105 protein-coding genes, 2 tRNA genes and 1 other RNA gene (1 of these 108 running past the window's edge) are annotated in these 111,884 nt (G+C 73.6%); 70 read left to right on the plus strand and 38 right to left on the minus strand.

All coding sequences use genetic code 11. From position 1 onward, the window contains the following. Nucleotides 1–38 precede the first annotated feature (38 nt). From ABD671_RS13470 to ABD671_RS13480, 3 genes are all read left to right on the plus strand, one after another. A complete protein-coding gene (locus ABD671_RS13470) occupies nt 39–722 on the plus strand; it encodes an HNH endonuclease (protein ID WP_344733919.1) in 684 nt (227 codons plus the stop codon). A 254-nt stretch (nt 723–976) separates the two neighbouring features. After that, entirely contained in the window at nt 977–1,753 is a 777-nt protein-coding gene (locus tag ABD671_RS13475) for a thioesterase family protein (protein ID WP_344733920.1), read from the plus strand. Between the two features lie 39 nt (nt 1,754–1,792). Beyond that, nucleotides 1,793–2,287, plus strand: a complete 495-nt coding sequence (locus ABD671_RS13480; RefSeq protein ID WP_344733921.1) for a nitroreductase family deazaflavin-dependent oxidoreductase — start codon at nt 1,793–1,795, stop codon at nt 2,285–2,287. 28 nt (nt 2,288–2,315) lie between these two features. Here the strand turns inward: ABD671_RS13480 and ABD671_RS13485 are convergent, their stop codons facing one another. Then, entirely contained in the window at nt 2,316–3,146 is an 831-nt protein-coding gene (locus tag ABD671_RS13485; RefSeq protein ID WP_344733922.1) for an SDR family oxidoreductase, read from the minus strand. 198 nt (nt 3,147–3,344) lie between these two features. On the opposite strand from ABD671_RS13485, the gene ABD671_RS13490 reads away from it, so the two are divergent. Next, complete coding sequence (locus ABD671_RS13490) at nt 3,345–4,073, plus strand: ANTAR domain-containing protein (RefSeq protein WP_344733923.1); 729 nt, start codon at nt 3,345–3,347, stop codon at nt 4,071–4,073. Nucleotide 4,074: 1 nt separating this feature from the next. Next, the gene (locus tag ABD671_RS13495; protein WP_344733924.1) at nt 4,075–4,854 is read left to right on the plus strand and encodes a PAS domain-containing protein; all 780 of its coding nucleotides are present in this window, start codon (nt 4,075–4,077) and stop codon (nt 4,852–4,854) included. A 46-nt stretch (nt 4,855–4,900) separates the two neighbouring features. On the opposite strand, the gene ABD671_RS13500 is transcribed toward ABD671_RS13495, so the two are convergent. Then, nucleotides 4,901–5,047: a GPGG-motif small membrane protein gene (locus tag ABD671_RS13500; RefSeq protein ID WP_344733925.1), complete on the minus strand. Its 147-nt coding sequence runs from the start codon at nt 5,045–5,047 to the stop codon at nt 4,901–4,903. Nucleotides 5,048–5,381: 334 nt separating this feature from the next. Between ABD671_RS13500 and ABD671_RS13505 the strand changes: the two genes are divergently transcribed. The 18 genes from ABD671_RS13505 (at nt 5,382) to ABD671_RS13590 (ending at nt 29,263) form a co-directional block, all read left to right on the plus strand. Further along, a complete protein-coding gene (locus tag ABD671_RS13505; protein WP_344733926.1) occupies nt 5,382–6,839 on the plus strand; it encodes an MFS transporter in 1,458 nt (485 codons plus the stop codon). Nucleotides 6,840–6,849: 10 nt separating this feature from the next. After that, on the plus strand, nt 6,850–8,892 hold the full coding sequence (locus ABD671_RS13510; protein ID WP_344733927.1) for a molybdopterin oxidoreductase family protein: 2,043 nt from the start codon (nt 6,850–6,852) through the stop codon (nt 8,890–8,892). Beyond that, nucleotides 8,889–10,301 (plus strand): FAD-dependent oxidoreductase, encoded by a 1,413-nt coding sequence (locus ABD671_RS13515; RefSeq protein WP_344733928.1) that lies wholly within the window; start codon nt 8,889–8,891, stop codon nt 10,299–10,301. Before ABD671_RS13510 ends, ABD671_RS13515 begins: the two co-directional genes overlap by 4 nt. After that, nucleotides 10,298–12,865 carry a nitrite reductase large subunit NirB gene (gene nirB, locus ABD671_RS13520; protein ID WP_344733929.1) on the plus strand — a complete coding sequence of 856 codons (2,568 nt, stop codon included), beginning with the start codon at nt 10,298–10,300 and terminating at the stop codon, nt 12,863–12,865. The genes ABD671_RS13515 and nirB overlap by 4 nt, the downstream gene beginning before the upstream one ends. After that, complete coding sequence (nirD, locus tag ABD671_RS13525; RefSeq protein ID WP_344733930.1) at nt 12,862–13,218, plus strand: nitrite reductase small subunit NirD; 357 nt, start codon at nt 12,862–12,864, stop codon at nt 13,216–13,218. Before nirB ends, nirD begins: the two co-directional genes overlap by 4 nt. Continuing rightward, nucleotides 13,211–14,323 (plus strand): uroporphyrinogen-III synthase, encoded by a 1,113-nt coding sequence (locus ABD671_RS13530; RefSeq protein ID WP_344733931.1) that lies wholly within the window; start codon nt 13,211–13,213, stop codon nt 14,321–14,323. The genes nirD and ABD671_RS13530 overlap by 8 nt, the downstream gene beginning before the upstream one ends. Next, nucleotides 14,320–15,036, plus strand: a complete 717-nt coding sequence (locus tag ABD671_RS13535; protein WP_344733933.1) for a sirohydrochlorin chelatase — start codon at nt 14,320–14,322, stop codon at nt 15,034–15,036. Before ABD671_RS13530 ends, ABD671_RS13535 begins: the two co-directional genes overlap by 4 nt. Before the next feature lie 66 nt (nt 15,037–15,102). Further along, nucleotides 15,103–15,555, plus strand: a complete 453-nt coding sequence (locus ABD671_RS13540; RefSeq protein ID WP_344733935.1) for a fibronectin type III domain-containing protein — start codon at nt 15,103–15,105, stop codon at nt 15,553–15,555. 209 nt (nt 15,556–15,764) lie between these two features. After that, nucleotides 15,765–16,739: a glycosyltransferase family 2 protein gene (locus ABD671_RS13545; protein ID WP_344733936.1), complete on the plus strand. Its 975-nt coding sequence runs from the start codon at nt 15,765–15,767 to the stop codon at nt 16,737–16,739. Then, a complete protein-coding gene (locus ABD671_RS13550) occupies nt 16,736–17,827 on the plus strand; it encodes a glycosyltransferase family 4 protein (protein WP_344733937.1) in 1,092 nt (363 codons plus the stop codon). The genes ABD671_RS13545 and ABD671_RS13550 overlap by 4 nt, the downstream gene beginning before the upstream one ends. A gap of 132 nt (nt 17,828–17,959) precedes the next feature. After that, nucleotides 17,960–20,365 carry a hypothetical protein gene (locus tag ABD671_RS13555; protein ID WP_344733938.1) on the plus strand — a complete coding sequence of 802 codons (2,406 nt, stop codon included), beginning with the start codon at nt 17,960–17,962 and terminating at the stop codon, nt 20,363–20,365. Beyond that, nucleotides 20,362–22,917 (plus strand): hypothetical protein, encoded by a 2,556-nt coding sequence (locus tag ABD671_RS13560; protein WP_344733939.1) that lies wholly within the window; start codon nt 20,362–20,364, stop codon nt 22,915–22,917. Before ABD671_RS13555 ends, ABD671_RS13560 begins: the two co-directional genes overlap by 4 nt. A gap of 214 nt (nt 22,918–23,131) precedes the next feature. After that, the gene (locus ABD671_RS13565) at nt 23,132–24,118 is read left to right on the plus strand and encodes a glycosyltransferase family 2 protein (protein WP_344733940.1); all 987 of its coding nucleotides are present in this window, start codon (nt 23,132–23,134) and stop codon (nt 24,116–24,118) included. Beyond that, nucleotides 24,115–24,897 carry a polysaccharide deacetylase family protein gene (locus tag ABD671_RS13570; protein ID WP_344733941.1) on the plus strand — a complete coding sequence of 261 codons (783 nt, stop codon included), beginning with the start codon at nt 24,115–24,117 and terminating at the stop codon, nt 24,895–24,897. Before ABD671_RS13565 ends, ABD671_RS13570 begins: the two co-directional genes overlap by 4 nt. Further along, nucleotides 24,894–25,919: a glycosyltransferase family 2 protein gene (locus ABD671_RS13575; protein WP_344733942.1), complete on the plus strand. Its 1,026-nt coding sequence runs from the start codon at nt 24,894–24,896 to the stop codon at nt 25,917–25,919. The genes ABD671_RS13570 and ABD671_RS13575 overlap by 4 nt, the downstream gene beginning before the upstream one ends. Next, nucleotides 25,916–27,130, plus strand: a complete 1,215-nt coding sequence (locus tag ABD671_RS13580; protein ID WP_344733943.1) for a glycosyltransferase family 4 protein — start codon at nt 25,916–25,918, stop codon at nt 27,128–27,130. The genes ABD671_RS13575 and ABD671_RS13580 overlap by 4 nt, the downstream gene beginning before the upstream one ends. Before the next feature lie 177 nt (nt 27,131–27,307). Beyond that, complete coding sequence (locus ABD671_RS13585; protein ID WP_344733944.1) at nt 27,308–28,372, plus strand: right-handed parallel beta-helix repeat-containing protein; 1,065 nt, start codon at nt 27,308–27,310, stop codon at nt 28,370–28,372. A gap of 24 nt (nt 28,373–28,396) precedes the next feature. Then, nucleotides 28,397–29,263, plus strand: a complete 867-nt coding sequence (locus tag ABD671_RS13590; protein WP_344733945.1) for an SDR family NAD(P)-dependent oxidoreductase — start codon at nt 28,397–28,399, stop codon at nt 29,261–29,263. A gap of 57 nt (nt 29,264–29,320) precedes the next feature. On the opposite strand, the gene ABD671_RS13595 is transcribed toward ABD671_RS13590, so the two are convergent. The 5 genes from ABD671_RS13595 to ABD671_RS13615 form a co-directional block, all read right to left on the minus strand. After that, nucleotides 29,321–29,479, minus strand: a complete 159-nt coding sequence (locus ABD671_RS13595; RefSeq protein ID WP_344733947.1) for a hypothetical protein — start codon at nt 29,477–29,479, stop codon at nt 29,321–29,323. Between the two features lie 194 nt (nt 29,480–29,673). Continuing rightward, entirely contained in the window at nt 29,674–30,867 is a 1,194-nt protein-coding gene (locus ABD671_RS13600) for an acyl-CoA dehydrogenase family protein (RefSeq protein ID WP_344733948.1), read from the minus strand. A gap of 126 nt (nt 30,868–30,993) precedes the next feature. Then, complete coding sequence (locus ABD671_RS13605; protein ID WP_344733950.1) at nt 30,994–32,385, minus strand: TolB family protein; 1,392 nt, start codon at nt 32,383–32,385, stop codon at nt 30,994–30,996. A 59-nt stretch (nt 32,386–32,444) separates the two neighbouring features. Next, nucleotides 32,445–32,831, minus strand: coding sequence for a DUF3054 domain-containing protein (locus tag ABD671_RS13610; protein WP_344733951.1), 387 nt, complete (start codon nt 32,829–32,831; stop codon nt 32,445–32,447). A 30-nt stretch (nt 32,832–32,861) separates the two neighbouring features. Continuing rightward, on the minus strand, nt 32,862–35,633 hold the full coding sequence (locus ABD671_RS13615; protein WP_344733952.1) for a UPF0182 family protein: 2,772 nt from the start codon (nt 35,631–35,633) through the stop codon (nt 32,862–32,864). 136 nt (nt 35,634–35,769) lie between these two features. On the opposite strand from ABD671_RS13615, the gene ABD671_RS13620 reads away from it, so the two are divergent. Next, on the plus strand, nt 35,770–37,161 hold the full coding sequence (locus ABD671_RS13620; RefSeq protein ID WP_344733953.1) for an NAD(P)/FAD-dependent oxidoreductase: 1,392 nt from the start codon (nt 35,770–35,772) through the stop codon (nt 37,159–37,161). A gap of 16 nt (nt 37,162–37,177) precedes the next feature. Here ABD671_RS13620 and ABD671_RS13625 read toward each other — a convergent pair whose 3' ends face one another. Next, complete coding sequence (locus ABD671_RS13625) at nt 37,178–37,849, minus strand: response regulator (RefSeq protein ID WP_344733954.1); 672 nt, start codon at nt 37,847–37,849, stop codon at nt 37,178–37,180. Nucleotides 37,850–38,065: 216 nt separating this feature from the next. Here ABD671_RS13625 and ABD671_RS13630 point away from each other — a divergent pair, with 216 nt between their 5' ends. The 4 genes from ABD671_RS13630 to ABD671_RS13645 all read left to right on the plus strand — a co-directional run bounded on the left by ABD671_RS13630 (nt 38,066) and on the right by ABD671_RS13645 (nt 42,051). Further along, entirely contained in the window at nt 38,066–40,180 is a 2,115-nt protein-coding gene (locus ABD671_RS13630) for an ATP-binding protein (RefSeq protein ID WP_344733955.1), read from the plus strand. A 113-nt stretch (nt 40,181–40,293) separates the two neighbouring features. Then, nucleotides 40,294–40,971: a helix-turn-helix transcriptional regulator gene (locus ABD671_RS13635; RefSeq protein ID WP_344733956.1), complete on the plus strand. Its 678-nt coding sequence runs from the start codon at nt 40,294–40,296 to the stop codon at nt 40,969–40,971. 28 nt (nt 40,972–40,999) lie between these two features. Next, the gene (locus ABD671_RS13640; RefSeq protein WP_344733958.1) at nt 41,000–41,455 is read left to right on the plus strand and encodes an ATP-binding protein; all 456 of its coding nucleotides are present in this window, start codon (nt 41,000–41,002) and stop codon (nt 41,453–41,455) included. 53 nt (nt 41,456–41,508) lie between these two features. Further along, on the plus strand, nt 41,509–42,051 hold the full coding sequence (locus tag ABD671_RS13645) for a GNAT family N-acetyltransferase (protein ID WP_344733959.1): 543 nt from the start codon (nt 41,509–41,511) through the stop codon (nt 42,049–42,051). A 21-nt stretch (nt 42,052–42,072) separates the two neighbouring features. Here ABD671_RS13645 and ABD671_RS13650 read toward each other — a convergent pair whose 3' ends face one another. The 5 genes from ABD671_RS13650 to ABD671_RS13670 all read right to left on the minus strand — a co-directional run bounded on the left by ABD671_RS13650 (nt 42,073) and on the right by ABD671_RS13670 (nt 46,308). Continuing rightward, nucleotides 42,073–43,215 carry an SPFH domain-containing protein gene (locus ABD671_RS13650; protein WP_344733961.1) on the minus strand — a complete coding sequence of 381 codons (1,143 nt, stop codon included), beginning with the start codon at nt 43,213–43,215 and terminating at the stop codon, nt 42,073–42,075. Nucleotides 43,216–43,311: 96 nt separating this feature from the next. Next, complete coding sequence (locus tag ABD671_RS13655) at nt 43,312–44,202, minus strand: alpha/beta hydrolase (RefSeq protein ID WP_344733963.1); 891 nt, start codon at nt 44,200–44,202, stop codon at nt 43,312–43,314. Between the two features lie 15 nt (nt 44,203–44,217). Next, the gene (locus ABD671_RS13660) at nt 44,218–44,943 is read right to left on the minus strand and encodes a TIGR03943 family putative permease subunit (protein WP_344733965.1); all 726 of its coding nucleotides are present in this window, start codon (nt 44,941–44,943) and stop codon (nt 44,218–44,220) included. Continuing rightward, entirely contained in the window at nt 44,940–45,944 is a 1,005-nt protein-coding gene (locus tag ABD671_RS13665) for a permease (RefSeq protein WP_344733966.1), read from the minus strand. Before ABD671_RS13665 ends, ABD671_RS13660 begins: the two co-directional genes overlap by 4 nt. Nucleotides 45,945–46,032: 88 nt before the next feature. After that, nucleotides 46,033–46,308: an HU family DNA-binding protein gene (locus ABD671_RS13670; RefSeq protein WP_344733967.1), complete on the minus strand. Its 276-nt coding sequence runs from the start codon at nt 46,306–46,308 to the stop codon at nt 46,033–46,035. Nucleotides 46,309–46,383: 75 nt separating this feature from the next. On the opposite strand from ABD671_RS13670, the gene rpsR reads away from it, so the two are divergent. Next, nucleotides 46,384–46,647 carry a 30S ribosomal protein S18 gene (gene rpsR, locus ABD671_RS13675; protein WP_344733968.1) on the plus strand — a complete coding sequence of 88 codons (264 nt, stop codon included), beginning with the start codon at nt 46,384–46,386 and terminating at the stop codon, nt 46,645–46,647. An 88-nt stretch (nt 46,648–46,735) separates the two neighbouring features. Here rpsR and ABD671_RS13680 read toward each other — a convergent pair whose 3' ends face one another. Further along, nucleotides 46,736–47,941: an NAD(P)/FAD-dependent oxidoreductase gene (locus tag ABD671_RS13680; protein WP_344733969.1), complete on the minus strand. Its 1,206-nt coding sequence runs from the start codon at nt 47,939–47,941 to the stop codon at nt 46,736–46,738. 178 nt (nt 47,942–48,119) lie between these two features. On the opposite strand from ABD671_RS13680, the gene ABD671_RS13685 reads away from it, so the two are divergent. From ABD671_RS13685 to ABD671_RS13735, 11 genes are all read left to right on the plus strand, one after another. Next, complete coding sequence (locus tag ABD671_RS13685; protein ID WP_344733971.1) at nt 48,120–48,878, plus strand: GntR family transcriptional regulator; 759 nt, start codon at nt 48,120–48,122, stop codon at nt 48,876–48,878. A gap of 38 nt (nt 48,879–48,916) precedes the next feature. After that, nucleotides 48,917–49,243, plus strand: coding sequence for a rhodanese-like domain-containing protein (locus ABD671_RS13690; protein WP_344733973.1), 327 nt, complete (start codon nt 48,917–48,919; stop codon nt 49,241–49,243). A 5-nt stretch (nt 49,244–49,248) separates the two neighbouring features. Continuing rightward, the gene (locus ABD671_RS13695; RefSeq protein ID WP_344733975.1) at nt 49,249–50,133 is read left to right on the plus strand and encodes a sulfite exporter TauE/SafE family protein; all 885 of its coding nucleotides are present in this window, start codon (nt 49,249–49,251) and stop codon (nt 50,131–50,133) included. 37 nt (nt 50,134–50,170) lie between these two features. Beyond that, a complete protein-coding gene (locus tag ABD671_RS13700; RefSeq protein WP_344733977.1) occupies nt 50,171–51,598 on the plus strand; it encodes an MBL fold metallo-hydrolase in 1,428 nt (475 codons plus the stop codon). Between the two features lie 34 nt (nt 51,599–51,632). Beyond that, nucleotides 51,633–53,309: an aa3-type cytochrome oxidase subunit I gene (gene ctaD, locus ABD671_RS13705; protein ID WP_344733979.1), complete on the plus strand. Its 1,677-nt coding sequence runs from the start codon at nt 51,633–51,635 to the stop codon at nt 53,307–53,309. A gap of 337 nt (nt 53,310–53,646) precedes the next feature. Then, nucleotides 53,647–53,808 carry a hypothetical protein gene (locus ABD671_RS13710; RefSeq protein WP_344733981.1) on the plus strand — a complete coding sequence of 54 codons (162 nt, stop codon included), beginning with the start codon at nt 53,647–53,649 and terminating at the stop codon, nt 53,806–53,808. A gap of 64 nt (nt 53,809–53,872) precedes the next feature. Beyond that, entirely contained in the window at nt 53,873–55,537 is a 1,665-nt protein-coding gene (gene kdpA, locus ABD671_RS13715; protein WP_344733982.1) for a potassium-transporting ATPase subunit KdpA, read from the plus strand. Continuing rightward, nucleotides 55,534–57,618 carry a potassium-transporting ATPase subunit KdpB gene (gene kdpB, locus ABD671_RS13720; RefSeq protein ID WP_344733983.1) on the plus strand — a complete coding sequence of 695 codons (2,085 nt, stop codon included), beginning with the start codon at nt 55,534–55,536 and terminating at the stop codon, nt 57,616–57,618. The genes kdpA and kdpB overlap by 4 nt, the downstream gene beginning before the upstream one ends. A 56-nt stretch (nt 57,619–57,674) precedes the next feature. Next, nucleotides 57,675–58,253 (plus strand): potassium-transporting ATPase subunit KdpC, encoded by a 579-nt coding sequence (gene kdpC, locus ABD671_RS13725; protein ID WP_344734104.1) that lies wholly within the window; start codon nt 57,675–57,677, stop codon nt 58,251–58,253. Nucleotides 58,254–58,321: 68 nt separating this feature from the next. Continuing rightward, a complete protein-coding gene (locus tag ABD671_RS13730) occupies nt 58,322–60,829 on the plus strand; it encodes an ATP-binding protein (RefSeq protein WP_344733984.1) in 2,508 nt (835 codons plus the stop codon). Beyond that, nucleotides 60,826–61,557 (plus strand): response regulator transcription factor, encoded by a 732-nt coding sequence (locus ABD671_RS13735; RefSeq protein ID WP_344733985.1) that lies wholly within the window; start codon nt 60,826–60,828, stop codon nt 61,555–61,557. Before ABD671_RS13730 ends, ABD671_RS13735 begins: the two co-directional genes overlap by 4 nt. Here ABD671_RS13735 and ABD671_RS13740 read toward each other — a convergent pair. Further along, on the minus strand, nt 61,466–61,882 hold the full coding sequence (locus ABD671_RS13740; protein ID WP_344733986.1) for a hypothetical protein: 417 nt from the start codon (nt 61,880–61,882) through the stop codon (nt 61,466–61,468). The two genes, ABD671_RS13735 and ABD671_RS13740, sit on opposite strands and share 92 nt — an antisense overlap. 159 nt (nt 61,883–62,041) lie before the next feature. Here ABD671_RS13740 and ABD671_RS13745 point away from each other — a divergent pair, with 159 nt between their 5' ends. From ABD671_RS13745 to ABD671_RS13755, 3 genes are read left to right on the plus strand one after another with little or no spacing between them, the layout of a single operon-like run. Continuing rightward, complete coding sequence (locus tag ABD671_RS13745) at nt 62,042–64,027, plus strand: APC family permease (RefSeq protein WP_425574920.1); 1,986 nt, start codon at nt 62,042–62,044, stop codon at nt 64,025–64,027. Between the two features lie 46 nt (nt 64,028–64,073). Next, a complete protein-coding gene (locus ABD671_RS13750; protein ID WP_344733987.1) occupies nt 64,074–64,601 on the plus strand; it encodes a gamma carbonic anhydrase family protein in 528 nt (175 codons plus the stop codon). Nucleotides 64,602–64,606: 5 nt separating this feature from the next. Then, a complete protein-coding gene (locus ABD671_RS13755) occupies nt 64,607–65,380 on the plus strand; it encodes a crotonase/enoyl-CoA hydratase family protein (protein ID WP_344733988.1) in 774 nt (257 codons plus the stop codon). Nucleotides 65,381–65,393: 13 nt separating this feature from the next. Here the strand turns inward: ABD671_RS13755 and ABD671_RS13760 are convergent, their stop codons facing one another. Continuing rightward, nucleotides 65,394–65,765, minus strand: coding sequence for a hypothetical protein (locus ABD671_RS13760; RefSeq protein WP_344733989.1), 372 nt, complete (start codon nt 65,763–65,765; stop codon nt 65,394–65,396). A gap of 128 nt (nt 65,766–65,893) precedes the next feature. Between ABD671_RS13760 and ABD671_RS13765 the strand changes: the two genes are divergently transcribed. Both ABD671_RS13765 and ABD671_RS13770 read left to right on the plus strand, forming a co-directional pair. Next, complete coding sequence (locus tag ABD671_RS13765) at nt 65,894–66,766, plus strand: AAA family ATPase (RefSeq protein WP_344733990.1); 873 nt, start codon at nt 65,894–65,896, stop codon at nt 66,764–66,766. Between the two features lie 2 nt (nt 66,767–66,768). Next, nucleotides 66,769–68,244, plus strand: a complete 1,476-nt coding sequence (locus ABD671_RS13770) for a vWA domain-containing protein (RefSeq protein WP_344733991.1) — start codon at nt 66,769–66,771, stop codon at nt 68,242–68,244. A gap of 27 nt (nt 68,245–68,271) precedes the next feature. On the opposite strand, the gene ABD671_RS13775 is transcribed toward ABD671_RS13770, so the two are convergent. The 5 genes from ABD671_RS13775 to ABD671_RS13795 form a co-directional block, all read right to left on the minus strand. Beyond that, nucleotides 68,272–69,603, minus strand: a complete 1,332-nt coding sequence (locus ABD671_RS13775; protein WP_344733992.1) for an alpha/beta fold hydrolase — start codon at nt 69,601–69,603, stop codon at nt 68,272–68,274. Continuing rightward, nucleotides 69,600–69,926, minus strand: coding sequence for a putative T7SS-secreted protein (locus ABD671_RS13780; protein ID WP_344733993.1), 327 nt, complete (start codon nt 69,924–69,926; stop codon nt 69,600–69,602). Before ABD671_RS13780 ends, ABD671_RS13775 begins: the two co-directional genes overlap by 4 nt. Before the next feature lie 133 nt (nt 69,927–70,059). Then, nucleotides 70,060–71,415 (minus strand): hypothetical protein, encoded by a 1,356-nt coding sequence (locus tag ABD671_RS13785; protein ID WP_344733994.1) that lies wholly within the window; start codon nt 71,413–71,415, stop codon nt 70,060–70,062. Nucleotides 71,416–71,520: 105 nt separating this feature from the next. Next, nucleotides 71,521–72,729 (minus strand): aminotransferase class I/II-fold pyridoxal phosphate-dependent enzyme, encoded by a 1,209-nt coding sequence (locus tag ABD671_RS13790; protein WP_344733995.1) that lies wholly within the window; start codon nt 72,727–72,729, stop codon nt 71,521–71,523. Nucleotides 72,730–72,751: 22 nt separating this feature from the next. Continuing rightward, nucleotides 72,752–74,230 carry an FAD-binding protein gene (locus ABD671_RS13795; RefSeq protein WP_344733996.1) on the minus strand — a complete coding sequence of 493 codons (1,479 nt, stop codon included), beginning with the start codon at nt 74,228–74,230 and terminating at the stop codon, nt 72,752–72,754. 121 nt (nt 74,231–74,351) lie between these two features. Between ABD671_RS13795 and ABD671_RS13800 the strand changes: the two genes are divergently transcribed. After that, entirely contained in the window at nt 74,352–75,887 is a 1,536-nt protein-coding gene (locus tag ABD671_RS13800; protein WP_344733997.1) for a potassium/proton antiporter, read from the plus strand. Nucleotides 75,888–75,911: 24 nt separating this feature from the next. Here ABD671_RS13800 and ABD671_RS13805 read toward each other — a convergent pair whose 3' ends face one another. From ABD671_RS13805 to ABD671_RS13815, 3 genes are all read right to left on the minus strand, one after another. Further along, on the minus strand, nt 75,912–76,487 hold the full coding sequence (locus ABD671_RS13805) for a LytR C-terminal domain-containing protein (protein WP_344733998.1): 576 nt from the start codon (nt 76,485–76,487) through the stop codon (nt 75,912–75,914). Further along, nucleotides 76,484–76,801, minus strand: coding sequence for a type II toxin-antitoxin system VapB family antitoxin (locus tag ABD671_RS13810; protein WP_344733999.1), 318 nt, complete (start codon nt 76,799–76,801; stop codon nt 76,484–76,486). Before ABD671_RS13810 ends, ABD671_RS13805 begins: the two co-directional genes overlap by 4 nt. A gap of 151 nt (nt 76,802–76,952) precedes the next feature. Next, a complete protein-coding gene (locus ABD671_RS13815; RefSeq protein WP_344734000.1) occupies nt 76,953–77,126 on the minus strand; it encodes a hypothetical protein in 174 nt (57 codons plus the stop codon). 148 nt (nt 77,127–77,274) lie between these two features. On the opposite strand from ABD671_RS13815, the gene ABD671_RS13820 reads away from it, so the two are divergent. Further along, the gene (locus ABD671_RS13820; protein WP_344734001.1) at nt 77,275–77,748 is read left to right on the plus strand and encodes a nuclear transport factor 2 family protein; all 474 of its coding nucleotides are present in this window, start codon (nt 77,275–77,277) and stop codon (nt 77,746–77,748) included. A 15-nt stretch (nt 77,749–77,763) separates the two neighbouring features. Here ABD671_RS13820 and eccCb read toward each other — a convergent pair whose 3' ends face one another. Beyond that, complete coding sequence (eccCb, locus tag ABD671_RS13825) at nt 77,764–81,282, minus strand: type VII secretion protein EccCb (RefSeq protein WP_344734002.1); 3,519 nt, start codon at nt 81,280–81,282, stop codon at nt 77,764–77,766. A 155-nt stretch (nt 81,283–81,437) separates the two neighbouring features. Between eccCb and ABD671_RS13830 the strand changes: the two genes are divergently transcribed. The 4 genes from ABD671_RS13830 to ABD671_RS13845 are packed head-to-tail and all read left to right on the plus strand — an operon-like array spanning nt 81,438 to nt 83,269. Next, nucleotides 81,438–81,779 carry a WXG100 family type VII secretion target gene (locus tag ABD671_RS13830; protein ID WP_344734003.1) on the plus strand — a complete coding sequence of 114 codons (342 nt, stop codon included), beginning with the start codon at nt 81,438–81,440 and terminating at the stop codon, nt 81,777–81,779. Between the two features lie 36 nt (nt 81,780–81,815). Then, nucleotides 81,816–82,109: a WXG100 family type VII secretion target gene (locus tag ABD671_RS13835; RefSeq protein WP_344734004.1), complete on the plus strand. Its 294-nt coding sequence runs from the start codon at nt 81,816–81,818 to the stop codon at nt 82,107–82,109. A 12-nt stretch (nt 82,110–82,121) separates the two neighbouring features. Then, complete coding sequence (locus ABD671_RS13840) at nt 82,122–83,060, plus strand: EsaB/YukD family protein (RefSeq protein ID WP_344734005.1); 939 nt, start codon at nt 82,122–82,124, stop codon at nt 83,058–83,060. Beyond that, nucleotides 83,057–83,269: a hypothetical protein gene (locus ABD671_RS13845; RefSeq protein WP_344734006.1), complete on the plus strand. Its 213-nt coding sequence runs from the start codon at nt 83,057–83,059 to the stop codon at nt 83,267–83,269. The genes ABD671_RS13840 and ABD671_RS13845 overlap by 4 nt, the downstream gene beginning before the upstream one ends. Before the next feature lie 18 nt (nt 83,270–83,287). Here the strand turns inward: ABD671_RS13845 and ABD671_RS13850 are convergent, their stop codons facing one another. Next, the gene (locus ABD671_RS13850) at nt 83,288–84,475 is read right to left on the minus strand and encodes an ROK family protein (protein WP_344734007.1); all 1,188 of its coding nucleotides are present in this window, start codon (nt 84,473–84,475) and stop codon (nt 83,288–83,290) included. A gap of 83 nt (nt 84,476–84,558) precedes the next feature. Between ABD671_RS13850 and zwf the strand changes: the two genes are divergently transcribed. Genes zwf through eda form a run of 3 tightly spaced genes read left to right on the plus strand, consistent with a single transcriptional unit; the run spans nt 84,559 to nt 88,608 of the window. Continuing rightward, the gene (gene zwf / locus ABD671_RS13855; protein ID WP_344734008.1) at nt 84,559–86,079 is read left to right on the plus strand and encodes a glucose-6-phosphate dehydrogenase; all 1,521 of its coding nucleotides are present in this window, start codon (nt 84,559–84,561) and stop codon (nt 86,077–86,079) included. Continuing rightward, complete coding sequence (gene edd, locus ABD671_RS13860; protein ID WP_344734009.1) at nt 86,076–87,977, plus strand: phosphogluconate dehydratase; 1,902 nt, start codon at nt 86,076–86,078, stop codon at nt 87,975–87,977. The genes zwf and edd overlap by 4 nt, the downstream gene beginning before the upstream one ends. Further along, entirely contained in the window at nt 87,961–88,608 is a 648-nt protein-coding gene (eda, locus tag ABD671_RS13865) for a bifunctional 4-hydroxy-2-oxoglutarate aldolase/2-dehydro-3-deoxy-phosphogluconate aldolase (protein WP_344734010.1), read from the plus strand. The genes edd and eda overlap by 17 nt, the downstream gene beginning before the upstream one ends. 51 nt (nt 88,609–88,659) lie before the next feature. Here the strand turns inward: eda and ABD671_RS13870 are convergent, their stop codons facing one another. After that, on the minus strand, nt 88,660–89,178 hold the full coding sequence (locus tag ABD671_RS13870; protein WP_344734011.1) for a hypothetical protein: 519 nt from the start codon (nt 89,176–89,178) through the stop codon (nt 88,660–88,662). A gap of 293 nt (nt 89,179–89,471) precedes the next feature. Further along, nucleotides 89,472–89,560: transfer RNA gene (locus tag ABD671_RS13875), tRNA-Ser, on the minus strand. A 171-nt stretch (nt 89,561–89,731) separates the two neighbouring features. On the opposite strand from ABD671_RS13875, the gene ffs reads away from it, so the two are divergent. The 7 genes from ffs (at nt 89,732) to ABD671_RS13910 (ending at nt 96,229) form a co-directional block, all read left to right on the plus strand. Further along, an RNA gene (ffs, locus tag ABD671_RS13880) (signal recognition particle sRNA small type) lies at nt 89,732–89,822 on the plus strand. A gap of 86 nt (nt 89,823–89,908) precedes the next feature. Beyond that, nucleotides 89,909–92,194 carry a DNA polymerase III subunit gamma and tau gene (locus ABD671_RS13885; protein ID WP_344734012.1) on the plus strand — a complete coding sequence of 762 codons (2,286 nt, stop codon included), beginning with the start codon at nt 89,909–89,911 and terminating at the stop codon, nt 92,192–92,194. Nucleotides 92,195–92,228: 34 nt separating this feature from the next. Next, on the plus strand, nt 92,229–92,603 hold the full coding sequence (locus tag ABD671_RS13890) for a YbaB/EbfC family nucleoid-associated protein (protein WP_344734013.1): 375 nt from the start codon (nt 92,229–92,231) through the stop codon (nt 92,601–92,603). A 10-nt stretch (nt 92,604–92,613) separates the two neighbouring features. Then, nucleotides 92,614–93,210, plus strand: a complete 597-nt coding sequence (gene recR, locus ABD671_RS13895) for a recombination mediator RecR (RefSeq protein WP_344734014.1) — start codon at nt 92,614–92,616, stop codon at nt 93,208–93,210. A 5-nt stretch (nt 93,211–93,215) separates the two neighbouring features. Then, nucleotides 93,216–93,800: a DUF5063 domain-containing protein gene (locus tag ABD671_RS13900; protein WP_344734015.1), complete on the plus strand. Its 585-nt coding sequence runs from the start codon at nt 93,216–93,218 to the stop codon at nt 93,798–93,800. A gap of 97 nt (nt 93,801–93,897) precedes the next feature. After that, nucleotides 93,898–95,172 carry an aspartate kinase gene (locus tag ABD671_RS13905; protein WP_344734016.1) on the plus strand — a complete coding sequence of 425 codons (1,275 nt, stop codon included), beginning with the start codon at nt 93,898–93,900 and terminating at the stop codon, nt 95,170–95,172. A 1-nt stretch (nt 95,173) separates the two neighbouring features. Beyond that, a complete protein-coding gene (locus ABD671_RS13910; protein ID WP_344734017.1) occupies nt 95,174–96,229 on the plus strand; it encodes an aspartate-semialdehyde dehydrogenase in 1,056 nt (351 codons plus the stop codon). An 18-nt stretch (nt 96,230–96,247) separates the two neighbouring features. Here ABD671_RS13910 and ABD671_RS13915 read toward each other — a convergent pair whose 3' ends face one another. Beyond that, nucleotides 96,248–97,027 (minus strand): hypothetical protein, encoded by a 780-nt coding sequence (locus ABD671_RS13915; protein ID WP_344734018.1) that lies wholly within the window; start codon nt 97,025–97,027, stop codon nt 96,248–96,250. 183 nt (nt 97,028–97,210) lie between these two features. On the opposite strand from ABD671_RS13915, the gene ABD671_RS13920 reads away from it, so the two are divergent. Next, entirely contained in the window at nt 97,211–97,462 is a 252-nt protein-coding gene (locus ABD671_RS13920; RefSeq protein ID WP_344734019.1) for a hypothetical protein, read from the plus strand. Nucleotides 97,463–97,678: 216 nt separating this feature from the next. Then, nucleotides 97,679–99,241, plus strand: a complete 1,563-nt coding sequence (locus tag ABD671_RS13925) for a DUF4012 domain-containing protein (RefSeq protein WP_344734020.1) — start codon at nt 97,679–97,681, stop codon at nt 99,239–99,241. Nucleotides 99,242–99,292: 51 nt separating this feature from the next. Here ABD671_RS13925 and ABD671_RS13930 read toward each other — a convergent pair whose 3' ends face one another. Then, nucleotides 99,293–99,739 carry an Hsp20/alpha crystallin family protein gene (locus ABD671_RS13930; RefSeq protein ID WP_344734021.1) on the minus strand — a complete coding sequence of 149 codons (447 nt, stop codon included), beginning with the start codon at nt 99,737–99,739 and terminating at the stop codon, nt 99,293–99,295. Between the two features lie 101 nt (nt 99,740–99,840). Between ABD671_RS13930 and ABD671_RS13935 the strand changes: the two genes are divergently transcribed. Continuing rightward, nucleotides 99,841–100,125 (plus strand): MerR family transcriptional regulator, encoded by a 285-nt coding sequence (locus ABD671_RS13935; protein WP_344734022.1) that lies wholly within the window; start codon nt 99,841–99,843, stop codon nt 100,123–100,125. 61 nt (nt 100,126–100,186) lie between these two features. Here ABD671_RS13935 and ABD671_RS13940 read toward each other — a convergent pair. Beyond that, a tRNA-Pro gene (locus ABD671_RS13940) sits at nt 100,187–100,260 on the minus strand. Between the two features lie 87 nt (nt 100,261–100,347). Further along, entirely contained in the window at nt 100,348–101,283 is a 936-nt protein-coding gene (locus ABD671_RS13945; RefSeq protein ID WP_344734023.1) for a metallophosphoesterase, read from the minus strand. A 26-nt stretch (nt 101,284–101,309) separates the two neighbouring features. Between ABD671_RS13945 and ABD671_RS13950 the strand changes: the two genes are divergently transcribed. Further along, a complete protein-coding gene (locus tag ABD671_RS13950) occupies nt 101,310–101,768 on the plus strand; it encodes a GatB/YqeY domain-containing protein (RefSeq protein ID WP_344734024.1) in 459 nt (152 codons plus the stop codon). Between the two features lie 9 nt (nt 101,769–101,777). On the opposite strand, the gene ABD671_RS13955 is transcribed toward ABD671_RS13950, so the two are convergent. Further along, on the minus strand, nt 101,778–104,162 hold the full coding sequence (locus ABD671_RS13955; RefSeq protein WP_344734025.1) for a penicillin-binding protein: 2,385 nt from the start codon (nt 104,160–104,162) through the stop codon (nt 101,778–101,780). A gap of 243 nt (nt 104,163–104,405) precedes the next feature. Between ABD671_RS13955 and ABD671_RS13960 the strand changes: the two genes are divergently transcribed. Further along, complete coding sequence (locus ABD671_RS13960; RefSeq protein WP_344734026.1) at nt 104,406–104,699, plus strand: WhiB family transcriptional regulator; 294 nt, start codon at nt 104,406–104,408, stop codon at nt 104,697–104,699. An 88-nt stretch (nt 104,700–104,787) separates the two neighbouring features. Here the strand turns inward: ABD671_RS13960 and bagB are convergent, their stop codons facing one another. Together bagB and bagA are read right to left on the minus strand one after the other, a co-directional pair. Then, entirely contained in the window at nt 104,788–105,966 is a 1,179-nt protein-coding gene (gene bagB, locus ABD671_RS13965) for an ArsA family ATPase (protein WP_344734027.1), read from the minus strand. Further along, nucleotides 105,963–106,988 carry an ATPase BagA gene (bagA, locus tag ABD671_RS13970; protein WP_344734028.1) on the minus strand — a complete coding sequence of 342 codons (1,026 nt, stop codon included), beginning with the start codon at nt 106,986–106,988 and terminating at the stop codon, nt 105,963–105,965. The genes bagB and bagA overlap by 4 nt, the downstream gene beginning before the upstream one ends. A 94-nt stretch (nt 106,989–107,082) precedes the next feature. Here bagA and sp36 point away from each other — a divergent pair, with 94 nt between their 5' ends. The 4 genes from sp36 to ABD671_RS13990 are packed head-to-tail and all read left to right on the plus strand — an operon-like array spanning nt 107,083 to nt 109,404. Further along, the gene (gene sp36, locus ABD671_RS13975) at nt 107,083–107,247 is read left to right on the plus strand and encodes a Sp36 family protein (protein WP_344734029.1); all 165 of its coding nucleotides are present in this window, start codon (nt 107,083–107,085) and stop codon (nt 107,245–107,247) included. Between the two features lie 3 nt (nt 107,248–107,250). Beyond that, nucleotides 107,251–107,712 (plus strand): RidA family protein, encoded by a 462-nt coding sequence (locus ABD671_RS13980; protein ID WP_344734030.1) that lies wholly within the window; start codon nt 107,251–107,253, stop codon nt 107,710–107,712. 2 nt (nt 107,713–107,714) lie between these two features. Further along, complete coding sequence (locus ABD671_RS13985) at nt 107,715–108,581, plus strand: NUDIX hydrolase (protein ID WP_344734031.1); 867 nt, start codon at nt 107,715–107,717, stop codon at nt 108,579–108,581. A 7-nt stretch (nt 108,582–108,588) separates the two neighbouring features. Further along, nucleotides 108,589–109,404, plus strand: a complete 816-nt coding sequence (locus ABD671_RS13990) for an MBL fold metallo-hydrolase (RefSeq protein WP_344734032.1) — start codon at nt 108,589–108,591, stop codon at nt 109,402–109,404. A gap of 44 nt (nt 109,405–109,448) precedes the next feature. Here ABD671_RS13990 and ABD671_RS13995 read toward each other — a convergent pair whose 3' ends face one another. From ABD671_RS13995 to ABD671_RS14005, 3 genes are all read right to left on the minus strand, one after another. Then, nucleotides 109,449–110,801, minus strand: a complete 1,353-nt coding sequence (locus ABD671_RS13995) for a hypothetical protein (protein ID WP_344734033.1) — start codon at nt 110,799–110,801, stop codon at nt 109,449–109,451. Continuing rightward, entirely contained in the window at nt 110,798–111,331 is a 534-nt protein-coding gene (locus tag ABD671_RS14000) for a SigE family RNA polymerase sigma factor (RefSeq protein ID WP_344734034.1), read from the minus strand. The genes ABD671_RS13995 and ABD671_RS14000 overlap by 4 nt, the downstream gene beginning before the upstream one ends. Before the next feature lie 67 nt (nt 111,332–111,398). Continuing rightward, nucleotides 111,399–111,884: the 3' end of a TolB-like translocation protein gene (locus ABD671_RS14005; protein ID WP_344734035.1), read on the minus strand. It continues 867 nt past the right edge of the window; only the last 486 of its 1,353 coding nucleotides appear in the window; its start codon lies off the right edge, out of view; its stop codon occupies nt 111,399–111,401.

Raw genomic sequence — 111,884 nt, forward strand, 5'->3', positions numbered from 1 at the left:
TGCGGCCGGGGCATGACCACATGACCCACCTCCATGCAGTGCTCCCGATCCGCGAGGGCGTGGCCTGTCTGGCGGCGTTGAAGGCTGCTGCGACCCACGCGGTCGGCACCGGTGAGGCCACCAGTCATTCCCAGGCGATGGCCGACGCGCTGGTCGGCAGACTCACCGGTCGCCAGCCCCTGACCGAACCCGCACCCGTCAGCCTGCGGCTGGTGATGACCGCCGAGTCCCTGCTGGGTCAGTCTGACGAGCCGGCCACCCTGACCGATGGGGTCGACCATGCGACGTGGATCGACGCGATCCCTGCACCCCTGGCCCGCAAATGGGTGACCGACGCGATCAGCACCGCCGCGGCCGCGGGGCAGCAAGTGCCGGTGAAGCGGTTGTTCACCGCTCCCGGCACGCGTGATCTGGTCGCGATCGAGTCCACGGCGCGGTGCTTCCCGGCCGGGCTCGCGGAGTTGATCGCGATGCGGGATGGCTGGTGTCGTACCCCGTACTGCAACGCCCCGATCCGCCACCTCGACCACATCACCCCGTATGCCCGCGGCGGGCCCACGTCACTGACGAACGGTCAGGGCCTGTGCGTGCAGTGCAACCACGCCAAGGAAGCCCCCGGCTGGCACCACCACCCACCACCACCCGACCACCCCGGCGCACCGATCCGGATCACCACCCCCACCGGCCACGAACATTCGGCACGCGATCCTGCGACCTACTAGTGGGCCGTCCCGGCGAGCCGCAGACTTCAGCCGAACAGCTCACGATTCCCCCTCTCGTGTCTGGCCCGAGCCAAGGTGACAGCATCAGACATCGCGCGATAGGCGTCCATCAAGGACCGGTCGATGTAGGGCGGATCGGTGACCTCGTGCGGGCAGCAGGTCTGTTCGCACGGGGGCCCCTGGATCGAGGGCGCGGCTCCCTCCTGACACGATGACCGCCGTCCGCTGACGTCGATCCGGGAGAACCAGCGACCGTGCCCTACTTCGAGCGCCTCGATGCCGCGACCTTCCGTGCCACCCCCCTCACGGGCGGCGCGTGGAAGGTCGACGAGCAGCACATCGCCCCCGCGCTCGGGTTGCTCACCCACGTGATCGAGACCGACCGCGACACCCGGCGCGACGACGGGCTCCAGATCACCCGCGTCACCTTCGACATCTGGGGCACGGTCCCGATCGCCGAGGTCGCCACCGAGGTGCGGGTCGTGCGGCCGGGGCGCACCATCGAGCTCGTCGAGGCGAGCCTGAGCCACGCGGGTCGCGTCGTGGTCTCCGCCCGCGCCTGGCTGATGAGCACGAGCGACACCACCGCGCTCGCGGGGTCCGCCCTCGACCCGCTGCCGGCACCCGACGACCTCGAGCCGTGGGATCCGACCCAGGTGTGGCCCGGGGGGTTCATCGGCACCGTCGAGCTGCGCCGCGACCAGGTCGAGCCCGGGCGCGGCCGGTTCTGGGCCCGTACCGAGGAGCCGCTGCTGGCCGAGCCGATCTCCCCCGTCGCGCGGGTGCTCGGCCTGGTCGACATCGCCAACGGCATGACGGTGCGCGCCGATCCGCGCGCGGTGGCCTTCCCGAACCTCGACCTCACCGCCCACCTGCTGCGCGCCCCCGTCACCGGTCCGGGCGGATGGGTCGGCTTCGACACCACCGTCTCCTTCGGCCCGACCGGCCACGGCCTCACGAGCACGGTGCTCCACGACGCGGCCGGACCGCTGGGCACGGTGGCGCAGACCCTGACGGTGCGGCCCACCTGAACTGGAACAGGTTCTAGCAAAGCTGGCTAGGGTGGCCCCATGGGCCGCTTCTCCCTCCCCGACGACCGTCCGCAGGGCCTGGACTCCCCGGCCACCGCGCGCATCATCAAGTACGGCGCCAAGGCGCAGGTGTGGGTGTTCCGCCGCACCAACGGCCGCATCGGCAACACCTGGCGCATCGGCGCCGGCTTCCGCAAGCCCGTGCCGACCCTCCTGCTCGACCACGTCGGCCGGAAGTCCGGCACCCGGTTCACCACCCCGCTGCTCTACCTCGATGACGGCGACCGCTGGATCGTCGTCGCCTCGCAGGGCGGGCTGCCGAAGAACCCGCAGTGGTTCCACAACGTCGTGGCGAACCCTGACACCACGATCCATCTGAAGGGACGCCGCGGCGTCCCGGTGCGCGCCCGGGTCGCCGAGGGTGAGGAGCGCGCGGCCCTGTGGCCGCGCCTGGTCGATCTCTACGCCGACTTCGCGAAGTACGCGCGCTGGACCGACCGGGAGATCCCGGTCGTCGTCCTCGAACCCCGCTGATGCCTCTCCGGCGCGCGGGGCGGCGGGATCAGGAGCGCTTGATGCGGTCCTGGTACTCCGCCCGCGCGGAGGTGTCGAAGCGCAGGAAGGTGTCGTAGACGCCCAGGCGCCGGTTGAGCGCGTCGCGCACACGGCGACCCAGGAGCGGCTGGCTCTTGAGGATGGGCCCGGCGATCTTCGGCACGAAGACGTCCTTGCGGCCGGTGCGGACGGCGTCGACGATGCCGTCGGCCACCTCGCTCGGCTCCACGTTGGGGAAGAGCTTCAGACCCGAGGTGCCCGCGATCAGCTCGGTGTTGGTGAAGGCCGGCATCACGTTGGTGAACCGGATGCGGTCGGTGCCGAACTCGATGCGCGCGGCCTCGGTGGCGTGCTTCACCGCGGCCTTCTCGGCGCAGTAGGCGATGCCGCCGGGGACCGCCGCGACGCCGGCCGTCGAGCCGACGTTGACGACGTGCCCGTGCCCCTGGGCGGTGAAGCGGCGCAGCGCGAGGCGCATGCCGGTGAGCACACCGGTGACGTTGATCTGCACCGAGCGGGCCTCCAGCGCCTCGTCGACCTCGAGGAACGGGCCGATCGGCATGACGCCGGCGTTGTTGACGAACACGTCGATGCCGCCCAGCGCCTCCTCGGCGGAGGCGACGAAGGCGGTGAAGGAGTCGAGGTCGGTGACGTCGAGGGCGAAGGCGACCGTGTCGTGGCCGAGCTCGGTGGCCGCCACCTCGGCGGCGACGCCGTCGATGTCGCCGATGGCGACCCGGGCGCCGGCGGCGATGAAGGCCCGGGCGGTGGCGAAGCCGATGCCGCGCGCGGCCCCGGTGATGACGACGCGGCGGCCGCGCAACGAGGTCTCGGACATGGCTCCTCCTGGGGGGATCACGGAACGGGTGCCTGTGAGCATAAGTGATGTTATGTGACCGCGGACACCCCTGGTCCGGACCGCGGTGACGGTCCGGACCGGTGGGAGCCCTGCTGCCGAGCCCGAGCGCGGACGCCGCGATCGTCGTAGGGTGCCCCCAGATCCGCCCGAGGGGGGCGCGAGGGCGCAGGGGGTGCCGTGGGGATCGCAGCGGGTGCACCGCGCCGGCCGAGGAGGCGGGCCGCGGTCAGCGACGTCCTGGTCGCCGCCCTGACGCCGGCGGTCGCCGACGAGACCCTCGACATCGTGCTGCGCCACCTCGTCGAGGGGGTGCCGACGATCATCGAGGGCGCTGCCGGTGCCGGCGTCGTCGCCGCGCTCGACGACCACGAGATGTGCCGCGCCTCGACCGACGGCGCCGTCCGCCGGCTGCTCGAGGCCGAACTGGAGGCGGGCGAGGGACCCTCGCTCCGGGCGATGGCCGAGCGACGCATCGTGGAGGCCGATCTCGCCGAGCTGTGCCGCCGCTGGCCCCTGCTCGCGGCGGAGGCCGAGGCAGCCGGGGCCGGCGGGGTGCTGGCCATCCCGCTCGGCACCGCGAACGTGACCCTCGGGGCCTTCACCGTCCTGCACGGCGCCGCGGCGCTCGACTCCCACGCCCGCGGCCTCGCCGAGACCCTGGCACGGGCCGCGCTGCTCGCCGTCGAGCGCAACCACCACGAGCAGCACACCCGTCGGGCACTGGAGTCGCGCTCGCTCATCGGCAGCGCCATCGGCATCCTCATGGAGCGCTACGACCTCAGCGCGTCGGCCGCCTGGGAGCATCTGCGGCGCCGTGCCAGCGACGAGGAGCGCAAGCTGCGCGACGTCGCCCACGACATCGTCACCGACCGCGGCTCGCGATCGGACCCGCAGGGCCGGGCCTGAGGTGAGCGAGCAGGCCGGCGCCCCCGGACCCGAGGGGCTCTCCGACGCCGTCCTGGCGACCACGTCGGACGCCGTCGTCGCCATCGACGCCGAGGGCATCGTCACCGACTGGAACCACGCGAGCGAACGGCTCTTCGGCTACTCCGCCGAGGAGGTCATCGGCACCCGGATGGTCGACCGGATCATTCCCGAGGAGTTCCGGGCCGCCCACGTCGCTGGGCTCGCACGGGTGCTGGCCACCGGCGAGTCGCGGGTGACCGGTCGCCCGCTCTCCCTCCTGGCCCGGCACCGCGACGGACGCCGACTGCCGGTGGAGATCACGATCTGGCGCACCGAGGGGCGCATCGGTCCGCACTTCCACGCCTTCGTGCGCGACGTCGGCGCGACCCGACAGAACGAACTGCTGCTGCAACGGGCCCTGACCCGACTGCGACGTTTCGCCGACCTGCTGCCCGGCGCCGCCGTCGTCCTGGTGCGCCGTCCGCAGGCGCCCAGCGGCTACGCGTGCAGTTACGTGAGCGCCGGTTGGCCCGACGCCTGGGGTCGCAGCCCCGACGCGGCGGACGCCGGCCTGCTCGTCGCCGCGCTCGGCACCTGCGCCGGGCGGACCCTGGCCGAGCACCTCCAGGAGGCCGAGCGCGACATGCGCACCCTCGACCTCGTCTTCACCGCCGAGCACCGCGACGGCGCCCGCACACGGGTGCGAGCCGCCCCGATGCTCGAATCGGGACGGCTCGCCTGGGAGATCCTCGCCATCGACCTCCCCTCCTCGGGCGTCTGAGTCCAGCCCCCGAGGCCGGACCTGAGGTCGGGCCTGAGGTGTCGGCTCAGGTGAAGATCGACACGCCGCCGGGGCCGACGAGCAGGCCGACGACGATCAGCGCGATGCCCAGGGCGAGCTCGCCCTGGACGATCCGCACGATGCCGAAGACGACGAGCACCACGGCGATGAGCCACAGCAGGGTGTGCAGCATGGGTTGTTCCTCCGATCGATGAGGTGACCACCTCGCGGCCCCTCGGGGGTCGAACGGGCCTGCGCGCCGATACCCGCCGGGGGTGACCCGTCACGCCTGGCCCACCCGGTCGAACGATCCCCGTCGGGGTGGGGAGCCCTGCGGGAAGGCGGGGGAGGGCGGTGCCCGGTCGTGAGGTCGTGAGGCCCGTGAGGTCGTGAGCGGAAGTTGACGGTTCGGCCATCGCGCACGGCGTCGTCCTGAAATCCCGGACGCCGAGGCTTGTCGTCATCGCCGGTGCTCCGGCCACCCAGCACCCCGCCGTCCCGACACCGCCCACGCCTGGAGAACCGTCATGACCCTCACCACCGAACCGGCCGCCGCCGCGGCCCACCGCTCCGCGCCGCGCCGGCGCACCGGCCGCTGGATCGACGACTGGCAGCCCGAGGACGCCGCGTTCTGGGAGTCCACCGGCCGCCCGATCGCCCGCCGCAACCTCGTCTGGTCGATCTTCGCCGAGCACCTCGGCTTCTCGGTCTGGCTGATCTGGTCGGTCAGCTCGGCGTTCCTGCTGGCGCAGGGCTTCACCTTCACGCCCCAGCAGCTGTTCCTGCTCGTGGCGATCCCGAACCTCGTCGGCTCGCTGCTGCGGGTGCCCTACACCTTCGCCGTGCCGGCCTTCGGCGGCCGCAACTGGACGATGGTGAGCGCCGCGCTGCTGCTGATCCCGACCCTCCTGTTCGCCTGGGCGGTGCAGAACCCCGACACCCCGTACTGGGCCTTCTGCCTGATCGCGGCGACTGCTGGCTTCGGCGGCGGCAACTTCGCCTCCTCGATGGCCAACATCAACTTCTTCTACCCCGCCGCCAAGAAGGGCGCGGCCCTCGGCCTCAACGCCGCCGGCGGCAACCTCGGCGTCTCCCTCATCCAGCTGCTGCTGCCGGTGATCGTCGGGGGCGCCGGCATCTTCGGTCTGGTGAAGGCCAGCTCGGGCGGCATCCACCTCGAGCGCGCGGCCTACGTGTACGCCGCGCTGGCGATCGTCGCGACGGCGGCGGCCTACTTCTTCATGGACAACCTCGGCACCGCGAAGTCGACCCCGCGCGAGCAGCTGCGCATCGTGCGCGAGCCGCACACCTGGATCATGGCGGTGCTCTACATCGGCACCTTCGGCTCCTTCATCGGCTACTCCGCCGCGATGCCGCTGCTCATCAAGCTCAACTTCTGGGTGCCCGAGCCGGCACCGCTCGGCACCGGCGTCTTCTTCGCCTACTACGCCTTCCTCGGTGCGGGCGTCGGCTCGATCACCCGCCCGTTCGGCGGCTGGCTGGCCGACCGCTTCGGCGGCGCGAAGGTCACCCTGGCCGCGTTCGCCGGCATGGTCGTCTTCACCCTCGCCGTGCTGTGGACCCTCACCCAGCTCCAGTCGAACCCGACCGCCGACCCGGCCATCGCCCTGGACAACAAGTCCTGGTTCCCGGTCTTCCTCGGCTTCTTCCTGTGCATCTTCGCCTGCACCGGCATCGGCAACGGCTCGACCTACAAGATGATCCCCACGATCTTCCGGCACCGTGCCGAGGAGACCGGCCTGCCGGCGTCCGAGGGCACCAAGCGCGCCTCGGCGGCGATCGGCGTCATCGGTGCGGTCGGCGCCATCGGCGGCTTCCTCATCCCGATCGCGTTCTCCTCGCCGTGGGTCGACAACCCGCTCTCGGCCACCAAGGGCGCCTTCACCGTCTTCACCGCCTACTACGTGGTCTGCGCCGCGGTCACCTACGGCGTCTACCTGCGCCGTACGGCGCGCGCGGTCTGAGGACGACGCCATGACGCGCACCCACTGTCCCTACTGCTCCCTGCAGTGCGGCATGGCCCTCGAGCGGGTCGGTCGCACGCTGGAGGTGCAGGCGTGGCCGGAGTTCCCGGTCAACGAGGGTGCGCTGTGCCGCAAGGGCTGGACCGCCACCGGCCTGCGCGGCCACCGCGAACGCCTCACGACGCCGCTGCTGCGTGGCGCCGACGGGGAGTTCCGGCCCGCCGACTGGGAGGAGGCGCTGGACCACGTCGCCTCCCGCCTCCGCTCGCTGAGGACCGCGCACGGCAACGACGCCGTCGCGGTCTTCGGCGGCGGAGGGCTCACCAACGAGAAGGCCTACCAGCTCGGGAAGTTCGCCCGCGTCGCGCTCGGCACCTCCCAGATCGACTACAACGGCCGCTGGTGCATGAGCTCGGCGGCCTCGGCCGGCAACCGGGTCTTCGGCGTCGACCGCGGCCTGCCGTTCCCGCTCGCCGACCTCGAGCGCGCCGACGTCGTCGTGCTCGTCGGCTCCAACCTCGCCGAGACCATGCCGCCGGCCGCCCGCCACCTCGACCGGTTGCGTGAGCGCGGCGGCCGGGTCGTCGTCCTCGACCCGCGGCGGACGCCGACGGCCGAGCGCGCCGACCTGTTCCTCCAGCCCGTGCCCGGCACCGACCTCGCCGTCGCCCTCGGCGTCCTGCACCTGCTGGACGCCGCCGACGCCCTCGACGACGCCTACCTCGCCGAGCGGGTCGAGGGTTTCGACGCGGTGCTGCGCTCGGTCGCCTCGTGGTGGCCCGAGCGGGTCGAGCGGGTCAGCGGCGTGCCGGTCGCCGAGCTGCGGGCGCTGGCCGACCTGCTCGCCTCCTCGCCGCGCGTCATGGTGCTCACCGCCCGTGGCGCCGAACAGCACGCCCAGGGCACCGACACCGTGCTCGCCTGGATCAACATCGCCCTCGGTCTCGGGATGGTCGGCCGCGACGCCGCCGGCTACGGCTGCCTCACCGGGCAGGGCAACGGCCAGGGTGGGCGCGAGCACGGCCAGAAGGCCGACCAGCTGCCCGGTTACCGGATGATCGACGACCCCGCGGCTCGCGCCCACGTCGCCGGCGTGTGGGGCGTCGAGCCCGACACCCTGCCCGGCAAGGGCCGCTCGGCCTACGAGCTCCTCGACGCGCTCGGCACCTCCGAGGGCCCGAAGGCGATGCTCGTGTTCGGCTCCAACATCGTGGTCTCGGCGCCGAACGCCACCCGCATCGGGGAGCGCCTCGACGCCCTCGACCTGCTGGTGGTCTGCGACCTGGTGCTCTCGGAGACCGCGGCCCGTGCCGACGTCGTCCTGCCGGTCACGCAGTGGGCCGAGGAGACCGGCACCATGACCAACCTCGAGGGCCGCGTGCTGCTGCGCCGCCAGGCGGTCGCCCCGCCCGACGGCGTCCGCTCCGACCTCGAGGTGCTCGCTGGCCTCGCCGAGCGGCTCGACGCGCCGGTGCCGTTCTCGGTCGACCCCGCGGAGATCTTCGCCGAGCTGGGCCGCGCCTCGGCGGGCGGCGTCGCCGACTACGCGGGCATCACCTACGAGCGCATCGAGGCCGAGCACGGCGTCTTCTGGCCCTGCCCCGCGCCCGCGCACCCCGGCACCCCGCGCCTGTTCGCCGACGGCTTCCCCACGCCGTCCGGCCGGGCCCGCGCGCAGGTGGTCGCGCACCGTGGGCCCGCCGAGCCGGTCGACGACGACTTCCCGGTGCACCTGACCACCGGCCGGGTGCTCGCCCAGTACCAGTCGGGCGCGCAGACCCGCCGCATCCGGGCCCTGCCCGACGACGGGGTGTTCGTCGAGATGCACCCCATGCTGGCCGCCCGCATCGGTGCCGTCGACGGCGCCCCGGTCGTCGTCCGCACCCGACGCGGGGAGCTGAAGGCGCCCGCGCGGGTGGTGGCGACCGTGCGGCCCGACACCGTCTTCGTGCCGTTCCACTGGGTCGGCGCCAACCGGCTCACCCACGACGCGCTCGACCCGTCGAGCCGGATGCCGGAGTTCAAGGTCTGCGCCGCGGCGGTGAGCGCATGAGCACCGGCGAGCGGCTCGTGATCGTCGGCGGCGGCATGGCCGCCGCGCGGCTGGTCGAGCTGCTCCTGGCCCGCGACCACACCGGCACGATCACGGTGCTCTCCGACGAGCAGTACCCGCCGTACAACCGGATCCTGCTCTCCGCGGTCCTCGACGGCACCCATCGCATCGAGTCGCTGCCGCTGCACGGCGCCGCCTGGTACGCCGACCGCGGCGTCGACCTGCGCCTCGGCGTCCGGGTCGTCGGCCTCGACCGCGAGCGCCGCGAGGTGCAGGTGGCCGACGGCGACCCGGTGCCCTACGACCGCCTCGTGCTCGCCACCGGGCTCGTGCCCACCCTGCCTCCGATGCGCGGTCTGCTGGACGCCGAGGGGCGCCTCGACGACCGGGTGCACGCCTTCCGCGACCTCGACGACTGCCGGCGCCTGCTGGACGCCGTCCCGCACGCGCGTCGCGCGGCCGTTGTCGGCGGCGGCCTGCTCGGCCTCCAGGTGGCCCGCGGACTGGCGGCCCGCGGGGTGGAGGTCGAGATCGTCGAGGGCGCCGACCACCTGATGCGCCACCAGCTCGACGCCGCTGCCGGCCGGATCCTCGTGCGCGACCTACGCCGGCTCGGCACCGAGGTCTACTGCAACGCCCGCGCCGTGCGGCTGACCGACGAGGGCGTCGTCCTCGACAACGGCTACCTGCTCGAGGTCGACCTCGTCGTCATCACCGCCGGCGGCCGGCCCAGCGTCGCCCTCGCCCGGGCCGCGGGGCTCGCGGTGGGTCGCGGCGTCGTCGTCGACGACCGGCTCACCACCGACGACCCCCGCATCCACGCGCTCGGCGACTGCGCCGAGCACGACGGCCGCACGCCGGGCTTCGTCTCGCCCGCGTGGGAGCAGGCCGAGGTGCTCGCCGACGTGCTGTGCGGCGTCGCCGCCGCCCGCTACGAGGGCTCACGGATCGTCGCGCGGCTGCGGGCCCGCGACCTCGAGGTGGCGGTGCTCGGCGACCCCGAGCACACCGAGGGCGAGCGGGTCGAGGTCTCCAACCCGCTCACCCGCTCGCACCGCACGCTGGTGATGCGCGAGGGCCGCATCGTCGCCGCCGCGCTGGTGGGCGACCTCTCCCGCGTCGGCCTCATCACCCAGCACTTCGACCGCGGCACCCGGCTGGCCCCGCAGGAGGCCGGCCTGCTGCTGCTCGGCGACCCCGCACCGGCAGCCGACCTCGCCGCCGCCCTCGGCGACAGCGCCGAGGTCTGCGCCTGCGCCGGGGTGAGCGCGGGCGAGATCCGCGCCTGCGCCTCGCTCGACGACGTCGTCCGCTGCACACGCGCCACCACCGGCTGCGGTGGCTGCGCCCCCACCGTCCGCCAACTCCTGGCCGGGCGAGCTCTGGAAGGAAAGGGAGTCACCCGATGAGTCCTCTGCTGCGCCGCACGCTGGTCGTGGTCGGCCACGGCATGGTCGGCCACCGGTTCGTCACCGCCGCGATCGAGCGCGGCCTCACCGAGACCCACGACATCGTGGTGATCGGCGAGGAGCCGCGCCCGGCCTACGACCGGGTCGCCCTGACCTCCTGGTTCGATGTCGGCAGCGAGGCCCTCTCCCTGCTCCCCGAGGGCGCGTACGACGACCCGCGCGTGCGGCTCGTGCTCGGCACCGCCGTCACCGGCCTGGACGCCGCGGCACGCGAGATCACGCTCGCCGACGACACCGTGCTCGGCTACGACGAGCTGGTGCTCGCCACGGGCGCGGCACCGTTCGTGCCGCCCGTGCCCGGCCATGACCTGCCCGGCTGCTTCGTCTACCGCACCATCGAGGACCTCGAGGCCATCCGGGACGCCGCGGCCACCGCCGGCGCCGCGGCCGTCGTCGGCGGCGGCCTGCTCGGACTCGAGGCCGCCAACGCCCTGCACGGCCTGGGCGTGCCCACTCACGTCGTCGAGATGGCGCCGCGCCTCATGGCCGTCCAGGTCGACGACGCCGGCGGTGCCGTGCTGCGCCGCCACATCGAGGCCCTCGGTCTGCACGTGCACACCGACGTGGCGACCACCGCGGTGCTGGGCGACGCCGACGGCGTCACCGGTCTCGCGCTGCGCGACCGCGACCCGCTCGAGGTCGGCCTCGTGGTCTTCGCCGCCGGCATCCGGCCCCGTGACGCCCTCGCCCGGGCCGCCGGCATCGAGGTCGCCGAGCGCGGCGGCGTCCTGGTCGATGAGCAGGGCCGGGCCAGCGCGCCGCACGTGTGGGCGATCGGCGAGTGCGCCGCCCCCGGCGGGCGCATGTACGGCCTGGTCGCGCCGGGGTACGCGATGGCCGAGGTCGTCGTCGACGCGCTGCTCGGCGGCGCCGGCGCCTTCACCGGCGCCGACCTCTCGACCAAGCTCAAGCTGATGGGCGTCGACGTCGCCTCCTTCGGCGACGCCTTCGCCACCACGTCCGGCGCCCTCGAACTCGTCTACGCGGACGCCGTCGCGGGCATCTACAAGAAGCTCGTCGTCTCCGAGGACGGCAAGCGCCTGCTCGGCGGCGTGCTCGTCGGCGACGCGTCGTCCTACGGGCTGCTGCGGCCGATGGTGGCCTCGGAGACCAGCGAGGGCATGGAGCTGCCCGACAACCCCGAGCAGCTGATCCTGCCCGCCGCCACCGGATCGGCCGGACTCGGCCCCGCGGGCCTCCCGGACGCCGCCCAGATCTGCTCGTGCAACGACGTCACCAAGGGCGACATCCTCGCCGCCGTCGCCGAGGGCGGCACCTGCGACAGCCCCTCGTGCGTCACCGCCTGCACGCGCGCCGGCGCCACCTGCGGGTCGTGCAAGAGCAGCGTGAAGGCGATCGTCGAGGACCACTTCGCGCGGCAGGGCCGGGTGATCGACCGGTCGCTGTGCGAGCACTTCGCGCTGAGTCGCCAGGAGCTCTTCGACCTCATCCGGCTGCGCGGGCACCGCACCTTCGCCGACGTCGTGGCCGCGCACGGCACCGGCCGCGGCTGCGACATCTGCAAGCCGGCCGTCGCCTCCATCCAGGCCAGCCTGTTCAACGAGCACGTGCTCGGCCCGCGCCGCCACACCAGCCAGGACACCAACGACGCCTACCTGGCCAACATCCAGCGCAACGGCACCTACTCGGTAGTGCCGCGTATCCCGGGCGGGGAGATCACCCCCGAGAAGCTCATCGTCATCGGCGAGGTGGCCCGCGACTTCGGGCTCTACACCAAGATCACCGGCGGTCAGCGCATCGACCTCTTCGGTGCCCGGCTCGAACAGCTGCCGGCGATCTGGACCCGGCTGGTCGACGCCGGCTTCGAGTCCGGCCACGCCTACGGCAAGGCGCTGCGCACGGTGAAGTCGTGCGTGGGCTCGACCTGGTGCCGCTACGGCGTCCAGGACTCCGTGCAGCTGGCCATCGACCTCGAGCTGCGCTACCGGGGCCTGCGGGCGCCGCACAAGCTCAAGGGCGGCGTCTCCGGGTGCGCCCGCGAGTGCGCCGAGGCGCGCGGCAAGGACTTCGGGGTCATCGCCACCGAGAAGGGCTGGAACCTCTACGTCGGCGGCAACGGCGGCGCCACGCCGGCCCACGCCCAGCTGCTCGCCGGCGACCTCGACACCGAGACCCTCGTGCGCTACCTCGACCGCTTCCTCATGTACTACATCCGCACCGCCGACCGGCTCCAACGCACCGCGCCCTGGGTCGCCGCCCTGGACGGCGGCTTGGAGCGGGTGCGCGAGGTGGTGGTGGACGACGCCCTGGGCCTCGGCAGCGAGCTGGAGGCCGAGATGGCCCGCCACGTCTCGACCTACGAGGACGAGTGGCGCGCCACCCTCGAGGACCCCGAGAAGCTGGCCCGCTTCGTCTCCTTCGTCAACGCCCCCGAGACGCCCGACCCGCACATCTCCTTCGGGGTCACCCGCGGGCAGATCGTGCCGGAGGAGACCGGCCCGGTCTCCCTCGGCACCACGATCCCGGTGGGAGGCCCGCGATGAGCGAGCACGACCTGGTGCACGGCACGGTCGTCTGCGACCTCGAGCGGCTGGCGCCCGAATCCGGTGTCGCGGCCCTCGTCGACGGCGAGGCGGTGGCCGTCTTCCGCCTCGAAGGCGACGTGGTGTTCGCCCTCGCCAACTACGATCCCTTCAGCGGGGCCAGCGTGCTGTCTCGCGGCATCGTCGGGTCCCGGGGGGAGGTCCCCACTGTGGCCTCGCCGATGCACAAGCAGGTCTTCGACCTGCGCACCGGGCAGTGCCTCGACGACGCGGCGGTCCGGGTGGCGACCTACGACGTCGCCGTGTCGGAAGGTCGCATCGTGGTCGGACGAAGACGGGAGCTCGATGGCTGAGGCACCGCTCGCGGGGTTCCGCATCGGCGTCACGGCCGCCCGCAAGGCCGACGAGCAGATCAGCCTGCTCGAGCGCCGCGGCGCTGCCGTGCAGTGGGCGCCGGCGCTCTCCCTCGACCCCAACCACGTCGACGACGAGGCTCTGCGCGCCTCCACCGAGGAGGTGCTGAGCGGGCCGGTCGACCTCTTCCTGGCCACCACGGGTGTCGGCATGAAGGCCTGGTTCGAGTCCGCCGAGCGCTGGGGAATGGCCGACCGGCTGCGCTCGACGCTGGGCTCGGCCGAGATCCTCGCCCGCGGCCCGAAGAGCGTCGGCGTCCTGCGCAAGAACGGGCTGCGCGAGCTGTGGGCGCCGGAGTCGGAGTGCTTCGAGGACGTGCTGGCCCACCTGCGCAGCCGCGACCTCACCGGCCTGCGCATCGTGGTGCAGGAGCACGGCCAGTCGCTCTCGATGGTCGCCCACGCCCTGCGCCGTCAGGGTGCCGAGGTCACCTCGGTGAGCGTCTACCGGGTCGCCACCGCGCCCGACCCCGAGCCCATGTTCGCCCTCATCGAGGCAGCCGCCCGCCGCGAGCTGGACGCCGTCACCTTCACCTCCGCGCCCGCCGTCGCGGCCTTCATGGAGGCCGCTGCCGTCACCGGAGCCCGCGAGGAGCTCATCTCGGCCTTCCAGGCCGACGTCGTCGCCTCGTGCGTCGGTCCGGTCACCTCCGCCGCCTTCGAGATGTGGGGCGTGCCCTCGGTCTTCCCCGACCGCTCGCGGCTCGCCGCCATGGTGCGCCAGCTCGAGCTGGAGCTGCCGTCGCGTGCGCAGGGCCTGACCCTCGAGCTCGTTACCGGCTCCCAGCTGCTGCTGCACGGCGAGGACGTGCTGCTCGACGGCGTCGAGGTGCGGCTCTCGCCCGCCCCGACGGCGGTGCTCCAGGCGCTCGTGGTCAACCCCGGCAACGTCGTCTCGCGGCGCGCGCTGCTCGAGGCGCTGCCGAGCGGCACGGCCGGCTCCGAGCACGCGGTCGAGATGGCGGTCGCCCGCCTGCGGGCCGGCATCGGCACCAAGGCCGTGCAGACCGTCGTCAAGCGCGGCTACCGGCTGGCGGTCTCATGAGCGCACCCGCGATCGTCACGGTCGCGCACGGCAGCCGGTTCGCCGACGGCAACGCCGTGGCCGTGGCCATCACCGACGCCGTCCGCGCCCTGTGGTCCGGCCCGGTGCACGGCACCTACGTCGAGCTCGCCGACCCGGTCTTCGACGCCGACGCCGCCGCCGGCCAGCCTGCGGTGGTCGTGCCCCTGCTGCTCTCGGCCGGCTTCCACATCTGCTCCGACATCCCCGGCCGGGCCGGGCCGCACATGCGGTTCGCGCCGTCGCTGGGGCCCGATCCGGCCATCACCGCCGTCCAGGTCGAACGGCTGCGTGAGGCCGGCGCCACCCCCGGCGCGCCCGTCACGATGGTCGCCACCGGCTCGAACCACGCCGGTGCCCAGGAGGATCTCGAGGTCGCCCGCACCCTGCTCGAGGAGGCCTGGGGGGCGCCGGTCCGACTGGCCTCGATGACCGGTGCCGGACGCCGTCCGGCCGAGGTCGTCGAGCCCGGCGACGCGGTCTCGCCCTACCTGCTCGCGCCCGGGCACTTCTCCCGCCAGCTGCGCACTCAGAGCCTGGAGGCCGGCGCCGCCGTCGTCGCCGAGGTGATGGGGGCCCACCCGGCGTTCGCGCAGCTGGTGGTCGAGCGGGCGGGCGGCCCGTTCGGACGCCGTCCCTGCGACCTCATCGGCCGGTGCGCGAGCCCGATCGGCTGCCTGGCTCCGAACGGCTGAGGGCGGCCCCGGGTCGATCACGCTCATCCGGCTCATCCCGGCGCCCTCGCTGCCGATGGGGGAGGGGTGAGGTCCCCCCGGTTGACGGCGCTGCTCGCCGGCGCGGTGCTCAGTGCCGCGCCGGTGCTGCCGGCCGTGCCGGCGACAGCCGCGGGCGGTGGCTCCGGGGCGAGCTCGGCGGTCCCGTGCCCGCTCGGCCTCGGGCCCGCCATGACGCTGCCGGTGACCGTCACGCCCGGCAAGGGCCGGCTCCGGGTCAGCTGGCAGCAGCCCTCGGACTGGAGCGGCATCTCCGGATGGCAGGTGGCGACCGTGGCCCGGCCGATGGCGACCGCCCCGGTGACCTGGCGGGCGGTGAAGTCCGCCGCCGCGTGCACCACGGTGAGCGTGACCCTCAAGGGGCTGGTTTCCGGCACGCCCTACGAGGTGTGGCTCGAGGCCGACAGCCCCGATCCGGTGATCGCCGGTGCGGTCGTCACCGTGCAGGTCGCCCGGATCGCCGCCGTCACGGTGCGCTGAGGGCGCCGGACGGCGCCGCGGAGGTGACACGCCGTTACTCGACGGCGACGGTCGCGTAAACCCTGGGGAACGAGCGGGCGCGACGCGCCGGAGCGCCTGCGCGCGTGATCTTCGGTACACCCCGCCGGTCGCTTCTACAGGTGTTCTCCGAGTGAGCCTGGGTAGAGACACCCGCGGCGCGACCGCGCCATTGCACGAGGGGATGATCGATGCCCGGCGAGATCCGCCAGACCCGCACGATCGGCGACGCGACCGCATCGCCGACGACCGGCTCCGAGCCGGTCCGCACCACCCGGCACGACCCGCACCCGACCTCCGGCGCCTCCCGGCGTCCGAGCCCGGCCGAGGGTCACCGCGCCTCCCGCCCCGCCTCCGCCACCGGGTCGCCGCGACCCCAGCGGCCGCGGGTCAGTGTCGTCGTCCCGGCCCTCAACGAGGCCGACAACCTCCGGGTCGTCCTGCCCGAACTGCGCCGTGAGTACCCGCAGATCCACGAGGTCATCGTGGTCGACGGCGGTTCGGTCGACGACACCGTCGCCGCCGCTCGCGAGGCCCTGCCCGGCGTCCGGGTGCTCTCCCAGACCCGCCGCGGCAAGGGCAACGCCCTCGCGGTCGGCTTCGCCGCCGTCACCGGCGACGTGGTCGTCATGTTCGACGCCGACGGCAGCGCCGACCCGGCCGAGATCGATCGCTTCGTCGCGGCGCTCGTGGGGGGCGCCGACGTCGCCAAGGGCAGTCGCTTCCGCGCCGGCGGCGGCAGCGACGACATCACGCCGCTGCGGCGGGCGGGCAACGCCTTCCTCAACGGCACGATGAACCGCGGCTTCGGGACCGACCACACCGACCTCTGCTACGGCTACAACGCCTTCTGGGCCGACCTGCTGCCCCTGCTGGACCTGCCCCGCCCCGAGCTGCCGCCGCGACCCGACGGCGCCATGCACTGGGGCGACGGCTTCGAGATCGAGACCGTGCTCGCCTGCCGCTTCGCCGCCGCGGGCCTCGACATCCGCGAGGTCCCCAGCGTGGAGCGTCCGCGGATCCACGGGGAGACCAACCTGCGCACGTTCGCCGACGGCTTCCGCGTGCTGCGCACCTTGGCCGCCGAGCGGCGCCGCGCCCGCGGTTCCGTCGCCCTGCGTCCACGGATCCGGCCCACGAGGTCGCGTTCCGCCGCCGCGTCGTGACCCGGCGACCCGTCGCGGTCGTCACCACCCGCTGCCATCCCGATCTCGGCGGCATCGAGTCCCACGTCGGCGAGGTCACCCGCCGGCTCGTGGCGCTCGGGCACGAGGTCGAGGTGCTGACGACCGACCGCACCGGCCTGCTCGCACGCGTCGAGGAGGTCGACGGCTACCGCATCCGGCGGTTCCGGGCGCTGCCGCGCGAGCGCGACTGGTACGCCAGCCCCGGGCTCGCGTGGTGGCTGCTGCGGCACCGCTACGCCGCGGTGCACGTGCAGGGCATCCACACCCTGGTGCCGCCGCTGGCGATGCTGCTGGCCTGGCTGACCCGCACGCCCTACCTGGTCACCTTCCACACCGGCGGCGCCACCTCCGCCCTGCGGCAGCGGCTGCGCGGCCCGCAGTTCGCCGTCCTCGCCCCGCTCATCCGCCGCGCCCGCGTGCGGATCGGGGTCTCGGAGTTCGAGCGCCGGCGGTTCGAGGAGCTGGCCGGGGTGCCGGTGCGGGTCATCCGCAACGGCGGTGCACTCCCCGATCCCGGTGCTGACGCCCCCGCGCCCGACCACGACCTCGTCGTCTCGGTCGGCCGGCTGGAGATGTACAAGGGCCACCACCGGGCGATCGCCGCGCTCGCCCGGCTGCGACGACGCCGTCCCGGTGCCCGGCTGCGCATCCTGGGGGCCGGTCCGGCCGAGCCCGCGCTGCGCGCGCTCGCCGACGAGCTCGGCGTCGCCGACGCCGTCACCATCACCGAGGTGCCCCCGCTCGACCGCCGCGCCATGGCCCGCGAGCTCGCGGGCGCCGGTGCGGTCACCTTGCTGAGCGAGTACGAGGCCCACCCGGTGGCGGTCATGGAGGCCCTCGCGCTGGGGCGCCCCGTCGTCGTCGCCCGCACCTCGGGCCTCGCCGAACTGGAGTCGCTCGGCTGGGCCCGCGCGGTCGACCTCGACGCCGACCCCGACGAGGTGGCCGAGGCACTGGCCCGGCAACTCGACGCCCCCGTCGTCCCCGACGTGGCGAGCCTCCCGACCTGGGAGGGCTGCGCCGCGGCGCTGGGCGCTGTCTACGACGAGGTGCTGCTCGAGCGATGAGCAAGCGCAGCGAGCGAACCCTCGAGTGCCTCGTCGCGACCGGAGCGCCAGCGGAGGTGACGCGATGAGTGAGCGCAGCGAGCGAATCATCGGGTGCCTCGTCGCGACCGGAGCGCCAGCGGAGGTGACGCGATGAGCATCACCGATCTGCGACGTCCGTCGGTGGCGATCGGGGCGGCGCCCGCCGAGCCGCGGGCGCCGCGCGTCGTCGCCCGCGCGCTCCTCGCCGCCGTGGCCGCCGTGGCCGTGCAGGTGCTCGGCTACCTCGCCGGCTGGTCGGGTCACGGCAGCACCGCGATCACGCTGTACTACGCCGGCCTGGTCGCGCTGATCGTGCCGTTCGTCGTGGTGCTGCTGCGCCACGACCTGACGGCCCGCACCCGTCGGCTCGTCGTCGTCGCCTACGGCGTCCTGATGTACGTGTCGTGGTGGGCCACCAGCCCCGCGTTCGCCGGCCGGTTCGACGAGACCCTGCACGTGGCGACCCTCGCGGGCATCGCGGGCGGCGAGGGCTGGTTCCACCCCAACCCGATGCTGCCGGTCAGTCCGCACTACCCGGGCCTCGAGTTGGCCACCTACGCCCTGTGGTGGCTCACCGGGCTGCCGCCGGTGGCCTGCCAGGCCCTCATCGCCGTGCTGTGCCGCATCGTGGTCGTCGTCGCGCTGTTCGCCCTCGCCGAGCGCGTCTCCCGGTCGGCGCGCACCGCCGGCCTCGTCGTGCTGCTCTACTCCGCCAGCCCGCAGTTCGTGTTCTTCAACGCCCAGTACGCCTACCAGACGCTCGCGCTCGCCCTGCTCCTCGGCGCGCTCGCCCTGCTCGTGGCCGCCGACGACGTCCCCGATCGGCCCGGCGTCGCCGGCTCCTCGGTGGCGACCCTGCGCCGCCGCCGGATCCTCGCCGCGCTGAGCTGCCTGCTCGCCCTGGCGATCACCCACCACCTCACCAGCTGGGTCGGGGCGGTGGCGCTGACGGCGTGGGCGGCACTCAGCGCGCTGGGCCGCGGACGCCGTACGCGCACCCTCGCCACCGGCGCGCTCGCCGCCCTCCTGACCGTGGCGGCCTGGACCGCCGTGGTCGGACCCCTGCTCGCCGACTACCTCGGCCCGGTCTTCGAGGCGGCCGGCGACCAGGCCGCCCGCCTGCTCGCCCTGGACGGCGCCCAGCGCACCGTCGGCGCCGACGCGGGCGGCACCCCGACCCCGCTGTGGGAACTGGCCGTCATGGCGGCCTCGGTGCTCGCCTGGCTGATCCTGCTGGCCGCCGCCGGTTGGCCGGTGCTGCGCGGTCGCGCCCTCCTGGCTCGGCGACCCGAGCGCTGGCTCGTGCTCGGCGTCGCCGCGATCTACCCCGCGCTGCTGGCCGCCCGCTTCGCGCCGACGGCGTCCGAGGTCGCCGACCGCAGCTCCACCTTCGTCTTCCTCGCCCTCGCCCTGCTCGTCGGCTGCTGGCTCGCGCCGCGGCTGACCCAGGTCGGACGCCGCCGGCTCGTCGGCGCCCCGCTGCTGACCGTGCTGATCCTCGGCGGGATCATCCTCGGCGGCGGTCCCGACTGGCAGCGCGTGCCGGGCCCCTACCTGCCGGGCGCCGAGCAGCGCTCGATCGACGCCACCACGATCGCCGCCGCCCGGTGGGCCGGCGTCCACCTGCCGGCCGGCAGCCGCATCGTCGGCGACCTCACCCTCGACCGCACGATGGCCGACTTCGCCCCGGTCGTGCCGGTCACGGAGTCGGCGGGCGATGAGAACCCCACGCGGCTGTTCGTCTCCCCGACGCTGACCACCGACGACCTCGCCCTGCTCGAGCGCGACCGCGTCGACTTCGTCGTCGTCGACCTGCGCATGGCCGGTCGCGAGGCCCTCTCGGGCAACCTCTTCGACGCCGGCGACGCGTTCGGGCCCTCGATGGTGCGCCCGAGCCTCGCCCAGCTGGAGAAGTTCGGGCAGGTGCCGGGGGCCCGGGTCGTGCTCGACGGCCCGATCCGCGTCTACGACGTGCGCGCGCTGCGCGGTGAGCCGCAGACCTTCGCCGACGCCGCCGACCCCGTGCTGCCGGGGGCCTGGCGCCCGGTCTCCCTCGCGCTGGTCGGCGGTCTGCTGCTCGCCGGCGCCGCCGTCGGGGCCGCGCGGCTGCGGGCCGGACGGCGCGGCGTCACCGGTGAGTCCGGAGTCCGCCCGTCGTGGCTCGACGGCGGCGCACCGACGCTGCTCGTCGTCGTCCTGCCGGTGCTGGTCGCACTCGGGGCCCTCGCCGTGCCCCTGGCCGCCTACGCATGGACAGGTGCGGCGGCGACCGCCGTCGTCGTGCTGGGCACGATCGTCGCCCTGCGCCCGCTGCCCGCCGCGGGCGACGGCGATGGCGCACCCGCGCGTCGCCTCGATCCCGAGGTCGTCGTGCCGCTGGTCGCGAGCGCGGTGCTGCTCGTCGTCCTGGTCGTCGTGGCGAGCATCGCCTCCTGGCGGGGCCTGTTCACCGCCCCGCTGCCCCCGGCGCCCCCGGCTGTCGCGACGAGCGGAACCAGCGCGGAGGCCGGCCGATGAGCAGCCTGACGGATCCTCGGGCCTGGCGCCGGCACCCCATCCTCGGCTCCTTCGGCGCGCTGCTGCTGGCGCAGGCCGCGGGCACCGCGCTCGGCTTCGGCTTCTGGGTGCTGGTCGCCCGTCTCGTCGACCGTGAGCAGGTCGGCATCGCGGCCGGTGCGATCTCCGCGCAGACCCTCGTCGGCTTCCTGGCCGCCCTCGGCATCGGCACCCACCTCGTCGTGGTGCTCCCCGGCGAGGAGCCGGCCGCGCGCCGTGCGCTGGTGACCCGCGGTCTGGTGATCGCGGCGGCGGCCGGTGCGCTGCTCGGCCTCCTCGTGCTGGTGCCCGCCGGTCTGGGGCTGCTCGGCGAGACGCTCGAGCAGGCCCTCCGCGGGGGCGGCGCGGTCGCGTTCGTGGTCGGCGTCGCCGCGGCGGCGGCCGCCGTGGTGCTCGACGAGGCCGTGCTGGGGCTCGGCCGCCCGCGCGTGCAGGTGTGGCGCAACCTCGTCGCCGCCGGCGTGCGGTTCCCGGTGGCCGCGCTCGCCGTCGGCGTGGGCCTCACCGAGGCCGAGGTCCTGCAGTGGTGCTGGGTGCTGCCGCTGGCCGGCTCCGTCGGCGTCGGCCTCGTGGCCTCCGGCGTGCTGCGCGTGCCGGCCGGCGCGGCCGCCGCGGTCGAGCGGATCCGCCTGCGCGGGCACGCCCTGCCGGCGCTGCGCCATCACGTGCTCACCGTCGCGGTCGCCGCCTCCACCCAGATCGTCCCGGTCGTCGCCGCGGTCACCCTGGCGCCGTCCGACAACGCCCGGTTCGCGCTGGCCTGGCTGGCCGCGACGCTCGTGTTCCTGCCGCCCTACCTGCTCACCGTCGCGCTGTTCGCCGGCGCCGCGGCCGACGGCCGCACCCGCAGCGAGCGGGTCGCCCGGGTGCGCGAGACCGTGCGCTGGACCCTCCCGGGTGCGCTGGGGCTCAGCCTCCTGCTCGTCGTCGGGGCCGGCGTGCTCGGCGGCCCGGTGATGGAGGTCTTCGGCCGGACCTACGCCGAGGACGCCGCCCACCTGCTCGCCCTGCTCGCCCCGGCCGGTCTGTGGATGGTCGTCAAGGACCACCTCGTCGCCCTGTGGCGCGCCGAGGATCGGCAGGGTCACGCCACCCGGCTGTGCGCGGTCGGCGTGCTCCTCGAGACGGCCGGTGCCGCGGCCGGTGCCGCCGTCGACGGCGCGGAGGGGCTCGCCCTCGGCTGGCTCGCCGCCATCCTGGTCGAGGCCGTCGTCTTCGCGCCCGCCCTGCGCCGGGCCTTCCTCGACGACCCGGACGCCGTCGCGGCGCCCGTCACGCGCTCCCGCGTCCGCCGCCTGTGGCCCGCGGCCGTCCTGATCGCCGGCGTCCTCGCCGCCGCGCTCGTCGTGGCGGGCATCCGTCAACCGACCCCGCCGCCGGCCACCTGGCGCGCGCCCGGCGCCGCCGCCGCCTCGGCACTCGCCGGCGCCTCCCTCGAACGCGCCGAGGCGACCTGCCGTCCGACGCCGGCCCGCCCCGGTCCCCGCCTCGACCTGGGGGTGCAGCCGGCCGTCACCCCTACCCGCGACCTCCCGACCTCGACCGTGCAGCGGCTGGTCGAGCGCGCCCGGGCCGCGGGTGCCTCGGTCATCTCGACCGGCGTCTCCTGGGCGGCCGCCCAACCCCGAGCGTCCGACGCCCTCGACCTCGATCCCGCCGTCCGGGTCGTCCGGGCCGCGCGGGCCGCCGGCCTCCAGGTGCGCGTGCAGCTGACCGGCGCCCCCGGCTGGGCCGTCGCAGAGGGCCGCGGTCGCTGGCGGCCCCCGCTCGCCCCGCGTGAGCGGGCCGCCTGGTCGGGCTTCGTCGCCGCCACGCTGCGGCAGCTGCCGCCCGTCGACTACCTCGAGGTCTGGACCGAGCCCGACAACCCGCAGTACTGGCCCGAGCCGGACGCCGCCGCGTACGGCCGCCTGCTGCGCGACACCCGCACGGTGGTGCGGCGGGTCGAGCCGGGTGCCCGGCTGATCACCGGCGGCCTCGACGGCAACGACACCGCCTACCTCGGCGACCTCCTCGACTGGTCGCGGCGCTCGGCGCCCGGCGGGCGGCTGCCCGCCGCCTACGTCGGGCTGCACCCCTTCGCCGGCGAACGGTCCCCCGACCGGCGCGGCCCCGATCCCGCAACCGACTTCCTCGGCTACCGGGCGGTGCTCGAGCAGCTGCGCGCCTCCGGGCCCGTCGGCGGCGAGGCCCGCGTCTACATCGGGGAGTTCGGCTACCCGGTCGGCCGGGACGACCAGGCCGGTCGGGCCGGTCAGGCCGGTCGGGCCGGCGGGAGCGACCGGGGCGGCCTGACCGACGCCGTCCGGGCCCGGTACGCCCGCACCGCCCTGGGCCTGCTCACCTGCACGCCCGAGGTCGACGTCGTGTCCTGGTACTACCTGCACCCCACCGCCTACGACCCCCCGCGCTGGACCCTGCTCGACCGTCGGCTGCGCCCCGACGCCACCTACCGCACCCTCGCCCGCTGGTACGCCGACACGGCGACGGCAGGCCGGAAGGAGACCCCGTGACGACGCTGATACGGTCCCGAGCATGCACACACGGGATCGCCCGGCCCGATGACCTCGGCGCACCCACGCTGCCGCTGCGGACACGAGCACGCCGCCCACGAGCACTACCGGCGCGGCACCGACTGCGCGCTGTGCGACTGTCGCCGCTACCGGCGTCCGCTCCGGTCGCTGCTGTCCCGGCTGCCTTCGCTCGCGCGGGCCGATCGGACGCCCGATGAGCGCCCCGACGTGGAGCAGTCGACCGACTGACGTCGACGTCGCGATCTGCGCCTACACCGAGGACCGCTGGGACGACCTCGAGCGCGGGTTGGGGGCGCTGACCCGCCAGACCCTGCCGCCGCGACGGATCATCCTGGTCATCGACCACAACCCCGCCCTCCAGGTCCGGGTCGCCGACGCCTTCCCGCAGGCCGAGGTGGTGGCCAACCCCCGGTCGGCCGGCGCCTCGGGGGCGCGCAACGCCGCCGTCGAGCTGGCGAGCGCGGAGATCGTGGCCTTCCTCGACGACGACGCCGAGCCCGCCGAGACCTGGCTCGAACAGCTCCTCGGCGCCTACGACTCCGACGTCGTCGCCGTCGGGGGTGCGGCCGTGCCGCGGTGGCCCGACCGGCGTCCGCGCCACCTCGCGCCGGAGCTCGACTGGATCGTCGGCTGCTCCTACCGCGGCCAGCCGGCCGAGCGCACCGACGTCCGCAACCTGTGGGGCTGCAACATGTCGGTACGCCGGACGGCGTTCCTCGCCGTCGGCGGGTTCGACGAGACCGCCGGCCGGGTCGGCACCGTGCCGATGGGCGCGGAGGAGACCGAGCTGTGCGTCCGGCTCACCCGGCACGCCACCGGCAGTCGGATCGTCTACGAGCCCTCCGCGGTCGTCCGGCACCGCGTCACCGAGGCCCGCACCACCTGGCGCTACCTGCGCAGCCGCAGCCTCGCCGAAGGACTCTCCAAGGCCGCGATGGCCCGTCGCACCGGGGCCGCCGAGGCCACCTCCGTCGAGCGCGACTACGTGCGCCGCATCCTCACCGGTGCGCTGCGCCGCGACCTCCTGCGGGGCCTGCGCGGCGACGTCGCCGGCTGGTCCTCGGCCCTCGGCGTCGTGACCTCGCTGGGCCTGGCGGTGTGGGGCTACGTGCGGGGCCGGCTCCGGCTGGGCACGGGCGGCGTCGGCCGCGAGGCCGAGCGCCTGCGGGGAGCCGCATGAGGCCGCTGCCTGTGCTGATGTACCACTCGATCGGCGGGCCGATGCCCGACCGGTTGAGCGAGCTGTCGGTTCCCGCCCCTCGGCTGCGCGAGCACCTCGACGCGCTGCGGTCGGCCGGCTACCGCCTGCTCGGTCTGGACGCCGCGTTGGCCGCGCGCGCGGCCGGCGAGCGGGTCGTCGCGCTCACCTTCGACGACGGCTACCCCGACTTCCTGCACGCCGCGCTCCCGATCCTCGAGGAGCACGATGCCGGCGCCACCCTGTACGTGCCCACCCGGCATCTGGGCGGGCGCACCACGTGGCTCCCCGACGCCGACCTGCCGCTGCTCGACGCCGAGGAGGTCGCGGCGATCGCCCGCCGTCCCGGTATCGAGGTCGGCTCGCACGCCGCCCGCCACGTGCCGCTCGACGTGCTGCCCGCCGGCGACCTGATGACCGAGGTCGCGGAGTCGGCGGCCGTGCTCGGCGAGCTGGTCGACGGTCCGGTGGCCGGGTTCTGCTACCCCCACGGCTACCACGCGCCGGCGGTGCGCAGCGCCGTCCGGGCGGCCGGCTTCACCCACGCCTGCGCCATCGGCCACCGGGTCAGCCCGCCGGGGGAGGACCCGTGGGCGCTGTCGCGGCTGCTCGCCGGACCGCAGCACGACGCCGCCGCACTGCTCGATCTCGTCGAGCAGCGGGTGGTGCCGGGCGGCGCGGCGTTCCGGGCCGTCGCGGGCCCGCCGTGGCGGTGGACCCGACGCGTCGTCCACCGCACCACGGGGCGGTGGTGGACGTGACCTCCAGCCCGTCGTCGCCGCCCACCACCCGCGCCACCTCGACCGCGTCGGTGGGGGTGGTCGTGTGCACCCATCGGGCCGAACGGCTGCCCGAGCTGCTCGAGGCCGTCGCCTCGCTGCGTCGCCAGCAGCTCCCCCCGACGTCCGTGCTCGTGGTCGTCGACGAGGGCCCCGACCTCGAGCGACAGGTGCGTTCGGCGCTGGCCGACCTCGCGACCGACGCCGACCCCGCCGCCGACGACGCCGACGCCGCCACCGACGCCGCGGGTCCGCCCGTGCGGGTGCTGGGCCTGGGCCGCAACCGCGGCGTCTCGATCGCCCGCACCGAGGGGGCCCGGGCGCTCGACACCGACCTGGTGGCCTTCCTCGACGACGACGCCGTCGCTCATCCCGACTGGCTGGCCGTGCTGGCCGACGTGCTCGTCGACAGCGCCGTCCTGGGCGCCGGCGGCCGGTCGGACGCCGTGTTCCTGGCGCCGCGGCCCCGCTGGCTGCCCGAGGAGTTCCTCTGGACGGTCGGCTGCAGCTACCGCGGCCAGCCGCGCACCCGCGCGCGGGTGCGCAACGTCTACGGCGGCTGTGCGCTGCTGCGCCGCGAGGTGTTCGTCGATCTGGGCGGCTTCCATCCCGAGATCGGCCACCGCGACGGCTTCAGCGGCGGCGGCGAGGAGGCGGAGTTCTGCCTGCGGGCCTCGGCCGCGACCGGGGGCGTCTTCGCCTACGAGCCCGCCACCGGCATCGACCACCGGGTGCCCGGCTGGCGGCTGACCTGGCGCTACTACCTCGGACGCTGTGTGGCCGAGGGGCGCATGAAGGCCCGCCTCGCCCGCCTGGGCCCGGGGTCGACCCTCGGTCCCGAGCGCTCCTTCGCGGTGCGCCTGCCGGTGGCGATCGTCCGCTACCTGCTCGCGCCGCCCGCCGGCGTCGGCCGATCGGCCGCGTTCGGGGTGGTGGCCGGCGGTCTGGCCGTCACGGTCGGCATGATGCTCGACGCTGTCGCGGTCCGAGGAGGACGTCGATGAGGATCCTGCTGCTGGCCCAGTTCTTCCCGCCGATCATCGGCGGCGAGGAGCGCCATGTCGCCAACCTGGCCCGCGAACTGGCCGCACGCGGGCACGAGGTCCATGTCGGCACCCTCGACATCGGGGCCGAGCCCGAGGCGCCCGACGGCGTCGTCGTCCACCGGCTCGCACACGTCGGCTCCCGCCTGCCCGGGCTCTACCCGACCGCCGACCGGCCGCTCGCCCTGCCGGTGCCCGATCCGCTGACGACCCGGGGGCTCACCGCGCTGCTGCGGGAGGTGCGGCCCGACGTCGTCCACGCCCACAACTGGATCGTGAACTCCTGGTTCGCCGTCCCCGGCTCCGGGCGGCTGCCGCTCGTGCTCTCGTTGCACGACTACGGCCACGTCTGCCCCACCAAGCGCCTCGTGCGCGACGGCGCGCTGTGCCCCGGCCCGGCGCCCCGCGCCTGCCTCTCCTGCGCCGGCGACCACTACGGCACCCCGCTGCGGGGCGCGGTGATGCAGGCGGCGGTGCGCGGTGGCCGCCCGCTGCGCGAGCGCCGCGTCGATCTGTTCGCGCCGGTCAGCCGCTTCGTGGCGCGCGCCAACGGCTTCGCCGAAGGCGACGTCCGCAGCGAGGTGGTGCCCAACTTCGTGCCCGACGCCCTGCTCGACCGCGCCCTCACCACGCCCCGCGACCCCGCCCTGCCGGCCGGCCCGTACCTCTTCTTCGCCGGCGACCTCAGCCACCAGAAGGGCGTCGACGTGCTGCTCGCCGCCTGGCGGCTGCTGCCGGCGGAGGGTCGCCCCGACCTCGTGCTCGTCGGGCGTCCCGAGGCCGACCTCGGCGAGGTGCCCCCCGGCGTCCACGTGCACCACCGCTGGCCCCACGACCGGGTCGTGAGCGGCTTCGTGCACGCCGAGGCGGCCGTGCTCCCCAGCACCTGGCCCGATCCCTGCCCGACCACCGTGCTCGAGGCGCTCGCCCTCGGGGCGCCCGTGGTGACCACCGATCGCGGGGGCATCGCCGACATGGTCGCCGACGGGCACAGCGGACTCGTCACGGCCGCCGGCGATCCGGCCTCCCTCGCCGACGCCCTCACCCGGGTGCTGACCGAGCCCGGGCTCGGCCAGCGGCTCGCGGCCGGCGGCCGGGACGCCGTCCGGCCCTACCTGGCCTCGTCGGTGGCCGCGCAGCTCGAGGGGATCTACACCCGGCTCGCGCGGTGACCTCGGTCCGCTGGAGGCTGTGACGTTGGTCCCGACCTCGCTCCATCGGTATCCCCAGAGCAGGTTGCGGGCCTAACCTCGAGGAGTCCCTCAGGTCGGTGAGACAGACGCCGATCGGGTGAAGGCCCGTCCCCCACGGGTCGCCCCCCGCGTCACTCCACCCCTCGGGAGTACCCCTTGTCGCGCCCCCCGCGGCCCTTCACGGCTGCCCGCACCCCTCGCACCCCCCGTGTCCCCGGGACCCTCGGCACGCTGCTCGCGACCGCCGCCCTGCTCGCGACCGGTCTCCTCGCCGCCCCGGCCCAGGCGGTCCCGGCGCCCACGCCCGACAGCGTCCGGTTCGCCGCCCGTGGCACCACTTACTACGTCGACCCGGCCGGCTCGGACGCCGCCTCCGGCACCTCGACGCGCACCGCGTGGGCGAGCCTGGCCCGGGTCTCGGCCGCCCGCCTGCGTCCCGGCGACCGGGTGCTGCTGCGCCGCGGCGCGGCCTGGACCGGCGCCCTGCGCATCGCCGTCTCCGGCACGGCGCTCACCCCGATCCGGATCGGTGCCTACGGCGTGGGTGCTGCGCCGCGTCTGAGCGGCGCCTGCGTGGAGATCGCCGGCGACCAGGTCGTGGTCGAGGACCTCGCCGTGATCTCCTGCGACTGGTGGGGCGTGCACGTGCTCGGCGACCACGTCACCGTGCGCGGCGTCCTCGCCTCCGGCAACGTCGCCGGCATCTCCGTCGATCGCGGCGCCGACGACGCGCGGGTGCTCAGCAACCGGCTGATCGACAACAACCGGCTGGCGCCCGGTACCGACGGCCCCGACGACGACTACGGCGCCAACGGCATCGAGGTGCTCGGCAGCCGCGCCGAGATCGCCGGCAACACCATCAGCGGATCGTGGGCGCCCTCGCCCGACTACGGTCGCGACGGCTCGGCCGTCGAGATCTACGAGGCCGTCGGCACCCGGGTGCACGACAACGTCGCCACCGACAACCTCACCTTCACCGAGCTGGGCTCCGCGCTGACCGCCGGCACCCGCTACGAGCGCAACGTGGTGCGCTCGAGCATCCCGGGGTCCTCCTTCCTCATCACCCGTGGTCCCGGCGACGCCTGGGGCCCGGTGTTCGGCACGGTGGCGGTGGGCAACGACGTCCTGCTCACCGGAGCGGGCTCGTTCCTGACCTGGTGCGGCGGCGAGTGCGGTGCCGACGTCCTGTCCATGGCGGACAATCGGCTCTCCCTCGGCTGATCGTCTCCTGCCAGGATGGGCCGCATGGTCTCCCCCCGTCACCCCGTCCAGGGCAAGGTCGTCGCGGTCACCGGAGCAGGTTCCGGCATCGGTCGGGCGTTGGCGATCGAGCTCGCGCGTCGTGGTGCGCAGGTCTCGGGGTGCGACGTCGACGCCGCGGGCCTGGCCGCGACCGCGGCGGAGGTGCCCGGCATGCACACGGCGCGGGTGGACATGTCCGACCGCGTCGCCGTCGAGGCCTACGCCCAGGAGGTCGTCGCCCACTTCGGTGTCGCCCACCAGATCTACAACAACGCCGGCATCGCGTTCACCGCCACGGTCGCCGAGAGCACGTGGGAGGACTACCGCCGCGTGCTGGCGGTCAACCTGGAGGGCGTCATCCACGGCACCCAGGCGTTCCTGCCGCACCTGCTCGACTCCGGCGACGGGCACGTCGTCAACATCTCCAGCCTCAACGGCTACTTCGCCCAGCCCGGCATGTCGCACTACGTCACCGCGAAGTTCGGGGTGCGCGGCTTCACCGAGACCCTGCACGCCGAGATGCTGCTCTCCGGCAGCCCGGTGCGCGTCAGCGTCGTGCACCCCGGCGGGGTCGCGACCTCGATCTCCGACAACGCCCTCGAGCTCGCGCGCGCCGCGGGCAAGGAGATCACCGAGGCGGCCCTCGCCCGCACCCGCACCTACCGCGAGAAGCTGCTCTCGATGGACCCCGCCCAGGCGGCGCGGATCATCGTCGGCGGCGTCGAGCGCGGCCGTCCGCGCATCAGGGTCGGCCGCGACGCCGTCGCCATCGACCTGCTGTGCCGCACGGCGCCGACGCTGGCGACGCGCGCGGCGGTCGCCTTCGAGCGGCAGCTCCTCGCGGGCGAGAAGCGCGCCGCACGACGCTGAGTCCTGTGGGCTCCTGCGCGGGCCCTCGCCGGTCCGTGCCGAGCCCGAGCCCGAGGCTCAGAACACGTGGTGGGAGAGCACCCACCCGACGCCCGCCCAGGCGCCGAGGCAGAAGGCCGTGGTGGAGCCGACGGCGAGGCCGGCGATGACGGTGGCGCGGGCGATGGGGTGTCGAGTGCGCCACCGACCTGAGCTGAGCGCGGGGGTGTGCGCCATCAGGAGGGACGGGGTGGGAGCCATATCAGGACAAACGGCCGCCCCGCGCCAAGGTGACGTGCTGTCAGTCGACTCGCTCGCGTGCGCTAGACCGGATCCGGAACATCCGATGAACGGTGCGGGGAGCCCGGGGAACGACACGGACGCCGCCCCATGAACGGGACGGCGTCCGGAGGGTCGCGCGGGGTTCCGGCTCAGATCATCGGGCGCATGTAGCCCGGCGCCTCGACGTCGATCATGGAGAGCGACGAGGCGTGGTAGACCAGCCCCGGCACGTGGATCGCGTGGGTCAGGCCCATGTGGACGTCGCGCCAGAACCGCTGCAGCGGGTGGTCCATGCGCATGCCGTTGCCGCCCGAGCGCGCCACGATCTCGTCGACCGCCCGCACCGCGCGCCACGCCGCGGCCACCTGGTTGCGCCGCGAGAGCGAGCGCTCGCCGAACTCGTACTCCTTGCCCGCGGCTACGGCGTCGTACATCTGGCTGACGCCGTCGAGCAGGGTCACCCGGGAGGCGTGGATCTCGGCGGCGGCGTCGGCGACGGCGTACATGACGTACGGGTCGTCCTTCACCTTGCGACCGGTGATCTGCACGCGGCCCTTCTGGTAGGCGAGGTGGTGGGCCAGGGCGCCCTCGGCCATGCCGATCACGGCCGAGGTGATGCCGAGCGGGAAGATCGCCGAGAACGGCATCTGGTAGGTCGGGTTCGTCAGGCCGCGGTCGCGCCACGCCGAGCCGTCGACCAGGCTGGTGTAGGTGATCGTGCGGTAGTCGGGGATGAACGCCTTCTCGACGATGATGTCCTTGCTGCCGGTGCCCTTGAGGCCCACGACGTCCCAGGAGTCCTCGACGATCGTGTAGTCGCTGCGCGGCAGCAGCACGTGGATCAGCTGCGGCGGGTCGAGCAGCGGGACGCCGTCCTTGTCGCCCATGAGGGCGCCGAGGAAGAGCCAGTCGCAGTGGTCGGTGCCCGAGGAGAACTGCCAGCGCCCGGAGAACTCGTAGCCGCCGTCGACCGGCTTGAGCACGCCCATCGGCGCGTACGGCGACCCGACCCAGACCTCGTGGTCCTCGCCCCAGATCTCCTCCTGCACGCGCGGGTCGGCGAAGGCCATCTCCCACGGGTGCACGCCGACGATGCCGCAGATCCAGCCCGTCGCGCCGTCCTGCGCGGCCACCGCCATGGTGGCCTCGGCCCACTCGCGCGGGTGCGACTCGTAGCCGCCGTAGGCCGCCGGCTGGAGCATCTTGATGACGCCGACGTCGCGCAGGATCTTGGCCGCCTGGTCGTCGAGGCGGCCGAGGGCCTCGTTGACCGGGCCGAGCGCGGCGATCTCCTCGGCGCGTTCGGCGATCTTGGCGAAGACGTCGCTGGCGTGAGGACTCACGGCGGTCCCCTCTCTCATCCGGATCGAAAACTAGAACTTGTTCTCATTGTGCCCGGTGAGGTCAAGTCTTGGCGAGACCCGGTCCAGTGCCGGTCCAGTGCCGGTCCAGTGCCGGTCCCGTGCGGGTCAGCTCGGGCGGACCCCGGTGCAGCGGAACAGGTCGTCCGAGCCGTTGGTGTCGCCCGGGTCGCCGCCGGCGATCAGGGTGGTGGCGCGCGAGGTGATGACGACCGTGCGCCCGTCGCTCGACACGCCGCCGACGTCGCCGGTGGCGACGGCCGGGCGACCGCGCGGCGTGCGGCTGAGCGGCACGAACGCGGTCGGGTAGGCGCCCCGGCCGAGGGTCGCCCGCCAGGGCACCGGCGTGCCGTCGGTGGCGCCGCGGGCCAGGGTCGTCGAGCCGCTCGTGACCAGCACGAAGCGCCCGTCGGGTGAGAGCTGCACGCCGTCGGCGGCCGCGTCGGCCGCACGGGACGCCGTCCTGCTCGCCCGGATGAGCCGCCCGGAGCGGGCGTCCCACACCACCGCCTGCTGGAGCCCGTCGTTCGCGCCGGTCTCGGCCCGGGCGTTCGTCAGGTAGGCAACCCGCCTCCCGTCCGCGCTGATGCTCGGGAAGCCCCGCTCGATGAGCCGCTTCTGGGTGCCGGTCGAGGACACCCGGGTGATCGCCCCGGTCCGCGCCGTCCACACCGCGATCGAGCGCCCGCCGGGGCGGGGCAGCAGGCCGGCGCCCGGGCTGCTCTCGCTGAGGAACGCGATCCGCCCGCCGTCGCGGCTGATGCTGGGGTGCCGGGACGGGCGGTCGTTCTGGGTGCCGTCGCGGAGCTTGGAGACGATCACCGTCGTCCCGGTCGCGAGATCGCGCCGGAACACGTCCGTCGTCCCGTTGGTGTCGCTGGTGCGGGAGACGACCGTGCTCGCGAGGGAGGCGTACGCCAGGAACCGGCCATCGCCGGAGAGCTCGGCGCTCTCGACGGCGCCGTCGGTGGGCCCGCCGGCCGCGTCGAACGTCTCCTGGGTCACGCTCATCGAGGCCCGGCGCCACACGAAGGCATCGGTGTACCCGTTGGTGTCGCCGGCGGCCAGATTGCTCGCGGCGGAGACGAACGCGACCCGGGAGCCGTCGTCGGAGACCGAGGGCGAGAAGCTGTCCCCGTTGGTGTCGCCGTAGACCCCGGCCGTCGAGATCATCGTCGTGCTGCCGTCGGCGGCGTCGTACAGGAAGACGTCGCGGTAGCCGTTGGTGTCACCCGGCACGAGGCCGTTCGCGTAGGAGCTGAACACGACGAAGCGGCCGTTCGGACTCACGTCGATGCTCGCGGGCCCCGCGTCGACGCCCTCCGCGGGCGCCGTGCCGTCGGGGAGACGGGAGATGCGGGTGCAGGTCTGCACCGGAGCGGCGGCAGCGGCGACGAGGGTGGGCGCGGGGGCGGACGACGCCGCGCCGACCGTTCCCAGCGCGGGCAGCGTGGCGAGGACGAGCGGGACGACGGCGAACGCGGCGCGAGGGAGGGTCACCCGCTCAGTCTCGGAGCGGATCCCCCGCGCGCAGGGGCGGTCGGGGTCTCAGGCCGGTCTCAACCGCGTGCCGCGGCCCGCCGCGCCAGCAGGCCCGCGGCGAACCGGGAGCCCAGCAGGAACACGCCGAGCACGATCGAGGCGACCACGATGAAGGAGAACGCGGTGCCTTCGCCGACCAGCTGTCGCACCACCATGCCGCCGGCCACCGTGGCCACCCACACGACCGGTCCGCCGGTGCGCCCGAGCGGATCGAGGGACGCCGCGCGGGCGATCGTCCACCCCAGCGCCAGTCCGATGAGGAACGGCCCGGCGGTCTCGGCGACGCCGAGCACCGTGAGGCCCTCCTCGTGGCTCGAGCGGCCGATCGCCGCGAACACGATCACGAGGACGGCGTCGAGGGCCAGCGCCGTGGTCAGGGAGCGGTGCGGAGCGGTCGTGCTCATGCCGTCATCCTCCCCGACGCACCGAAGCGGTCAGGACGCCGCCCGCTCGCCGGAGGCGATCGCCTGGCGCACGGCGGAGTCCAGCCCGGTGGTGAAGGCCGGATCGCCGTCCCCGTAGACGGCCACCACGTGCCGCAGGATCGGGAAGGAGTTCGAGCCCTGCGCCTGGGTGTAGATCGGTTCGACGTAGAGCATCTGGCCCTGCAGCGGCACCGCGACGAGCTGGCCGAGCACGACCTTGGAGTTGCCGCCGCGTTGCAGGGTCAGCGCCTCGGAGATCCGCGTGGTCGACTCGATGTCGTTCTGCACCTGGGCCGGCGAGCCGACGCCGGCGCCGGAGGGGAAGCGCAGCAGCGTGAGGTGCCCGTAGTCGGCACCGGGCGTGGAGTCGACGCTGAGGAACCCGGCGAGGTCGTGGTGGTTGAGCGTCACCAGCGGTGTGCTCAGCGAGAACCTCGCCTTCGAGGTGCCGTCGGCCGAGAGCGTCTGGTAGACCGACGGGTCGCTCGGCGTCCGGGCGGGCGGGGTGTAGGTGGTCGAGGAGTTGAGCTGCTGGGTGGCGGCGACCGTCGGGTCGGTCGGCACCGACCAGAAGTCGTTGCCGCTGTAGAAGTCGGCCGCGTCGGTGACGTGGTACTTCGTCAGCAGCTGCCGCTGGACGTCGAAGAGGTCCTGCGGGTAGCGCAGGTGCGGCAGGAGCGCGGCCGGGATGGCGCTCTCGGGCTCGATGAGCCCGGGGTCGATCGACGTCCAGGCGGTCAAGAGCGGGTCGGGGTGCGCTGCCTGGTCCCACGCGTAGAGGTGCACCTCGCCGGTGTAGGCGTCGACCGTGGCCTTCACCGAGTCGCGCATGTAGTTGACCGCGCCGTGCGGCTGCGCCACCGAGGCGCCCTGGGCGGTCAGCGTGCTGGTGGTGGCCTGGTGCAGGTCGACCTGCTGGGCGTCGGGGTAGGTGCTGGCGGTCGTGTAGCCGTCGACGACCCACTCGATGTCGCCGTCGACGACCACCGGGTACACGTCGCCGTCGAGGGTCAGCCACGGCGCGAGCGCCGCCACGCGGGCCCGCGGGTCGCGCACCGTCAGGATGCGCGAGTCGGTGTTGATGCCCGAGGAGAGCAGGATCTGCGGGCTGCGCAACGTGGTGGCGTAGAGCAGCCGGTGCCACCACGAGCCGACCGGGACGCCGCCGCCGCCGGTGTAGGTCGTGTGCGTCGCGGCGGCATCCGTCCCGGCGCCCGCGGGGTGGTCGAACTCGACCGGTGCGGCACCCTGCGGCTGACCCACGATCGAGTAGGACGGCGAGTTCTGGCCGAAGTAGACCCGCGGCTGGGTCACCGGGATCTGCTGCTCGGGCGGGAGGCCGCCGTCGAGGAAGGTCGGGACGCCGGTGGTGGGGTCGATGCTGTCGGTGGGAGCGGCCACCACGCCGTAACCGTGGGTGTAGACGAGGTGCTGGGTCGCCCAGGTGCTGCGCGAGACGTTGCCGGCGTGCAGTTCGCGGACGCCGATCGCGACATCGCGCGTGCGTCCGCCGAGCGGGTAGCGGTCGACGTCGAGGGTGTTCTTGAAGCCGTAGTAGGCCTGGAGCTGCTGCTTGACGTCGAAGGTCGGCGTCAGCCGGTTGGGGTCGAGGGCGCGCAGCTGGGTGTCGTCGAGCGCCTGGCGGGTGAGCGCGGCCAGGGAGGGCCGGGCCGCGGCGTCCGTCGCACCGGCCTCCTGCACCGTGACGTCGCCGATGCCGAACGCGGCGGCCGTGGCCTGCTGGTTGCGGCGGATCTGCGGCAGGTCGAGGGTGGCGGCGCTCGGCTGCTCCTTCAGGTGCTGGACGAGCGCGGGCCAGGCGGTGGCGAACAGCAGGGAGGCCACCACCGTCAGCGCGACCGCGCCGGCGAGCAGCCGGCCGCGGCGCAGCACGACGTTCGCCGCGAGCGCGAGCGCCACGAGCACGACGACGACGATGAGGCCGATCCGACCGGGCCCGACGGCGTGGGTGTCGGTGTAGCCCGCACCCGTGACCGGGCCGCGGTTGGAGGTGGTCAGGGCCATCCGGTCGAGCCAGTACGACCCCGCGTGCACGAGCAGCCACGCCGCGAGCAGCGCGGAGGTCTGCGCGATGAGGGGGCGGGTCACGCGTCGTCCGGGCCCGCGCAGCCGCAGGCTGCCGTGCACCAGCGCGGCCACGATCGTCGCCACGATCGCCCAGGTGAGCATCGAGGAGAGCAGGCCCACGACGGTGCGGTGCCAGGGGTAGATCTCCACGTAGTAGGAGAGGTCGCGGTGGTAGGTCGGGTCCGTCGTCCCCCACGGCACGGCGTGGCGCCACAGCAGGTACTGCTGCCACGAGCCGGACGCCGCGGTGCCCAGGCGATAGGCCGGCACGAGCGTGAAGACCGCGAGCACGAGGCGGCGGGCGGCCACCGGGTGCGCCTCGACCCAGGCCCGCCACCCGCGCGCCTGCTCGTCCTCCTCGCGGGGCCACGGCGCCGGCGCCGTGCGGTTGACCAGGACGACGGCGAGCGCGCCCAGGCCGCCCGCGAGGAGGGCGGTCACGATGCCCAGCAGCAGCTCGGCACGCAGTCGCGTCGCGTAGACGGCGCCGTCGCCGAGGGAGTCGAACCACAGGCGGTTCGTCTCGACCCGCGCCAGCGCCGAGACCGCGACCGCCACCAGCCCGATCGCGACGACGCTCAGCAGCGCCCGGCGTCCCCATCGCCGCAGGCGGCGCAGTCCGGAGGTGAAGGGATCGAGCGGGTCGCTCGCAGCGACGGTGTCGGCCGGAGCGACCGGAGCCTGGGATGCCACGACCGGCCAGGCTAGGGGCGCCGACTGAGCGTTCTCTGGTCGCGACCTGAAGGGCGGCTGAGCCCCTGGTGGGCCCCGGTTGGGCCCCCGACGGAGCCCGGTGTGTCAGGCTGGCGGCCGGTGAGAGGGGTGGTCGATGGCCCGCAGGACGCACGAGTGGCCCGACGAGCTGCGCGGCTCGGTGCTGCGCCCGCTGTGGCTCGACACCCCCGACCGGCCCGACCCGCGACCGACGCTCACCGACGCCGGTCGCGAGGAGGTCGACCTGGTCGTGGTCGGTGGCGGGTTCACCGGGCTGTGGACGGCGTTGCGGGCGGTCGAACGGCGTCCCGGCACCCGCGTCGTCCTGCTCGAGCGCGACCGCATCGCCGAGCACGCCACCGGCCGCAACGGCGGGTTCTGCGAGGCGAGCCTCACCCACGGCGAGGGCAACGGCCGGGCGCGCTGGCCCGAGGAGTACGACCAGCTCGAACGCCTCGGCCTGCGCAACCTCGACGAGATCGAGCAGACCGTGGCCCGCTACGACATCGACTGCGGCTGGGCGCGCGGCGGTCAGCTGAGCGTCGCCACCCGCCCGCACGAGGTCGCGGCCCTCGAACCCGACGTGCCCGGCTTCCTCGACGCCGCGGCCGTGCGGGCGCTCGTCGACTCCCCGACCTACCTGGCCGGCCGGCTCGCGGCCGAGGAGTGCGCGGTCATCGATCCGGCGCGGCTCGCCTGGGGCCTGGCCCGGGTCGCGGAGGAGCACGGCGTCCGGATCGCCGAGCACACACCGGTGACCGGGCTGCGCCGGTCGTGGCCCGGCCGCGGTGTCGAGGTGGCCACGCCGCTGTGCGATCTCCGGGCGCGGCAGGTCGTGCTGGCCACCAACGTCTTCCCCGGGCCCCTGCGCCGCACCCGTTGGGACGTCGTCCCGGTCTACGACTACGTGCTCGCCACCGAGCCGCTGACGCGGGCGCAGCTGTCCTCGCTGCGCTGGGACCCCGCGATCGGGGTGGCCGACTCCGGCAACCGCTTCCACTACTACCGCATCACGCCCGACCATCGGATCCTCTGGGGCGGCTACGACGCGATCTACCACTACGGCCGCTCGATCAGCGCCGCCCACGACGATCGGGCCGCCACCTTCGCCGTCCTGGCCCGCAACTTCGCCGACACCTTCCCGCAGCTGCGCGGGGTGCGGTTCACCCACCGCTGGTCGGGTGTCATCGACACCTCGACCCGCTTCTGCGCCTCCTACGGCACCGCCATGGGCGGCCGGGTCGCCCACGCCCTGGGGTTCACCGGCCTCGGCGTCGGCGCCTCCCGCTTCGCGGCCGACGTGATGCTCGACCTCCTGGAGGGCGAGCCCACCGAGCGCACCTCGTTGCGCATGGTCCGCGAGCGCGCCCTGCCGTTCCCGCCCGAGCCGTTGACCTGGATCGGGGTGCAGGCCACGCGCTGGTCGCTCGCCCGCGAGGACGCCACCGGTCGCCGCAACCGCTGGCTGCGCAGCCTGGACGCCCTCGGCCTGGGCTTCGACTCCTGAGCTGTCGGATCCAGGCTCAGCGCGGCAGCGGACGCCGGGCCCGCAACGCGATGGTGGCGGCCTGGGTGCGGTTCGCGGCGCCGAGGTGGCGCAGCAGGCCGGTCATCCGGTTGCGCACGGTCTTCTCCGAGATGCCCAGGCGCTCGGCGATCTCCTTGTTCCGCAGGCCCTCGGCGATGGCCGCGAGCAGGCGCTGGTCCTGCTCGGTGAGGCCGGCGATGAGGTCGTCGACGCTGGGTTCGGCGGGGGTCGTGGCCAAGGTCATCACGTGCTCGGACACCGCGGGGTCGATGATGCGGGTGCCCTCGGCGACGGTCAGCACCGACTTGGCGATCGAGCGCGCGGACGCCGTCTTCAGCAGGTAGCCGGTGACGCCGGCCCGCAGCGCGGCCCGCAGGCTCTCCGCGTCGTCGCTGGAGGTCAGCGCCAGGACGCGGGTCGTGCCGGCGTCGACGACCTCGCGGCACAGGTCGAAGCCCGACCCGTCGGGCAGGACGCCGTCGATGATGGCGACGTCGGGCAGCTCGGCGCCGATGACGGCGCGACCGGAGGCGACGGAGTCGGCCTGTCCGACCACCACGATGTCGGGGAGGGTCGACATCAGCTCGATCAGTCCGCGCCGCGTGACCTCGTGGTCGTCGACGATCACCACCCGCACGGTCGACGCGGCGGTGGCTGGGTTCGCCATCAGGGCTCCGTTCGGGAAGGGGGTTTCGGGTGCAGCGGCAGTGCTGGTGGCGGGATCAGGATCGGGACCCCCCGCCCGGTTGGCACGCCGACGCGCCGCCCGACGGCGAGGAGGGTCCATCCGTCCCGGCCATGAGAGAACGAATCGCCCCCGCGGAGGTCACCCGTTTGGTTGAATGATCCCCGTCGCATTCATCGCACGACCGGGGGGAGGCCGATGAGCGCGGACATCAGCCGGACGACTCCGGCCTCTTTCAGTGAACATCCGTCCACTGCGACGGTCGACCTGCGGGCCGCCATCGTGCGCCGACGCCGTCGACGGCTGGTGCGCCAGCTGTCCGTCGGTGGCGCGGTCTACTTCGGCGCCCTCGTGTTCGGCCGCCTCGCCCTGCCCCTCGGCGGCGACGCCGGGCCCCTGTGGGCCGGCTACGGCATCGCGCTGGGCTGGATGTGGGCGCGTCGCGGGCCCGCCGCCTCCCAGCGCCTCGCCGTCATCGCCGGCTGCACGCTCCTCTTCGGGTGTCTCTCCGAGGGCGGGCTCCCCACGGCGGTGACCTACACCGCCGTGCTGGTGGTCAGCCTCGCGACCTCGACCGCGATCCTGGCCCGGGCCGGGCACATCCGGGCGCTCGGCATCAGCCGCTCCGAGCCCGGCTCCGAGTGCGTCACCCCGCTGCTGGCGATCCCGGTGGGCGTGGGCCTCGGCGTCCTCGTGGGCTGGGCGCTGAGCCGGGTCACCGGCGCCTGGTACCCCGACGACGCCACCGGCCTGCTGCAGCTCGGGCTGCGCGACGTCACCGCGATGCTGGTCGTCGGCGTCCCCCTCATGCTCTTCGAGCGCGGGGTGCTCACCTTCAGCGTCCCCCGACCCGTCGGCCCGCCCAGCCTGCTCACCGGCATGGCCGGCACGACCGAGCGCGTCGCCTTCGGCCTGGCCTCCCTCGGTGCCGTGGCGATGCTCGTCTGGGTCGAGCAGCCGCTGCTGACGCTCGTGCTCATCCTGCCGGTGTGGGCCGGGCTCCGGTTCAGCAGTGCGGGAGCGGTCCTGTGCTCGGTGGCCGTCGGTCTGACCGTCACCGCGGCGGCCGTGCAGGAGGTGGGCATGTTCGCGCTCGTGCCCTCCGAGACCTCCCGGATGGTGATCGCCCAGGCGACGATCGTGGTCGCCGTCGCGTTCGGTCTCGTGCTCGGGCTGCGCCAGCAGGAGGCCCGTACCCTCGCGATCGCCCAGGACCTCGCGCACCGCCGGGCCCGCGCCAGCGAGGCCAACCTGCGGGCGATGCTGCGGCGTCTCGACGACGGCGTCGTCATCGCCGACCTCGACGGTCGCATCCGCACCGTCAACCCGCGGGCCTGCGAGATCGCCGGGCGCACCGAATGCCAGCTGCTCGGCCGGCTGCTCACCGACGTCTGGCTCGACGGCACCCCGCCGCGCCCGGCCGAGCAGCACTCCGTCGAGCTGCGCTCGCGCATCAGCCGGCTCATCGACCGCGGCCGCACCCAGAGCGTCGAGACGGCCCTCGAACGCGCCGACGGGCGCGTCGTCACGACGATGAGCCACTTCGTGCCGCTGACGGGCGACGACCCCTCGCACGCGCTCGCCGTCGTCTTCACCGACGTCACCGAGCAGCGCCGCTACGAGCACCGGCTCGTCACCTTCGCGCGGTCGGTGGCCCACGACATCAAGGGGTCGATCGGCGCGGTCGGCCGGTGGTTCGAGATCCTCGACATGACCCTCGAGACCTACGACCTCACCCCCGAGCGCCAGGCCCGACTCCGGTCGCTGACCGATCAGGGCACGATCGCGACCCGGGAGCTCGGCGACCTGCTCAACGGTCTGCTCGCCACGGCCACCGAGCGGGCACCCGACACCGACGTGGTCGACCTCGCCGGGTGCATCCGGCGCCAGGCCTGGCTGCTCGGACTCGCCGACGCCGTCGAGATCGCCGACCTGCCCCCGATCCTCGGGCGGGCCGCCGAGCTCGAGCAGCTCATGGCCAACCTGCTGGCGAACTCCGCGCGCTACACCCGCGCCGGGGAGCGACCGCGCATCCGCATCACCGGCGAGCGAGTCGACCCCGCCGGACTCGGGCGGGTCGTGGTGACCGTGCGCGACCACGGCATCGGCATCCCCGAGGACGAGCTCGAGGGCGTGTTCGCCCCCGCGCGGCGCGGCTCCAACGCCGCCGTGGAGGGCCACGGCCTGGGCCTGGCGATCTGCGCCGACATCGCGCGGGGACACGGCGGCGACATCCGCGCCGTCCTCCCGCCCGACGGCGGGCCGGGCGTGTGCATGGAGGTCGTCCTCCCCGCCGCCGTCGACCGCGTCTGAGCCGAACAGTTCCCACCGGACGCCCACCCGGACGCCCACCCGGACGCGAGGCCTCCCACGTCGTCCTCGTCACGCGGTGGTTCGGATGCGTCGGTTCGGGGAAGGAGGTCGCCATGAGCAGCTCCGCCCGCCCGCACCTCTCGGTGGTGCCGTCGTCCCGCCCGGTCCGGATCGTGCTGATCGATCCCTTCGAGCTCGCCGTCCTCGGCCTGCGATCGGTGCTGGCGCCGTTCGCCGGTCGCGTCGAGCTGCTCGCCGTCGAGCAGGCGGTCGCCGATCCACGCACCGTCGACCTCGTGCTCTACGAGCCGGTGCAGCAGACGGCGGCCACCCAGGGCCTCCTGCGCCACCTGATCACCGTCGGCGGGTGCCGGGCCGCGGTCTACTCCTGGCGCGATCGCGCCGAGGGCGAGTCGACCGGCTCCTTCGTGGCCCACCTCAGCAAGGCGCTGGCGGCCGACGAGCTGGTGGCGGCCGTCGAGACCCTCCACGCCGGCGGCAGCGCCGTGTCGGTGCGGCCGGCCGTCGACCGCGGCCCGCTGCGCGCCGTCCGCGCGCACTGCCCGTCGACCACGTTGACCGCGCGCGAGGCCGAGGTGCTCTTCCTGGTCACCCAGGGCCTGACCAACAACGAGATCAGCGGCCGCCTCTGCCTGAGCATCAACTCGGTCAAGACCTACATCCGCACCGCCTACCGGGCGATCGAGGTGACCCGTCGCTCCCAGGCGGTCGCCTGGGGCATGCAGCACGGTCTCGCCCCGCTCGCCGGCGACCCGGTGCTGAGCGCCTGAGCGCACGATGTCGACACCAGGAGCCGGGATGGACGCCACCACCGATCGCCGCAGCGCCAGTGTGCGGCTGCCCTCCGACGCCGCCTCGGTGCGTCGGGCCCGCGAGCACGTGGCCACGTTCTGCGACGGTCACGCGATCGGAGCCGAGGTGCGCGACGTCGTCCGGCTGCTGGTGAGCGAGCTGGCCACGAACGCGATCACCCATGCGCAGGGCGAGGTGACGGTCACGGTCCGCATCGAGGCCGACCGACTCACCGTCGAGGTGGCCGACGGGTCGACCCGTCAGCCGCGGCCGCGGGAGGAGGCGCTGCCGGCCGACCCCGGCGACTGGACCGCGCTCGACGAGCACGGCCGCGGCCTCCAGCTCGTGCAGGCCCTGGCCGACACCTGGGGGGTCGAGACCGACCACGCGGGCAAGCGGGTGCACTTCTCGGTGAACCCCGCCGGCGTCGCCTACGACGAACACCTGCGGTCGCCTGCGTGAACTCCTCGTTCTGACCCTCGCGCACGGCCGGGGGCGGCCGCATCCTGACCGACATGCCGCTGCTCGCTCTCGATCGCCCCACCGTGACGGTGGTGCGGGTCGGTCCCTCCGACTGGCCCTCCGGTGTCCGCGTCGTGTGCGCCGCCCAGGCGGCGACCGGGGTGCCTCCGACGTCGGTCGAGGCGTTGATCGAGCGCACGCGCATCCGTCAGGAAGCGGCGCTCGGGGTGTGGCATGCGGTCGTCACCGACCCCCGCACCGGTCGCGACGAGGTGGTCGGCCACGCCCTGTGCGTGCCGATGGAGCCCGACCACCCCGCGTGGAGCGAGGTCGACGACCCGGCCGTGGTGCGCGCCCGGACGGCGGGGTCGGCCGTCCTGCTCGGAGCCCTGGCGGTCGATCCCGCCTGGGTCGGTCGGGGCGTCGCGGGTCGTCTGGTGCGCGCCCGTCTCGAGCATCTGCGGCGCCGCGACCTGCTGCCCTGCGCGTCCGTGTGGGACGCCGCCCCGGGGTCGCTCGCGCTGGCCCACCGGCACGGCCGGCCGGTGGGCCGCCACCCCTCGCAGCCGCAGCAGCTCTTCGTCTACGACCGCTGATCGGCGTCCTGCGCCCCGCGCTCAGCCCAGCGGGATCCAGCGGGTGCCGTTCCACTGCCAGCGCCCGTCGGGGCTCACGGTGCCCACGGCTTGCGGGTTCGGGAGCTCGGGCTGGGAGCCGGTCTGCGAGGTGACGGTGCCTTGGGCTGCCACCACGACGTCGGGGTTCGGCTGCTTGACCGGCCGGGGCTTCTGGGCCTTGCGGCGCTCGTCGACCCGCTGCTTGGCGGCCTGCACCAGGGTGGGGTCGAGCGCGTCGAGGGCGGTCAGGCCCTGCATGCGCCGCATCGTCTGCTCGTAGCCGTCGGTCGAACCGTCGAAGAAGACCACGTTGCCGACGCCGTCCTTCGCGACGTCGCGCAGGGTCTCGGTCCACATCTGGAACGACAGGACGCCGGGGTCGACGCCCTGGGCGGCCAGCTCGTCGGCGGCCTCGGCGAAGCCGGCGGCCAGCGCGCGCCGGAAGGACGCGAGGCCCTCACCGCGCAGCCGGGCGGCCTCGGCCTCGTTCTCGGCGGCGATCTTGATCGCGGCGCCCTCGGCCTCGGCCTCCTTGGTGCGGCGGATCAGCAGCGCCTGGCCCTCGAACTCCGCAGCGGTCTGGGCGTTCTTCGCCGCGACCACACGCGACATCGACGCCATGACCTCGCCGTCGAAGGCGATGTCGTTGACCGTGAGATCGATCAGCGTGTACCCCCACGAGGCCAGCTGCTCGTCGAGGGACTCCTTGGCGTGCGCCACGATCGTGCCACGCAGACCGAGCACGTCGGCCTGGAGCTTGGTGGCCACGAACTCCCGCACCGAGGCCTCCACGGCGCTGGTGAGCGCGGTGCCGAACGCGCGGGCGTCGATGAAGGCGAACGCCACCCGCTTGATCGTCTCGGCGTCGTGGTCGGAGACGGTGTAGATGATCGTGGCGGTGAAGTGCACGCTCGCCTGGTCGCGGGTGATGGCCGCGAACTGGAGCTGTGCGGTCTGGTTCTGCACCGGCACCTTGGAGTGCACCTTCTCCAGCAGCGGGATCACGAAGTTGAGGCCCGGGTCGAGCACCCGGCGGTACTTCCCGAACATCGTGACGACGCCGACGTGGGCCTGGTCGATCGTGCGCACCGACAGCAGGGCCAGCAGGACGACGACGCCGAGGGCGATGAGCGATGGGATCATGCGGACTCCGGGTTCCGAGAAGCGGGTGGGGGCACCAGCATGTCGCTTCCGTGGTCGCCCCGCCAGCACGATGCCGGGCGGCCGGGCTGAGCCGGCTCAGCCGTGGCGGCGCAGGAAGTCGCCGACCTGGGCGACGGCGCGGGTGGCGGGCTCGAGCATGCCCGCCTGGAGGTGCACCACGTGCCACACGTCGTCGAGCAGGCGGTAGGTGACCGGGGCCCCGGCCGCCTCGAGGCGCTCGACGAGCCGTTCGACGTCCGCGCGGAGGATCTCGTGCTCGGCGGCCTGCACCAGCGTCGGCGGGAGCGCACCGAGGGCCGCGGCGTCGGCGAGCAGCGGCGAGACCGCGGGGGAGTCGACGGCGTCGCCGGCGTACGCGCGGGCGCACCAGGCCAGCCAGTCGCGGGTGAGCAGCGGGTCGTCGTCGCTGTCGCGGACGCCGTCGAGGGAGAGGTCGACCCACGGACTGATCAGCCCGAGGGCGCCGGGGGCCGGCAGCCCCTCCTCGGCCAGGCGGAGTGCGAGGGCGAGCGCGAGGCCGCCGCCGGCGGAGTCGCCGGCCACGGTGAGGGACGACGGGTTCGCACCCAGCAGCTCGCGGTAGGCGGCGACGGCGTCGTCGAGGGCCGCGGGGTGCGGGTGCTCGGGGGCCAGGCGGTAGTCGAGGGCGTACACCGTGGCGCCGGAGGTCGCGGCGAGGTGAGCCGCCAGCGCGCGGTGGGTGCGGGGCGAGGCGACGGTGTAGCCGCCGCCGTGCAGGTAGAGGACCACGCGGTCGGCGGCGACGCCGGGCATCGTGACCACCTCGCAGGGCCGCCCGCCGAGGGTGGTGGTCGCGATGTGGGCCTCGCGCGGCGCCAGCACGGTGACGGCGACCCCGCCGAGCAGGCGGCGCTGGACGCCGACCGGCACCCGCGGGGTCAGCACGGGTCGCAGCGTGCGCCGCACGATGAGCCGGGCCAGGGGAACGGGGATCTGCGGCGCCATGGGCGCAGCGTAGGCCTACTCGTAGACCTGCTCGGGCGGATCGATCGGGGTGACCTCGCCGGCGTCGAGGACGGCGGCCGAGGTGCGGGTGGTGCCGGTGCCCTTCTCCCAGGTGCCGGTGACGGCGACCCAGGTGTTGCGGGGCGGCGCGTCGGCCTCGCCGACCCGGACCCGGACGGGCCGGGCGTCGGCGGCGCAACAGGCGATCACCAGCCGCGTGACGTACCAGTTGCCGTCGGGGTCGGTGCTGACGAAACCGGTCAGGCGCACGTCGCGGCCGGCCAGGGTGGCGCCCTCGTCGGTCTGGGCGCGCCACAGGAACTCCTCCAGCGCCAGGTCGCTGGTGACGTCGTCGGGCAGAGCGGCGAAGACGGTCGTCGGTGCCGGCGGCGGTGCGTCGCTCGCCCGCCGCTCGGCGAGGTAGGCGCCGAGTGCGGGCGGGCTGACCACGAAGGCCACCAGGCCGGGCAGCAGGAGCAGCCAGGCGCTGCGCGGTGCCCGGTGCCCGTGGTCGTCCTCCTCGCCCGGGTGCGCGTGGTCGCCGTGGTCGCTGTGGTCGCCGTTCTCCCCGCCCACCCCGAGGGCGGCCGGGAGGGCCAGGACGACGAGGCCGATGCCGGTGACGAGCAGGGGCCAGCGCATCCAGGTGGTCACGAAGCGCTCGTACTCGCCGGTGAGCGAGAGCCGGGTGAGGAGGGCGCCGAGGAAGGCGAGCACGAGGCCCTGGGTGCGGCGGGTCACAGCAGCCACCACCCGGTGAGGACGGCGCTGCCGATCGCGGTGATGACCACGACCGGCACGAACCGGACGGCGAACGCCCGCCCGAACTGGCCGGCCTCCATCGAGGCCAGCTTGATGTCCATCGCCGGGCCGACGACGAGGAAGACGAGCTTCGCGGTGTCGGAGAAGGCGGTGAGGCTGGCGGCGACGAAGGCGTCGGACTCCGAGCAGAGCGCGACGATGAAGGCGAAGACGGCGAGGGTGAGGATGCCGAGCACCGCCTGACCGGCGACGGTGTCGACGATGTGGGTCGGCACGAAGGTGTTGACGCCCGCGGCCAGCATCGCGCCGAGCACGAGGAACCCGCCGGCGTGGATGAAGTCGTGGCGCACCGCGGTGGCGTAGCCGCGCCACCCGGTGCCGTGCTCGGCGGCGAGGGTGGGCAGGCGCAGCGGGAGCCGCTCGCCGCGCCAGAGGCAGAACCAGCCGACGAGGACGGCGGTGGCCATCGAGGCGGAGAAGCGCGCGAGCACCATCTCCGGCTGCCCGGGGAAGGCGACCGCGGTCGAGACCAGCACGGCCGGGTTGACCGCGGGCGCCGCCAGCAGGAACGTCAGCGCGACCGCCGGTGCCACGCCGCGCCGGATGAGGCTGGAGGCCACCGGCACGGCCGCGCACTCGCAGCCGGGCAGGCCGATGCCGGCGATGCCGGCCGCCGGCACCGCCAGCACGTTCCTCGTCGGGACGACGCGGGCGAGCAGCCGGTCGGAGAGGACCGTGGCGATGAAGGCCGAGAGCAGCACGCCTCCGAGCAGGAACGGCGTCGACTGCACGACGACCGCCACGAAGACCGTGCACCAGGTGGCCAGTCGCTCGGAGTCGAAGAGCGGGGAGATCCAGCTCTGCCCGAGCAGGATGAGCAGGATCGCGGCGGCGACCAGTTCGGGTTGACCCAGCCACCGTTCGCGGCTGCGGGGTCGCTGGGGACCCGGTGGCGAGTCGGCGGGGGCGGCGGTGGTCATGAGGACTCCCGAGATCGAGGGACGATCGATGCTAGGTCGTCCCCCGCCGATCCGCCCGGCTTCTCCCCAGAGGTCGGCCGGTGGTTCCTCACTCCCCGGCGACGCGGCGCTTGAGCTCGGCCCCGGGGCGGAAGGCGGGGACGGTGGTGGCCGGCACCTCGATCGCCTCGCCGGTGCGGGGGTTGCGGCCGGTGCGGGCCGGGCGCGCCCGCGGCTCGAAGACGCCGAAGCCGGGCAGGGTGACCTTGTCGCCGGCCGCGAGCGCCGCGGCGATGGCCTCGAGCACGGCGCCGACGGCGTCCGAGCTGGCGCTGCCGAGACCGGTGCGGGCGGCGACCTGGTCGACGAGCTGGGTGCGGTTCACGTGGTTCCTCCATGGGTGGGGCCGGCACCGGATCTCGGTGTGGGCATGAGAATCATTATCAGATATAGTCCCGGCATGCCTGCTTCCCGCTCCGGTTCGCCCCGCAGCGCCTCCGCCCGTCGCGCCGCCGCCCGTCCCCGCCGCAACCTGCTCCACGCCGCCGGCCGCGAGACCGCGACCTACCGCGACGTCGACCTCCTGCGCACCTTCATCTCCGACCGCGGCAAGATCCGCTCGCGCCGTCTCACCGGGCTCACTCCCCAGCAGCAGCGCCAGGTCACCCGCGCCATCAAGACCGCCCGCGAGATGGCGCTCCTGCCCTACGCGGCGCGCCGCTAGTCGCGCCTCCCTGAGCCCGGAAGGGCGGGCCCCTCTCTCCGCCGGGGCCCGCCCTTCCGTCGTCTCCGGGGCGATCGAGGAGCCGACGTCAGGCGCGGCCGCGCAGCATCAGGTTCCAGTACATCGTCGGCAGCATCCGACGCTTGAAGAGCCCGAGGTCGCGTCGCTCCCGCATGGTGTCGACGAACGGGATCGTCGGGTGCGGCTCGAGGGAGTAGTCGAACTCGGCGAGCAGCAGGCGGTCGCGTCCCGTCGTCAGGGGGCACGACGCGTAGCCGTCGTAGGCGGCCACCAGGGGACGGTCGGCCAGGGACGACACGATGTTGGCGACCGCCACCGGCGCCTGCTTGCGGACGGCGGCGCCGGTCTTCGAGTTCGGCGTCGAGCCGGCATCGCCGAGCGCGAAGATCTCGGGATGGCGCACGTGCTGCAGCGTGTGCTTGTCGACATCGACGTAGCCGGTCGCCGTGCCGGGCACGCCGAGGCCGGTGGCCTTGAGCCAGTCCGGGGCCGACTGCGGGGGCACGGTGTGCAGGACGTCGTAGGCGAGCGCCTCCTTGGTGCCGGCGTCGTGATCGGCCACGATCACCTCTCGCGAATCGGGGTCGATCTCCACCGCCTCGCTGGAGAACCGCACCTCGATGCCGTACTCGGCCACGACCCGCTCGAGTTCGCGGGCGAAGACCGGCACGCCGAACATCCCCGGCGTCGGGAGCACCATCACGACGCGGATGTCCTGCAGGACGCCCTGGCGGCGCCACCAGTCGGCGGCCAGGTAGGCGATCTTCTGGGGGGCGCCCGCGCACTTGATCGGCCCGGCCGGCATGGTGAAGACGGCGGTACCGCTGCGGAGGTCCCGCAGGGCCGACCAGGTGCCCGCGGCGAGCGCGGCGCTGTAGTTGCTCGACGCGAAGGGTGTCGCCACTGCTTCGCTCATGCCGGGGATCTGGTGCCAGTCGAGTTGGATCCCGGGCGCGAGGACCAGGCGGTCGTACCCGACCTCGCCCTGTGACGTCGTCACGGTGCGGTTCGCGGCGTCCACGCCCTCGGCGGCGGCGCGGATCCAGGTGACGCCGCGCGGGATCAGTCCGGCCATCGGTCGGGCGCTGGCCGCGAGCGGCGCGAGGCCGCCGCCGACCAGGGTCCACAGCGGTTGGTAGTGGTGCGTCGTCGCCGGATCGATGATCGCGACGTCCTGCTCGCCGGCGCGTCGCAGGCGGGCGGCGACGGTGAGTCCGGCGGTGCCGGCGCCGACCACGACGATCCGGTGATGGGTGCGGGCGGGCTGGGTCATGGGGTCCTCCGTGGGCTGGGTCCGTGGGCTGGGTCCGTGGCTGGGTCCGGGTCGTCGCAACCGGTGTGGCGCAGCTCTCGTCGGACGCGGGATTGACGCGGTATCCGGATGTACGTACATTCGAACCATGCAACCCCAGGGGGGGTTGCGTCAAGCACCAGCAGGGAGGAGGTCGACGATGAGCATCAACCGCCGCAGCCCGATGCCGCTGTGGGCCCAGGTCCGCGACGACATCTCCCGGCGGATCCGTCGAGGCGAGTTCGACGAGCTCTTCCCCAGCGAGCACGAGCTGGTGGAGTCCTACGGTGTCAGTCGCCACACGGTCCGCGAGGCGCTGCGCGGCCTGCGTGACGAGGGCCTGATCGAGGCCGGTCGAGGCCGGCCGAGCAGGGTCGCCGACCACGCGATCAACCAGGCTCAGGGCACGCTCTACAGCCTCTTCGTCTCCGTCGAGGGGTCCGGCCACCGCCAACGCAGCATCGTCCGGGCCCTCGACGCTCGCGCGGACGGTGTCGTGGCCGCGCGCCTCGGACTGGAGGAGTCGACGCCGCTGGTCTACCTCGAGCGCGTGCGACTCAGCGACGGCGAGCCGCTCGCCTTCGACCGCGTCTGGCTGCCCGCGCAGATCGCCGCACCGCTGCTCGAGGCCGACTTCTCCGACACCTCGCTCTACGCCCAGCTCGAACAGCGTTGCGGGGTGTCCCTCACCGGGGGTCGCGAACAGATCCGCGCCGTCGTCGCCTCGGCGGCGGAGCGTCGACTCCTCGCCCTGCCCGAGGGCGTCGCGCTCTTCCACCTCGAGCGGGTGGGCGAACTGCGCGGGCGGCCCGTCGAGTGGCGCCAGACCCTCGTCCGTGGCGATCGCTTCGCCTTCGCCACCGATCTGGCCAGCCCGGAGCGGACGACCCTCGTCCCTCACCGTCCGCTGGTCCCGTGAACCATCCGTCCTCGCACGATCCTCGACCAGGAGTCACCATGACCGTCACCGCCGATCCCCTCCCCGAGGTGGACGTCTTCGCCGCCCTCCGACTCGCGGCCGAGGGCGCCGTCCTCATCGACGTCCGCGAGCCCGAGGAGTGGGCTGAGGGGCACATCGCGCACGCGCGTCACCGTCCCCTCGGTCGTCTGAGCCTCGCCGACGTCCCCGCGGGTCCGGTGGTGATGGTGTGCCGCTCGGGCAACCGCTCGGGCCAGGCGACCCGTGCCCTCGTGGCGGCGGGGCGCGACGACGTGGTCAACATGACCGGCGGGATGCTGGCCTGGGCCCGCGCCGGCCTGCCGATCACCCCGGCCGGGGCCTGATCGCCATGGGGATCGTCCTGCCGGTGCTGCTCGGGATCGTCATCGGCCTCGTGCTGGGCGGCCTGGGCGGCGGGGGGGCGATCCTGACCGTGCCCGCGCTGGTGTTCCTCGTCGGTGAGAACGCGGCCGAGGCGACGACCAGTTCCGTGGTCATCGTGGGACTCGCGGCCATCACCGGGGCGGTGGGCCACATCCGCTCCGGTCGCGTCGACTGGCGTCTCGGGGCCGGGTTCGCCGCCGCCGGCATCCCCGCCGCCTGGCTCGGGTCGCAGCTCACCCATCAGGTCGACGAGGCGGTCCTGCTCGTGGGGTTCTCGGTCCTGATGGTGCTGGCCGCCGTCGCCATGGTGAAGCAGCCGACCTGTGCCGACAGCCCCGAGGGCTGTGCCGATATCCGGGCCCGCTTCCACGCCTGGGTGACCGATCGGCGCACCGACCGGTCGCCGACCACCGCGCCCCGACCGGCCGGTACCCCGGGCGATGGAGCCGTTGCCGTCCTGACGCCGACCTCGACCGCCGTCGTGTCGACCCCGTGGCCGGCCGTGGCCGTCGTCGGCGTACTGGTCGGCTTCTTGACCGGCTTCTTCGGGGTCGGCGGCGGTTTCGTCATCGTGCCCGCCCTCGTGCTGGTGCTCGGACTGCCGATGCACCGGGCGGTCGGGACGTCCCTCGTCGTCGTCGCCCTCAACTCGGCCACCGCGCTGGCCTCCCGAGCCGGCACCGCCGAGTTCGATTGGTCGGTCATCGTGCCCTTCGCGCTGGCCGCGATGACCGCCACGCTCCTCGGCCGGCGTCTCGCCGACCGGCTCCCCGGGGCACGGCTGCGCTCCGGCTTCGCGGCCCTGCTCGTCGCCGTCGCCGCCTACACCGCGCTGAACGCGCTCCTCTGAACCAGCACCCGCACCGCCGATCGTCCAGGAGGACACCATGACCACCACGCCCGCCGCCTCGCGCCTCAGCTTCACGCAGCACTACCTCGACTGCCTCTCGCAGGCCTCCTACCTGATCGGCGACCGCGTGAGCGGCAAGGCCGTCGTCGTCGATCCCCGCCGCGACGTCGAGGTCTACCTGGAGGACGCGGCGGAGCAGGGCCTGGAGATCGTCGGTGTCATCAACACCCACTTCCACGCCGACTTCCTCGCCGGCCACCTGGAGCTGGCCGAGGCCACCGGAGCCTGGATCGGCTACGGCTCGGTCGCCCGTCCCGAGTACGCCGTGCGTTCCCTGGCCGACGGCGAGCGCATCGCTCTCGGCGACGACGACGGCGTCGTCCTCGAGATCATGCACACGCCCGGGCACACCCCGGAGTCCATCAGCGTGCTGGTGTACGAGCGCCCCGACGACGAGGTCGCCTACGGCGTCCTCACCGGCGACGCGCTGTTCATCGGCGACGTCGGCCGGCCGGACCTGCTCGCCTCGGTGGGCGTGACGGCCGACGAGCTCGGCGAGATGCTCTACGACTCCATCCAGCGGCGCCTCATGGGCCTCGCCGACGCTGTCCGCGTGTTCCCCGCCCACGGGGCCGGATCCGCGTGTGGCAAGAACCTTTCCACCGAGAAGCAGTCGACGATCGGCGAGCAGCGCCGCTTCAACTACGCCTGCCAACCGATGGCCCAGGAGCGGTTCGTCGAACTGGTCACCGCCGGGCAGCCCTCCGCGCCGGCGTACTTCTCCTACGACGCCACCCTCAACAAGCAGAACCGGGCGACGTACGACGGCCCCCAGGTGCCCGCCCTCGACCTTGTCGGCGTGCGGGCGGCCCAGGCCGACGGCGCCGTTCTGCTCGACACGCGCGACCAGGTGGAGTTCACCGCCGGTCACCTCCCGGGTGCGCTCAGCGTGCCGCTCGACGGCCGCTTCGCCGAGACCGCCGGGATGCTGCTGGCGCACGATGACCGCATCGTCGTCCTCGCCGACGGCGTGGAGGCACAGGAGGAGTCGGTCACCCGCCTCGCACGGATCGGTTTCGACCGGGTCGTCGGTGGGCTCGCCGACGTCGAGAGCGCCCTGACGGCGATGGCCGTGCACGAGGTCGGTCACGCCAGCCGGCTGACGCCCGCCCGGCTCGACGCCGCCCTGTCGGACCCGGACCTCGAGGTCACCCTCATCGACATCCGCAACGCCGGCGAGCTCGAGGCAGGCGGGGTGCCGGGTGCGCTACACATCCCGCTCGCCGAGCTGCGCCGCCGCGTCGACGAGGTGCCCCGGTCGGGTGCCGTCGTCCTCTACTGCGCGGGCGGCTGGCGCTCCAGTGTCGGTGCGAGCTACCTGCGCAGCCAGGGCTTCGCCGACGTCAGCGACATCCTCGGCGGGTTCGGCGCGTGGGAGGCGACCCGCGCGGGGGCCGGGGCCTGAGGGACGACGCCCGGCCGAGAGGAGAGGTTCGTCGATGACCGTCACGGCAGATAGTCCGATCGTCCGCGACCGCCCGTCAACGCCGCGGATCCGTCCGGCGCTGGGTACGCGTCTGGTCCAGATGATGACGACGACCGATCACAAGCTGATCGGGAAGATGTACCTGGTGACCTCGTTCGCCTGGTTCCTCATCGCGGGCGTCATGGCGCTGCTCATCCGCAGCGAGCTGGCCTACCCGGGACAGCAGATCGTCAACGACGAGCTGTACAACCAGCTCTTCACCATGCACGGCACGATCATGCTGCTGCTCTTCGCGACCCCGTTGTTCTTCGGCTTCGGCAACGTCATGATGCCGTTGCAGATCGGTTCGCCCGACGTCGCGTTCCCGCGCCTGAACATGTTCAGCTACTGGATCTACCTGTTCGGCGGTCTGATCGCGGCGTCCGGCTTCCTGACCCCGCAGGGCGCGGCCGACTTCGGTTGGTTCGCCTATACCCCGCTCTCGGACGCCGTCCGCAGCCCGGGTGTCGGCGGCGACCTGTGGATCATGGGTCTGTGGATGGCCGGTCTGGGCTCGATCCTCGGTGCGGTCAACTTCATCACCACGATCATCTGCATGCGTGCCCCCGGCATGACTATGTTCCGCATGCCGCTGTTCACCTGGAACGTGCTGGTCACCAGCCTGCTGGTGCTCATCGCGTTCCCGGTGCTGGCGGGCGCCCTCCTGATGCTGGAGGCAGACCGGCAGTTGGGCGGTCACGTCTTCGACCCGATCAGTGGTGGCCCGATCCTGTGGCAGCACCTGTTCTGGTTCTTCGGCCACCCCGAGGTCTACATCATCGCGCTGCCGTTCTTCGGGATCGTCTCCGAGATCCTGCCGGTCTTCAGCCGCAAGCCGATCTTCGGTTACATCGGCCTGGTCGGCGCGACGCTCGGTATCGCGATCCTCTCGGTCGCGGTCTGGGCCCACCACATGTTCGTCACCGGTGCCGTCGACCTGCCGTTCTTCTCCGGCATGACCTTCCTCATCGCGGTGCCTACCGGGGTGAAGTTCTTCAACTGGATCGGCACGATGTGGGGCGGATCGCTCAGCTTCGACACCCCGATGCTGTGGTCGATCGGCTTCCTCACGACCTTCCTGTTCGGTGGTCTGACCGGCATCATCCTGGCTAGCCCGCCCCTGGACTTCCACGTGTCCGACTCCTACTTCGTGGTCGCGCACTTCCATTACACCGTGTTCGGCACCGTGGTGTTCGCGATGTTCGCGGGCTTCTACTTCTGGTGGCCCAAGTTCACCGGTCGGATGCTCGACGAGCGCCTGGGCAAGCTGCACTTCTGGCTGCTGTTCGTCGGCTTCCACACCACGTTCCTGGTGCAGCACTGGCTGGGCGTGGAGGGCATGCCGCGTCGCTACGCGGACTACCTGCCCGGTGACGGCTTCACGACGCTGAACCAGATCTCGACGGTGGGTGCGTTCCTGCTGAGCCTGTCGATGCTGCCGTTCTTCTACAACGTCTACGTCTCGCGGCGGAACCCGCTGGTCGAGATGGACGACCCGTGGGGTTGGGGCCGCTCGCTGGAGTGGGCGACGTCCTGCCCGCCGCCGCGGCACAACTTCCACACCATCCCGCGGATCCGCTCGGACTCGCCGGCCTTCGACCTCCACTACCCGGACCTGGCTGCGGTCGAGCCTGAGGTGCAGCGTGGGTGAGTCGACCTCCAAGGATCCGGGCCCGAATCCGGTGCCGACGCCGCGGGCGCCCGTGCGGGGGGAGTTGGCCCGCTCCATCCGGATCAAGCCCAGCGTTCCCCGTGTCGTGTGGGCGGCTCCCGTGATCGCTCTGGCGGCCGCGGTGGCAGTGGTCGCCGTCGCGCTGAGCGAGCACCCGCCACCGGATCCGTCGAGATACTCGGATCCGACGATCACCCGCGGCACACCGTGACGCACGAGACGTCGCCGGAAGGGTGGCGTCAAGAAGATCCGACGACCCGTCAAGGTCCCGTCAAGACTGTGCGTGAAGGATCGGTGGCGGGCCTAGGAATAGGTCGTGTCCGACCTTCTCTATGTGCTGCTGACCCTGGCCAGCTTCGCCGGCCTGGCGATGCTCGCCGGCGTCATCGACCGCTACCTCACCGATCCCGACCCCGAGCCTGACGAGCCCGCAGCCGCGACCGCCACCGCCACTGCCACCGCGGAGGTGACGCGATGAGCGAGCGCAGCGAGTTCATCATCGAGGCCCTCATCGCGACCGGAGCGCCAGCGGAGGTGACGCGATGAGCGAGACTGCGGCGGCCTTCGGTCAGTTCGCGGTGCTCGTGGTGGCGCTGGTGCTCGTCGTCCCGCCGCTCGGCCGCTTCCTCGCCCACCTCTACACCAGCGAGAAGCACCTCGCGGTCGAGCGCGGCACCTACCGGCTGCTCCGTCTCGACCCCGACGCCGACCAGCACTGGCGGGTCTACGCGCTCTCGGTGCTGGGGTTCTCCCTGGTCGGCATCCTGTTCCTCGAGGCGTTCGGGCGTCTGCAGCAGCACCTCCCGCTCGACATCGGCATGAGCGCGCTGCCTGCGGACGGCGCGTGGAACACCGCGGTCTCCTTCGTCACCAACACGAACTGGCAGTGGTACTCCGGCGAGGCGGCCACGGGTCACCTCTTCCAGATGGCCGGCCTGGCGGTGCAGAACTTCGTCTCCGCGGCGGTCGGCATGTCGGTGGCGGCGGCCTTCGCCCGCAGCCTGGCCCGCAGCCGCGCGGGCGGCCGGGTCGGCAACTTCTGGGCCGACCTCGTGCGCACCGTCGTGCGGGTACTGCTGCCCGGCGCGGTCGTCGGCGCCCTGCTGCTGGTCGCCGCCGGCGTCGTCCAGAACTTCGCGGCGCCGCGCCTGGTGACCACGCTCGACGGCGGCAGCCAGGCGATCACCGGCGGCCCGGTGGCCAGCCAGGAGGTCATCAAGGAGCTCGGCACCAACGGCGGCGGCTTCTACAACGCCAACTCCGCGCACCCCTTCGAGAACCCGACCGCGTTGACGAACATCCTGGAGATCTTCCTGATCCTCGTGCTGCCCTTCGCGATGGCCTGGGCCTTCGGCCACATCGTCAAGGACCGCCGTCAGGGTGCCGCCGTCGTGTCGGTGATGGCCCTGCTGCTCACCACCTCGATCGCACTGATGACCTGGGCCGAGATGGCCGGCCACGGCACCGCCCCGCAGCTCGCGGGTGGCGCCATGGAGGGCAAGGAGGTGCGCTTCGGCGAGGCCGCCAGTGCGTTGTTCGGAGCGGCCACCACCGGCACGTCGACGGGTGCGGTCAACGCCATGCACGACTCCTTCACCGCCGCCGGCGGCGGGCTGGCGATGTTCAACATGATGCTCGGCGAGGTCGCCCCCGGCGGTGTGGGCTCGGGCCTGTACGGCATGTTGATGCTCGCCGTCGTCACGGTGTTCCTCTCCGGCCTCATGGTCGGTCGCACCCCGGAGTACCTCGGCAAGAAGATCGGCCAGCGCGAGATGGTGCTCGTCGCCGCCTACGTGCTCGCCACCCCGGTGCTCGTGCTCGTGGGCATCGCCACCGCGATCACCGCGAACGCGGGCCTCGCCGGGTTGCAGGAGTCCGGGTCGCACGGTCTCTCCGAGGCGCTCTACGCGGTCACCTCGGCGGCGAACAACAACGGTTCCGCCTTCGGCGGCCTCACCTCCGGGACGCCGTTCTGGAACACCCTGCTCGGCCTGCTCATGCTGTTCGGGCGGTTCCTGCCCCTGATCCTCGTGCTCGGTCTGGCCGGCCGGTTCGCCGCCGCCCGCACCCTGCCCGCCGGTGCCGGCACCCTGCCGACGCACCGCCCCCTGTTCGTCGTCCTGCTCACCGGAGTGGCGATCGTGCTCGTCGGCCTGACCTTCGTGCCCGTCCTCGCCCTCGGTCCGATCGCGGAGGCCCTGCTGTGACCGCCCTGTCCCCCTCGCCCGCGCCCTCGCGCGACGGCGACGACCACCCCCGCCGCGCGGGCACCGTCGGCGGCACTCCCGTCGGCTTCGGTCGACGTCAGCTCCTCGCAGCGCTGCCCGACGCGTTCCGCAAGCTCAGCCCGGTCGCGCTGCTCGCGACGCCGGTGATGCTCGTCGTCGAGATCGGCGCGGTGGCCACCACCGTGCTGTCGATCATCGACCCCAGCACGCTCGGCTGGATGGTGACGGTCTGGCTGTGGCTGACGGTGCTCTTCGGCACCCTCGCCGAGTCGGTCGCCGAGGGCCGCGGCAAGGCGCAGGCCGCCAGCCTGCGCGCGCTCCAGGCCGAGACCGACGCGCGCCGACTGCGCCCCGACGGCACCGAGGAGCACGTGCCCTCGACCAGCCTCCACCAGGGCGACCTGGTGGTCGTCGAGGCCGGCGAGCGCATCCCCGGCGACGGCGACGTCGTCGAGGGCGTCGCCTCGGTCGACGAGTCGGCGGTCACCGGCGAGTCCGCCCCCGTGATCCGCGAGTCCGGCGGCGACCGCAGTGCGGTGACCGGCGGCACCGAGGTGCTCTCCGACCGCATCGTCGTGCGCATCACCGCCGAGCCGGGCCACTCCTTCGTCGACCGGATGATCGCGCTCGTCGAGGGTTCCGAGCGGCAGCGCACCCCCAACGAGATCGCGCTCAACGTGCTGCTCGCCTCGCTGACGGCGATCTTCGTGGCCGTCGTCGGCTCGCTCTACTTCGTCGCCGACTACAGCGACGCCCACCAGTCGGTGCTCGTGCTGACGGCCCTGCTGGTCTGCCTCATCCCGACCACGATCGGCGCCCTGCTCTCGGCCATCGGCATCGCGGGCATGGACCGCCTCGTGCGCCGCAACGTGCTGGCGATGTCGGGCCGCGCTGTCGAGGCGGCCGGCGACGTCGACGTCCTGCTGCTCGACAAGACCGGCACCATCACCTACGGCAACCGCCGCGCGAGCGAGGTCGTGGCCGTCGGCGGCACCGTGCAGCGCTACCTCGAGGAGGCCACCGTGCTGGCCTCGCTGGCCGACGAGACCCCCGAGGGGCGCAGCATCGTCGAGCTGCTCGAGGGCGTGCAGCCCGAGCCGCTGGCCGACGCCGTCCTCGTCGAGTTCTCCGCGGCCACGCGGATGAGCGGCCTGGACGCCGCCGGCCGCCAGGTGCGCAAGGGCGCGGCCTCGGCGGTCGAGGCCTGGGTGCGCGCCGAGGGCGGCACCGTGCCCGACGACCTCGCGCCCGCCGTCCAGCGGGTCAGCGAGCTCGGCGGCACCCCGCTGGTCGTCGCCGACCGGGTCGGCACCGACGCGCCCCGCGTGCTCGGCGTCGTCCACCTCAAGGACGTCGTCAAGGAGGGCATCCGCGAACGGTTCGAGGAGCTGCGGGCCATGGGCATCCGCACGGTGATGATCACCGGCGACAACGCCGTGACCGCGCGGGTCATCGCCGCCGAGGCCGGTGTCGACGACGTGCTCGCCGAGGCGACCCCGGAGGACAAGCTGGCCCTCATCCGCTCCGAGCAGCGCGGGGGCCGCATGGTCGCCATGTGCGGCGACGGCACCAACGACGCGCCCGCGCTGGCCCAGGCCGACGTCGGCGTGGCGATGAACACCGGCACCATGGCGGCCAAGGAGGCCGGCAACATGGTCGACCTCGACTCCGACCCGACCAAGCTCATCGAGGTCGTCGAGATCGGCAAGCAGCTGCTCATCACCCGCGGCGCCCTGACCACCTTCTCGGTGGCCAACGACGTGGCGAAGTACTTCGCGATCCTGCCGGCGATGTTCGTCGGCACGTTCCCGCAGCTCGACGTCCTCAACATCATGCGGCTCAGCTCGCCGGCCTCGGCGATCACCTCCGCGGTGGTGTTCAACGCGCTCATCATCGTCGGCCTGATCCCGCTCGCCCTGCGCGGCGTGGCCTACCGGCCGTCGTCCGCGAGCTCCCTGCTGCGCCGCAACCTGCTCATCTACGGCGTCGGCGGCCTGATCGCCCCGTTCCTCGGCATCAAGCTGCTCGACCTCGTCATCTCGCTCATCCCCGGACTGTGAGGCCCACCGTGAAGGATCTCGTCGCTCTCGGCCGCTACTCCCTGGCCGGCCTGCGGATGCTGGTGCTGGCCACCGTCGTCCTCGGCCTGGCCTATCCGCTGCTCGTCACCGGCATCGCCCAGGTGGCGTTCCCCTGGCGCGCCGACGGCTCGCTCGTCACCGCCACCGGCGCCCACACCGATCAGGCCGGGGACGCCGTCGGCTCGGCGCTCATCGGCCAGCTCGTCACCGACCCCGGCCTCTTCCAGCCGCGGCCCTCGGCGGCCGGCGACGGCTACGACCCGCTGGCCACGGCCGGCTCCAACCTCGGCCCGGAGAGCCCCGACCTGGAGAAGGCCATCGAGCAGCGCCGTGCCGAGATCGCCGAGCGCGAGGGCGTGCCGGCCTCCGAGGTGCCCGCCGACGCGGTCACCGCGTCGGCCTCCGGCCTCGACCCCGACATCTCCCCGGCCTACGCTGCGCTCCAGGTGCCGAGGGTCGCGAAAGCCCAGGGGTTGAGCGAGGACGCCGTACGCCAGCTGGTCGCCCGGTTCACCTCCGGGCGTTCGTGGGGCACGCTGGGGGAGGCGCACGTCAACGTGCTCCGACTCAACATCGCGGTCCGGCAGGCCGCCCAGGCGAGGAGCTCCAGCTGACCGACGATCCGACCGACGAGCGAGCGGCCCCGGCGGCCCCGAACGCCATCGCGCCCCGACCCGGGCGGATGACCGTGTACCTCGGGGCCGCTCCCGGCGTGGGCAAGACCTACGCGATGCTCGACGAGGCGCGGCGCCGGCTCGAACGCGGCACCGACGTCGTCGTCGGGTACGTCGAGACCCACGGCCGCCAGCACACCGAGGGCAAGCTCGACGGGCTCGAGGTGCTACCCCGGCGGCGGATCGTCTACCGCGACACCGAGTTCACCGAGCTCGACGTCGACGCGGTGCTGGAGCGGCGCCCGGCCGTCGTCCTCATCGACGAACTCGCCCACACCAACGTGCCCGGCAGCCGCCACGCCAAGCGCTACCAGGACATCGCCGACCTGCGGGCCGCCGGCATCGAGGTCATCACGACCGTCAACATCCAGCACCTGGAGTCGCTCAACGACGAGGTGGAGCGCATCACCGGCGTGCGCCAGCGCGAGACCGTGCCCGACGAGGTCGTGCGCACCGCCGACGCCATCCAGCTCGTCGACATGGCACCCGAGGCGCTGCGCCGCCGGATGGCGCACGGCAACATCTACCGCCCCGAGAACATCGATGCCTCGCTGGCCTCCTACTTCCGCGTCGGCAACCTCACCGCCCTGCGTGAGCTCGCGCTGCTGTGGCTCGCCGACCGGGTCGACGACGCGCTGGGTGACTACCGGCGCGCGCACCGCATCGAGCACCCGTGGCCGACCAAGGAGCGCATCGTCGTCGCGGTCACCGGCGGCCCCGAGAGCGTCACCCTGCTGCGCCGCGGCGCCCGCCTGGCCCAACGCGCCGCCGGCTCCGAGCTCATCGCACTGCACGTGGTCGCCGCCGACGGCCTGCGCACCCACGACGAGCAGACCATCACCCGCACCGTCGAGCTCGCCCGCTCATTGGGCGCCAGCTACCACTCGGTGGTCGGCGAGGACGTCCCCGCCGCCGTCGTCGACTTCGCCAGCGGCGCCAACGCCACCATGATCGTCGTCGGCGTCTCCCGGCACGGCCGGCTGCGGCGCAGCTTCCTCGGCACCACGGGCGACCGTATCGCCCAGCTCGCCGGCTCGATCGACGTCCACCTCGTCACCCACGAGCAGGTCGCCGGCCGGTGGCGTCCCGGCCGGCTCACCTCGGCCCTGCCGATCCGCCGGCAGGTCGCCGGCTGGCTGCTGGCCTTGGCGCTCCCGCTCGCGCTGGCCGAACTGCTGCGCCTGCCCGAGATCAGCTCGGGCCAGCTCGACCTGGTGACGCTCGTGCTGCTGGCCAGCACCGTGCTCATCGCGCTGGTCGGCGGCCTGCTGCCCGCGATGCTCGGCGCGGTCGTCAGCTTCCTCAGCCTCAACTGGTGGTTCACCCCGCCGACGGGCACCTTCACCATCGCCGAGCCGCGCAACCTGCTGACGCTGGTGGTCTTCGTGGCCGTCGCCATCGGCGTCGCCACCGTGGTCGACCGCGCCTCCCGGCTGGCGAGCGACGCGCTGCGCGCGCGCACCGAGGCCACGACCATGACCTCGCTGTCGCGCTCGGTGCTCACCGGTCAGGACACCGCCGAGGCCATCGTCCAACGGGTGCGCGAGACCTTCGGCCAGAGCGCCGTCTCCCTGCTCGAGCGGACGCCGGGCGGCTGGGCCCTCCTCGCCGGTGACGGTGCCGACCCGCCCACCCGGCCCGGCGACGGCGTCGCCGAGGTTGTCGTCGACGACGACCACCTGCTCGTGCTGCGCGGCGAGCCGCTGCGCGCCGGCGACCGGCGCGTGCTCGAGGCGTTCGGCATCCAGACCAGCCTGGTGCTGGAGTACCGCCGGCTGCGCGAACGCGAGGTGCGGGCCGCGCTGCTGGAGTCGACCGAGGCCACCTCCACCGCGCTGCTGCGCGCGGTCTCCCACGACCTGCGCACGCCGCTGGCCACCATGCGGGCCTCCGTCGACGGCCTGCGCACCGCCGAGGTCGACGCCGCCGACCGCCGCCTGCTGCTCGACGCGCTTGGCGACGCCGGCGAGCAGCTCGAACGGCTCATCGACAACCTCCTCGACCTCTCCCGCGTGCAGGCCGGGCTGGTGCGACCCCAGCTCGTGTCGGCCAGCCTCGACGAGGCCCTCCTGCCTGCGCTCGTCGGCTTCGCGCCCGGCGAGGTCAGCCTCGAGTTCGGCGACGACGTCCCCTGGGTGCTCACCGACCCCGGTCTGCTCGAGCGGGTCGTGGCCAACCTCGTCGGCAACGCGGTGCGGGTCTCGGCCGGCGTCCCCGTGCGCGTGCTGGCGCACGTGGGCCGCGACGCCGTCGACATCCTCGTCGTCGACCGGGGGCCCGGCGTCCCGCCCGAGCAGCGCGAGCGGATGTTCGAGCCCTTCCAGCGCCTCGACGACCACAGCCCCGGCGGATTGGGCCTCGGCCTGGCCGTGGCGCGCGGGCTCACCGAGGCCCTGGGTGGCAGGCTGAGTGCGGAGGACACCCCCGCCGGTGGCCTCACCATGGTGCTCAGCCTCCCCCGCGCCCCCGGTGTCGAGGACGACGCCCGCGTGGATGCGACCGGAGGTGTGCGATGAAGAAGCGGGTGCTGGTCATCGACGACGAGCCCGCCCTGGCGCGCGCGCTCGCCATCAACCTGCGCGCCGCCGGCTGGGACGTCGTCACCGCCGCCGACGGGCGTTCGGGTCTGGCCGCGGCCGCCGACACCCACCCCGACGTCGTCCTGCTCGACCTCGGCCTGCCCGACATGGACGGCACCGAGGTGCTCGCCGGCCTGCGCGGCTGGACCACCGTGCCGGTCGTCGTCCTCTCGGCGCGCCAGCACGGCGAGGACAAGATCGAGGCCCTCGACCTCGGCGCCGACGACTACGTCACCAAGCCGTTCGCGATGAACGAGCTGATGGCGCGGCTGCGCGCCGCCGTCCGCCGCGTGCACCAGGCGCCGCCGGCGGAGTCGCTGGAGGTCGGCGACCTGCTCGTCGACTTCGCGCGCAAGCGGGTGCTGAAGAAGGGCGAGGAGGTGCGCCTGACCCCGACCGAGTGGGCGTTCCTCGACCTGCTGGCCCGCAACCTCGGCAAGCTGGTGCCGCGCGAGGAGATCCTGCGCAAGGTGTGGGGCCCGGGCACCGAGAACCAGACCCACTACCTGCGGGTCTACGCCGCGCAGTTGCGCCGCAAGATCGAGGACGACCCGGCGCACCCGCGCTATCTCATCACCTCGAGCGGGCTGGGCTACCTGCTCGAGTCGCAACCCGCTGCGGAGACGTCACCCGAGCCGACCCCCGAGCCGACCCCCGGGGCGTGACCCCGACGCCCGCACCGCGGCTGAGCGTCCACGCCGCCAGGCCGACGCCGGCGAGCAGGGCGAGGTGCCCCAGGTCGCCGTGGTGGAAGGTCAGCGTGCCCGCGGTGTTGACGACGAAGCCGGTGAGCATCGCCCAGCCCGTCACCGCGACCAGCAGCCCGTAGCCGAGCGGCACGGTGAGCGCCGTGGCCGCCACGACGACCAGCACGGCGGGCAGGTCGACCGCCCCGGCTCCCAGGCGCACCGCGACCGCGGTGACGACGGTGACGGCGGCCGCTCCGAGGGCGGCCCGGACGGCGGGAACGGATGCGACGAGGGACTCCACGCCACCAGCACACCGGTTCCCGCGCGGCGAGGGAAGGTGCTCTGACGGCACCTTGACGCACCCCTGACGGCCTCCGTCGCCGAATATTTACGGATCCTTGATGGGGCGTGTGACGAGATCGGTGTGGAAGGGGCGCCCGGAGCGGACACGCTTGTCGTCATGGCCACCGTCGTCGAGCCCCGCCCGTCCGCCCCGGACGACGCTGCCGGCTCCCCCGGTCCGCTGCGTCGTTGGCTGATGGCCGACCTCGGCGACCACCGCTCCCGTCCCGCCGCCCACGGCACCCCGCCGTCCACCGAGGAGCCCGCCCAGGGCAAGTCGTGGTGGCGGGTGATGTGCCTGACCGGCGTCGACTACTTCTCCACCCTCGGCTACCAGCCGGGCATCGCGGCGCTGGCGGCCGGCCTGCTCTCCCCGATCGCGACCATCGTGCTGGTCATCCTCACCCTCGCCGGAGCCCTGCCGGTCTACCGGCGGGTGGCCTCGGAGTCGCCCCACGGCGAGGGCTCGATCGCGATGCTCGAGCGGCTGCTCTCCTTCTGGAAGGGCAAGCTGTTCGTGCTCGTGCTGCTCGGGTTCGCGGCCACCGACTTCCTCATCACCATGACGCTCTCGGCGGCCGACGCGACCGCGCACATCGTGGAGAACCCGCACGTGCCGAGCGCCTGGCACGGCCACGAGGTGCTCATCACCCTGGTGCTCCTCGGGCTGCTCGGGGCGGTGTTCCTGCGCGGCTTCGGCGAGGCGATCGGCATCGCCGTCCTGCTCGTCGCGACCTACCTGCTGCTCAACGCGGTCGTCGTCGCCGTCGGCATCTACCACGTCGTCACCGAGCCCTCGACGATCTCGGGCTGGACCGACGGGCTCACCCGCGAGCACGGCAACCCGTTCCTCATGGTCGCCATCGCGCTGGTGGTCTTCCCCAAGCTGGCGCTGGGGATGAGCGGGTTCGAGACCGGCGTCGCCGTGATGCCGCAGGTGCGCGGCGGAGTCGGGGACGACCCGGCGCGACCGGCCGGGCGCATCCGCGGCACGCAGCGACTGCTCACCACGGCCGCGCTCATCATGAGCGTCTTCCTCATCACCAGCAGCTTCGTCACGACCCTGCTCATCCCGAAGGCGGAGTTCGAGCCCGGCGGCGAGGCCAACGGCCGGGCGCTGGCGTTCCTGGCCCACGAGTACCTCGGCTCGGCCTTCGGCACCGTCTACGACGTCTCGACCATCGCGATCCTCTGGTTCGCCGGCGCCTCGGCGATGGCCGGCATGCTCAACCTGATCCCGCGCTACCTGCCCCGCTACGGCATGGCGCCGGACTGGACCCGCGCCGTGCGACCGCTCGTGCTCGTGCTGATCGCCGTCGCCTTCTTCGTCACCTGGTACTTCGAGGCCAGCGTCGACGCCCAGGGCGGCGCGTACGCCACCGGCGTCCTGGTGCTGATGACCTCCGCCGCGGTCGCCGTCACCCTGGCGGCCCGATCGGCCGGGCAGAAGCGCCAGACCATCGGCTTCGGAGTCATCGCGGTCGTCTTCCTCTACACCACGGTCAACAACGTCTTCGAGCGGCCGGACGGCGTGAAGATCGGCGCCTGCTTCATCGCCGCGATCATCGCGGTCTCGCTGTGGTCGCGCGTGCGGCGCGCCTTCGAGCTGCGGGTGCAGACCATCGAGCTCGACGCCACCGCCGAGCGGTTCCTGCGCGACTGCGCGCGCCGCACGATCCGGCTGGTCGCCAACGAGCCCGACGCCGGCGACGCCCTGGAGTACGACGAGAAGGTGCGTCAGGTCGTGCGCGACAACGACCTGCGCGACGAGGGCGACGTCATCTTCGTCGAGGTCGTCGTCACCGACCCCTCGGAGTTCGAGGGCACCCTGCGCGTGCACGGCGAGGTCGTCTGCGAGACCCGCCGGGTGCTGCGCTTCGAGTCCGCGACGGTCCCGAACTCGCTCGCGGCGCTGCTGCTGCACGTGCGCGACACCACCGGCGTGACCCCGCACATCTACTTCGAGTGGACCGAGGGCAACCCGGTGGTGCAGTTCCTGCGGTTCATCGCCTTCGGTGTCGGCGAGGTCGCCCCGGTCACCCGCGAGGTGCTGCGCCGCGCCGAGCCCGACCGGTCGCGGCGGCCGCACGTGCACGTCGGCTGACCCGACCTGCACGGGGGCCGCTCGCGCGGTCTGGTGTCATGGGCGCATGCATCTCATCGAGTTCGAGGGCAAGCGCCCCACGGTCCACCCCGACGCCTTCGTCGCCGCCACCGCCACCCTCATCGGCGATGTGACCGTCGAGGCCGGGGCGAGCATCTGGTACGGCGCGGTGCTGCGCGCCGACATCTGCACGATCGTGGTGAAGGCCGGCACCAACATCCAGGACAACTCGGTGCTGCACGCGGCGCCCGGGGAGACCCTGACCCTCGGCCCGAACGCCACCGTCGGGCACTCCTGCGTCGTGCACTGCCGCGACATCGGCGAGAACGCCCTCATCGGCAACGGCAGCACGCTGCTCGACCACGCGACGGTCGGCGACCGTACCCTGGTGGCGGCCGGGTCGGTGGTCACGCCCGGCGCGGAGATCCCCGCCGAGGTCGTCGCCGCGGGCATCCCGGCCAAGCCGACCAAGCCGATCACCGGCACCTCCTCGGAGTTCTGGGTGCAGACCAACGCCGAGTACTACCGCGACCTCGCCCGCCGGCACGCCGCCGGCGCCGTCCCGGTGGAGTGAGCGCGATGAGCGACGCCGTCCGGCTCGAGACCGACGGTGCGGTGGCGACCGTCGTCCTGCACCGGCCCGAGGCCCGCAACGCCGTCGACGGACCTACGGCGGCCGCCCTCGAGGAGGCGTTCGCCGCGATCGAGGCGGACGCCGACCTCGCCGTCGCCGTGCTGTGGGGCGCGGGCGGCACGTTCTGCGCGGGCGCCGACCTCAAGGCGATCGGCACCGACCGCGGCAACGCCCTCCACGAGGTGGGGGCCGGTCCGGGGCCGATGGGGCCGAGCCGCCGGGTGCTGTCCAAGCCGGTCATCGCCGCGATCGAGGGGCACGCCGTCGCCGGCGGCCTCGAACTCGCCGCCTGGTGCGACCTGCGGGTCGCGGCGCGGGACGCCGTCCTCGGGGTCTTCTGCCGCCGCTGGGGCGTGCCGCTCATCGACGGCGGCACCGTGCGGCTGCCGCGGATCATCGGCGAGGGGCGGGCCCTCGATCTCATCCTGACCGGCCGTCCGGTCGGGGCCGAGGAGGCCGAGCGGATGGGACTGGTCAACCGGCTCGTCGAGCCCGGACACGCGCGCGAGGCCGCCGAGCAGCTCGCCCGGGAGTTGGCGGCGCTGCCGCAGACCTGCCTGCGCGGCGACCTCGCCTCGGCCCGCGAGCAGTGGGGGCTGCCGGAGGGCGAGGCGCTGGCGGTCGAGTGGCGTCATGGCCTGCGCTCGCTGGCCGCCGACGCGTTGGCGGGTGCCGAGCGGTTCGCCGCCGGTGCCGGACGGCACGGCGCGCCGCAGTGAGGGCGCGGGCGGGTCAGCGGCCGCGGCAGACCGCGATGAGCGTGCCCGACGCCTTGCCCTCGTAGGCCGCCCAGCCGCGGGCGAAGCTGACGATCCGCACGTCGCCGCGGTCGGTGCGCAGCAGCGCGGACGCCGGGATGACGTCGGCACCGAAGCCGGTGTAGGAGCAGCGCTCGCGCACCATCAGGGCGTCGATGCGGGCCGAGAGCGGGTCGACCGAGGTGGTCTGGTCGGTCTCGTTGGTGGCCGTCGCGGTGCCGGTGATCTGGGTGCCGAGCATCGCCACGACGACGGCGCTGGCGAGCGCGGTCTTGGTGACGGTGAGCGCCACGCGCCACGGGCGCGGCGGACGGCGCCGGGCCTGGGAGCGGTTCGCTGTGAGCATCACGTGCACTCAACGAGGCACCGCGGGGGAGGTGACGGTCGTCATCGCCCGGTGTGGTCCACCTCGCGCCGGACCCTGGGCCGTCCGGTCGCCGGTCGCCCGCCGACCGTGACAGCACCGGTGACAGGATGGGGCCCATGACGACCTGGTTCGCCTCGCCCGCCGACGCCGCCACGCGCCTGGAGGCGAACGGTTACCTGGCCGACGCCGCCTCGGCCACGACGACCTTCCTGGCCGGCGCGCTGGAGAAGCCGCTGCTGCTGGAGGGGCCCGCCGGCGTCGGCAAGACCGAGCTCGCCAAGGCCGTCGCCCGCGCGACCGGCGCCGAGCTGGTGCGCCTGCAGTGCTACGAGGGTCTCGACGAGGCCCGGGCGCTCTACGAGTGGAACTACAAGAAGCAGCTGCTGCGCATCCAGGCCTCCCAGGGCCAGGAGTGGGACCAGACCCACGACGACATCTTCACCGACGAGTTCCTGCTCACCCGTCCGCTGCTCACCGCGATCCGCCGCGACGAGCCGACGGTGCTGCTCATCGACGAGGTCGACAAGACCGACGTCGAGGTCGAGGGCCTGCTGCTGGAGGTGCTCTCGGACTTCCAGGTGACGATCCCCGAGCTCGGCACGGTCGCCGCGGTGCGGCGTCCGTTCGTGGTGCTCACCTCCAACGCCAGCCGCGAGCTGTCCGAGGCCGTCAAGCGACGTTGCCTCTACCTCCACCTCGACTACCCCGACGTCGCCCGCGAGCGGCAGATCCTGCGCTCCCAGGTGCCCGAGCTCGACGACGCGCTCGCCGGCCAGCTGGTCGCGATGGTCGCGCGGCTGCGCGAGCTGGAGCTGAAGAAGGCGCCCTCGATCGCCGAGTCGGTCGACTGGGCGCGCACGCTCATCGCCCTGGAGATCCGCGACCTCGACGACGACGCCGTCAGCCGCACGCTCGGCGTCGTCCTCAAGCACGTCTCCGACCAGGAGCGCGCCGTCAAGGAGCTGCGGCTCCCGCGCTGACCATGGCCGCCCCCGACCCCGCAGCTTCTGCACCGCCCGCACCGCGCGGCTCCGGCATCCTCGACCGCCACCTGGCGTTCGTCGAGGCGCTGCGCGCCGCCGGGCTGCCGGTCTCGCTCGCCGAGGACCTCGACGCGATCGCCGTGCTGGGCGCGCTCGACTGGGACGACCGGGTGGTGGTGCGCGAGGGCTACGCGGCCGCGGTGGTCAAGAAGCACGCGCAGCGGCCCACCTTCGACGCGCTCTTCGACCTCTACTTCCCGCGGATGACCGGCGACGGCGTCGGCTCGCTCGCGCCGCAGGACGACGACGGCGGGGACGACGACGGCACCGGGGGCACCGAGGGGGCCGACGGCGCCGAGGAGCAGCCGGGCGGGGTGCGCGACAACGCCGAGGCGCTCTCGGACTTCCGCCAGCAGCTGCTCGAGGCGCTGGTCGCCGGCGACCAGGAACGGCTCTCGCAGCTGGCCGCCGAGATGGTGGCCCGCTTCGGGGCGATGCCGGGCCGGGGGCCGGGGCTCTCCTCGTGGTCGGCCTACACCGCGCTCCAGCGGGTGGCGCCGCAGGAGCTCGTCGACCGCATCGTCGAGGGACTGCTGGCCCAGGGCCGCACCGAGGAGGAGGCCACCCGTGCCGCCGCGCAGCGCGTCGGCGGCTTCACCGCCTCGGTCGAGAACGACGCCCGCCGCCGCATCGCCGAGGAGAAGGGGCCCGATCACGTCGCCAAGGTGGCGGTGAAGCCGACCCTCGACCGGCTCGACTTCCTCCAGATGCGCCGCACCGACCTCGAGCAGATGCGTCGCGAGATCTACCCGCTGGCCCGGCGGCTGGCGACCCGGCTCACCCAGGAGCACCACGCCCAACGCCGCGGGCCGCTCGACTTCCGCCGCACGGTGCGCGCCTCGGTGTCCACGGGCGGCGTCCCGCTGGTGACCCACCACCGTCCGAAGCGGCCGCACCGCACCGAGCTCGTCGTGCTGTGCGACGTGAGCGGCAGCGTGGCCAACTTCGCGCAGTTCACCCTCATGCTCGTCTTCGCCCTGCGCGACCAGTTCCGCGGGGTGCGGGCCTTCACCTTCATCGACCACATCCACGAGGTGACGCCGTACTTCCGGCCCGGCGCCGACCTCCAGGAGGTCATGGCCGACCTCGCCGCCAGCACCGCCCACGCCGCCTTGTGGGGCCGCACCAACTACGGCCGGGCGATCGAGCGGTTCGCCGAGCAGCACCCCGACGCGATCGGCCCCAAGACCTCGCTGCTCGTGCTGGGCGATGCCCGCTCGAACTACTCCGACCTCGCCCTGGAGACCCTGCGCGGCATCACCGACCAGACCCGCAACGCCTGGTGGCTCAACCCCGAGCACCGGCGGCACTGGGACACCGGCGACTCCGCCGCCCGCCGCTACGGCGAGGTGGTGCCGATGGTCGAGTGCCGCAACCTCACCCAGCTCGCCGAGTTCGTGCACGACCTCCTCTGACCTGCCGTCGACGTTCGGGCTCACGGCTCACGGCTCGCGGGTGATGCGGAAGACCTGGGACGTCGTGGCGGCACCCGCGCCGCCCCGCAGGAAGCCCGCGGCGTCGAAGGCCGCCAGCTGGGCGGTCACCGAGGGGTCGGTGCTGGCATCGGCCGCGGCCGCGACCTGCTCGTAGGCCGGGAACTCGTGGGCCCCGACGACGTCGCTGCCCCCGCCGTCGGCGGTCAGCGTGACCAGGCCGACCTCGTCGGGGTTGGCGCGCCCGTCGAGGTGCGGGACGACGTCGTGGCTGTTCTCCAGTGCCAGCACGCCGACGCCGTCGGGCAGGTGCGGCACCGTGCCCAGCGGCGCGCCGAGCGTGACCGCGCCGACGACGTCGTACCCGTGGCCGCCCTCGGTCGCCAGCCGTCCGGCCAGCAGCCCGCCCTGGGAGTGGCCGACCAGCAGCACCGGCTCATCCGAGCGCACGCCGGCCTGCGCCAGCGCGGCGAGGACGCCGTCGCCGTAGGCGGTGCCGCGCCCACCGACGAGTTCGAGGTTGGCCCCCATATCGCGGACGTCGCCGTCGCGCTGCCAGGGCAGGGTGGTCATGTCGTCGGTGCCGGGCAGGTACACGATGTGCCGCGGCCCGTCGGGGGTGTGCAGCGTCTGCACCTCGATGGTGCCCTCACCGTCGGGGGTGCGGGCCAGGGCCGCGACCGCGGCGAGGTGCTCGGTGAGCGCGGTGACGGTGCTCGGCGCACCGCCGGGCATCGGCACGTCGCGGCGCTCCGCCCGGCCGTGCCCCCGCTCGTAGAGCAGGGAGAGACCCGCGGCGGCACCCGCCGCCCCCGGCAGCACGCCGGGGCCGCCGAGCCCGCGGATCAGGTGATCGGCCAGCCCCGGATGCGCGACCAGCGCCCGCTGGCCGAGCTCGTCGGCAGTCACGCCGTGGTCGTCGAGGAACGGTCGCCAGGCCGGCGCGGTGCCGACGGCCAGCACGCCGATCCCGAGCACCGCCGCGGCGTCGACCTCGGCGACGGCCTCCTCGGCCAGCACGTCGGCGGCCTCCAGCAGCGCGAGCGCCGCGCGCACCGCCCGGGCGTCGGCCTCCAGCAGGAGCGCGGCGGCCACCGCGCTCCTCGGCCCGCCGGTCGCCCGCCCCAGCCGCAGCGTCACCTCGGCGTAGGACGCGGGCGCGAACGGTGCCGAGGCCACCAGGGTCGGATCGGTCAGCAGGACGGCGAGCCGCAGCGCCAGCTCCCGCACCCGGTCGCCGCACGCGTCGCAGTGGTCGGCGACGTCATACAGCGCCTCGGTGCGGGCCTCCACGCCTGCGACGCCGCCGGTGACCGTCACCCCGGCCCCGGAGCCGCTCACGGCACGACCGCGGCGACCACGCCGCCGAGCCCGACGGTGCCGGCGACCAGGACGCCCGCCGCCCGCGCCATCTCGGCGCGGCGGTGATCGACCCGTGCGGCGTGCTCCTCCAACGACCGGGCCGCCGCCTGCGCCTCCTCGGTGGCGGTGAGCAGGACGCCGAGGTGGTCGGCGGCCGCGGCGCGGAAGGCGTCGGCCGCGTGCCCGCGCCACGGGACGTCGTCCACCCGGCGACGCAGGTCGTCGGCCTCCCGGCCCAACGCCTCGGCGAGGTGCCGCACCTCGGCGGCGAGACCGGCGAGCCGGTCGGTGTCGATGCTCATGCGAGCCCCCTGCGATGGATCGCGCGGCAGGATGACCGCGGTCCGTTCCGGGTGCCCGCTTCCGGCCTGGGGAGAAACCTCAGCCGCGCAGGGCTGTGGACAACCGGTCCGGAGTCCAGGCTCCCGCCGCTCGTCAGGACATCGCGCGGACCGCCTCGGCGGACACGGGGGTGGCGGCATAGCCGCACAGCACGGTGTTCTTCCCCGGGTCCGGAGCGATGGTCAGGCTCTCCTCGTGCGAGTTCGTGTACTGGGCGTCCGACAGGTGCACGCCCCACATGCTGAACGCCGCACTGAAGCGCATCGTCGAACGCTTCGTGACTTGGGTGGTCACGCCGAAGACGGCCCGGTTCTCCCTCTCGCACCTGAAGGTGATGCTCGTCTTCTCGGTACGGCTCTGGGCCGACGGGTCGACCTGGTACGGGACGTACTTCCACACACCTATGTAGTAGAGCCGCCCGCCGTCACCGAAGCAGATCCCCTGCTGCTTGCGGTACTCCCACATCTCGTAGATGACGCGCTTCTGTCCATGCTTGGTCGTGTAGGACTTGTTGAGGCCGTCGTCCTGTTCGTGACTCGCGCCGAAGTCGGCGCCCACGTACTTGTCGTCGCCGACCTTCGTCGCCACACCCAAGGTGGTCTCGTTGGTGCGGTCCCACGTCCAAGTCAGGTGACCGTTCTTCGGGCCGTCGGTGAACTTCGTGGGGACGAAGGTCCGGCGCTTGCGGGCGTCGGGGAGGAACTCGTAGCCGAGGCTGTCACCGCTGTCGCACGAGGTCTGGTCGGGGAAGCATCCGTAGTCCCTCTCTGGGCAGTCCGCCGAGCCCTTCCTGCGGGCGGTGTGAAGCGGCTTCAACTCTGGCTGTGCGCTTCCGTCGACCCGTACGGTGCCCGTGTACGCGGACGGGTCCGCCGCCGTGCCGTTCGCGACCACTCGCCCGACCGTGTCCACGGCCGCCGTCGGCCGCGGCACTGTCCCCCGCAGCCGCCTGGCATCCGTCACCACGCCCTCCCCCAATTGCAGGTAGAACTGGGTCGTGGACACGGTCCGCCCGACCGCCCGAGCCACGGCATCGACGGGCGCGACGAGGTCCCACTGCCCGTCCTCATCGGGGGTGAAACGGACGTCGTAGACGAGTCCGGGCGCATGGGCCGGCGCACGGTAGACGATCTCGCCGACGATCCCTCCCGCGGAGTCGCGGGGGGCACCGGCCAGAGGCATTTGGACGGTGAAGGCGCCGTCGTCGTCTGTCACGGTGCTGTCGACCAATCCCGTCACAGCGCCCGTGCGAGTCTGCCGGAGGGTCCGGAACTCCACCTCGCCCCCCGGGACCGGGAATCCGGCGGGATCGAGGAGGAAGCCCGTCATCTGCACGACGTCCGTGCCGAGCCTCGGTATCGCGTCGGCCTGAGCAGTCGGCGGTGTCGACCCGAGAAAGGCCGTACTGACGATGGCAGCGATGAGGACCGCCCGAGACGTAGATCGCATGACACCCTCCGAGGGATGGGGATGGGGCCTACCCCTGCCCCGATGCTCGGCGTCGGAAACCACATCCGGCCGTGCCTACCCGCATCGGCGGATTGCAGCCCGATCTCAGCCACGCAGGGCTGTGGACAACCGGTCGAGCGCGGCCGTGATGTCGCTGCCCTGGCCGGCGAAGCTCATGCGCAGGAACCGCCCGCCGTCGACCGTGTCGAAGTCGACGCCGGGGGCGGTGGCCACCCCGACCTCGGCCAGCAGCCGGCGGGCCAGCGCCATCGAGTCGTCGGTGAGGTGGGAGACGTCGGCGTAGACGTAGAACGCACCGTCGGCCGGGGCGAGCCGGGTGATGCCGAGGTCGGCGAGCCCGTCGAGCAGGAGGCGCCGGTTGCCGGCGTAGCGGCGCACGTGTCCGTCGAGCTCGGCGTAGGCCTCGTCGGTGAACGCCGCGATCGCCGCGTGCTGGGCCAGGGCCGGCGGGCAGATGGTGAAGTTGCCGGTCAGGACGTCGACCGCGCGCCGCAGCCGCTCGGGTACGAGCATCCAGCCGATCCGCCAGCCCGTCATCGAGAAGTACTTGGAGAAGCTGGAGAAGACCACCGCCTCCCGCGAGGTCTCCCACGCCGAGCGGGCCATCGCGGGCAGCCCGTCGAGGGGCGCGTACTCGATGCCGTGGTAGATCTCGTCGCTGACCAGCGTGATGCCGCGCTCCTCGCAGCCGCCGGCGAGTGCGGCCAGCTCCGCCGGGGCGAGCATGGTGCCGGTCGGGTTCGCGGGGCTGGCGACCACGAGGCCGCGGATGTCGCCGTGGCGGGAGATCGTCTCGTCGAGCTGGGCCAGCGTGGGTTGGAACCGGGTCTCGGGGCCGGTCGGGATCTCCACGACCTCGCAACCCAGGGCGGCCAGCACGTTGCGGTAGCAGGGGTAGCCGGGGCGGGCCATCGCCACCCGGTCGCCGTGCTCGAAGGCGGCGAGGAAGGCCAGCAGGAACCCGCCGCTGCTGCCGGTGGTGACCACGACGTCGTCCGGGTCGACCTCGATGCCGTGGAAGCGTCGGTGGTGGCCGGCGATCGCGCGCCGCAGCTCCAGGATGCCGGTGGCGGGCGTGTAGCCGAGCGGGTCGCCCGAGCCCAGCAGCCGTACCGCCTCGTCGCGCACCGCCGCCGGCGCGCCCGAGCTCGGCTGCCCGGCGAGCAGGTTGAGCAGGTCGCCGTGGGTGCGCTGCCGCTCGGCACTGGCCGCCAGCAGGTCCATGACGTGGAACGGCGGGACGGCGGCACGCGACGCGGCGGCGAAGCGGGCCGGGCTGTCGGGGACGGTCACCTCACCGAGGGTAGGCGCACCCTCACCCGGCGGTGAGGGCGGAGCCCGCGCGGGCGGCGGCGTGGCGTCCGGCGCGGCGTCCGAAGAAGGAGCCTTCGCCGAGCTGGGTGCCCGAGCAGTAGCTGTTGCCGTCCTGGGCGATGTTGGAGGCGCAGGCGCCGGCGGCGTAGAGGCCGGGGATGACGGTGCCGTCGGCGCGGCGGGCCTGGCCGTCGAGGGTGACGGAGATGCCGCCGAGGGTGAAGCCGGCGTAGAGGGCGACGCCGAGGCTGAGGTCGAAGACGCCCCACGGCCCCTCGGTCTGGGGGGCGAGCCAGTCGGGGTGCTTGCCGAAGTCGGGGTCCTCGCCGACCGCGGCGTGGTTGTTGTAGCGCTCCATGGTCGCGACCAGGGAGTCGGCGGGGAGGCCGAGGGCGGTCTCCATCTCCTCGATGGTCTCGTAGCCGTCGAGGAACTTGACCAGGGGCATGCCCTGCTCGGCCATGTGGGCGGAGTCGGCGATGAGGTAGGCGGTCTGGTCGGTCTGCTTCAGCACGTGATAGCTGGTGCGGGAGTGGTAGGAGTCCTCGGCGACGAACCGGCGGCCCTCCTTGTTGACGATGACGCCCTTGACCAGGCTGGAGGGCGGGTAGAACGGGGCGGTGATGAAGGGCTCGTCCATGTGCTCGAGTGCCGCGCCGACCGAGGCGCCGAGCCGGATGCCCAGGCCGTCGTCGTAGGTGGAGCCGAGGGTGAACAGCTTGGAGCCGAGTGCGGGAGTGTGCTCGGCGACCATGTCGGGGTTCATCACGAATCCGCCGGCGGCGATGACGACGGCCTCGGCGCGCAGGACGCCGGTGCGCTCGAAGTTCTTCCACGCGACCCCGACGACGGTGCCGACCTCGTCGGTGACGAGGTGGGTGGCGCCGGTCTCGTAGCGCACCTCGACGCCGGCGTCCTCGCAGCGGTCGCGCACGAGGTCGATGACGAGCTTGGCGCCCTCGGTGTCGCCGGGCACGGGGACCTTGTGGCCGCGGGGGGCGGGGATCGCGGCGTCGCGGTAGGGGTGGACCTTCTCGTTGCCGGTGAACATCAGCCCCTCGGTGCCGGGCTGGATGACGGCCTTGCCGGGGAAGTAGGAGCGTTCGAACTGGAAGCCGAGGGCCTCGAGCCAGTCGAAGTGCTCGACCGAGCCCTCGCAGTAGGCGCGGATCTTGTCGTGCTCGGGGTGGGCGGAGTTGGCGACGAGGTACTTGTACATCTCCTCGGGGGAGTCCTCGTGGCCGGTGGCCTGCTGCACCGCGGTGCCGCCGCCGAGGTAGAAGTGGCCGCCGGCCATGCAGGTGGTGCCGCCGTGCACCGCGGCCCGTTCCAGGATGAGGGTGCGGGCGCCGGCGCGAGCGGCCTCGAGGGCCGCGCAGCCCCCGGCGATGCCGAAGCCGATGACGACGACGTCGTAGTGCTCGGCGTCGGCCGGCACGTCGGAGGCCGGGAGGACGGCCGGGATCGCGGTTCCGCTCATGCGCGCAAATCTAGAACAAGTTCCAGTTCTGCGCGACGGCCTCGCCCGATCGGCGCCGCACGGCACCCCCGCGGACCGATAGGGTCGGGTTCCGCCACCCCCGACGACGCCGGAAGGTGACATGAGCTTCGACGTCCACCAGCTCGACCAGGTCGTGCTGGTGGGTGCCGCCGTCACCCTCGCCGCCGTCCTCGCCGTGCGGCTCACCGCACGCGCCGGACTGCCGAGCCTCCTGCTCTACCTGCTCATGGGCGTCGCCCTGGGCGAGTCCGGCATCGGCATCCGCTTCGACGACGCCGAGGTCGCCCACGCGCTCGGGTTCGGCGCGCTCGTGCTCATCCTCGCCGAGGGCGGTCTGACGACCTCGTGGCGCGAGGTGCGCCCCTCGATGCGCCTCGGCCTCTCCCTGGCCACGGTCGGCATCGCCGTCTCCACCGCCGTGATGGCGGTGGCCGGCCACTACGTGCTCGGCCTCAGCTGGCAGCTCTCCATCCTGCTCGGCGCGGTGTGCTCCCCGACGGACGCCGCCGCGGTGTTCTCGGTGCTGCGGGTCGTCCCGCTGCCGCGCCGGCTCATCGGCGTCCTGGAGTCGGAGTCGGGACTCAACGACGCGCCCACCGTCGTGCTGGTGACGCTGGTGGCCGGCGGCTCGCTCGCCGAGGAGTCGCCCTGGGCGATGGGCGGCCTGGTGGTCTACGAGCTCGTCGTCGGCGTGCTGCTCGGGTTGGCGATCGGCTTCGGCGGCGCCTGGGTGATGCGGCGCGCGGCCCTGCCGTCGTCGGGTCTCTACCCGATCGCCGTGCTCACCCTCACCCTGCTGGCCTACGGCGCCGGCGCGGCGATCCACGCCAGCGGCTTCGCAGCCGTCTACGTCGCCGCCCTCGTGCTCGGCAACAGCGAGCTGCCGCACCGTGGCGCCACCCGGTCGTTCTCCGAGGGCATCGCCTGGCTGGCCCAGATCGGCCTGTTCGTGATGCTCGGCCTGCTGCTGTCCCCGGGCCGCATCACGCCGGAGACGATCGGCCTCGCGCTGCTCGCCGGTCTCGTGCTCACCTTCCTCGCCCGGCCGCTGTCGGTGGCGATCAGCGCGCTGGTCGACCCGCGCGCGCTCTCCCCGCGCCAGCTCGTCTTCGTCTCCTACGCCGGTCTGCGCGGTGCCGTGCCGATCGTGCTCATGACGATCCCGTTGTCGGAGGGGGTATCGGGGTCGGCTCGGCTCTTCGACCTCGTCTTCGTGATGGTCGTCGTCTACACCCTCATCACCGGCCCGACCCTGCCGCTCGTCGCCCGGGTGCTGCGGGTCGCCCGGCGCAGCGAGCCCCGCGACCTCGACCTCGAGGCCGCGCCGCTCGAACGCATCGCCGCCGACCTCCTCCAGGTGACGATCAGCCCGGTCTCCCGACTGCACGGCGTCGAGATCGGCGAGCTGCGACTTCCCACGGGCGCCACCATCGCCCTCGTCATCCGCGACGGGCAGACCCTCGCCCCCGAGCAGCGCAGCGTGCTCAAGCGCGGCGACGATCTGCTCGTGGTGACGCCGCGTGCGGTGCGCGAGCAGACCGAGCGGCGCCTGCGCGAGGTCAGCCGGCATGGCCGACTGGCCCAGTGGCTCGGGCCGGAGGAGCGGCGCCGGAGGGCGGCGGAGCGGCCCCGCTGATCCAGGCGAGTCGCGGGTTGCGGCTCAGCTCTCGGGCGGGCTGCAGATACGGCTGGCCAGCACCGAGGTGACCGACTCCCGCGGCGTCGTCGGCGCGTCGAAACCGTCGCCGATGACCACGACCACACCGGGCAGGTCGGTCTCGCGGCGCACCACGGTGGCACCGGGACCGAGCGCGCTGAGCACCAGGCGGGTGGAGGCCTGGCGCGGCGTCGTCGTCCAGATCTGCACGGTCGAGACCGCGCTGCCGGCCGGCGCGTTGCCGATGCGCCCGGGCGCGAACCCCTCGTCGGTGAGCTGCTGGAGCACCTCGCTCGCCCGGCCCTCGCGGCTGCCGGCGTTGAGCACGCTCACGACGAGGTCGGACGGCGTGATCTGGTTGCCCGCCGGCACCTCGACGATGCGGCAGTCGGCGTCGCTCGTCTCCTCCGCGCCGGTGCCGGTGGCCGTCTGGAACGGGCTGGACCCGAACGGCGCGGTCAGCTCCCGCAGACCCCACACGAACCCGACCACGAGCAGCAGGGCCAGTGCCGCGAGGGTGAGTGCGCTGCGGGCGCCGTCGCCGAGTACCCGGGTGGAGGTCGACTCCTCCTCGCTCATGCGCCGGCCCCGCCCTCGTCCGCCGCCCAGGCGTAGACCCGGGCGTGCAGGACGGTGCGCTGCTGGAGGGCGGCCCGCAGTGCCCGGTGCAGACCGTCCTCGAGGTAGAGCTCGCCGTGCCACTGGACGACGTGGGCGAAGAGGTCGCCGTAGAAGGTGGAGTCCTCGTCGAGCAGGGCGGCGAGCTGGAGGGTGTCCTTGGTGGTGATCAGCTGATCGAGGCGCACCTGCCGGGGCGGCAGCTCCGCCCAGCCCCGCTGGGTGAGTCCGTGGGGCGGGTACGGGCGGCCTTCGCCCACCCGTTTGAAGATCACGTGGCGACTATAACGACGGGCGCCGGTCGGGCTCCGCGGGCGCGTCCGCCGGTGGTCGTGGCCAGCACGCCGATGGGCCGGTCCGGTGGCGCGAACGCCGCCGGGCCGGCCCGTCGAAGTGGCCCGCCGCGTGGCGGGCATGCCTTCCGCCTCAGGCGGTCCAGCGCAGGGAGTCGTCGATCATGTCGGCGAATCCGTTGATGCCGCGCAGGTCTTCGCGCTCCGCCATGAGCTTGGCGAGCGCTTGCGAGTGTCGGGTCTTCAGGTCCGCACGCGGGGCGGTGTGCAGGTCGAAGCTCCGAGCGGCGCTGGTGGGGTTCTCCATCGTGGCCTCCTGAGGTGTACGGGTGACGGTCCGTCTGGAACGATCCAATCTTTACTCAGGCGGATAGCGCCCAGGTAGCAGGCGGGTTACAGGAGTTTTTCGCCGGATGTGAGCGTGGACACCTATCGGCCGGGCGTACGGTGCGCGCGTGACCACCTCCCTCCCGGACCCCCGCGATGACCGCGACGCGATCTGCGCGCTGAAGTACCGCTACCTGCGCACCCTGGACACCAAGCAGTGGGACGAGTTCGCCGACTGCTTCGTCCCCGAGACCACCGGCGACTACAACGGTCTGATCTTCGACTCCCGCGACGCCCTGGTGACCTACATGCGCACCAACATCACCGAGGGCATGATCACCCTCCACCAGGCCCACCACCCCGAGATCGTCATCGACGGCGACACCGCCACCGGCCGCTGGTACCTCCAGGACAAGGTGATCGTCGAGGCCTTCCGCTTCATGCTCGAGGGCGCCGCGATCTACGAGGACCGCTACGTGCGCACCGCCGACGGCTGGCGGGTCGCCCACACCGGCTACCGCCGCACCTATGAGGCCACCATGAGCCTCGACGACATCCCCAGCTTCAAGGTGAGCGGTCCGGGCACCCACACCCACGTCTGAGCGCTCCTCGCCCGCTCACGGATCGCCCGGCCCGGGTGTCCAGGCCACCTGCACCCGGCGGACGTCGTCCCCGCGGCGCAGCAGGCGGGCCCGCCCGGGGACGGCGGGGGCCGGGCGCAGGCCGCCGAGCACCGGCCCCTCGTCGGGGGAGCCGGCGAGCAGCAGCGCCGGGCCGCCCAGGTCGCGCAGGGTGGTGAGCACCGGATCGCCCCACGCACGCGACACCCCGGCCATGCGGCGGGCGAGCACCAGGTGCAGGCCGATGTCGCGGGCGTGCGGCAGCAGCGGCGCCAGAGGGCGCAGCGGCGACGGGCCGCCCACCCCCAGCAGATCGGCGTCGTCGACCAGCACGAACACCTCGGCGCCGGTCCACCACGAGCGGGCGCGCAGCTCGGCTGCGGTCAGACCGGGGCCGGGCAGCCGCGCGCGCAGATAGGCGGCCAGGTCGGTCGCGATGCGCCCGATCGCCTCCTCCTCGCCGGCGTGGTGGAGCACGTGCCCCTCGGACACCGCCTCCAGCAGCGAACGGCGCGGATCGACGACGATCAGCCGCGCCGAGTCCGGCGCGTGCAGGCGCGCGAGCTCGGCCGCCACCGCGCGCAGCGTGGCCGTGCGGCCCGACCCGGCGTCCCCGAGCACGAGCAGGTGCGGGTCGGCGTCCGGGTGCCAGGTCGCGGGGCCCCAGCTCCGCTCCTCCCAGCCCAGGGCCACCGCTCCCGACGGGACGGCGGGGCGCACGGCGTCGAGGTCGATCCGATCGGGGAGAGTGCGCACCTGCGGTGGCGGCGGCCCCGGCCACGCCTCGGTCAGCGCCCGCGCCACCGGGACGCCGTCCGCGAGCTCGGGGCGGGCGATCAGCAGGTGGTGGCCGCCCGGGGTCAGCCCGCGCCCGGGTCGGTCGACGGGGACGGCCGCGGCGCGGCGGCGGTCGACCGCCGATGCGTCCGGATCGCCCAGGCGCAGCTCGACGCGGGTGCCGAGCAGGTCGCGCAGGGCCGGGCGCAGGTCGCTCCAGCGACGGGCGCCGAGGAGGAGGTGGACGCCGAGCCCGAGGCCCCGGGCGGCCAGGTCGAGCAGCGGCCCCTCGAGATCGGGATCCTCCAGGCGAAGTGCGCCCCAGTCGTCGACCACCAGCACCACCCGACCCTCGGCGCAGGCGCCCCGCTCGCGCTGCGCCCGGGCCCGGTCGGCGAGCAGGTCGCCGGCCGCCTCGACGAGGCGACGCACCGCGGCCGGGTCGTGCGGTGCGGCGATGCCCGCCAAGTGCGGCAGCCGCCAGGTCGCCGGGTCGTCGGGGGAGATCGCCAGCACCTGAAGCTCCCGCGGCGACGCCGCGAGGCTGAGCGCGGCGACCAGGGTGCGCAGGGTGGTCGACACGCCGCTGCGGGCCCCGCCGACCACCGCGACGTGACCACCGGCCCCGGAGAGGTCGACGACGAACGGGTCGTGGCGCTGCTCGCGGGGACGGTCGACCAGGCCGATCGGCACCCGCAGGCCGCCGTCGGCGCGCATGCGCGGCGAGTGCAGCCCCGCGGACCCCGTCGTCACGTCCCCGACCAGCTCGCCCAGCCGCGGTGGTATCGACAACGGCGGCAGCCAGAGCCGGCGGGTCGGCGCGCCCGCGGTCCGCAGCGCCGCGACCTGCGCCTCCAGGAGCGTGGGGCCCGGCCGGGGGGACGGCGGGCGGATCGTCGCCGACCCGTTGCGGAAGGCGCGCAGTCGAGGTGGTCCGCTCCCGCCACCCCCGCAGGATGACGGTGCCGGGTCGCCCAGGTGGACGGCCCGGAACGCCACCGGATCACCCGGCCCGCAGCGCAGCAGCGCATGGCCCGGCGCCTGCGGCAGGTCGACGGCGTCCGGCACCCCGATCGCGGCCCGCGACTCCGCGGCGCTGAAGGTGCGCAGCGCGATGCGGTAGGAGAGGTGGGCCTCCAGGCCGCGCAGGCGCCCCTCCTCCAGGCGTTGGGTCGCGAGCACGAGATGCAGCCCGAGCGAGCGACCGAGGCGCCCGATCGCGGCGAAGAGGTCGGCGCACGAGGGGCGGGCGAGCAGGAGCTCGGAGAACTCGTCGACGACCACGAGCAGGTCGGGCAGGTCGGGCAGGTCGAGAAGCTCGGACGCCGCACCCGCACCGCGTGCTCGGGCCTCCCGCACCGATGCGGCACCGGCCGCCCGCAGCAGCTCCTGTCGCCGCACGAGCTCGCCGGCCAGCACGTCCTCGGCACGTTCGACCAGCTCGAGGTCGTCGGCCAGGTTGGTGATCGCGCCCGCGACATGGGGGAGTGCGGCCACCTCGGCGAAGGTCGCACCGCCCTTGAAGTCGATGAGCACGAAGGTCAGCTCGCTAGGCGGATGACGTGCGGCCAGGCCCACCACGAGGGTGCGCAGCAGCTCGGACTTGCCCGACCCGGTGGCGCCGACCACCAGCCCGTGCGGCCCCACCCCGCCCTCGGCCGCCTCGCGCAGATCGAGCGTGACGGGGACGCCGTCCGGGTCGAGGCCCAGGGGCACCCGCAGCCGTGCCCCGGCCGGCGACCCCGCCGCGTCGAGCAGCGTCCGCCAGCCGGCCACCGCGCGATCGGCGCCCCCGCGCCCGGCCAGGCGCCGCGCGATCGCCTCCGCCGTCGCCGGACCGCAGCGGTCGTGCGCGGGCGTGAGGGTGATCGGGGTGCCGACCGCCGGCGGCTCCGTCGAGGGCATCAGGACGACGACCGTCGTGTCGTCGGCCACCGGCTCTGCGTGGTCCGCTCCGTCGAGCACGATCAGCCGGTGTGCGGCGTCGGCGGCGCCGGTGTGCGGCACCCACTTGAGCCAGTCCCACTCCGGCAGCCGGTCGGCAGCCGCCCGCACCTCCACGGCGAGCGTTGCGGCCGGATGCGTGGCCGCGGCGGAGCAGATCAGCGCGCGTGCCCAGGCCCGGTCGTCGTCCTCGGTGCCGTGGGGGAGGAGCACGCGGTGCTCGCGCAGATCGAGCACGAGAGGGACGTCGTCGACCTCTGCGTGCGCGGTCACCAGCCGGCGTCGGGCCTCCGCGCAGACCGGATCGGTGCGCTCGCCGGGGTCGGGCGCGAGCTGCCAGGTGGCCGCGAGCGGTGCGGCGGCGACGCCGATGCGGACCGCGATCGGATCGCTCGGCGCCGCAGCTCGAGGCGGGTGCGGGAGGTGGGCGAGTCGTTGCGGCAGCAGGTGCGGGGGAGGGAAGCGGTCGAGCGCCTCGGCCCGCTGGTCGGCGGCGCACTGCCGGGCGCGGGCGCGGACCTCCGCCAGGTGGCGCCGGTAGCGCGCCCGGCTGCGGGCGAGCCGGCGTCGGGAGCGACGGCGCTGGCGGTCGAGCTGCGCGCCGGCGACGGCGAGCGTCGCGGTCAGCATGATCCCTGCGGCCACCGCGGCGCGGGCGGGCGAGCCTCCCGCCGAGGTGGTCAGCAGCAGGAGCGAGCCCAGGCCCCCGAGCATCGGGAGCACGGTGAGGGCCGGCCCCGGCGTGGCGTCGTCGTCGGGCAGCTCGGGCGGTGCCTCGATCTCGATACGGGTCACCCGCGCCCCCTACCCGCGCCGGGACGCCCGGACGTCGTCGTCCCCAGGTCGAGTGGCCTGTGGACGAGCGGCCCCGGCCGACCGGAGCGGGGTAGGAGTCCGGCATCCACTCGATCGCCGGTGCGCCGGCCCCCAGGAGCCCCAAGGAGATCGTCATGACATCCCCCCTCGTGCCCGGAACGTTCCGGCAGGGCGAGCACGCGCTGAGCCGCGCGGCCGCCCTCGTCGCCGAGGCCCGGTTCGACCTCGACGCGATCGGGGCCGGCGTCCGCGCCGACGCCGAGCGCCTCCAGGTCCACTGGTCCGGACGCGGTGCCACCGCCTTCGCCGCCCTCGCCATTGCCTGGCAGGAGCGGCAGGCCCGCATCGTCGGAGCCCTCGACGACTTCGAGTCCGGTCTGCGCGGCGCCGAACGCGTCGCCGAGTCCGCCGACGAGGAGCAGAACGCCGGGCTCCTCGCCCTCCAGCACGCCCTCGGCGCCGTCCCCGGTCGCTGAGCCCCCGGATCCGCCCTGAACTGAAGGAGAACCACCATGACCTTCGACGGCATCCTCGTCGATCACGCCGGCCTCGACGCCGGCGCCGCCGACCTCGCCCGGGGGGTGCGCTCCCTCGAGGAGCGGCTGCACCGGCTCGAGGCCGATCTCGCCGGGCTGCGCGGCGTGTGGGCCGGTGCGGCCGAGCAGTCCTACACCGAGGCCAAGGCCCGCTGGGACGCCTTGATCGGCGAGATGAAGGAGCTCCTGGCCCGCACGGCGGTGACGGTGGCCCGCGCCAACGCGGAGTACGCCGCCGCCGACCTGCGGGGCGCCGCGCTCTTCGGCTGAGCGGGTCCGGCCGTGACCGCACCTCCGCTGCTGCGCGCGACCGTCGTCGGTGGACGCCGCCGCCTCGACCTGCACCTGCCCGCCGAGGTCCCCGTGGTCGAGCTCGTGCCCGAGCTCGCTCGCGCCTCCGGCCTCCCCGTCACAGGGGCGTGGGCGCTCGCGTCGATCGCCGGTGAGCCGCTCGACCCGGAGCGGTCCCTGGCACGGCAGGAGGTGCCCGACGGCGTGCTGCTGGTGCTGCGGCCCGATCCCCTCCCGGTGCCGAGGCTCCGCCACGACGACCCGGTGGAGGCCTGGACCGCCGGCCGGCCCGCGCCGGTCGGCCCGGGCCTCGAGGTGGCCGTCGCGGCTGTCGTCGTCGGACTCCTGACCGGCCTCGCGGCCCTCGTGGGCCCCCTCCCGTCTGCGGCGGTGGGCCCCCTGGCCGCGATGGCCGCCGCCCTGTTCTGCGCCGTGCCGGGAGTCGCCGCGCTCGCGCTGGGCACGCCGTCCGCCGAGGGTCCGATCGGGGTCGAGGCCGCGGCGGCGCAGGTACGCCGGGCGGTGGCGCTGACGGCCGTGCTGGGGGCGGGCCTCGGCGCGACGATCGTCGTCCTCGTGCCCGCTCTGGTCGCCAGCGGCCCCGCCGGCCTCGCGCTCGCGACGGCCTGCGGCGTCGTCCTGCTCGACCGGGCGGCGCCCGGCACCGCCCGGCTCCCCGGTGCGACCGTCCTCGCCACCGTGGTCGGCTCCGGCCTGTTGCTGCCCGAGGTGCGGCCGGTCGTGGCGGCCGTGCTCGTGCTCGTCGGCGCCCCGGCGACCCTGCTGCTCGGCTCCGGTGCCCGCTGGCCGGTGTGGTTGCCCCGGCATCGGCTGGTGGACGCCGTCGGCGTGGTCGCGCTCGTCGCGTTGGCGCCGTCGGCCGCGGTCACGGCCGGGCTGCCCGATCTCGTCCGGGAGCTGGTGCGATGACGCTCGGCCCGACTGAGGAGCATGCCGCCGTCATCGCCGCCGAGCATCGGCGCCGCTGGGTCGAGGCGACGGTCGGTCCGCGCCCGTCGGCCGCCCGCGCGGTCGTCGCCGGCGTCCTCGCGACCCTCCTCGCCCTGGGTGGGGTCGCCGCGGTGGAGGTGCTGGCGGCCGACGCCCCGGCGCGCCCGGCCGAGGAGGCCGGCCGATGAGACGCGGCCACCGACGGCTCAGCCGAGGGTGGCGACCAACCGGGCGTCGATGGCGGCAGGTGCGAGCGCGTGGTCGAGGGCCAGCGCCGCGCATCCGACGAGACCGGCGCGCTCGCCGTGCACCGAGGGCAGCAGCCGCAGCCGCCGGGTGGCCAGCTCGCTGGTGCGCGGGTAGAGCGTCTCCTTCACCCCGCCCGCCAGGGGGTCGAAGGCCATGCTGAGGTCGCCGCCCAGCACCACGGCCTCGGGATTGAGCAGGTTGACCGCCACCGCCAGCACCTCGCCGAGGTGCTGGCCGGCGCGTCTGATGGCCGCGCGAGCCTCGGTCTCGCCGTCGCGGGCGAGGGCTACGAGCTCGCGCACGTGGTCGAGTCCGTCGGTGCGCTCGCCGATGAGCGCCCAGCCGCCGGCCACGGTCTCCAGGCAGCCGGTGGCGCCGCAACGGCACACCTTGTCGGCCCCGGCGGGCACCCGGCAGTGCCCGAGCTCCCCCGCGGCGCCGTCGTGACCGCGCACGAGGCGACCGTCGGCCAGCACGGCGAGCCCGATACCGGTCGAGGCCTTGATCACCAGGGCGTCGCGCAGGTCGGGCCGGCCGAGCAGTTCGGCATGGGCCAGGGCCTCGGCGTCGTTGCCCAGCCACACCGGCACCTCGCCGAGCGGCTCGAGGAAGGGGCGCAGCGGGACGCCGTCCCAGCCCGGGATCACCGGCGACCCGACGCTGGTCAGCGCCTCGGTGTCGACGGCACCGGGCAGCGACATGCCGACGGCCAACAGCGGCGGCCCAGGATGGGCCGCCTGCAGGGCGACGGCGAGTCCGACGACGTCCGGCATGAGGTCGGGCGCGCTGCTGCCCGCGCGGTGCAGGGCGGCGTCGGAGGCGATCTCGGTGCCGTCGAGGTCGTAGAGGCCGACCTGGTGGCGCGAGCGGCCGATGGCCAGGGCGAGCACGGTGCCGGCCTCGGCGGCGACCCGCAGCGACTCCGAGGGCCGCCCGCCGGTGGTCGTCACCTGCTCGCCCAAGGTGAGCAGGCCGGCGGCGAGCAGCAGGTCGAGGCGGGCCGAGACGGCGGTGCGCGAGAGCCCGGTGGCGGTGCCGAGCGCGCTGCGGGTGACGGCCCGGCCGCTGCGCACGAGGTCGAAGAGCGCGCCCGGGGTGGGCCCGGCGGGCAGCCGGGTGCGCTCGACGGCGGTCATCTGGGCCATCTGTGCATCGTAGTCACCGACTTATGTATGAAAAAAACCGAAATGAGCTTGTATCGATCCAATTCCGATGCGACCGTGGAGACATGACCGACCTGCCGCCCGCCGCGGAGCTTCCCCAGCACGGCGATTTCGTGGTCTTCGGGGCCACCGGCGACCTCGCCCTGCGCAAGCTGCTGCCCGCGCTGTTCCACCGCGACCGCGAGGGCCAGCTGCCCGACGACTTCCGCATCGTCGGGGTCTCCCGCACCGAGACCGACGACGCCGGCTTCCGCTCGATCGTCGCCGACGCCCTCGCCGAGCACGTGCCGGCCGCCGAACTCGACGCCGCCGCCGTCCGCCGCCTGCTGGGCCGCCTGCACCACCTGACCCTCGACGCCCACGACCCCACCGACTGGCACCGGCTCGCCGGGCTGCTCAAGGACGACGAGCTCGGCGTCCGCTCCGGGCCCGACGGCCCGCTCGACGTCGTCCGCGTCTACTACCTGGCCGTCGCGCCGTCCCTCTTCGGGCCCATCTGCCGCCAGCTCGACGAGATCGGCCTGGTGACGCCGTCCTCGCGGGTGGTCATGGAGAAGCCGATCGGCCACGACCTCGCCTCCTCGCGCCAGATCAACGACGCGGTGGGCGAGGTCTTCGCCGAGTCGCAGATCTTCCGCATCGACCACTACCTGGGCAAGGAGAGCGTGCAGAACCTGCTGGTCACGCGCTTCGCCAACACCCTGCTCGAGCCCCTGTGGAGCTCGCGGTGGATCGACCACGTCGAGATCACCGTGGCCGAATCGCTCGGCGTGGGCGACCGCGGCGGCTACTACGACCACGCGGGCGCGCTGCGCGACATGGTGCAGAACCACCTGCTCCAGCTGCTGTGCCTCGTGGCGATGGAGCCGCCGACCTACGTCGGCCGCGAGAACGTGCGCGACGAGAAGCTCAAGGTGCTCCAGGCGCTGCGCCCGCTCGGCCCTGCCGACGTCGCGCGCGACGTCGTCCGCGGTCAGTACGTCGGCAGCGGCGACGGCGACCCGGCGTACGCCGACGAGGTCGGTCGCCCCGACACCACGACCGAGACCTATGTGGCGATCCGGGCCGAGATCTCCAACTGGCGCTGGGCCGGCGTCCCCTTCTACCTGCGCACCGGCAAGCGGCTCTCCGACCGCGTCTCGCAGATCGTCGTGCAGTTCAAGGAGCCGCCGCACGCGATGTTCCCGAACGCCGAGGGCGGCGGCGGCCCGAACCGCCTGCACATCCTGGTGCAGCCCGAGGAGGGCATGCGCCTGCACCTCACGGCCAAGGAGCCCGGCCCGGGCGGCATCCGGCTGCGGCCGGTCTCGCTCGACCTCTCCTACGCCGCGGCGTTCGACCAGCGCTCGCCCGAGGCCTACGAGCGGCTGCTGATGGACGTCGTCCGCGGCAACCCCACGCTCTTCATGCGCCGCGACGAGGTCGAGGCCGCCTGGACCTGGGTCACCCCGATCCTCGAGCACTGGCGTGCGGCCGACGCCGCGGGCGACCGGCCGCTCGCCTACCCCGCCGGCACCACCGGCCCCGCCGCCGCCGACGCCCTGCTCGGGCGCGATGGCCGTACCTGGCAGGAGTTCGACCGATGAGCGCAGCCGTCCACCCCGTCGTCGCGGCCGTCACCGACCGCATCCGCGAGCGCAGCGCCGAGACGCGCGCCGCCTACCTCGCCAGCGTCGCCGAGGCGTCGGGCACCGCGCCGGCCCGCCACCGGCTGGCCTGCGCCAACCTCGCGCACGGGTTCGCCGCCGAGCCCGAGGCCGGCAAGCTCGCGCTGCGCGGCCGGGTGAAGCCGAACATCGCGATCGTCACCAGCTACAACGACATGCTCTCGGCCCACAAGCCGTTCGAGACCTACCCGCCGGTGCTGAAGAAGGCGGTCGCGCGGGCCGGTGGCATCGCGCAGGTCGCGGGCGGCGTCCCGGCCATGTGCGACGGCATCACCCAGGGCCGCGCGGGCATGCAGCTCTCGCTCTACAGCCGCGATGTCATCGCCATGTCGACCGCGATCGCGCTCGCGCACGACATGTTCGACGGCGGCCTGTTCCTCGGCGTCTGCGACAAGATCGTGCCGGGCCTGCTGATGGGCGCGCTCTCCTTCGGCCACCTGCCGGCGGTGTTCGTGCCGGCCGGTCCGATGACCTCGGGTCTGCCGAACTCCGAGAAGGCCGCCGTGCGGCAGCGCTACGCCGACGGCAAGGCCACCCGCGAGGAGCTGCTCGAGGCCGAGGCGGCCTCCTACCACTCCGCCGGCACCTGCACCTTCTACGGCACCGCCAACTCCAACCAGCTGCTGATGGAGGTGCTCGGCCTGCACCTGCCGGGTGCGTCGTTCGTCAACCCCGGCACCCCGCTGCGCGACGCGCTCACGCGGGCCGCGGGCGAGCGGGCGGCCCGCATCACCCGCCAGGGCGGCGAGCCGACGCCGATCGCCGAGATCGTCGACGAGAAGGCGATCGTCAACGCCTGCGTCGCGCTGCTGGCCAGCGGCGGCTCGACCAACCACACGCTGCACCTGCCGGCCATCGCCGCCGCGGCCGGCATCCAGCTCACCTGGGACGACCTGGCCGACCTCTCCGACGTCGTCCCGCTCATCAGCCGGATGTATCCCAACGGCTCGGCCGACGTGAACCACTTCCACGCCGCCGGCGGCATGGCGTTCTTCATCCACACGCTGCTGCGCGAGGGCCTGCTGCACGACGACGTCACCACGATCATGGGCCGCGGTCTGTCGCACTACACCCGCGAGCCCGTGCTGCGCGGCGGGGACCTCAGCTGGGAGGAGGGCCCCAAGGAGTCCCTCGACCACGCGGTGCTGCGACCCGCCGACCGGCCCTTCTCGGCCCAGGGCGGCCTGCGGGTGCTGCGCGGTCCGCTCGGCACCGGCGTCATCAAGGTCTCCGCGGTCAAGGAGGAGCACCGTCGCGTCACCGCGCCGGCGATCGTCTTCGACGACCAGGACGACTTCCTGGCCGCCTTCGCCGCCGGCGACCTCGACGGGCGCGACTTCGTCGCCGTCGTCCGCTACCAGGGTCCGGCCGCCAACGGCATGCCCGAGCTGCACAAGCTCAACCCGGCCCTCGGCGTCCTGCAGGACCGCGGCCAGCAGGTCGCCATCGTCACCGACGGCCGCATGTCGGGTGCCTCCGGCAAGGTGCCGGCGGTCATCCACGTGACCCCGGAGGCCGCGCTCGGCGGCCCGCTCTCGCGGGTGCAGGACGGCGACGTCATCACCGTCGACGCCGTGGCCGACCGCCTCGACCTCGACGCCTCGCTCGCCGGCCGCGTGCCGTCGGGCCGGGCCGCCTCGGCCTCGGAGTGGACCGGCACCGGACGCGAGCTGTTCGCCTCCTTCCGCCGCTCCGTCGGCGCCGCCGACACCGGTGCGAGCGTGTTCGGTGCGATCCTGCCCACGGGGGCTCCCGGCGAGCCCGCGCACGACGCCCGCGACCCGCGACTGGAGGACTCCGTTGTCCGTACTGCCTGATCTCCTCGGCTCCGGCGGGTCGGTGCTCGACCTGGTCCCCGTCGTCCCCGTGGTCGTCGTCGACCGCGCCGAGGACGCCGTCCCGCTGGCGCGGGCGCTCGCCGCCGGCGGCGTCCCGGTCGTCGAGCTGACGCTGCGCACCCCCGTGGCGCTCGAGGCCATCCGCCTCATCGCCGCCGAGGCCCCCGAGGTCGTCATCGGCGCCGGCACGATCACCACGCCCGCCCAGGCCGACGCCGCCGTCGAGGCGGGTGCGCGGTTCCTCGTCTCGCCGGGCGCGACGCCGTCCCTGCTCGCGCACCTCGGCTCGCTGCCGGTGCCCTCGCTGCCCGGCACGGCGACGGTCTCGGAGGTGATCGCCGCGCGCGAGGCCGGCTTCACCGAGGTGAAGTTCTTCCCGGCCGAGGCCTCCGGCGGCACCGCCTACCTGGGCGCGGTCGCCTCGGTGCTCCCCGACGTCCGCTTCTGCCCGACCGGCGGCATCACGCCCGCCTCGGCGCCGTCCTACCTCGCGCTGCCGAACGTCGCCTGCGTGGGCGGTTCCTGGCTCACGCCGAAGGACGCCGTCGCTGCCGGCGACTGGGACCGCATCATCGCGCTCGCGGCCGCGACGGCGGAGCTGCGGGGCTGAGGCCCCGTGCACGTTTCTTCGGTCGACCGTCTCCTCGGCTGACCGAAGAAGCTATCCGCGCCCTCGCCACACCACCTCTCCCAGACGTCCCGTCGGCCACAGCAGCACCACCGGTCGGCGGCGGAGATGGCGCGGGGAATCCTGGGGTCCGGCCAGCCACGCACGGACGCCGTCGGCGGGGTCGATGTCGCCGATCGTCCCGGTGCGCCGCGGGGCGTCGTCCGGGACCGAGCGGGCCATCACGTCGACCCGGCGTCCGGTGAAGCGCGGCGGGTCGTCGGGGTGCCGCCCGAACCTCGAGGGCCCGTAGTCGAGCCGGTTGCGGGCCAGCCCGTGCACGAAGCGGATGCCCCGGGTGTCGTAGAAGAGCCAGACGTCGAGGTCCTTCACGCCGGTCACGCCGTCGAGCAGGTGCGCGGCCGCCCCCTGCGCCAGGCAGCCCGCGACCAGTCGGCCCGCGAGCTCGGGCCGGGACGCCGTCCGGCGCGCGTCGCCGTGCCCCACGAACGTCGCGATGCGCCCGAGCTCCTCGGGTCCGATCGGTTCGAACGATCGCGGGCTGGCGTCCACGGCGCCATCGTGGCCCACGGGGGTAGGGCGGCCGAAAGATTCGGCGGGTACCCGCTGGATCTTTCGGTGCCCGGCTGAAGGTTCGGCCGCGAGCCGAAGTTTCGGCGGGTACCCGCCGAAACTTCGCAGACCCAACCCGTTCCCGGAACCACGAACGGCGCCGCAGCCGAAGCTGCGACGCCGATCGAGTGGCGGAGGTAGGGGGATTCGAGCTCGTCGGCGGAGTGCTGTTGACCCAACCCGCTCCCGGAACCACGAACGGCGCCGCAGCTTGCGCTGCGACGCCGTCCTGATGGCGGAGGTAGGGGGATTCGAACCCCCGAGGGCTGTTAACCCAACCCGCTTTCCAAGCGAGCGCCATAGGCCACTAGGCGATACCTCCGCCGAGGAGGGTACCGGTGCGTGAGGACGGCGCGAAATCGCCCGCCGACGCCCCGCCGACGTTCCGTCGAGAGCCGGCCACCCGCCAGCCATCCGCCAGCCACCGGCGTCGGGGACGGCGGGAGTGCCCGCCGTGTTGGTGGCGGGCACCGGGTCACCTAGACTCCGGGGCAACCCCCCGTGTGGCGGCATCTCACCGAACTCCCCCAGGGCCGGAAGGCAGCAAGGGTAGGCGGGCTCTGTCGGGTGCGCGGGGGGCCTTTGCGTCTCCAGGGCACCCACGTCGGGGACGCCGACCCGGATCGGTCCGCCATCGCCCTTGTCGGCGGCGCTGGTTAGGGTTCAGCACGTGGAGTCACCGCTGGCGCTGTATCGCCGCTACCGACCCGAGACCTTCGCGGAGGTCATCGGTCAGGAGCACGTGACCGAACCCCTGCGGGCGGCGCTCGCGAACAACCGGGTCAACCACGCCTACCTCTTCTCCGGCCCGCGCGGCTGCGGCAAGACCACGAGCGCGCGCATCCTGGCCCGCGCCCTCAACTGCGAGCGCGCCCCGATCGCCGATCCGTGCGGCGAGTGCGACAGCTGCCGCGACCTCGCGCGGGGCGGCCCGGGCTCCATCGACGTCATCGAGATCGACGCCGCCAGCCACGGTGGTGTGGACGACGCCCGCGACCTGCGCGAGAAGGCGTTCTTCGCGCCGGTGCGCAGCCGCTACAAGGTCTACATCATCGACGAGGCCCACATGGTCACCACGCAGGGCTTCAACGCCCTGCTCAAGCTCGTCGAGGAGCCGCCGCCCCACCTGCGGTTCATCTTCGCCACCACCGAGCCCGACAAGGTGCTGCCGACCATCCGCTCGCGCACCCACCACTACCCGTTCCGGCTCATCCCGCCGCGGCTGCTCTCGTCCTACCTCTCCGAGCTGTGCGAGAAGGAGGGCGTGGCCATCGAGCCGGCCGCGCTGCCCCTGGTGGTCCGGGCGGGTGCCGGCTCGGCACGCGACACCCTCTCGGTGCTCGACCAGCTGCTCGGCGGCGCCGGCCCCGACGGCGTCACCCACGCCCTGGCCACCGGTCTGCTCGGCTACACCCCCGACACCCTGCTCGACGAGGTCGTCGACGCGTTCGCGGCCGGCGACGGTGCCGCGGTCTTCGGGGTCGTCGACAAGGTGATCGAGGTCGGCCAGGACCCTCGCCGCTTCACCGAAGACCTGCTGCGGCGCCTGCGCGACCTCGTGATCGTCGCGGCGGTGCCCGACGCGCCGGCCACCGGCCTCATCGACGTGTCCCAGGACCAGGGCGAGCGCCTCGTCGCCCAGGCCGCGCGCTTCGGCGCCAGCGAGCTCACCCGCGCCGCCGACCTCGTCGCCGCCGGCCTGACCGAGATGCGCGGCGCCACCGCACCGCGCCTGCTGCTCGAGCTCATCTGCGCCCGCCTGCTGCTGCCCGGCGCCGACCACACCACCGAGGGCGTCATGGCGCGCCTCGACCGCCTCGAGCGGCGCATCGCGATCAGCGGGACGCCGAGCGCCGCGCTGCCGGCGTCCCCGCCTGCCGCCCCGGCCTCCCCGGCCGCCCCCGCACCGGCGCCGCCGGCCGCCGCCCCGGCCGTGCCCGCCCAGGACCGTCCCGCGCCGGCGCCTGCCGTGCCCGAGTCGCCGGCCTCGGCGGCCGAGGTCGTCCCGCCCCCACCGGCCCCACCGGTCCCGCCGGCTGCGCCCGAACCGGTCGCCGCGCGAGCTCCCGAGCCCGTCGCCGAGCCCGTCGCCGAGCCCGCTCCCACGGCGCCTGCTCCGGCCGCTGCCGCGCCTGCACCCGCTCCGGCCGCACCGGCCGCACCTGCCCCGGCCGCACCGGCGGCCACCAGCGGCGGCAGCACCTTGAGCCTGGTCGACGTGCGCCGGCTGTGGCCCGACATCGTCGAGGTCACCAAGTCCAAGCGCCGCATGACCTGGATCCACCTCACCCAGAACGCCCAGGTCGTCGCGGTCGACGCGACCACGCTGACGCTCGGCTTCGCCAACGCCGGTGCCCGGGAGTCCTTCGAGCGCGGCGGCAGCATCGACATCGTCCGCCAGGCCGCCATCGACGTCGTCGGCGTCGAGTGGCGCATCGAGACGATCGTCGATCCCGGAGCCGACCCGGGCGCACCGCCCCCGCCGGCCGCCGCCCCCGCCGCCCCCGCCGCCCCCGCCCCCGCCGCCCCCGCCCCGGCGGCTCCCGCACCCTCCGGCGTCGATCCGTGGGCCGCCCCGCAGGCACCGGCCCCGCAGACGAATCCGCAGGCGGCATCCGCCGCTCCCGCGGCGCCGCCGGCACCCGCCGCACCTGCCGAGGCCCGCCCGCTCACCGACGCCCGGCCCCCGGCCTGGCTCGAGGAGGAGGACGACGGCCCGCCCCCGCCGCCCGACCCCGGGTTCGGGTCCCGGTCGGCAGCGGCCCGCGACGCGATCGCGGCCACGCGCGATCCCGGCGGGCCGACCCTGGCCGGAGCCCGCGCCGACGACCTCGCCGCGGCCGATGCCGAGGCCCACCCCGACGATCCCGACGCCGACGCCGACGACCTCGCGGGCGCGGCCCTGCTCGAACGCGAGCTCGGCGCCCAGATCGTCGAGGAGATCCGCCACCAGTGAGCGTCCGTCCGCCGTCCCCGACAGGAGCATCCCGATGAGCCAGAACCCCTTCGACGCCCTCGGCGGCCTCGACATGAACGCGATCCTCGCCCAGGCGCAGGCCATGCAGGAGCAGCTGGCCTCCGCCCAGCAGCGCCTGGCCGAGGCCGAGGTCGAGGGCACCGTGGCCGGCGGCGCCGTCACCGTCACGGTCACCGGCACCGGCGAGCTGCGCGGGGTGAGCATCAAGGCCGGCTCCTTCGACGGCTCCGACGCCGACGACCTCGCCGACCTGGGCGACCTCATCGTCGCCGCCTACCGCGACGCCAAGGCCCAGGCCGACGCGCTCGCGAACGACGCCCTCGGTCCGCTGGCGGGCGGTCTGCCCGACGTCCCGGGCCTGCCGAACCCCGGCAAGCTCGGGTTCTAGGCGTCGCCGCGTGTACGAAGGCGTCGTCCAGGACCTCATCGACGAGCTCGGCCGGCTCCCCGGCGTGGGCCCGAAGAGCGCACAGCGCATCGCGTTCCACCTGCTCCAGGCCGACCCGGCCGACGTGCGCCGGCTCGCCGACGTCCTCATCGAGGTCAAGCAGCGGGTCAAGTTCTGCTCCATCTGCTTCAACGTGAGCGAGGAGGAGCAGTGCCGCATCTGCCGCGACCCGCGGCGCGACCCCACCGTGCTGTGCGTCGTGGAGGAGTACAAGGACGTCGTCGCCATCGAGCGCACCCGCGAGTTCAAGGGCCGCTACCACGTGCTGGGCGGCGCGATCAGCCCGATCGACGGCATCGGACCCGACCAGCTGCGCATCCGCGAACTGCTCCCGCGGCTGGCCGACGGCACCGTCGTCGAGGTCATCTTGGCCACCGACCCGAACCTCGAGGGCGAGGCCACGGCCACCTACCTGACCCGCATGCTGCGCACGCTGGAGGTGCGGGTGAGCCGCCTGGCGAGCGGCCTGCCGGTCGGAGGTGACCTGGAATACGCCGACGAGGTCACCCTCGGGCGAGCGTTCGCGGGCCGCCGGAGCGCAGAATGAGCACCATGAGCATCACCGACGGCGAGACCGAGGACTTCGCCCAGCAGATCGCCGACCAGGTGGAGAGCTTCCTGCTGGCCGTCCGCGAGATCGCCCGCGCCCAGGAGCCCGGCCGCGCCATCTCGCTGCTGCTGCTCGAGATCAGCCAGATCCTCCTGGCCGGCGCCCGCCTCGGCGCCCAGCGCGACTTCACCCCGCGCACCGAGTACCAGCCCGACGTCGGCCCCGAGCCCGACCTCGACCAGATGCGGCTGCGCCTGGCCGAGATGCTCGGCGACGTCGACACCTACGGCCTGGTCTTCGACCCCTACCTGCCCGAGCTCGTCGAGAGCCAGCTCTCCGACGACCTCACCAGCATCGCCACCGACCTCGACACCGGCCTGCGGCACTACCGCTCCGGCGACATCGAGGAGGCGCTGTGGTGGTGGCAGTTCTCCTACGTCTCCTCGTGGGGCAACCTCGCCGGAGCCGCGCTCAACGCGCTGCTCTCGATCGTCGCCCACGACCGGCTCGACGCCGCCGCGTTCGTCGACGCCGACCAGGTCGCCGCGGCCGAGCAACTGCTCGCCGCCGACGACGTCCGCGGCTGAGATATCGGTCGGGGTCGCTCGGCCCGCGCCGATAGACTCACCGGGTCCGGTCGGCGCGAGCATCGCCGACTCAGTCGAACGCGAGGGTTCTCCAGTCGTGGGCATTGTCGTCCAGAAGTACGGCGGTTCGTCCCTGTCCGATGCGGCGTCCGTGAAGCGGGTCGCCCGGCGCATCGTCCAGGCCAAGAAGGCCGGCCACGACGTCGTCGTCGTGGTCTCGGCCATGGGCGACACGACCGACGACCTCATCGATCTCGCCGAGCAGGTCAGCCCCCGGCCGCCGGCCCGTGAGATGGACATGCTGCTGACGGCCGGCGAGCGCATCTCGATGGCGGTCGTCTCGATGGCCATCAACGACCTCGGTTTCTCGGCCCGCTCCTTCACCGGCTCGCAGGCCGGCGTCATCACCGACGCGGTGCACGGCAAGGCCAAGATCATCGACGTCACGCCGGGCCGCATCGTCTCGGCCATCGACGAGGGCCACATCGTCATCGTCGCCGGCTTCCAGGGCGTCTCCGGCGACACCAAGGAGATCACCACGCTGGGGCGTGGCGGTTCCGACACCACCGCGGTCGCGCTCGCCGCGGCGCTGCGCGCCGACGTCTGCGAGATCTACACCGACGTCGACGGTGTCTTCTCCGCCGACCCGCGCATCGTGCCGGCGGCTCGCAAGCTCGACCGCGTCTCCTACGAGGAGATGCTCGAGATGGCCGCCTCCGGGGCCAAGATCCTCCACCTGCGGTGCGTCGAGTACGCCCGCCGCTACGACATCCCGATCCACGTGCGCAGCTCGTTCAGCACGCTCGAGGGCACCTGGGTCATCGACCCCGCCGACACGAAGGAAGAAGACATGGAACACGCCATCATCGCCGGCGTCGCCCACGACCGCTCCGAGGCCAAGATCACCGTCGTCGGCGTCCCGGACAAGGTCGGCGAGGCTGCGCGCATCTTCGAGACCCTGGCCGGCGTCGAGGTCAACATCGACATGGTCGTGCAGAACATCTCGGCCGCGGCCACCGGCCTCACCGACATCTCCTTCACCCTGCCTCGCGCCGACGGCCAGACCGCCATGGGCGCCCTGGCCCGGCTCCAGGAGGAGATCGGCTACGAGAAGCTGCTCTTCGACGACCAGGTCGGCAAGGTGTCCCTCATCGGTGCCGGCATGCGCTCGCACCCCGGCATCACCGCGAAGTTCTTCTCCGCCCTCGCCTCGGCGGGCGTCAACATCGGCATGATCTCGACCTCGGAGATCCGCATCTCGGTGATCGTCGACGAGAACCAGGTCGAGGCCGCCGTCCAGGCCGCCCACACCGCGTTCGACCTCGACGCCACCGAGGTCGAGGCCGTCGTCTACGGCGGGACCGGTCGCTGACATGGGCGTGAAGATCGGCATCGTCGGCGCCACCGGCCAGGTGGGTGTCGCCATGCGGCAGATCCTCGAGGAGCGGGACTTCCCCGCCGACGAGATCCGCTTCTTCGCCTCCGCGCGCTCCGCGGGCACCGTGCTCACCTACGCGGGTCGCGAGGTCGTCGTCGAGGACGCCGCCACCGCCGACCCGGCCGGGCTCGACATCGCCCTGTTCTCCGCCGGCGCCACCACGTCCCGCGCGCTCGTCCCGCGCTTCGCCGAGGCCGGCGTCATCGTGGTCGACAACTCCTCGGCGTTCCGCAAGGACCCCGACATCCCGCTCGTCGTCTCCGAGGTCAACCCCGACGCGATCGAGCAGGCCTTCGCCGGCGAGAAGCAGAACATCATCGCCAACCCGAACTGCACCACGATGGCGGCGATGCCGGTCCTGCGGCCGCTGCACGACGAGGCCGGTCTCGTGCGCCTCATCGCCTCGACCTATCAGGCCGTCTCCGGCTCCGGCGTCGCCGGCGTCCAGGAGCTCGCGACCCAGATCGCCGCGGCCGGCGACAAGGCCGCCGAGCTGGCCTACGACGGCGAGGCCGTGGCCTTCCCCGAGCCGGGCGTCTACCAGCGCACGATCGCCTACGACGTCGTCCCGCTGGCCGGCAGCCTCGTCGACGACGGGTCGGAGGAGACCGACGAGGAGCAGAAGCTGCGCAACGAGTCGCGCAAGATCCTCGGCATCCCCGATCTGCGGGTCTCGGGCATCTGCGTGCGCGTGCCGGTGTTCACCGGGCACTCGCTGGCGATCAACGCCGAGTTCGAGCGGCCGCTGACCGTCGCGCGCGCCAAGGAGCTGCTCGCCGACGCGCCCGGCGTCGAGCTCACCGACATCCCCACCCCGTTGCAGGCCGCCGGCAAGGACCCGTCCTACGTCGGCCGGATCCGTCAGGACCCCGGCGTCGACGGCGACCGCGGCCTCGCGCTGTTCATCAGCAACGACAACCTGCGCAAGGGCGCGGCGCTGAACACCGTGCAGATCGCCGAGCTGCTCGTCGAGCGGCTCGCCGCTCGCTGATCCCGCGCAGCGGCGCCGTCACCCCTCGTCGGTGACGGCGCTGCTGACGGAGTGGGACGCCCAGAAGCTGCCCGCGCTGAGCACCGGCAGCACGATCGCCATCCACCACTGGTCGAGGTCGTCGATCAGGAACAGCAGCGCGATCACGCACAGCAGAGCCACGCCGAGGAAGCTGGTGCCACCGGAGTCGGCCACCCGCAGCACGCGCAGCAGCAGACCGCCCGCCCAGATCGCGACGATCACGATCGCCACGAGCAGCAGCGTGCCGGCACCACCCCCGCAGGTGGCGGTGCCGCGGGCCGCCTCGCAGGCGCGCAGCGAACCGGCGGTCAGCCCCACCATCAGCAGACCGATCAGCAGGCCGGTGATAGTCACCGCGGCGAGGGGCGGGACCGCCGGCAGGGCGATCGGACGGCGCTGTGGACGCGGCGCCCTGGCCGCCTTCGGGGCCTGGGGGGCCTGGGGTGGCTTCGGTGCCCGGGGTTCCCGGGGCGGCCGCGGTGCCTTCGGCTCCTTCGCGGCCTTCGCGGCCTTCGGCGGCTTCGGGGCCTTCGGTGCCTTGGGCGCCTTCGCGGGCTTCGGTGCGCGAGCGCGGCGCTCGCCGGGGATCTCCGGCGCCGGCCCCCACGCGGGGTCCCAGTCGGGCGTCGCAGCGGTGGGCAGGACGGCGGTCTCCTCGACGGCCGGCTGTGTGACGTCGGACTCGGGCGCCGGCTCCGGCCGCTCGCGTCGTCGCCGGCGTCCGAACGACAGCGACGGGGGTGCGATCGACGGGGTCTCGCGCTCGTCCTCGGCCATGGCGCCCAGTGTCGCAGAGGGTCGGATGTCCCGGACATGTGAGGCGTGGGACGGATGTGACGCAAAACGTCCCACGCGGTCTATACCGGCGGATGAACAATCGGCGCTGGGGGTACGGAACCGCCGTTCCTTCTTTACCTTGGTAGCGCTCCCTCCCTGTCAATCCACCCCAAGGACATTCCCATGAAGAAGACCTTCGCCCTGATCGGCCTTCTCCTCGCCGTTCTCACCACCACGTTCGTGTTCGCCGGCTCCGCCTCCGCGGAGGACTACGGCCTCCCGAACGCCCCGGTCGCCGTCCAGCAGGCCTTCGGCGCCTTCTCCTCGGCCTTCACCCAGGCGTTCGCGGGTGCCCCGGCAGCGGTTCAGACCGCCGTCGCCAACTTCCTGTCGGGCTTCGCCGGTCTGGCCAACCTGCTCTTCGGCATCCCCTGATCCTGAGTGCCGCGACGTCCCGCCAGGGGCGCGCGTCGCTACGAGCCTGAGCGATCGCGTCGAAAGCGCCGCATCATCGGCGCCTTCGGCGTGGTCGCTCTCTCGGTTCTCGGGTGGCTGGCGTTCAACGCCGTCTCGGCTCGGAACCACCTGCTCGACGCGCGCGCAGCCCTCGAGGCCGCACAAGCAGCCAGTGACCGAGACGATGAGCCGGAGGTGGACGAGGCGGCACGCAGGGCCGGTGCCGAGCTGAAGGCAGCGAGCAACGCGGTCTCCCAGCCGCAATGGTCCCTCTACGCGCACCTGCCGTGGGTCGGTGACGATGCCCGAGCGGTCCGCACCATCGCGCAGGTCGGTGCCACGGTCGGCGGGAAGATCCTCGACGACCTCCTCGACGCCCGTGGGACGCTCGCCGACGGTGGCCTGCGCCGCGACGACGGCAGTGTCGACCTGGCCCGAGTGGCTGCACTGCGGCGACCACTCGGTGCAGCGGCGGCGCCTCTCGCCGACGCGGCCGAGCGCCTCGGCGACCTGCCGCAGAACGGGCTGTCGAGTTCGATCAGAGATGCCGTCGAAGCGGCAGCGGACGCCGCGGAGCGGGCCGCGAACGCGGTGCGGGTCGCTGATCGGACGTTGAACATCGCCGTGCCCATGCTCCGGGGGAGCCACGACTACGCCGTCGTGTTCCAGAACAGCGCCGAGTTGCGGCCGACCGGTGGCCTCCCGGGTGCATGGAGCGTGCTGGAGGTGCGCGACGGCCGTATCGCCATCGGCCGTCAGGGGTCGGGACGTGACGTGATCGCCGACGGACCCGTTGCACCCATCGACCCGGGTGTCGAACGCACCCTGGGCGCTCGCGTCGCCACCGACTTCCGCGACACCGCCCTCGTGCCGGACTTCCCGACCGCGGCGTCCTATCAGCAAGCGCTTCTCGCTGCGGTCGAGGGTGTCGATGTCGATGGCGTCCTCGCCATCGATCCGGTCGCCATCAGCTACCTGCTCGGCGCGACCGGCCCGATCACCCTCAGCTCCGGGACGTCGCTGAGCGAGGACAATGCAGTGGACTACCTGCTGCACCAGGTCTACGTCGACATCCCCGATCCGGACGAGCAGGATGCGGTCTTCGCCGGGATCGTCAAGCAGGTCTTCGACCGCCTCCTCTCAGCCGACCTTCCTACCGCCGATCTCATCGATGCGGTCTCCAGGGCCGTCGGCGAGCGTCGGTTCCTGGTGTGGTCCGACGAGGATGCCGTTCAGCGACGGATCTCCCGAACCTCGGTGTCGGGGGCGCTGCCCGCTGATGGCCAGGGCGTCGGCATCTACTTCTCCGACGGTACGCGCTCGAAGATGAGCTACTTCCTGGACGTCGACGCGACGGCCCGTGCGGTCGACTGCGGCAGCGAGGGTCAGGAGTACCGCATCGCGTTGACCCTCAGGTCGACAGCGCCGCCGGACGCCGCGACGACCGAGCCCAGCTACGTCCTCGGACCGGACTTCCGAGAGAAGGGGGCTCAAGTGGTCAACATCCTGATGCTGGCGCCCCGCGGAGGCACCGTCCCTGTCGCGAGCATCCTCGGTGGCCGGTTCCCGACCGATGACCTCTCGGTCGACGGGCGGCCGGGCGCCCTCCTCACCCTCCTGTTGCGCCCCGGCGAGGCGGCGCCCTTGCAGATCTCGATGTCGGGCCCAGCGGGTGAGCGAGGCCCGACGCCCTTCGGCATGACGCCGACGGTGCGCTTCGCCTCGACCGAGCACACCATCCCCTCGGCCTGTGGCTGACCGCCCGCGGGGCCGCGCCTGAGCGTGTCCGGCGCGACCCCGCGGGTGCGCTCAGGCCTCGATCGCGGCGGGGGCGGCGTCCGCCTGCTCGACGCCGGCAACCTCGATGCGCCGCGGCTTGGCCTTCTCGGCCACCGGCACGACCAGACGCAGGACGCCGGCGTCGTAGGCGGCCTCGATGCGGTCGAGGTCGAGGTTGTCGCCGAGCACCAGCTGGCGGCTGAAGGAGCCGCGGGTGCGCTCGGCGGCGAGCAGCTGCCAGTCGCCGTTGCGGGCGAGGCGCTCGGCGCGCACGGTGAGCACGTTGCGCTCGACGTCGATGTCGATGCTCTCCCGGGCGACGCCGGGCAGGTCGAACTCGATGATGAAGCGGTCGCCCTCGCGCCAGGCGTCCATCGGCATGGCGGCGGGTCGGTTGGTGGTGCCCACTCCGGCGCCGAGCAGCTGGTTCGCGAGACGGTCGAACTCGCGGAAGGGGTCGGTGGTGCGGATCAACATGGCGGTTCCCTTTCTCGTCGAGGACGGCTGCCGATCTATATCGGCTGATATAGGTTAGATATAGCGCCGAGAAGAGATCTGATCAAGCCCGAGGAGCCTGCGTGGAATCGTCGACGACCGCCGTCTTCGCCATCTCGGTCGCGGCGGACATGGCCTCGATGCAGATCCAGAACCTGCGGGTCTACGAGCGCCGTGGCCTGGTGAGCCCGGCGCGGACGCCGGGCGGCACCCGCCTCTACAGCCGGGCCGACGTCGAGCGGTTGCGCCGCATCGGCCAGCTCCTGGAGGAGGGGCTCAACCTCGCCGGTATCGCGCGGGTCCTGGCGCTGGAGGAGGAGAACCGCCGGCTGCGCGCCCGCTTGGCGCGGGCCGAGGAGCGCTCGTGATCGGACGCACCGCCGGGGAAGCAGTGAGGGCCGGATCGCACGCGATCCGGCCCTCGATCTGTCGGGCTGACAGGATTTGAACCTGCGGCCTCTTCGTCCCGAACGAAGCGCGCTACCAAGCTGCGCCACAGCCCGATGTGAGACGAGCTCACGAGTACCGGAGCATACCGGAGCGGATCGAGGCCACCGAATCGCGGTCGCCATCCGGTCCGACGGCGCGGATCAGGCGTCGTCCCGCGGCCGGGGCGCGAAGGTGAGCAGGGTGGCCTCGGGGCGACAGGCCACCCGGACGCGCGCGTAGGGGTTGGTGCCCAGGCCCGCCGAGACGTGCAGCCAGGCCGAGCCCGGGTCGCCGTCGCGGGAGTCGGCAGGATGCCGGTGCAGGCCCTTGGCGCGGGCCGGCTCGAGGTCGCAGTTCGTCGTCAGCGCACGACCGCCGGGCAGGCAGACCTGGCCGCCGTGGGTGTGACCGGCGAGGATCGCGTCGTAGCCGTCGGCGGCGAACGCGTCGAGCACCCGCAGGTACGGCGCGTGCGCGACGCCCAGCCGGACGTCGGCGTCCCGGTCGGCCGGTCCGGCCACCAGGTCGAGGCGGTCGTAGGCCAGATGCGGGTCGTCGACGCCGGCGAAGGACAGCAGCGATTCGCCGGCGACCAGGCGACCGCGGTCGTTGGTCAGGTCGAGCCACCCGTGATCGGTGAGCCGGCGCTTCAGCTCCGGCCACGGCAGCTGGGGGGTGCCCGTGTGCCGGACGCCGTCGTCGGGGAGCAGGTAGCGCAGCGGATTGCGTCCGCTCGGCTCGAAGTAGTCGTTGGAGCCGAGCACGAAGACGCCGGGCCGACCGAGCAGCGGCCCGAGGGAGTCCAGCAGGGCCGGGACGGCGTCGCGGTGCGCGAGGTTGTCGCCGGTGTTGACGACCAGGTCGGGTTCGAGGCGCGCCAACCCGGCGATCCAGGCCCGCTTGCGCGTCTGCCCGGGGGTGAGATGCAGGTCGGAGAGATGCAGCACCCGCAGCGGACGCTGCCCGGCGGGCAGGAGCGGCACCGTGACCCGGCGCAGGGTGTAGGCCCGCGCCTCCCAGGCGCCGTACGCCGTCAGGCCCGCCCCGGCGAGAGCGCCGAGCCCGACGGTGCGGCCGATAACGCGGGTGAGGGTCACCGGGTCAGGCTGCCACAATCGGCACCATGAGCACTCTCAAGGACCGCCTGCGCGCCGATCTCACCACCGCCATGAAGGCCCGCGACGAGATCCGGTCCTCCACCCTGCGGATGGTGCTCACCGCGGTGACCAACGCCGAGGTCAGCGGCAAGACGGCCCGCGAGCTCTCCGACGACGAGGTGCTCACCGTGCTGACCAGCGAGTCGAAGAAGCGCCGTGAGGCCGCGGCGGCCTTCGAGGACGGCGGCCGCGCCGAGATGGCGGCCAAGGAGCGCGCGGAGGCCGAGGTCATCGCCGACTACCTGCCCGAGCAGCTCTCCGCCGAGGAGATCGCCGAGCTCGTGCGCGCGGCCGTCGAGAGCACCGGAGCCGCCGGCGAGGGTATGAAGGCGATGGGCCGGGTCATGGGCGTGGTCACGCCGCAGACCAAGGGCCGGGCCGACGGCGGCGCGGTGGCCGCCGAGGTCAGGCGCCAGCTCGGCTGACGGACGGCGTCAGCGGCCGCCGCCTCCCTGCCCGCCGTTGCCCGGACCACCGCCGTTGCCTCCGCCGTTGCCGTTGCCTCCGCCGTTGCCCCGGCCGCCGCGCCCGCCCCGGGAGGGCTCGCGTCCGGTCGACTGGTAGATGACGATCGGCGTGGCGTTCGAGACCGACGAGCCGGCGCCCGGCGAGGTGTAGGCGACGGTGTCGGCCGGGTAGCCGGTGTCGCGGTAGCCGCCGAGGCTGGTCTGGAAGCCGGCGGCCTCGAGCGTCTTCTGCGCCTCCTCCAGGCTCATGCCGGCCACCGAGGGCACGGTCGCCACGATGCCGGCGACGTCGGTGGCCGACGGGGTGGTGAAGTCGGTGGCCGGGAGGGTGTCCTGGATGGCCTGCATCGCGTCGCCCCAGATCGGGCCGGCGACGGTGGAGCCGAAGGCCGCGCCGATGGTCGACCCGCCGATGGTCTGGCCGTTCAGGGTGATCGGCTCGCCGACGGAGTTCGCGCCGGCGACCATCGCGGCGGCGGCGAGGGCGGGGGTGTAGCCGACGAACCACACCGACTTGTTGTCGTCGGTGGTGCCGGTCTTGCCCGCCGAGGGCTTGTCCAGCGCGAGCCCGGCGCCGTAGCCGAAGCCGCCGGGCTCCTGGACGCCGCGGAGCACGCTGTTGACGGCGTCCGCGGTCGAGGCGGGCATGACCTGCGTGCAGTCCTCGGGGTAGTTCTTCAGCACGTTGCCGCGCGAGTCCTCGATGGAGGTGACCGGACGCGAGGCGCAGTGCTCGCCGCGAGCGGCGAACGTCGCGTACGCCTCGGCCATCTCCAGCGGGCTCACGCTGGCCACACCGAGGGTGAAGGAGGGGACCATCCACCGGTTGGAGTCGTCGAGCTGGGTGATGCCCATCTGGCGCGCGAGCGTGTAGGGCTCGCACAGTCCGGTGCGCTCCTCGAGCTGGACGTAGAAGGTGTTCACCGACTCCCGGGTGCCGGTGTAGAGGTTGAAGGTGCCCGACCCGGTCGAGTTCGACAGCGTGTAGGGCTGGGTCGAGGGGTAGTACTGGCCGTTGCAGATCTTGAAGTCGCCCTGGTCGACGGTGATGGTCGGCGGCGAGCTGATCGTCGTGGTCAGCGGGATGCCCTGGTTGATGGCCGCGGCCAGCACGAAGGCCTTGAACGTCGAGCCGGGCTGGAACCCGCCGGAGTCGCCGTACTCGCGGGGCACCAGGTAGTTGAGGTAGGTCTGCCCCAGCTCCTTGTTGCGGCCCATCGGTCGCGACTGCGACAGCGCCTTCACGTCGCCCGTGCCGGGCTCGATCATCGCCAGGCCGCCGATCGCCTGGTCGGTCGGGTTGACGTGCGACGTCATCGACGTGTCGGCCGCGGTCTGGTCGGCGGCGTTGAGCGTGGTGCGGATCGTGAGGCCGCCGGAGTACAGCAGCCGCTTGCGCTCCTTGGCCGTGCGGCCGAGCGCGGGGTCCTTCATCAGGTAGTTCACGACGTAGTCGCAGAAGAACGGGGCGCTGGAGAACACGCAGCCGTTGTTCGAGGGCTGGGTGTTCAGGCCGAGGCTCTGCTTCTTGACCCGGTCGGCCGTGCGCTGCGCGATGACGTGGAGCTGGGCCATGCGGTCGAGGACGACGTTGCGGCGCTCGAGGGCGCGGTCGGGGGAGTTGGTGGGGTCGTAGCCGGTGGGGTTCTTCACCAGGCCGGCGAGCATGGCCGACTGCCGCAGGTTCAGGTCGTGGGCGTTGACGTCGAAGTAGTGCTTGGCGGCCGCCTGGATGCCGTAGGCGCCGTCGCCGAAGTAGGCGATGTTGAGGTAGCGCTCGAGGATCCAGTCCTTGCTGTGCCGCTGTTCCAACGCGATGGCGTAGCGCAGCTCGCGCAGCTTGCGCTCGTAGGTGTTGGCCGTGGCCGCACGCTGCTCGGCCTTCGTGGTGGCCTGGCTGACGAGGGTCTGCTTCACCAGCTGCTGGGTGATCGAGGAGCCGCCCTGCACGGTGCCGTCGTTGGCCTGGTTGGTGATGAACGCGCGCAGCGTGCCCTTCAGGTCGAGTGCGCCGTGCTGGTAGAAGCGGTAGTCCTCGATCGCCACGATCGCCTTCACCATCGTGCGCGAGACCTGGCGCAGCGGCACCTCCACGCGGTTCTCGTCGTAGAGGGTGGCGATGGTGTTGCCGGCGTCGTCGACGATCACCGTGCGCTGGGCCAGCTGCTGGGTCTCCAGCTCGGCCGGCAGGGAGTCGATGGCGTCCGAGGCGTTGCGGGCGCCCAGGCCGACCACCCCGGCGAACGGGATGGCGATGCCGGCGACGATGACGCCCAGGACGACCGAGACGATCGCCATGGCGCCGAGGTGGGAGACGACGCGGATGGCGGGGAGACGGTCCGGGGCGGGCATGTCCTCCAGATTACGTGAGGAGCGGGCCTCGGCCCCGATCGCCACAGGATGGCAACACGATGGTGACGCTCCGGTCACCCAGGGGTGGAGGGCACCGTCGGACTAGTCAATTCGGACTACGGCCTTTGGGCCGGACAGGTCTGTCCCCGGAACTGGGTGATTCCTTAACTTTCTCACAGAGTTCTGACGACGCGGGACGTCATGGGGATGCCCCCGGTGGTCGGAAGAAGATGTGGGGACATCATGTGGGTTGAAGACTGGACGCCGCGCGCAGCCTGCCGCTCGGCTCAGCCGGACCAGCTGTTCGTGCGTGGAGCCGAGCAGAACAAGGCCAAGCAGCTGTGCAGCGGCTGCCCCGTGCGCACCGAATGCCTCGCCGAGGCCCTCGACAACCAGATCGAGTGGGGTGTGTGGGGCGGCATGACCGAGCGTGAGCGCCGGGCCCTGCTGCGCCGTCGCCCGAACGCCTCGTGGCGCTCGGTGCTCGAGGCGGCCCGGGAGCAGGAGTCCGCTCCCCAGCCCGCCGGTCGTCGCTGACGACCGACCCTTCCGTTCCGCGAGGCCGGGCGCAGCGGCGCCCGGAGTTCGCGTCCGCCGGTCGCGGAGCCGGGGCTTCCGCCTCGCCTCAGTCGCCGGCGAGCAGTCCGCCGACCCGGCGCAGGCCGTCGAGGTCGTGCACGTCGCTGGCCAGCGCCGGCACCACCGCCGTGGCCACGTCGGGGTGGGCTGCTGCGAAGCGCTGCCGCAGTGTCGCCTCGCGCTCGACCGTGCGGACGGCGTCCGCGTGCAGACGCAGCAGACCCGCCGTCAGCTCGGCCGTGGGTGAGCCGCCGGCCGAGCGGAGCCGGTTGGCCGCCGCCGTCGCCTCGTCGGCCTCCAGGTCGCCCGCCGGCACCGGGCTCGCCCGGTTGACCACGAGACCGGCCAGCGGCATGTGGTCCTCGGTGAGCCGCTCGACGAAGTACGCCGCCTCGCGCAGCGCGTCGGGCTCGGGCGCCGCGACGACGACGAAGGCCGTCTCCTGCGCCTGGAGCAGCGCGTAGGTGGCCTGGGCGCGCGCCCGGAAGCCGCCGAAGACGGTGTCGAGGGCCGCTACGAAGGTCTGCAGGTCGGTGAGGATCTGCGCGCCGAGGATCTTCGTCAGGGCGCCGGTCACCAGGCCGAGGCCCGCGGTCATCAGCTTCGCCGGGCCGCGCGCCGGCGCGAGCATCAGCCGGATGAAGCGGCCGTCGAGGAAGCTGGAGAGCCGTTCGGGGGCGTCGAGGAAGTCGAGCGCCGACCGGGACGGCGGTGTGTCGACGACGATGAGGTCGTAGGTGCCGGCGTCCTTCGCGGCCGCGTGGATCTGCCCCAGCTTCTCCATCGCCATGTACTCCTGCGTGCCGGCGAAGGAGGTCGACAGGGCGATGTAGAAGGGGTTCTCCAGGATCTGCTTGGCCTTCTCCGGCGTCGCCTGGCTGAGCACCACCTCGTCGAAGGTGCTCTTCATGTCGAGCATCATCGCGTCGAGCGAGCCCTCGCCCTCGACGCCGGTGACCGGACGCGGGGTGTTGTCGAGCTCCTCGATGCCCATCGACTGCGCGAGACGCCGCGCCGGGTCGATGGTCAGGACGACGACCTTGCGGCCCCGCTCGGCGGCGCGCAGGGCCAGCGCGGCCGACGTCGTGGTCTTGCCGACGCCCCCCGAGCCGCAGCACACGATGATGCCGGTGGCGGGGTCGTCGAGCAGCGCGTCGACGTCGAGCTGCGGTGGGACGGAGCCGGGATGAGCGGCGAGCGGGCCGACCCGGGTGCGCGGTGTCATGCCATTCCTTGGTCGCGGAGGGTGGCGGCGAGGTCGTAGAGGCCCCCGAGGTCGACGCCGCCGGCCAGCCGCGGCAGCTCGTAGACGGGCACCCCGAAGTCGGCGACGAGCGCGCGCTGGCCGTCCTCGAGGTCGCGGCGCTCGGCGTGGTCGTGCGCCTGGAGCAGCAGGCCGTCGAGGAGGACGTCGCTGGCCTCGACGCCGCCGGCCTTGAGGTCGGCGGCCAGGGCCTCGCGGTCGAGGGTGCCGGCGCGGGCACGGGCCAGGTCGTCGTCCCCGATGTCGCGGGGGCGCACGCTGTTGACCACGACGCCGCCGACCGGCAGCCCGGCCGCCCGCAGCTCGACGATGCCGTCGTGGGTCTCCTGCACCGGCATCTCCTCCAGCACCGTGACGAGGTGGATCGCGGTGCGCGGCGACCGGAAGAGGGTCATCATCGTGTCGGACTGGTTCTTGATCGGCCCGACCTTCGCCAGGCCGGCCAGCTCGCCGCTCACGTTGAGGAACTGCCCGATGCGCCCGGTCGGCGGCGCGTCGAGGACGACAGCGTCGTACTCGATGGCGTTCTTGTTGCGGCTGTTGCGCTGCACGGCCTCGAAGACCTTGCCGGTGAGCAGCACGTCGCGGACGCCCGGCGCGATCGTGGTGGCGAACTCGATGACCCCGAAGCGGTCGAGCGCCTTCCCGGCGCGACCGAGCTTGTAGTACATCGCGAGGTACTCCAGCAGCGCCGACTCCGGGTCGATGTGCAGCGCATGGACGACACCGGGCGGGCGTTCGTCCTCGCGTCGCAGACCGCGGGCGATGGGGCGCTCGGCGTAGGGCAGCGGGTCGACGTCGAACATCCGCGCGATGCCCTGGCGTCCCTCGACCTCGCAGAGCAGCACGTTCTTGCCGTGCGAGGCGAGTGCGAGGGCCAGGGAGGCGGCCACCGTCGACTTGCCCGTGCCGCCCTTGCCGGTGACCACGTGCAGGCGCACCTTCGGCCAGTCCGGGGTGGAGGACGTCGTCTGCGGGGCCACGAGGGCACAGCGTAGAGCGCGGTGCCTAGGGAGGAGGCCGAAGCGGGCGGATCGGGCCGTCACGGCGTCGGCGTCGCCGAGTAGGGTACCGAGCATGGCCAAGACCCAGTGGGAGTACCTGACCGCGCCGATCCTCACGCACGCGGCGAAGCAGATCCTCGACAACTTCGGCGCCGACGGCTGGGAGCTCGTCCAGATCGCGCCGGGCATGAACCCCGAGAACCTCGTCGGCTACTTCAAGCGCCCGATCGAGGCCTGAGCGATGACCCCCGAGGAGCGCCTCGCCGAGATGGGGCTCGCCGTGCCGGAGGTGGCCGCACCGGTGGCCGCCTACGTGCCGGCCGTGCGCACCGGCGCCTACGTCTTCACCTCCGGTCAGCTGCCGATGCGCAGCGGTGAGCTGTTGGCGCAAGGCAAGGTGGGCGGCGAGGTGACGGCCGAGGAGGCCTACGCCTGCGCCCAGCAGTGCGCGCTGAACGCCATCGCGGCGGTGCGCGCCCAGATCGGCGAGCTGTCGAAGGTGAAGCGGGTCGTGAAGGTCGTCGCCTTCGTCGCCTCCACCCCCGACTTCACCGGTCAGCCCGGGGTCGCCAACGGCGCCTCGGAGCTGCTCGGCACCGTCTTCGGCGACGCCGGCGTGCACGCGCGCTCGGCGGTCGGCGTCCCGGTGCTGCCGCTCGACGCTCCGGTCGAGGTCGAGATCCTCGTCGAGGTCGAGGACTGAGCGTGCGCATCCCGCTGCCGCCGGTGCCGCTGCCCGAGCACGTCGTCGGCGTGGCGGCGGAGTTCGCCGACGGACGCCGCACGCCGGTCGAGCCGCGCGACGCCGCGACCGTCGTGCTCCTGCGGCCCTCGGCCGACGGGCCGAGCGTCTACCTGCTGCGGCGCCATGTCGGCATGGACTTCGCCGGCGGCATGGCCGTCTTCCCCGGCGGTGGCGTCGACCCGCGCGACTTCGACGCCGACGTCGCCTGGGCCGGTCCCTCGCCGTCGGAGTGGGCCGGGCGCCTCGGGTGCGACGAGGCGAAGGCGCGCGCGCTGGTGTGCGCCGCCGTCCGGGAGACCTTCGAGGAGTCCGGCGTGCTGCTCGCCGGGCCGTCGGCGTCCGAGGTCGTCGCCGACACGACGGGTGCCGACTGGGAGGCCGACCGGCATGCGCTGGAGGCCCGGGAGCTGTCGCTGACCGACTTCCTCACCCGGCGCGGGCTGGTGCTGCGCACCGACCTGCTGGGCGTGTGGGACGCCTGGCTGACCCCGGTGTTCGAGCCCAAGCGCTACCGCACCTGGTTCTTCGCCGCGCACCTGCCCGAGGGGCAGGTCACCCGCGACGTCTCCACCGAGTCGACCTCGGTGACCTGGATGCCGGCCCGTCTCGCCGCCGACGCCGCCGAGACCGGCGAGCTGGCGATGATGCCGCCCACCTACCTCACCTGCCTGGAGGTCGGCACCTACGCCGACCCGGACGCCGTGTTCGCCGCGGCCGGGGCGCGCACCGCGGAGATGTTCTGCCCCAGCGTCGAGCCGCTCGGCGAGGGCTGGACCCTCTCGATGCCCGACCGCATGCGGGCGCTGGTAGCCGCGCGGCGGGGATGATCGCCACATGAACCCGTGGACCGGCGGCGCGTTCGGTGATCGCGGGCAGTGCGTGCTCGCGCCGAACGCGAACATGATGACCCTCGACGGCACCAACACCTGGGTGCTGCGCGAGCCCGGTGCGCGGCGCAGCATCGTCGTCGACCCGGGGCCCTCGATCCTCTCCCATCTCGACGCCGTCGCCGAGGCCGCGGGCGGGCCGGGTGCCGTCGGCGTCGTCCTGCTCACCCACCACCACCACGACCACGCCGAGGCGGCCCGCGAGTTCGCCGAGCAGGTCGGGTGCGGCGTCCGTGCCCTCGACCCCGGGCTCACGCTCGGCGAGGAGGGCCTGCGCGACGGCGACGTCGTCGAGGTCGACGGCCTCGAGGTGCGCGTTGTCGGCACGCCCGGACACACCGCCGACTCGCTGTCGTTCTGGGTGCCCGGCGACGGCACCGTGCTCACCGGCGACACCGTGCTCGGTCGCGGCACCACGGTCGTCGCCCACCCCGATGGCCAGCTCGGCGCCTACCTCGACTCCCTCGACCGGCTGCACGCCCTGGCGTCCGAGCGGGAGCTCGCCGCCATCTGGCCCGGCCACGGCCCGGTCATCACCGACGCCCTGGCCGCGCTCGACCACTACCGCGCCCACCGGCGCGACCGCCTCGCCCAGGTCGAGGCCGCGCTCGCCGACCTCGCGGCCGCCCCGATGCCCGAGGGCATCGCCGAGGACGAGCTGCCCCGCCGTGTCGTCGAGATCGTCTACCGCGACGTCGACCCCGTGCTGTGGGGGGCCGCGGAGCTGTCGGTGCGGGCGCAGATCGCGTACCTGCGGGGGTAGGTGGGGGTGCGGGAGTTTCCCCTGACACGTGGTGACCTGTGGGGTCAGAGGGACGGCGTCCGGTGGCGGCGGCGCCGCATCGCTGCGACCAGTCCCGACACCAGGGCCAGCGCGAGGCCGACCCGCCAGGCGAGCCCGGCGACACCAGGACCGGCGGCTGGCCAGTCGGGCGCTGGGCCGGCGGGAACGGTGATCGCTCGCGGCACGATCCGGTCGGTCGCGATCGAGAGGAATCCCGAGGTCGGTCCGCCCACCTCGGCGTCTCCGACGATCCGGGTGCGGCCGGTCCGGGTGTCGACCGCGCGGAGGTGGCTCGACACCTGCCCGTCGTCGGCGTACTCGCGGGTCGCGACGATCGCGTCGTAGCCGTTCCAGCCCACCGGCGCGATGTCCCAGTCAGTGCCCGCGGGAATCTGCAGTGGCACCCGACGACGTCGATCGTCCTGGTCGAGGTAGTCGAGGGAGCGGGTGTTGAAGGCGCCGACGACCGACCAGCCGACGGCGTTGCGCGGTGAGGCGGCGATGCGTGGTTCGCTCGGACCGTCGAACCGTCGTGTGGAGACCTGCCGACCGCTGATCGAGGTGAGCCGTCCTGTCGCGGCCACGACCACTGTGCCGGCGTCGTCGACCGAGACCGCGCCGAGGCCTGCCACGTCCAGCGATGGCCCGACGTCGTCGAGGCGGTAGTCGATGACGCCTGCGACCGGGCGCGCACCTGAGAGTCCGTTCGGGGTCGCGGCATCGAACTGCTGACCCTCCCAACCGATCAGGCCCTCGTTCGGTGACCAGGCGATGGCGCTGACCGCCGTTCCCGCGGCCCCCTTCAGGGCGTAGGCGGTGAGTCGGCCGGTCTCGAGGTTCATGACCGCCAGGCCACTGCGGTCGATCACGCCGTCTCTCCCTCGGTCGCCCCAGGCGTAGGCGACTTTCGTGCCCGAGGGCGAGAGGGTCAGCCCGGCGTCCTGCCGCGTCGCCTCGCCCCACAGGTCGCCGAGGAATCCCGGCAGTCGCAGCACGTGGTAGTCGCCGTCGACGCCCACGACCACCGGATGCCGGGCGTTCTGCACCCACGCTGCGACTCCGACGCCGATGGCGGGATCGTCCGTGACCTCCCAGCCCCGGCCGGATGCTGTGCCGCTCTCCAGAACATGTGGCGGGACGGGCCGGAGGCGGTCGGGGACGCCGGTCACCGGTGAGGTCGACGCCGTCTCCGCCCGCGGCGTGCCCGGGACGCCGACCAACACGGCGCCGATGCCGATGATCGTGAGGAGGGCCGCGGCCGCGACGATCGAGCGATCGCGACGTCGGGCCCGCCGGGCCCGTGCCCACGTGGTCGGATCGACCGGTGGGGCCGGGACGGCGTCGGCGAGCCGTTCGAGATCCTCGCGGAGTGTCATCGGGTCTCCTCCAGATCCGTCGGGCCGGGCCGGGTGTGGAGGGCCGGGTCGAGCTCGGGGGCGATCGCCCGCAGTCGTGCCGCCGCCTCGCGAGCGGTGGACTTCACCGTGCCGAGCCTGATGCCGAGCACGTCGGCGACTTGGGTCTCGGTGAGGTCCTCGACGTGCCGGAGCACCAACACCGTGCGTTGTCGCGGTGTCAGACGTGCGAGGGCGGCCAGCAGATCGGTGCGCAGGTCCGCGTCCGTCGAGGGCAACGGTCGGTCGTGCCACGGCTCCAGCGGCTGTTCGTGGAGGTGACGTCGGGCGCGCCACCACGAGATGTTCTGGGTGTAGAGGATGCGCCGGGCGTAGGCCTCGGGGCGGCCGTGGATGCGGTTCCAGTGGCGGGCGGTGCGGAACAGCGCTGTCTGCAGGAGGTCCTCGGCGAGGTGCCGGTCGCCGGTGAGCAGGAACGCCGTCCGGAACAGCGCGGCCGAGCGGGCGTGCACGAACGCCTCGTACTCGGCTTCCGCTTCGTGGTTCTGCATCGGACCTCCTCCACGAACCCTGACGCATCGGGGCCGGGCTGCGGGGGTGAAGGGGAGCGGAGGAATCTCAGCGGATCCGCCGGCGCCGGGGCAGCAGGGCGATAACGCCGATCCCGCCGAGGAGGGCGATCGCCCACGCCCGCCCCGTGCGCCACCACGGCGCGTCCTGCGCCCACGGAGGCAGAGGACGGTCCGCTGTCGGCGCGCCCACGAGGTCGGTCGCCACGCTGAGCCGACCGCTGGTCAGCCCGTCGGAGAGCCGCACCGCGGACGACGCGGAGCCCACGTCGGCGACGCCGTCCGAGATGGTGATCAGACCGAGTCGGTAGCCGTCGCCCGGCTCGTCGTCCCGGGGTCCCACCAGCGCGACGGCCGACCCGTCGTCCCGGCAACCGAGCACCTCCCAGGTGCGCCCGACGAGCGCATCACCCAGCGCGACCGGCCGTTCGTCCCCGCCGACGAACTGCCGCACGGCGCCGGTGTCGCGCATGCCTCGGCGGCCGTCGACGCGGACGGCGTCGTCGGTCACGCAGGTGCTGTACGGGCTGATGGT

Source organism: Nocardioides fonticola (assembly GCF_039536805.1).
Lineage (GTDB): Bacteria > Actinomycetota > Actinomycetes > Propionibacteriales > Nocardioidaceae > Nocardioides > Nocardioides fonticola.

What these genes read in the sequence shown, in the direction of transcription:
- ABD671_RS13480 (WP_344733921.1), top strand. Translation starts at nt 1,793, where the DNA reads ATGGGCCGCTTCTCCCTCCCCGACGACCGTCCGCAGGGCCTGGACTCC.
- ABD671_RS13485 (WP_344733922.1), bottom strand. Translation starts at nt 3,146, where the DNA reads ATGTCCGAGACCTCGTTGCGCGGCCGCCGCGTCGTCATCACCGGGGCC.
- ABD671_RS13500 (WP_344733925.1), bottom strand. Translation starts at nt 5,047, where the DNA reads ATGCTGCACACCCTGCTGTGGCTCATCGCCGTGGTGCTCGTCGTCTTC.
- ABD671_RS13505 (WP_344733926.1), top strand. Translation starts at nt 5,382, where the DNA reads ATGACCCTCACCACCGAACCGGCCGCCGCCGCGGCCCACCGCTCCGCG.
- ABD671_RS13510 (WP_344733927.1), top strand. Translation starts at nt 6,850, where the DNA reads ATGACGCGCACCCACTGTCCCTACTGCTCCCTGCAGTGCGGCATGGCC.
- ABD671_RS13515 (WP_344733928.1), top strand. Translation starts at nt 8,889, where the DNA reads ATGAGCACCGGCGAGCGGCTCGTGATCGTCGGCGGCGGCATGGCCGCC.
- nirB (WP_344733929.1), top strand. Translation starts at nt 10,298, where the DNA reads ATGAGTCCTCTGCTGCGCCGCACGCTGGTCGTGGTCGGCCACGGCATG.
- nirD (WP_344733930.1), top strand. Translation starts at nt 12,862, where the DNA reads ATGAGCGAGCACGACCTGGTGCACGGCACGGTCGTCTGCGACCTCGAG.
- ABD671_RS13530 (WP_344733931.1), top strand. Translation starts at nt 13,211, where the DNA reads ATGGCTGAGGCACCGCTCGCGGGGTTCCGCATCGGCGTCACGGCCGCC.
- ABD671_RS13535 (WP_344733933.1), top strand. Translation starts at nt 14,320, where the DNA reads ATGAGCGCACCCGCGATCGTCACGGTCGCGCACGGCAGCCGGTTCGCC.
- ABD671_RS13545 (WP_344733936.1), top strand. Translation starts at nt 15,765, where the DNA reads ATGCCCGGCGAGATCCGCCAGACCCGCACGATCGGCGACGCGACCGCA.
- ABD671_RS13555 (WP_344733938.1), top strand. Translation starts at nt 17,960, where the DNA reads ATGAGCATCACCGATCTGCGACGTCCGTCGGTGGCGATCGGGGCGGCG.
- ABD671_RS13560 (WP_344733939.1), top strand. Translation starts at nt 20,362, where the DNA reads ATGAGCAGCCTGACGGATCCTCGGGCCTGGCGCCGGCACCCCATCCTC.
- ABD671_RS13565 (WP_344733940.1), top strand. Translation starts at nt 23,132, where the DNA reads ATGAGCGCCCCGACGTGGAGCAGTCGACCGACTGACGTCGACGTCGCG.
- ABD671_RS13570 (WP_344733941.1), top strand. Translation starts at nt 24,115, where the DNA reads ATGAGGCCGCTGCCTGTGCTGATGTACCACTCGATCGGCGGGCCGATG.
- ABD671_RS13580 (WP_344733943.1), top strand. Translation starts at nt 25,916, where the DNA reads ATGAGGATCCTGCTGCTGGCCCAGTTCTTCCCGCCGATCATCGGCGGC.
- ABD671_RS13590 (WP_344733945.1), top strand. Translation starts at nt 28,397, where the DNA reads ATGGTCTCCCCCCGTCACCCCGTCCAGGGCAAGGTCGTCGCGGTCACC.
- ABD671_RS13595 (WP_344733947.1), bottom strand. Translation starts at nt 29,479, where the DNA reads ATGGCGCACACCCCCGCGCTCAGCTCAGGTCGGTGGCGCACTCGACAC.
- ABD671_RS13610 (WP_344733951.1), bottom strand. Translation starts at nt 32,831, where the DNA reads ATGAGCACGACCGCTCCGCACCGCTCCCTGACCACGGCGCTGGCCCTC.
- ABD671_RS13620 (WP_344733953.1), top strand. Translation starts at nt 35,770, where the DNA reads ATGGCCCGCAGGACGCACGAGTGGCCCGACGAGCTGCGCGGCTCGGTG.
- ABD671_RS13625 (WP_344733954.1), bottom strand. Translation starts at nt 37,849, where the DNA reads ATGGCGAACCCAGCCACCGCCGCGTCGACCGTGCGGGTGGTGATCGTC.
- ABD671_RS13630 (WP_344733955.1), top strand. Translation starts at nt 38,066, where the DNA reads ATGAGCGCGGACATCAGCCGGACGACTCCGGCCTCTTTCAGTGAACAT.
- ABD671_RS13635 (WP_344733956.1), top strand. Translation starts at nt 40,294, where the DNA reads ATGAGCAGCTCCGCCCGCCCGCACCTCTCGGTGGTGCCGTCGTCCCGC.
- ABD671_RS13640 (WP_344733958.1), top strand. Translation starts at nt 41,000, where the DNA reads ATGGACGCCACCACCGATCGCCGCAGCGCCAGTGTGCGGCTGCCCTCC.
- ABD671_RS13645 (WP_344733959.1), top strand. Translation starts at nt 41,509, where the DNA reads ATGCCGCTGCTCGCTCTCGATCGCCCCACCGTGACGGTGGTGCGGGTC.
- ABD671_RS13650 (WP_344733961.1), bottom strand. Translation starts at nt 43,215, where the DNA reads ATGATCCCATCGCTCATCGCCCTCGGCGTCGTCGTCCTGCTGGCCCTG.
- ABD671_RS13655 (WP_344733963.1), bottom strand. Translation starts at nt 44,202, where the DNA reads ATGGCGCCGCAGATCCCCGTTCCCCTGGCCCGGCTCATCGTGCGGCGC.
- ABD671_RS13665 (WP_344733966.1), bottom strand. Translation starts at nt 45,944, where the DNA reads ATGACCACCGCCGCCCCCGCCGACTCGCCACCGGGTCCCCAGCGACCC.
- rpsR (WP_344733968.1), top strand. Translation starts at nt 46,384, where the DNA reads ATGCCTGCTTCCCGCTCCGGTTCGCCCCGCAGCGCCTCCGCCCGTCGC.
- ABD671_RS13680 (WP_344733969.1), bottom strand. Translation starts at nt 47,941, where the DNA reads ATGACCCAGCCCGCCCGCACCCATCACCGGATCGTCGTGGTCGGCGCC.
- ABD671_RS13685 (WP_344733971.1), top strand. Translation starts at nt 48,120, where the DNA reads ATGAGCATCAACCGCCGCAGCCCGATGCCGCTGTGGGCCCAGGTCCGC.
- ABD671_RS13690 (WP_344733973.1), top strand. Translation starts at nt 48,917, where the DNA reads ATGACCGTCACCGCCGATCCCCTCCCCGAGGTGGACGTCTTCGCCGCC.
- ABD671_RS13695 (WP_344733975.1), top strand. Translation starts at nt 49,249, where the DNA reads ATGGGGATCGTCCTGCCGGTGCTGCTCGGGATCGTCATCGGCCTCGTG.
- ABD671_RS13700 (WP_344733977.1), top strand. Translation starts at nt 50,171, where the DNA reads ATGACCACCACGCCCGCCGCCTCGCGCCTCAGCTTCACGCAGCACTAC.
- ctaD (WP_344733979.1), top strand. Translation starts at nt 51,633, where the DNA reads ATGACCGTCACGGCAGATAGTCCGATCGTCCGCGACCGCCCGTCAACG.
- kdpA (WP_344733982.1), top strand. Translation starts at nt 53,873, where the DNA reads ATGAGCGAGACTGCGGCGGCCTTCGGTCAGTTCGCGGTGCTCGTGGTG.
- kdpC (WP_344734104.1), top strand. Translation starts at nt 57,675, where the DNA reads ATGCTGGTGCTGGCCACCGTCGTCCTCGGCCTGGCCTATCCGCTGCTC.
- ABD671_RS13730 (WP_344733984.1), top strand. Translation starts at nt 58,322, where the DNA reads ATGACCGTGTACCTCGGGGCCGCTCCCGGCGTGGGCAAGACCTACGCG.
- ABD671_RS13735 (WP_344733985.1), top strand. Translation starts at nt 60,826, where the DNA reads ATGAAGAAGCGGGTGCTGGTCATCGACGACGAGCCCGCCCTGGCGCGC.
- ABD671_RS13745 (WP_425574920.1), top strand. Translation starts at nt 62,042, where the DNA reads ATGGCCACCGTCGTCGAGCCCCGCCCGTCCGCCCCGGACGACGCTGCC.
- ABD671_RS13750 (WP_344733987.1), top strand. Translation starts at nt 64,074, where the DNA reads ATGCATCTCATCGAGTTCGAGGGCAAGCGCCCCACGGTCCACCCCGAC.
- ABD671_RS13755 (WP_344733988.1), top strand. Translation starts at nt 64,607, where the DNA reads ATGAGCGACGCCGTCCGGCTCGAGACCGACGGTGCGGTGGCGACCGTC.
- ABD671_RS13760 (WP_344733989.1), bottom strand. Translation starts at nt 65,765, where the DNA reads ATGCTCACAGCGAACCGCTCCCAGGCCCGGCGCCGTCCGCCGCGCCCG.
- ABD671_RS13765 (WP_344733990.1), top strand. Translation starts at nt 65,894, where the DNA reads ATGGGGCCCATGACGACCTGGTTCGCCTCGCCCGCCGACGCCGCCACG.
- ABD671_RS13770 (WP_344733991.1), top strand. Translation starts at nt 66,769, where the DNA reads ATGGCCGCCCCCGACCCCGCAGCTTCTGCACCGCCCGCACCGCGCGGC.
- ABD671_RS13780 (WP_344733993.1), bottom strand. Translation starts at nt 69,926, where the DNA reads ATGAGCATCGACACCGACCGGCTCGCCGGTCTCGCCGCCGAGGTGCGG.
- ABD671_RS13785 (WP_344733994.1), bottom strand. Translation starts at nt 71,415, where the DNA reads ATGCGATCTACGTCTCGGGCGGTCCTCATCGCTGCCATCGTCAGTACG.
- ABD671_RS13795 (WP_344733996.1), bottom strand. Translation starts at nt 74,230, where the DNA reads ATGAGCGGAACCGCGATCCCGGCCGTCCTCCCGGCCTCCGACGTGCCG.
- ABD671_RS13800 (WP_344733997.1), top strand. Translation starts at nt 74,352, where the DNA reads ATGAGCTTCGACGTCCACCAGCTCGACCAGGTCGTGCTGGTGGGTGCC.
- ABD671_RS13805 (WP_344733998.1), bottom strand. Translation starts at nt 76,487, where the DNA reads ATGAGCGAGGAGGAGTCGACCTCCACCCGGGTACTCGGCGACGGCGCC.
- ABD671_RS13815 (WP_344734000.1), bottom strand. Translation starts at nt 77,126, where the DNA reads ATGGAGAACCCCACCAGCGCCGCTCGGAGCTTCGACCTGCACACCGCC.
- ABD671_RS13830 (WP_344734003.1), top strand. Translation starts at nt 81,438, where the DNA reads ATGACATCCCCCCTCGTGCCCGGAACGTTCCGGCAGGGCGAGCACGCG.
- ABD671_RS13835 (WP_344734004.1), top strand. Translation starts at nt 81,816, where the DNA reads ATGACCTTCGACGGCATCCTCGTCGATCACGCCGGCCTCGACGCCGGC.
- ABD671_RS13845 (WP_344734006.1), top strand. Translation starts at nt 83,057, where the DNA reads ATGACGCTCGGCCCGACTGAGGAGCATGCCGCCGTCATCGCCGCCGAG.
- ABD671_RS13850 (WP_344734007.1), bottom strand. Translation starts at nt 84,475, where the DNA reads ATGGCCCAGATGACCGCCGTCGAGCGCACCCGGCTGCCCGCCGGGCCC.
- zwf (WP_344734008.1), top strand. Translation starts at nt 84,559, where the DNA reads ATGACCGACCTGCCGCCCGCCGCGGAGCTTCCCCAGCACGGCGATTTC.
- edd (WP_344734009.1), top strand. Translation starts at nt 86,076, where the DNA reads ATGAGCGCAGCCGTCCACCCCGTCGTCGCGGCCGTCACCGACCGCATC.
- ABD671_RS13890 (WP_344734013.1), top strand. Translation starts at nt 92,229, where the DNA reads ATGAGCCAGAACCCCTTCGACGCCCTCGGCGGCCTCGACATGAACGCG.
- ABD671_RS13900 (WP_344734015.1), top strand. Translation starts at nt 93,216, where the DNA reads ATGAGCATCACCGACGGCGAGACCGAGGACTTCGCCCAGCAGATCGCC.
- ABD671_RS13910 (WP_344734017.1), top strand. Translation starts at nt 95,174, where the DNA reads ATGGGCGTGAAGATCGGCATCGTCGGCGCCACCGGCCAGGTGGGTGTC.
- ABD671_RS13915 (WP_344734018.1), bottom strand. Translation starts at nt 97,027, where the DNA reads ATGGCCGAGGACGAGCGCGAGACCCCGTCGATCGCACCCCCGTCGCTG.
- ABD671_RS13920 (WP_344734019.1), top strand. Translation starts at nt 97,211, where the DNA reads ATGAAGAAGACCTTCGCCCTGATCGGCCTTCTCCTCGCCGTTCTCACC.
- ABD671_RS13930 (WP_344734021.1), bottom strand. Translation starts at nt 99,739, where the DNA reads ATGTTGATCCGCACCACCGACCCCTTCCGCGAGTTCGACCGTCTCGCG.
- ABD671_RS13950 (WP_344734024.1), top strand. Translation starts at nt 101,310, where the DNA reads ATGAGCACTCTCAAGGACCGCCTGCGCGCCGATCTCACCACCGCCATG.
- ABD671_RS13955 (WP_344734025.1), bottom strand. Translation starts at nt 104,162, where the DNA reads ATGCCCGCCCCGGACCGTCTCCCCGCCATCCGCGTCGTCTCCCACCTC.
- ABD671_RS13960 (WP_344734026.1), top strand. Translation starts at nt 104,406, where the DNA reads ATGTGGGTTGAAGACTGGACGCCGCGCGCAGCCTGCCGCTCGGCTCAG.
- bagB (WP_344734027.1), bottom strand. Translation starts at nt 105,966, where the DNA reads ATGACACCGCGCACCCGGGTCGGCCCGCTCGCCGCTCATCCCGGCTCC.
- sp36 (WP_344734029.1), top strand. Translation starts at nt 107,083, where the DNA reads ATGGCCAAGACCCAGTGGGAGTACCTGACCGCGCCGATCCTCACGCAC.
- ABD671_RS13980 (WP_344734030.1), top strand. Translation starts at nt 107,251, where the DNA reads ATGACCCCCGAGGAGCGCCTCGCCGAGATGGGGCTCGCCGTGCCGGAG.
- ABD671_RS13990 (WP_344734032.1), top strand. Translation starts at nt 108,589, where the DNA reads ATGAACCCGTGGACCGGCGGCGCGTTCGGTGATCGCGGGCAGTGCGTG.
- ABD671_RS13995 (WP_344734033.1), bottom strand. Translation starts at nt 110,801, where the DNA reads ATGACACTCCGCGAGGATCTCGAACGGCTCGCCGACGCCGTCCCGGCC.
- ABD671_RS14000 (WP_344734034.1), bottom strand. Translation starts at nt 111,331, where the DNA reads ATGCAGAACCACGAAGCGGAAGCCGAGTACGAGGCGTTCGTGCACGCC.